Source organism: Colwellia echini (assembly GCF_002843355.2).
In the GTDB taxonomy this organism is placed as follows: Bacteria; Pseudomonadota; Gammaproteobacteria; order Enterobacterales; family Alteromonadaceae; genus Colwellia; species Colwellia echini.
Window position 1 is genome coordinate 57,672 of record NZ_PJAI02000010.1, and the last position, 98,664, is coordinate 156,335.

The 98,664-nt window shown below is 36.7% G+C and carries 81 protein-coding genes and 2 tRNA genes (1 of these 83 cut by a window edge); 33 read left to right on the forward strand and 50 right to left on the reverse strand.

The genetic code is table 11. From position 1 onward, the window contains the following. Positions 1–1,277, reverse strand: the 5' portion of a protein-coding gene (locus CWS31_RS10225; protein ID WP_101344982.1) for a YfiR/HmsC family protein. It extends 715 nt beyond the left edge of the window; 1,277 of the gene's 1,992 nt are visible here — the first part of the coding sequence; its start codon is at positions 1,275–1,277; the stop codon falls past the left edge of the window. Between the two features lie 443 nt (positions 1,278–1,720). On the opposite strand from CWS31_RS10225, the gene CWS31_RS10230 reads away from it, so the two are divergent. Further along, the gene (locus CWS31_RS10230) at positions 1,721–3,955 is read left to right on the forward strand and encodes a TonB-dependent receptor plug domain-containing protein (RefSeq protein WP_101344983.1); all 2,235 of its coding nucleotides are present in this window, start codon (positions 1,721–1,723) and stop codon (positions 3,953–3,955) included. 330 nt (positions 3,956–4,285) lie between these two features. Here the strand turns inward: CWS31_RS10230 and katG are convergent, their stop codons facing one another. Further along, positions 4,286–6,466, reverse strand: coding sequence for a catalase/peroxidase HPI (gene katG / locus CWS31_RS10235; protein ID WP_101344984.1), 2,181 nt, complete (start codon positions 6,464–6,466; stop codon positions 4,286–4,288). A gap of 494 nt (positions 6,467–6,960) precedes the next feature. Between katG and acnA the strand changes: the two genes are divergently transcribed. Continuing rightward, complete coding sequence (acnA, locus tag CWS31_RS10240; protein ID WP_101344985.1) at positions 6,961–9,750, forward strand: aconitate hydratase AcnA; 2,790 nt, start codon at positions 6,961–6,963, stop codon at positions 9,748–9,750. A 489-nt stretch (positions 9,751–10,239) separates the two neighbouring features. Here the strand turns inward: acnA and CWS31_RS10245 are convergent, their stop codons facing one another. After that, complete coding sequence (locus CWS31_RS10245) at positions 10,240–10,698, reverse strand: ATPase (RefSeq protein WP_101344986.1); 459 nt, start codon at positions 10,696–10,698, stop codon at positions 10,240–10,242. Between the two features lie 364 nt (positions 10,699–11,062). Continuing rightward, on the reverse strand, positions 11,063–11,272 hold the full coding sequence (locus CWS31_RS10250; protein WP_101344987.1) for a hypothetical protein: 210 nt from the start codon (positions 11,270–11,272) through the stop codon (positions 11,063–11,065). A gap of 871 nt (positions 11,273–12,143) precedes the next feature. Here CWS31_RS10250 and CWS31_RS10255 point away from each other — a divergent pair. After that, complete coding sequence (locus CWS31_RS10255; RefSeq protein WP_101344988.1) at positions 12,144–13,529, forward strand: class II fumarate hydratase; 1,386 nt, start codon at positions 12,144–12,146, stop codon at positions 13,527–13,529. A gap of 146 nt (positions 13,530–13,675) precedes the next feature. On the opposite strand, the gene CWS31_RS10260 is transcribed toward CWS31_RS10255, so the two are convergent. The 7 genes from CWS31_RS10260 to rlmE all read right to left on the reverse strand — a co-directional run bounded on the left by CWS31_RS10260 (position 13,676) and on the right by rlmE (position 20,544). Next, positions 13,676–13,760: transfer RNA gene (locus CWS31_RS10260), tRNA-Leu, on the reverse strand. 88 nt (positions 13,761–13,848) lie between these two features. Continuing rightward, a complete protein-coding gene (secG, locus tag CWS31_RS10265; protein ID WP_101344989.1) occupies positions 13,849–14,247 on the reverse strand; it encodes a preprotein translocase subunit SecG in 399 nt (132 codons plus the stop codon). Positions 14,248–14,249: 2 nt separating this feature from the next. After that, positions 14,250–15,017, reverse strand: coding sequence for a triose-phosphate isomerase (tpiA, locus tag CWS31_RS10270; RefSeq protein ID WP_101344990.1), 768 nt, complete (start codon positions 15,015–15,017; stop codon positions 14,250–14,252). Positions 15,018–15,444: 427 nt separating this feature from the next. Next, the gene (gene glmM / locus CWS31_RS10275; RefSeq protein WP_101344991.1) at positions 15,445–16,782 is read right to left on the reverse strand and encodes a phosphoglucosamine mutase; all 1,338 of its coding nucleotides are present in this window, start codon (positions 16,780–16,782) and stop codon (positions 15,445–15,447) included. Between the two features lie 89 nt (positions 16,783–16,871). After that, entirely contained in the window at positions 16,872–17,699 is an 828-nt protein-coding gene (gene folP, locus CWS31_RS10280; RefSeq protein ID WP_101344992.1) for a dihydropteroate synthase, read from the reverse strand. A gap of 86 nt (positions 17,700–17,785) precedes the next feature. Then, positions 17,786–19,759 carry an ATP-dependent zinc metalloprotease FtsH gene (gene ftsH, locus CWS31_RS10285; RefSeq protein WP_101344993.1) on the reverse strand — a complete coding sequence of 658 codons (1,974 nt, stop codon included), beginning with the start codon at positions 19,757–19,759 and terminating at the stop codon, positions 17,786–17,788. A gap of 155 nt (positions 19,760–19,914) precedes the next feature. Then, positions 19,915–20,544, reverse strand: coding sequence for a 23S rRNA (uridine(2552)-2'-O)-methyltransferase RlmE (gene rlmE / locus CWS31_RS10290; RefSeq protein ID WP_101344994.1), 630 nt, complete (start codon positions 20,542–20,544; stop codon positions 19,915–19,917). 310 nt (positions 20,545–20,854) lie between these two features. Between rlmE and yhbY the strand changes: the two genes are divergently transcribed. Then, positions 20,855–21,151, forward strand: a complete 297-nt coding sequence (yhbY, locus tag CWS31_RS10295; protein ID WP_101344995.1) for a ribosome assembly RNA-binding protein YhbY — start codon at positions 20,855–20,857, stop codon at positions 21,149–21,151. A gap of 220 nt (positions 21,152–21,371) precedes the next feature. Here yhbY and speB read toward each other — a convergent pair whose 3' ends face one another. The 11 genes from speB to putP form a co-directional block, all read right to left on the reverse strand. Further along, entirely contained in the window at positions 21,372–22,256 is an 885-nt protein-coding gene (gene speB / locus CWS31_RS10300; protein ID WP_101344996.1) for an agmatinase, read from the reverse strand. 81 nt (positions 22,257–22,337) lie between these two features. Next, the gene (gene nspC / locus CWS31_RS10305) at positions 22,338–23,507 is read right to left on the reverse strand and encodes a carboxynorspermidine decarboxylase (protein WP_101344997.1); all 1,170 of its coding nucleotides are present in this window, start codon (positions 23,505–23,507) and stop codon (positions 22,338–22,340) included. 55 nt (positions 23,508–23,562) lie between these two features. After that, the gene (locus tag CWS31_RS10310) at positions 23,563–24,774 is read right to left on the reverse strand and encodes a saccharopine dehydrogenase family protein (protein ID WP_101344998.1); all 1,212 of its coding nucleotides are present in this window, start codon (positions 24,772–24,774) and stop codon (positions 23,563–23,565) included. Positions 24,775–24,910: 136 nt separating this feature from the next. Beyond that, positions 24,911–26,920 carry a biosynthetic arginine decarboxylase gene (gene speA / locus CWS31_RS10315; RefSeq protein ID WP_101344999.1) on the reverse strand — a complete coding sequence of 670 codons (2,010 nt, stop codon included), beginning with the start codon at positions 26,918–26,920 and terminating at the stop codon, positions 24,911–24,913. Positions 26,921–27,245: 325 nt separating this feature from the next. Continuing rightward, positions 27,246–27,722, reverse strand: coding sequence for a transcription elongation factor GreA (greA, locus tag CWS31_RS10320; RefSeq protein ID WP_101345000.1), 477 nt, complete (start codon positions 27,720–27,722; stop codon positions 27,246–27,248). 116 nt (positions 27,723–27,838) lie between these two features. Next, on the reverse strand, positions 27,839–31,054 hold the full coding sequence (carB, locus tag CWS31_RS10325) for a carbamoyl-phosphate synthase large subunit (protein WP_101345001.1): 3,216 nt from the start codon (positions 31,052–31,054) through the stop codon (positions 27,839–27,841). A gap of 28 nt (positions 31,055–31,082) precedes the next feature. Next, entirely contained in the window at positions 31,083–32,231 is a 1,149-nt protein-coding gene (carA, locus tag CWS31_RS10330) for a glutamine-hydrolyzing carbamoyl-phosphate synthase small subunit (protein WP_101345002.1), read from the reverse strand. Between the two features lie 326 nt (positions 32,232–32,557). Further along, on the reverse strand, positions 32,558–33,364 hold the full coding sequence (dapB, locus tag CWS31_RS10335) for a 4-hydroxy-tetrahydrodipicolinate reductase (RefSeq protein ID WP_101345003.1): 807 nt from the start codon (positions 33,362–33,364) through the stop codon (positions 32,558–32,560). A gap of 203 nt (positions 33,365–33,567) precedes the next feature. Further along, on the reverse strand, positions 33,568–33,987 hold the full coding sequence (locus tag CWS31_RS10340) for a hypothetical protein (RefSeq protein WP_101345004.1): 420 nt from the start codon (positions 33,985–33,987) through the stop codon (positions 33,568–33,570). A 104-nt stretch (positions 33,988–34,091) separates the two neighbouring features. Further along, a complete protein-coding gene (gene bamJ / locus CWS31_RS10345) occupies positions 34,092–34,703 on the reverse strand; it encodes a BamJ family beta-barrel-assembly machinery protein (protein WP_211355823.1) in 612 nt (203 codons plus the stop codon). Positions 34,704–34,929: 226 nt separating this feature from the next. Beyond that, positions 34,930–36,417, reverse strand: a complete 1,488-nt coding sequence (gene putP, locus CWS31_RS10350; RefSeq protein WP_101345006.1) for a sodium/proline symporter PutP — start codon at positions 36,415–36,417, stop codon at positions 34,930–34,932. A 259-nt stretch (positions 36,418–36,676) separates the two neighbouring features. On the opposite strand from putP, the gene CWS31_RS10355 reads away from it, so the two are divergent. Beyond that, positions 36,677–37,897, forward strand: a complete 1,221-nt coding sequence (locus CWS31_RS10355) for an EAL and HDOD domain-containing protein (RefSeq protein ID WP_101345007.1) — start codon at positions 36,677–36,679, stop codon at positions 37,895–37,897. Between the two features lie 266 nt (positions 37,898–38,163). Continuing rightward, positions 38,164–39,492, forward strand: coding sequence for a Na+/H+ antiporter NhaC family protein (locus CWS31_RS10360; protein ID WP_101345008.1), 1,329 nt, complete (start codon positions 38,164–38,166; stop codon positions 39,490–39,492). A 27-nt stretch (positions 39,493–39,519) separates the two neighbouring features. On the opposite strand, the gene CWS31_RS10365 is transcribed toward CWS31_RS10360, so the two are convergent. The 3 genes from CWS31_RS10365 to zipA form a co-directional block, all read right to left on the reverse strand. Further along, positions 39,520–40,434 carry an alpha/beta hydrolase family protein gene (locus CWS31_RS10365; RefSeq protein ID WP_101345009.1) on the reverse strand — a complete coding sequence of 305 codons (915 nt, stop codon included), beginning with the start codon at positions 40,432–40,434 and terminating at the stop codon, positions 39,520–39,522. A gap of 854 nt (positions 40,435–41,288) precedes the next feature. Then, positions 41,289–43,367 (reverse strand): NAD-dependent DNA ligase LigA, encoded by a 2,079-nt coding sequence (gene ligA / locus CWS31_RS10370; RefSeq protein ID WP_101345010.1) that lies wholly within the window; start codon positions 43,365–43,367, stop codon positions 41,289–41,291. Positions 43,368–43,551: 184 nt separating this feature from the next. Continuing rightward, positions 43,552–44,883, reverse strand: a complete 1,332-nt coding sequence (gene zipA / locus CWS31_RS10375) for a cell division protein ZipA (protein ID WP_101345011.1) — start codon at positions 44,881–44,883, stop codon at positions 43,552–43,554. Between the two features lie 177 nt (positions 44,884–45,060). Between zipA and cysZ the strand changes: the two genes are divergently transcribed. Both cysZ and CWS31_RS10385 read left to right on the forward strand, forming a co-directional pair. Beyond that, complete coding sequence (gene cysZ, locus CWS31_RS10380; RefSeq protein WP_101345012.1) at positions 45,061–45,816, forward strand: sulfate transporter CysZ; 756 nt, start codon at positions 45,061–45,063, stop codon at positions 45,814–45,816. A gap of 173 nt (positions 45,817–45,989) precedes the next feature. Beyond that, positions 45,990–46,451: a hypothetical protein gene (locus CWS31_RS10385; protein WP_101345013.1), complete on the forward strand. Its 462-nt coding sequence runs from the start codon at positions 45,990–45,992 to the stop codon at positions 46,449–46,451. Between the two features lie 503 nt (positions 46,452–46,954). Here CWS31_RS10385 and CWS31_RS10390 read toward each other — a convergent pair. Further along, the gene (locus CWS31_RS10390; RefSeq protein WP_101345261.1) at positions 46,955–47,851 is read right to left on the reverse strand and encodes a flagellar protein MotY; all 897 of its coding nucleotides are present in this window, start codon (positions 47,849–47,851) and stop codon (positions 46,955–46,957) included. A gap of 241 nt (positions 47,852–48,092) precedes the next feature. Here CWS31_RS10390 and rnt point away from each other — a divergent pair, with 241 nt between their 5' ends. Further along, positions 48,093–48,788 (forward strand): ribonuclease T, encoded by a 696-nt coding sequence (gene rnt / locus CWS31_RS10395; RefSeq protein WP_101345014.1) that lies wholly within the window; start codon positions 48,093–48,095, stop codon positions 48,786–48,788. Between the two features lie 159 nt (positions 48,789–48,947). Here the strand turns inward: rnt and CWS31_RS10400 are convergent, their stop codons facing one another. Beyond that, on the reverse strand, positions 48,948–49,553 hold the full coding sequence (locus CWS31_RS10400; protein WP_101345015.1) for a peroxiredoxin: 606 nt from the start codon (positions 49,551–49,553) through the stop codon (positions 48,948–48,950). A gap of 174 nt (positions 49,554–49,727) precedes the next feature. Then, complete coding sequence (locus CWS31_RS10405) at positions 49,728–50,063, reverse strand: Grx4 family monothiol glutaredoxin (protein WP_101345016.1); 336 nt, start codon at positions 50,061–50,063, stop codon at positions 49,728–49,730. A gap of 328 nt (positions 50,064–50,391) precedes the next feature. Here CWS31_RS10405 and sodB point away from each other — a divergent pair, with 328 nt between their 5' ends. Next, positions 50,392–50,973: a superoxide dismutase [Fe] gene (gene sodB, locus CWS31_RS10410; RefSeq protein WP_101345017.1), complete on the forward strand. Its 582-nt coding sequence runs from the start codon at positions 50,392–50,394 to the stop codon at positions 50,971–50,973. A gap of 121 nt (positions 50,974–51,094) precedes the next feature. On the opposite strand, the gene lolE is transcribed toward sodB, so the two are convergent. The 3 genes from lolE to CWS31_RS10425 form a co-directional block, all read right to left on the reverse strand. Next, positions 51,095–52,363: a lipoprotein-releasing ABC transporter permease subunit LolE gene (lolE, locus tag CWS31_RS10415; protein WP_101345018.1), complete on the reverse strand. Its 1,269-nt coding sequence runs from the start codon at positions 52,361–52,363 to the stop codon at positions 51,095–51,097. Then, positions 52,356–53,114 carry a lipoprotein-releasing ABC transporter ATP-binding protein LolD gene (gene lolD / locus CWS31_RS10420; protein ID WP_101345262.1) on the reverse strand — a complete coding sequence of 253 codons (759 nt, stop codon included), beginning with the start codon at positions 53,112–53,114 and terminating at the stop codon, positions 52,356–52,358. The genes lolE and lolD overlap by 8 nt, the downstream gene beginning before the upstream one ends. Positions 53,115–53,182: 68 nt before the next feature. Then, positions 53,183–54,544, reverse strand: coding sequence for an ABC transporter permease (locus CWS31_RS10425; protein ID WP_101345019.1), 1,362 nt, complete (start codon positions 54,542–54,544; stop codon positions 53,183–53,185). 138 nt (positions 54,545–54,682) lie between these two features. Between CWS31_RS10425 and CWS31_RS10430 the strand changes: the two genes are divergently transcribed. The 3 genes from CWS31_RS10430 (at position 54,683) to can (ending at position 56,223) form a co-directional block, all read left to right on the forward strand. Continuing rightward, a complete protein-coding gene (locus tag CWS31_RS10430; RefSeq protein WP_101345020.1) occupies positions 54,683–55,297 on the forward strand; it encodes a PilZ domain-containing protein in 615 nt (204 codons plus the stop codon). A 9-nt stretch (positions 55,298–55,306) separates the two neighbouring features. After that, complete coding sequence (locus CWS31_RS10435) at positions 55,307–55,474, forward strand: DUF2897 family protein (protein ID WP_101345021.1); 168 nt, start codon at positions 55,307–55,309, stop codon at positions 55,472–55,474. Between the two features lie 122 nt (positions 55,475–55,596). Next, on the forward strand, positions 55,597–56,223 hold the full coding sequence (can, locus tag CWS31_RS10440; protein ID WP_101345022.1) for a carbonate dehydratase: 627 nt from the start codon (positions 55,597–55,599) through the stop codon (positions 56,221–56,223). 290 nt (positions 56,224–56,513) lie between these two features. On the opposite strand, the gene fadR is transcribed toward can, so the two are convergent. Continuing rightward, positions 56,514–57,230 (reverse strand): fatty acid metabolism transcriptional regulator FadR, encoded by a 717-nt coding sequence (gene fadR / locus CWS31_RS10445; RefSeq protein WP_101345023.1) that lies wholly within the window; start codon positions 57,228–57,230, stop codon positions 56,514–56,516. 376 nt (positions 57,231–57,606) lie between these two features. Between fadR and nhaD the strand changes: the two genes are divergently transcribed. Then, positions 57,607–59,007: a sodium:proton antiporter NhaD gene (nhaD, locus tag CWS31_RS10450; RefSeq protein WP_101345024.1), complete on the forward strand. Its 1,401-nt coding sequence runs from the start codon at positions 57,607–57,609 to the stop codon at positions 59,005–59,007. A gap of 161 nt (positions 59,008–59,168) precedes the next feature. Continuing rightward, complete coding sequence (dsbB, locus tag CWS31_RS10455) at positions 59,169–59,687, forward strand: disulfide bond formation protein DsbB (RefSeq protein WP_101345025.1); 519 nt, start codon at positions 59,169–59,171, stop codon at positions 59,685–59,687. 161 nt (positions 59,688–59,848) lie between these two features. Here the strand turns inward: dsbB and CWS31_RS10460 are convergent, their stop codons facing one another. The 7 genes from CWS31_RS10460 to rnm all read right to left on the reverse strand — a co-directional run bounded on the left by CWS31_RS10460 (position 59,849) and on the right by rnm (position 66,277). Continuing rightward, positions 59,849–60,370 carry a YcgN family cysteine cluster protein gene (locus CWS31_RS10460; protein ID WP_101345026.1) on the reverse strand — a complete coding sequence of 174 codons (522 nt, stop codon included), beginning with the start codon at positions 60,368–60,370 and terminating at the stop codon, positions 59,849–59,851. A gap of 105 nt (positions 60,371–60,475) precedes the next feature. Next, positions 60,476–61,507, reverse strand: a complete 1,032-nt coding sequence (locus tag CWS31_RS10465; RefSeq protein ID WP_101345263.1) for a lytic murein transglycosylase — start codon at positions 61,505–61,507, stop codon at positions 60,476–60,478. Positions 61,508–61,512: 5 nt separating this feature from the next. Further along, entirely contained in the window at positions 61,513–61,806 is a 294-nt protein-coding gene (locus CWS31_RS10470; RefSeq protein WP_101345027.1) for a YcgL domain-containing protein, read from the reverse strand. Between the two features lie 154 nt (positions 61,807–61,960). Continuing rightward, positions 61,961–63,100, reverse strand: a complete 1,140-nt coding sequence (gene rnd / locus CWS31_RS10475; RefSeq protein ID WP_101345028.1) for a ribonuclease D — start codon at positions 63,098–63,100, stop codon at positions 61,961–61,963. A gap of 204 nt (positions 63,101–63,304) precedes the next feature. Continuing rightward, positions 63,305–64,384: a 23S rRNA pseudouridine(2605) synthase RluB gene (rluB, locus tag CWS31_RS10480; RefSeq protein WP_101345264.1), complete on the reverse strand. Its 1,080-nt coding sequence runs from the start codon at positions 64,382–64,384 to the stop codon at positions 63,305–63,307. Between the two features lie 188 nt (positions 64,385–64,572). Beyond that, entirely contained in the window at positions 64,573–65,193 is a 621-nt protein-coding gene (locus tag CWS31_RS10485) for an L-threonylcarbamoyladenylate synthase (RefSeq protein WP_101345029.1), read from the reverse strand. Between the two features lie 178 nt (positions 65,194–65,371). Continuing rightward, positions 65,372–66,277: an RNase RNM gene (gene rnm / locus CWS31_RS10490; RefSeq protein ID WP_101345030.1), complete on the reverse strand. Its 906-nt coding sequence runs from the start codon at positions 66,275–66,277 to the stop codon at positions 65,372–65,374. Positions 66,278–66,726: 449 nt separating this feature from the next. Here rnm and CWS31_RS10495 point away from each other — a divergent pair, with 449 nt between their 5' ends. The 6 genes from CWS31_RS10495 to trpA are packed head-to-tail and all read left to right on the forward strand — an operon-like array spanning position 66,727 to position 73,774. Beyond that, on the forward strand, positions 66,727–68,424 hold the full coding sequence (locus CWS31_RS10495) for an anthranilate synthase component 1 (protein WP_101345031.1): 1,698 nt from the start codon (positions 66,727–66,729) through the stop codon (positions 68,422–68,424). Next, the gene (locus CWS31_RS10500; protein WP_101345032.1) at positions 68,417–69,079 is read left to right on the forward strand and encodes an aminodeoxychorismate/anthranilate synthase component II; all 663 of its coding nucleotides are present in this window, start codon (positions 68,417–68,419) and stop codon (positions 69,077–69,079) included. Before CWS31_RS10495 ends, CWS31_RS10500 begins: the two co-directional genes overlap by 8 nt. A gap of 1 nt (position 69,080) precedes the next feature. Then, positions 69,081–70,184, forward strand: coding sequence for an anthranilate phosphoribosyltransferase (gene trpD / locus CWS31_RS10505; RefSeq protein WP_211355824.1), 1,104 nt, complete (start codon positions 69,081–69,083; stop codon positions 70,182–70,184). A gap of 2 nt (positions 70,185–70,186) precedes the next feature. Continuing rightward, entirely contained in the window at positions 70,187–71,644 is a 1,458-nt protein-coding gene (gene trpCF, locus CWS31_RS10510) for a bifunctional indole-3-glycerol-phosphate synthase TrpC/phosphoribosylanthranilate isomerase TrpF (RefSeq protein ID WP_101345033.1), read from the forward strand. 1 nt (position 71,645) lies between these two features. Continuing rightward, the gene (gene trpB / locus CWS31_RS10515; RefSeq protein ID WP_101345034.1) at positions 71,646–72,911 is read left to right on the forward strand and encodes a tryptophan synthase subunit beta; all 1,266 of its coding nucleotides are present in this window, start codon (positions 71,646–71,648) and stop codon (positions 72,909–72,911) included. Continuing rightward, positions 72,911–73,774: a tryptophan synthase subunit alpha gene (trpA, locus tag CWS31_RS10520; RefSeq protein WP_101345035.1), complete on the forward strand. Its 864-nt coding sequence runs from the start codon at positions 72,911–72,913 to the stop codon at positions 73,772–73,774. The genes trpB and trpA overlap by 1 nt, the downstream gene beginning before the upstream one ends. A 2,250-nt stretch (positions 73,775–76,024) precedes the next feature. Here the strand turns inward: trpA and CWS31_RS10525 are convergent. Both CWS31_RS10525 and syd read right to left on the reverse strand, forming a co-directional pair. Further along, positions 76,025–76,687 (reverse strand): GNAT family N-acetyltransferase, encoded by a 663-nt coding sequence (locus tag CWS31_RS10525; protein ID WP_101345036.1) that lies wholly within the window; start codon positions 76,685–76,687, stop codon positions 76,025–76,027. A 146-nt stretch (positions 76,688–76,833) separates the two neighbouring features. Beyond that, the gene (gene syd / locus CWS31_RS10530) at positions 76,834–77,409 is read right to left on the reverse strand and encodes a SecY-interacting protein (protein WP_101345037.1); all 576 of its coding nucleotides are present in this window, start codon (positions 77,407–77,409) and stop codon (positions 76,834–76,836) included. 54 nt (positions 77,410–77,463) lie between these two features. Here syd and queF point away from each other — a divergent pair, with 54 nt between their 5' ends. The 4 genes from queF (at position 77,464) to xni (ending at position 82,729) form a co-directional block, all read left to right on the forward strand. Further along, positions 77,464–78,366 (forward strand): NADPH-dependent 7-cyano-7-deazaguanine reductase QueF, encoded by a 903-nt coding sequence (gene queF / locus CWS31_RS10535; RefSeq protein WP_101345038.1) that lies wholly within the window; start codon positions 77,464–77,466, stop codon positions 78,364–78,366. A 371-nt stretch (positions 78,367–78,737) separates the two neighbouring features. Continuing rightward, complete coding sequence (locus tag CWS31_RS10540; RefSeq protein ID WP_101345039.1) at positions 78,738–80,348, forward strand: GGDEF domain-containing protein; 1,611 nt, start codon at positions 78,738–78,740, stop codon at positions 80,346–80,348. Between the two features lie 165 nt (positions 80,349–80,513). Beyond that, the gene (gene ppnN / locus CWS31_RS10545) at positions 80,514–81,860 is read left to right on the forward strand and encodes a nucleotide 5'-monophosphate nucleosidase PpnN (protein ID WP_101345040.1); all 1,347 of its coding nucleotides are present in this window, start codon (positions 80,514–80,516) and stop codon (positions 81,858–81,860) included. Positions 81,861–81,862: 2 nt separating this feature from the next. After that, positions 81,863–82,729: a flap endonuclease Xni gene (xni, locus tag CWS31_RS10550; RefSeq protein WP_101345041.1), complete on the forward strand. Its 867-nt coding sequence runs from the start codon at positions 81,863–81,865 to the stop codon at positions 82,727–82,729. Positions 82,730–82,961: 232 nt separating this feature from the next. Here xni and rlmM read toward each other — a convergent pair whose 3' ends face one another. The 9 genes from rlmM to hemA all read right to left on the reverse strand — a co-directional run bounded on the left by rlmM (position 82,962) and on the right by hemA (position 91,624). Next, positions 82,962–84,071: a 23S rRNA (cytidine(2498)-2'-O)-methyltransferase RlmM gene (gene rlmM / locus CWS31_RS10555; protein WP_101345042.1), complete on the reverse strand. Its 1,110-nt coding sequence runs from the start codon at positions 84,069–84,071 to the stop codon at positions 82,962–82,964. A 135-nt stretch (positions 84,072–84,206) separates the two neighbouring features. Beyond that, positions 84,207–84,659, reverse strand: a complete 453-nt coding sequence (locus CWS31_RS10560) for a DUF423 domain-containing protein (protein WP_101345043.1) — start codon at positions 84,657–84,659, stop codon at positions 84,207–84,209. Between the two features lie 43 nt (positions 84,660–84,702). After that, a complete protein-coding gene (locus tag CWS31_RS10565; RefSeq protein WP_211355825.1) occupies positions 84,703–85,449 on the reverse strand; it encodes an alpha/beta family hydrolase in 747 nt (248 codons plus the stop codon). 219 nt (positions 85,450–85,668) lie between these two features. Beyond that, positions 85,669–86,511, reverse strand: a complete 843-nt coding sequence (gene kdsA, locus CWS31_RS10570) for a 3-deoxy-8-phosphooctulonate synthase (protein WP_101345044.1) — start codon at positions 86,509–86,511, stop codon at positions 85,669–85,671. Between the two features lie 157 nt (positions 86,512–86,668). Beyond that, positions 86,669–87,490, reverse strand: a complete 822-nt coding sequence (locus tag CWS31_RS10575) for a SirB1 family protein (RefSeq protein ID WP_101345045.1) — start codon at positions 87,488–87,490, stop codon at positions 86,669–86,671. A 169-nt stretch (positions 87,491–87,659) separates the two neighbouring features. Beyond that, a complete protein-coding gene (locus tag CWS31_RS10580) occupies positions 87,660–88,025 on the reverse strand; it encodes a SirB2 family protein (protein ID WP_101345046.1) in 366 nt (121 codons plus the stop codon). A 98-nt stretch (positions 88,026–88,123) separates the two neighbouring features. Next, positions 88,124–88,984: a peptide chain release factor N(5)-glutamine methyltransferase gene (gene prmC, locus CWS31_RS10585; protein ID WP_101345047.1), complete on the reverse strand. Its 861-nt coding sequence runs from the start codon at positions 88,982–88,984 to the stop codon at positions 88,124–88,126. 26 nt (positions 88,985–89,010) lie between these two features. After that, positions 89,011–90,099: a peptide chain release factor 1 gene (gene prfA / locus CWS31_RS10590; protein WP_101345048.1), complete on the reverse strand. Its 1,089-nt coding sequence runs from the start codon at positions 90,097–90,099 to the stop codon at positions 89,011–89,013. Positions 90,100–90,355: 256 nt separating this feature from the next. Continuing rightward, positions 90,356–91,624, reverse strand: coding sequence for a glutamyl-tRNA reductase (gene hemA / locus CWS31_RS10595; RefSeq protein ID WP_101345049.1), 1,269 nt, complete (start codon positions 91,622–91,624; stop codon positions 90,356–90,358). Positions 91,625–91,817: 193 nt separating this feature from the next. On the opposite strand from hemA, the gene lolB reads away from it, so the two are divergent. From lolB to CWS31_RS10635, 8 genes are all read left to right on the forward strand, one after another. Continuing rightward, positions 91,818–92,456, forward strand: coding sequence for a lipoprotein insertase outer membrane protein LolB (lolB, locus tag CWS31_RS10600; RefSeq protein WP_101345050.1), 639 nt, complete (start codon positions 91,818–91,820; stop codon positions 92,454–92,456). Positions 92,457–92,636: 180 nt separating this feature from the next. Beyond that, positions 92,637–93,545 carry a 4-(cytidine 5'-diphospho)-2-C-methyl-D-erythritol kinase gene (gene ispE / locus CWS31_RS10605; RefSeq protein ID WP_101345051.1) on the forward strand — a complete coding sequence of 303 codons (909 nt, stop codon included), beginning with the start codon at positions 92,637–92,639 and terminating at the stop codon, positions 93,543–93,545. A gap of 192 nt (positions 93,546–93,737) precedes the next feature. Further along, positions 93,738–94,682, forward strand: a complete 945-nt coding sequence (locus CWS31_RS10610; protein ID WP_101345052.1) for a ribose-phosphate pyrophosphokinase — start codon at positions 93,738–93,740, stop codon at positions 94,680–94,682. 387 nt (positions 94,683–95,069) lie between these two features. Beyond that, positions 95,070–95,696: a 50S ribosomal protein L25/general stress protein Ctc gene (locus tag CWS31_RS10615; protein ID WP_101345053.1), complete on the forward strand. Its 627-nt coding sequence runs from the start codon at positions 95,070–95,072 to the stop codon at positions 95,694–95,696. Between the two features lie 30 nt (positions 95,697–95,726). After that, complete coding sequence (pth, locus tag CWS31_RS10620; RefSeq protein ID WP_101345054.1) at positions 95,727–96,311, forward strand: aminoacyl-tRNA hydrolase; 585 nt, start codon at positions 95,727–95,729, stop codon at positions 96,309–96,311. Positions 96,312–96,422: 111 nt separating this feature from the next. Then, positions 96,423–97,514, forward strand: coding sequence for a redox-regulated ATPase YchF (gene ychF / locus CWS31_RS10625; RefSeq protein WP_101345055.1), 1,092 nt, complete (start codon positions 96,423–96,425; stop codon positions 97,512–97,514). A gap of 361 nt (positions 97,515–97,875) precedes the next feature. Then, positions 97,876–98,217 (forward strand): DUF3718 domain-containing protein, encoded by a 342-nt coding sequence (locus CWS31_RS10630; protein WP_101345056.1) that lies wholly within the window; start codon positions 97,876–97,878, stop codon positions 98,215–98,217. A 246-nt stretch (positions 98,218–98,463) separates the two neighbouring features. Continuing rightward, a tRNA-Met gene (locus CWS31_RS10635) sits at positions 98,464–98,540 on the forward strand. The last annotated feature ends 124 nt before the right edge of the window (positions 98,541–98,664 follow it).

Sequence of the window (98,664 nt, forward strand, 5' to 3'; positions counted from 1 at the left end):
GCCATTTTTTCTGACTCAACCAATTGAAATTGTGTTTCTAGGAGTTGTCCGTTAGTTTGCGCAAGTTGATTATTTTTATCGCTGAGTGCTTCATAGGATTTCTTTTTGTTTTTGCTGCTTTTATACAATACAAACACTATACCTAACGCCAGCAGGATAAAAATAAGACTAAAAACCATCACCATATTCTGACGCTGTATAGTAGATGTTTTATTTAACAACTCTTTTTCTTGATTCAGTAATGACGCTTCCTGACTAGACAATGATACTTTTTGTTGCGCTATTTGTGCTGACTGCCCAACTAGCGTTAATTTATTCGCTGCAATGGCTTGCGATAGTTGTTCAATATCTCGCTCTTTTTCAATGAGTTTATTTTGTTTTTCAACTAAGGCTAAATTATTTTGCTTTAGCTCTTCGTTATTTTTTTTAAGTTCAGCTTGATTTTTCACAAGTTGCTGCTGATTTCTAACCAACTGTGCCTGACTATTTTTAACCGTGAGGAGCAATTGCTCCATGTCATTTTTTAACATCAAGTATTGTTGTTGTCTTGAATCAATATCTTGAGTTTGCTCTACTATTTGCTGTTGCAGTGACGCCATCTTGTGTTCTTTTTCACTAATTTCAGAGGCTAATGCAGTTAGTGTTCGTTCACGCTTATCAAGTTGTAATCGGCTTTTATCAAGCTTGCTATTCATTTCATTTAATACTTGAGCAATATCTATTTCGGTGCCACCAATAACCAATATATCTGACGATAATGCTAATTTTTCATAGATGATGTTATAACGATTAAGCTCAAATGAAATTGAATTAGGATCTGGATAAACAAAGTTAATCATAATATGTTGCTTATCGGTTACGTCATCAGAAATAACCAAGATGTTTTCGCCCTTCACTAAGCTTTGTAATTTAGCAAGATCGCCATTGTTATTTTTTCCTACCACAATAACCTGTACATCTTTTTGCGGTGAAATACTCCCTTGTCTGACAATGCTAATTTGGTTATCGCGTACCCTCTTACCGTTTAAGCCGAGCAGGTTGTCATAAAAAACACTGTCGCCTCCCCAATAGCTAATGGTTATATTGTTGGTATTTTCTTCATCGGGCCAAGTAATATAATTAAGAAATTTGTATACCCAAACGACTTTAAGTAATTCTACTGAGTTTGCCGTTTGCGCATAACTAGGCACAATAAGCATAATGCTCAAGAAGGTGACTTTAATGAACATTGCCAGTTTGCAAGTTATGGCGGGCGAAGCACTATGACTAAGAATCATAAAGTGTAATATCCTAGTATTTTTGATATTTGCAATGTTGAGTGCTTCAATACAAGTGTGCCTTAGATAATAAATTCAACCTGGTTATCAAATAAACATATAGCGGGGCGTTATTTGATTAAAGTAATTAATAAATGAACCGATAACCTAATATATGTTTGTAGATATAAGTTGTGAGTACAAGGCTTATAAATTAATTTATCTCATCTATACCACATATAAAACCACATAAAAAGTGCCTATTGTTGTAAATAAAGTATGTTTACAATTCCGTAACAAGAAACACATTACGACTATAATTAATACGTTAAAATATACAGTCAATATTCGTTTAAATTTATTTTAGTCTATTATTATGCACAAGATGATATTTGTATCACGACTTATATCAATACCCGTTCCATATCTACCTGCTTAGTAACTATTTTTGGTGTTAGCTTCGTATGAAAAAAACCACCTGCTTGATCATATTGATTAGCTCCCCTTTTTTGGGGCTATCTTTGGCGTGGTCTGCACCAAGTGAATCCATAGATGATTTATTAAATATCCCTTTAGAAGAGCTGAGAAATATTCGCGTAAAATCATCAACCTCTGCTTTAAAAATCACCCAAAAAGAAGAGCCCTCTGCCGTTACAATTATTACCCGTGAGATGTTAAGCAATAGTGGCGCACGACAACTAGAAGAAGCCTTAGAAATATTTGTCCCAAACTTTCAAATTTCCTCTCACAATGTAGGTCAAGACAAAGGCGGCATTCGCGGTATGACCACAGATAGAGATAACAAAATGTTAACTCTAGTCAATGGTAAAGTGATGAACCACGTGATGAGCATTGGCGGCTTTACTGAAAAAATATTTCCCATGCTTGATGATATTAAACAAGTCGAAGTAGTAAGGGGCTCTGGTGCCGCGGTATGGGGGCCAGGTGCAATTGCTGGGGTAATAAACATAATCACCTTTGATGGCGCTGATGCGCCCGGTACAAAAGCAACAGTGAAAGTAGGTACACTTGAAGAGTTTCAATCATTTGAAATAAGAAGTGGTCATACTTTTGGTCAAAATGAATCGCTATTATTATATATTGGCCTTGCCGATTACGATGGCGCTAATACTAACCACTCACCATTAATTTCCGGACAAAATGTTAATTTCGAAAACATTCAAGTTGAAGCTGGAGGCGAGGTAAATCCTGCATATAACAAAATCCCTAATTATAATGCCGCATTTGATGATCAATTATTAATTAAAGCCAATATTCGTTACCGTAATAATAACTTTGATTCATGGATACGATTTACCCAAGGCGGTGTACAATCAGCTCCCCGACGTGGTAAAGAAGAGGATTCTAATAACTGGAACAATGATACCGCGGGCAGTCATAGAGAAAACGGTTACGCGCAGTTAACTTGGTTTAATGAATATAAACCTGAGGTTGCTTTTTTAGAGAATACCACCTTCTCATTAAGTTATGACAGATCTGAGTTTGTGAAAACACAACAAGATGTAGACGGCAGTAGTATTACAAATACCAATAATGCTTTTGGTGAAGAAGAATTATTTTTTAAATCAATTACCACTTTTGAAACTGATCATAGCTACGTACTTGGCTTTGATTACAGTTATAACCGCTTAGGGTTAACCTCTAAATTTTTTGACGGACAAAGAACCAGTGATGAAATAGATGCCAGCGATGGCGACTCAGGTAATGGCTGGACCACCATAAATTATGCGTTATTTGGTGAAAGTTTATTTAGGTTCAATCCCCTCAGTTCATTACTTCTCGGCGCTCGTTTTGACTTTCATAGTGATACCGACTTATTGTTTTCACCACGCATTGCTTTCATTCAAAATGTAACACCAATCGACACCTTAAAATTAATGTTCAATATTTCACACAGACGGGCAAGTGAAAGTAACTTAAGACAAAGTGTAAATCGAAATAAAGAAGCAGAAAACGAGCAAATAGAAACCACTGAAATAATGTATTCAAGGGTTATTAATTCAGAGATTTTATTTGAGGCAAATATTTTTTACAACGAAGTAGAGTTATTGTCTTGGAATAATGCCGCGCCACCTCAATCTGGTAATGCTCCAGGGGCAATTCAAAATATTGGTACATACACCAATATTGGTGGCGAATTAAATATCAATTATAAAAAAGACAATGACTATTGGTCTATTTCACAGGCTTATACCAAGTTGCTTGATTTCAATATGACCGCTGAAGGAGTAGGACAAGATTTTTCAGCTTATCCGTATGGTGAAGGAAAGTATGTTACAGCATGGTCTGATTGGCAAACAAAGTTCACTTATAGAAAAGTACTCAATGACAGTATCAGCTTTGATACTTCATTAAGAGTATTTTGGAGTTTTCAAGGAGCACAAGATTGGGCGAATTATAACAATGAACAAGCAATGCTTGCACAAGATCTAGAAAGCCAACTAAATTACGCTAAGTTAAGTGCTGCAGATGATTATGACGGCATGAGTGGTACTAGTGCTTACTGGAATATTGGTTACAATCAATTATTTACAAAGGATTTGTTGTTTCGAATAGATTTGCAAAACGTTTTAGGTTGGTTCAATCAAGACTTGAATAAAAGAAATACGTTAAAACGAACAGCTGATTACCGTATTTTAGCCCCTGCCCTAACATTTACCATTGCTTATGATTTTTAAAACTAGAGGATTACCGATTAGATAATTACTGACTAACTAGTCGATAACTAATGCTTATGAGCTAGGCTAAAATCAAGTATTTTGACACTTGCTTATGGTTAACATTTACTTGAATTGCTTGCTTAGTTTACTTCGCTGATATTAATCGCTGCCCTTTATATAAAGGACAGCGTTCAATGTATTAATCAATTTAAACAAGATATCAAAAATAAGATATCAAACAAAAAAACTCAAACTGCTCCGTTAAATATGAGATGATTTTATTTGATAATTAACCAAAATTGAAACCTAGAACACAACCTAAACCTTGTTAGATCGTGTTACATCAAGCTAAATCAAATCTAAATCAAAGCGATCAGCATTCATTACTTTCGTCCATGCAGCAACAAAATCGTGAACAAATTTTTCCTTATTATCATCTTGAGCATACACTTCACTATAAGCACGAAGAATTGAATTAGAGCCAAAAATAAGATCAACCCGTGTTGCTGTCCACTTGACCTCGTTTGAACTACGATCTCGAATTTCATATAAATTGTTAGCAACAGGCTGCCACGTATAATTCATATCGGTTAGATTAATGAAATAGTCATTAGATAATACCCCTTCACGCTCAGTGAAAACACCGTGTTTTGTACCGCCGTAATTGGTATCTAGCATTCGCATTCCGCCAATTAATACCGTCATTTCATTAGCGGTCAATCCCATTAACTGTGTACGGTCGAGCATTAACTCTTCAGCGCTAACACTGTAATCATGCTTGAGCCAGTTACGGTAAGCATCATGCAGAGGCTCGAGTACATCGAATGAATCACAATCTGTCATCTCAGTGGTTGCATCACCCCGTCCAGATGAAAACGGAACAGTCACCTCAACGCCACCAATTTTTGCTGCTTGCTCAATACCAACGTTGCCTGCTAACACAATAACATCAGCAACACTTGCACCACTTTCAGCGGCAATATTCTCCAATATAGCCAATACTTTTGACAACCTTGAAGGCTCGTTGCCTTGCCAGTCTTTTTGCGGAGCAAGACGAATACGGGCGCCATTAGCACCGCCGCGTTTGTCAGAGTTACGGAAAGTTCTAGCGCTATCCCAAGCAGTACAAACCAACTCGCTGACGCTTAGCCCACTTGTCGCTATTCTTGCTTTCACTGACTCAATATCATAACCGGTATTACCTTGAGGCACAGGATCTTGCCAGATAAAGTCTTCTTGCGGCGCATCTGAACCAATGTAACGTGTTTTTGGTCCCATATCGCGATGTGTCAGTTTGAACCATGCGCGAGCGAAAACTTCGGAAAAATATTGTTGGTCATTATGAAAACGCTCCGAAATTTTACGATAGGCGGGATCCATTTTCATCGCCATATCAGCATCTGTCATAATTGGGTTATGACGTATAGAAGCATCTTCAACATCTACAGGTTTATGCTCTTCCTTAATGTTTATAGGCTCCCACTGCCAAGCGCCTGCTGGACTTTTTTTCAGTTCCCAGTCGTAGTTAAGTAACATGGAGAAATAACCGTTATCCCATTGGGTAGGGTTTGTTGTCCATGCACCTTCAATACCACTAGAGACAGTGTCGCGACCAATACCGCGTTTGCTTTTGTTGTTCCAACCCAAGCCCTGTTCTTCTATTTCGCCTGCGGCTGGCTCTTTACCAAGCACTGACGCATCGCCGTTACCGTGACATTTACCTACGGTGTGACCACCTGCCGTTAGGGCAACGGTTTCTTCATCGTTCATCGCCATACGTTCAAAGGTTACACGTATATCTTGAGCCGTTTTTAGGGGATCAGGATTACCATCAACACCTTCAGGGTTAACGTAAATCAATCCCATCATTACCGAAGCAAGCGGATTTTCTAAATCACGCTCTCCAGAATAACGACTTCCTTCACTGCCACTTGGAGCTAGCCATTCTTTTTCAGCTCCCCAATAAGTGTCTTTTTCTGGGTGCCAAATATCTTCACGACCAAAGGCAAAACCTTGGGTTTTCAATCCCATAGATTCATAAGCGATAGTGCCCGCATAAGTAATTAAATCTGCCCAGCTAAGCTTGTTACCGTATTTCTTTTTAATCGGCCAAAGTAAACGGCGAGCTTTGTCTAAGTTGACGTTATCAGGCCAAGAGTTAATCGGTGTAAAACGTTGATTTCCAGTAGCTGCACCGCCTCGACCATCTGCTATACGATACGTACCTGCAGCATGCCAAGACAAACGAATCATTAAACCGCCATAATGCCCCCAATCTGCAGGCCACCAATCTTGGCTATCAGTCATCAAGGCGTGCATATCTTTGTTTAGCGCTGCTATATCAAGACTTTTAACCGCTTCTCTATAGTTGAAGTCAGCAGCCATCGGATTGGTTTTATTATCATGTTGATGGAGGATGTCTAGGTTCAGAGCCTTTGGCCACCATTCCATATTTGTCGTTGCAGCTTCAGTTGCGCCACCGTGCATCACAGGGCATTTTCCAGTCGAGGATTTTTGCTTGTCATTCATAGTAAACTTTCCTTTTTTAAATGATTTTTTACCGCTTTTTTAAAGCGAAGATTTAAAAGCTTAGTCAGTGCAATGAGATGTTCTGATATTTGAACAAAACAAGACATACGATGAGTAATATAGTATGTGGTTGAACGAAATGTAAAACAACAATAGCCTAGTCATTTATATGTAAGCAAATTTATATCAACAAGCTAATATAAGCATAAGAAAACCAATATAAATTTGCTTTAAAAAATAATATTACTCAGTAGTTATATATTAAGCTTGCATGAAACCATTTCAGTTTAAGCAACACTAATTTGATTAAGTTTCTTCTCAACTTAGAACTAATAAATAGCAGCTTAATACTTCATGAATACAATCAACTAAGAAAAGCTAACGTCATGGTCTATACGCTATCTAATAGATGCGCTAGTATGTTTAGTGTCAATTTACAAGTTTAGCGTTATTCATAAGCGTTTCATAAATACACTTTTAATGGAGAACTACTAATGACCAAGTCGACACAATCAATTAATAGGGAAGCTTTGCAGAGCCTTGAAATAAATGGTGAAACTTGCCATTACTACAGCTTTGATGGTTTAGCAGATAACTACGATCTTTCCCGTTTACCTTTCGCCGCTAAAATCCTCTTAGAAAATTTATTACGCCATGCCGATACTGATTTTGTTCAAGATGAAGATATTGATGTATTAGCTAAATGGGACGTAAAAAACTGGCAAGATACAGAAATTGCCTTTGTTCCTTCCCGCGTTATTTTACAAGACTTTACCGGTGTACCCGCAGTAGTCGATTTAGCGGCAATGCGTGATGCAATTGTAAAAATGGGCGGAAAAGCAGAGAAAATTAATCCGTTAAACCCTGTAGAATTGGTAATTGACCATTCTGTCATGGTCGATGTATTTGGCAAAGCCGATGCGATGGAACAAAATACGGCCATTGAATTTCAACGTAACAATGAACGTTACCAGTTTTTACGCTGGGGTCAGCAAAGTTTTGATAATTTTAAAGTAGTGCCGCCAGGGCGTGGTATCGTGCATCAGGTGAACCTTGAGTACTTAGCACGCGTTGTATTTAAAAAAGCCGATGACAATAATCTACTTTATCCAGACACCTTAGTTGGCACTGATTCACACACCACCATGATTAATGGTTTAGGTATATTGGGTTGGGGTGTTGGTGGTATCGAAGCTGAAGCCGCAATGTTAGGTCAACCTGTTACCATGTTATTACCTGAAATTATTGGTTTTGAATTAACCGGTAAGTTACCTCCAGGTACAACGGCGACTGATCTAGTACTAACCGTTACCGAGCAATTACGTGCCGCTGGAGTGGTAGGTAAATTTGTCGAGTTTTTTGGCACAGGGGTAAATGAACTTACTTTAGCTGACAGAGCAACCATTGCCAATATGGCACCTGAATATGGCGCAACCTGTGGGATTTTCCCCATTGATGATCAAACCATTGATTATATGGAATTAACAGGGCGAGACAGTGAACATATAGCACGTATTAAAACATACCTTAAAGCCATGAATATGTGGGGCACTGAGTCCCAAAAAAATGCGGTTTATCATAACCGATTATCACTAAAACTCGATGATGTAGTGCCTTCTATAGCAGGACCTAAACGCCCACAAGATAGAATATCATTAGACACCGCAGGCACTGCTTACAGTGATTGGTTAACATTACAAAGCGGTGTAAAACAAACCGATTCAAACCAAAATTTAAATAAAAATTCAACCCCACCATCTATCTCGACCGAAAGTAGTTTTGAAGATGAAGGCGGTCAACCTTCTCCCGTATTACCTGCAAGTAATGGAGACGCGGGGGTTCCTTGCCAATATAAGAACGAAGATTTTTTATTAAAGCATGGCTCTGTGGTGATTGCCGCGATCACCAGTTGTACTAATACCTCGAATCCATCGGTATTAATTGCAGCAGGCTTATTAGCCCGAAATGCAAGACGTCGAGGCTTGAACGTTAAACCTTGGGTAAAAACCAGTTTTGCGCCTGGCTCACAAGTTGTTACTGATTATCTGCTTAAGTCTGGTTTAAATACCGATTTGGATGCTCTGGGTTTTCAACTGGTAGGATATGGCTGTACGACTTGTATTGGTAATTCTGGCCCTTTACCCAACGAAATCAGCGGTGCCATTCATCAAGGTGACTTATCTGTTACCTCGGTATTATCCGGTAATCGTAATTTTGAAGGCCGTATTCACCCTGAAATTCAAGCCAATTATTTAGCCTCTCCTCCACTAGTGGTTGCCTATGCATTAGCAGGTAATATGAAAATAGATATTACAACAGAGCCTTTAGGTGATGATGCCTCAGGCAAGCCTGTCTATTTACATGATATCTGGCCAGAAAGTGATGAAATTAAAGAGGTTATTGAAAGTGTTATCGATAGCTCAATGTTTACTTCTCGCTATGCCGATGTCTACAGTGGCAATAAAGACTGGCAAGCCTTAGACATAGTAGAAAGCCAAAAATATGACTGGCCAGATTCTACTTACGTTAAGTTACCGCCATTTTTTGACAACATTAGCGCTGAAATTCCTGTGATTAAGGATATTAAAAATGCACGATGTTTATTAAAGCTAGGGGATAGTGTCACCACCGATCACATTTCTCCTGCTGGTTCAATCGCATTAGATAGCCCTGCGGCGGAGTATTTACAAAGTGAAGGTGTTTCCCCTAAAGACTTTAACTCCTATGGTTCAAGACGTGGTAATCATGAAGTCATGATGCGCGGTACTTTTGCTAATGTGCGTTTGCGTAATTTATTAGCACCAGGCACTGAAGGTTGCTGGACTAGAATGATGCCATCGGGCGAGAAAATGAGTGTATTTGATGCCGCGATGCAATATCAAAAGCAAAATATTGCATCCATTGTGTTAGCGGGTAAAGAGTATGGTACGGGGAGCTCTCGCGATTGGGCGGCAAAAGGTCCAGCTTTATTAGGTGTTAAAGCGGTAATCGCGCAAAGTTATGAGCGTATTCATCGTTCAAATTTAGTTGGAATGGGCATTCTACCTTTACAGTTTATGCCAGATGAAAGTGCTGATACATTCAAATTAACTGGTGAAGAGCAATTTAGTATTCCTGCGATAAATGCTGATCAAAAAACGGCAACAGTCTCTGTCATCGCACAAGATGGTAGTGAAAAATCATTTGAAGTATTGATTAGAATTGATACGCCAAACGAATTTAGCTATTACCAGAACGGTGGTATTTTGCACTTCGTACTACGTAATTTGGCAACAACTGCTTAGCAAGTTGTTTATGTTTAACAACACAAGGTAGCAAAAATAAAGTGTTATAAATGTCATGACTTAACAATGATGCAGTCATGGCAAAGGCACTACAAAAAACAGGTCCTTTTTACGGCCTGTTTTTTCATTTATACGTAAATATTTTGGCAAGGTCCCACTTAATATCTCTACGTTATAACTTCTAAAGGACGACTTCCAAAAAAGATATTAAAATTAAAGGGACGTTCTTCACAGATTCCGAAGATATCTTACAAGCTCAGGTAATTTATCAAACAACCTGAAATCGGAATAATAAAATTTAGTAAGATAATTATATCAATATCTTAGTAACGTATACCTATAATAGTTATTCGTAGTTCAAGGCGAGAAAGCGAACCAAATAATTGGTTATTAGCTGCTTTCATAACGCAGCCAATATAAAAAACACCGATAAATAAGGCTATTTTTATTTGGCTGAGTACTTATTCGATAAGTACCCACGTATTTCAATTATATGTCTGAAAACCGATTAGCCGACTGTACCATTCGTTTTATCTCATCTTCCTCAACACCTTTTATCGTATCGAGTAATTCTTTAGCACTATCTATATCAACACGAGAATAAATATGAGTAATTAACTCAATTACTTGTTCATGATGGTTTACTATTTTTTCCATAATTTGCGGCATATCTAATTCTTCAAAGAATGACTCACAATCGACATGCTCAATAATCGAGTGTTTTTCGATATAATCATAACACCAAGTACTCAAGACCTTTTCGTTTGCGCTATTTTCGAGTTCTTGTATAATATTCTCTAAGCTTGCTTCATGATCTGCTAAATAATTAAGCATCATTCTTGCTCGCTCACCTTCATTTTGTGTAGCGCTTTGCTTTAAACTTTCTTTTAAATTTTTATGAAATAAAACAGTCCAATTAAGTACATCCCTAATGGTTTCAACTTGCATCTTGTTACTCCCAGTTAAATTAGCTTTAAGTTAAGTTAAGTTAAGTTAAGTTAAGTAATGTTAATTTAGTTAAATCGTATACAGTTCCACTTTACAAGAGCCATTAAAACATATGATAACGCCAAAGTTTATAGCGGGTAGTAATTAAAATATTATACTATTTAATGTTTTACTCGAGATTACTCGATAGAGTGACCATGTCGCAGCAAATACTCAGTAAATTGTTACTGTGTGCCACTAAAAATGAAAAGCTGTTAATAGGAAACGTTAGAATTAAGAGTTTATCTTAATGATCTTTAATTCCTATTTTCACAGTGAAGATCTTTAGCGAATAGTAAACGGGCTTTAATAAATTACTTTCAAATTATTCTTTTAAGGTAACATTTTCAAGTAGCATTAGAATAGTTCGATTGCCATGTAATTTAGCCAAGTCAATAAGATAACTTTTTTCGATATCTAGCATTGGCCCATTTGACACTAAATCTTTTACCAACACCTCTTCACCGTTCGCTATAGCGGTTTTTAAAGCCGCAAACTGAGCGATACCGTGTTTGTTCTGATCATTAGTTTCCATAGCTTGTGCTCCATTAATTGTTCATTAACTGCTCGAGTGATTAACCATGATAAGGACTACAATATTTTCTTTCAAGGGGTCGATCTTTTGTTATGTTTTTCCACGTTAATTTAACTCTTTTTTTTTACTCGGTACTTTACTAGAGAATAGTTTTCTATTGATTTACTTTTCAAAAGCTATTGTTAACATAGCTTATCATTGTTAGCCCAAGTTATCCGAACTGACGTGTAACAAACTTTGATAAGTACACATTAGAGTTAAGTAATGCTTGCCCCATACTGAAGTTAAAACCATATAACCTGAACTCGGGATAATGAATATGTATAACCTAATAATATCAATTAGTTATTGTTACACCTCTACAATAGTTTTAATTATTCGTAGTTCAAGGCGAGAAAACGAAGCCAATAACTGGTTATTGGGAGTTTTCACAACGCAGAAATACGCATAATTAGCGCTGTTGTAGCATTTTGCTTATCCCGTATTCAGGTCATATAGTTAATGCCATATTCTTTAAATTACAGTTCACTTGTACTGGTTAAAATGCGATGTGCGATGGCAAAGCTAATTGTTTAGTTAAAAATATGATACTTTGTTATTTACCACTACATATTATCGGTACATATCAATAACCGTAAATAGCGATGAAAATAGATTGGCTAGTTGTACGCTAACGTACCGATTCTAGATATTTTAAGTTTTATAATTTAGTAATAAAGATTTACTAATAATATTTTGTATTAATAATGAGTAAACATTATTGTCTGAAATGAGCTAAAGCTAATAATTAACACAAATAATTAACACAAATAATTAACACAAATAATTAACACCTATGGTTGAAACTAATGACTAAAGTAAGGAGAACTAGATGCAAGACAACAGACCCCAAAAATTCGATAACGAAACGTCAGAAAGTAGCTCACCATCAAACATTTTTTATGGTGTTGAAACTACAAAAGCATTGAACAATTTCACCTTGAGTGATCTTAAAATGCCTCGTCCATTTCTCTGGGCATTAGGTACACTGAAAAGTAGCTGTGCGCAAGCAAACCATGAATTACAGTTACTTAATGCAGATAAAGCAACTGCTATTACACTTGCCGCCGATGAAATCGCCACTGGCTCTCATGATGATCAATTTCTGGTTGATGTATTTCAAACTGGCTCTGGTACTAGCACTAACATGAACGCTAATGAGGTGATTGCCTCGTTGTCAAAACGCAACAGTAAAAACCCGCTTGATATTCACCCTAACGACGACGTGAATATGGGGCAAAGCTCTAACGATGTTATTCCTTCATGTATTCACTTAAGTGCAGCCAAACTGATTGCCGATGAATTATTGCCCGCATTACAGTATTTAGCAGATACATTAGATCAAAAGGCGAATGAATATCATGACACTATAAAAACAGGCCGTACCCATTTAATGGATGCAATGCCAATCAGTTTTGCGCAAGAGATAAGCGGTTGGAGTGAACAAGTTCGCTATGTTTATGCTCAGCTTGAGCAGCACTTAACTAATTTGTGTAAACTTGCGATAGGTGGAACCGCGGTGGGTACTGGTGTTAACACCCATCCTGAGTTTGCGAGTATTGTTACTCGCATATTAACCGATAAACTAAACTTAACTTTTACGCCCGCGGATAATCATTTTCGAGCTATTAGCGCTCAAGATACCGCGGTATCTGTTAGTGGAACGCTTAAAACAACTGCAGTCAGTTTAAGTAAAATAAGTAATGATATTCGCTGGTTAAGTAGTGGTCCGTTAAACGGTTTACATGAATTGCATCTACCAGAATTGCAAAAAGGCAGTAGCATTATGCCGGGTAAGGTGAACCCGGTGATCCCTGAAGCAGTATTGATGGCGTGCACTAAGGTGATCGGCAATGACACAACTATAACACTAGCTGGTCAATCAGGTAATTTTCAGCTAAATACTATGCTGCCGTTAATCGCACACACTTTAATAGAAAGCATTCAATTATTAAGTTCAAGTAGTATTGCGCTTGCCGACAAAGTGATCAAAGGCATGACAGTGAACAAAACAAAGATTGCACAAAGCGTCGCAAAAAATCCGATATTAGTCACCGCGTTAGTGCACTTAATTGGCTACGATAAAAGCGCAGAAATTGCGAAAAAGGCATATTCAGAAAATAAAACCGTGTTAGATGTTGCTAAGGAGCTTACTGAAATAAGCGAAACCGAGTTGATTAAACTGTTAGATCCTAAGCGGCTTACCAGTAATCGCTAAACTTTATTTAATTACATTTAATAATATCTGCCTGAGCATAAAACCGTAAATTAAAATATAAACCATAAAAACAAGACATAAAAAAACCGAAAGGCCTTATTTTTAAAGGCGTATCGGTTTTTATTGTACATTATAATAAGTGCTAGTGGTGCGGACGGGGGGACTTGAACCCCCACGACCTAAGTCACCAGCCCCTCAAGCTGGCGCGTCTACCAATTCCGCCACGTCCGCGCAAAACTAGTTACTTATTACTTTTATATTAACTAACTGAGGTGTTAGTTATATTTTCTAAAACTTGGAATTTAATGCTTTGAAAATATTACTCAGGTACGCTGCTATTTTCTTCTTTACGAGCAGTAGTATCTGCAGCAGGAACATCGCTATTTTGCGCCGCAGGAATAACAATTTCTTCAACAGTCTCAGCAGGAATAGCATCAACAGCTTGCTCTACTTCTAGGTTGTTCCACTCATCAACCGCTTTAGTGCGGTTAGCTGTTAGATTACCTAAGATTAAGCTAATAGCAAAGAATGCTACAGCTAAATATGTTGTAGTAGACGTTAGGAAGTTACCTGAACCACCTGAGCCAAAAACAGTTGCAGAAGAGCCTGCACCAAAAGATGCGCCCATATCTGCGCCTTTACCTTGTTGGATTAATACTAAACCAATTAGGGCTAAAGCAATTATTACGTAGGCGATAATTAATACTTGATACAACATTTCTATTTTCCTTTGGCTGCAGAACAAATAATTTTAAATTGTTCAGCTTGTAAACTAGCACCACCAACAAGACCACCGTCTATATCGGGTTGTGCAAATAATTCTTCACAGTTAGCTGCATTAACACTGCCACCGTAGAGTAATGATATATTAGCCGCCACTTGTTTACTTTGTTTAGCAATAAGTTGACGAATAAAATAATGTGTTTCTTGTGCCATAGCACTAGATGCTGCCTTACCTGTACCTATTGCCCAAACTGGCTCATAGGAGATAACAACATCACTAAATCTTTCTATACCAATTTCATCGATAACTGGCTGAATCTGGGATAATAACACAGATTCTATTTTTCCATCAGCACGTTCTGCTTCGGTTTCACCAATGCATAAGATTGGATTTAATCCGGCGTCTAATACTGCATGTACTTTACTAGCTACTTGCTCAGAAGTTTCATTATATACACTTCTGCGCTCTGAGTGACCAACAATAACGTATTTTATTGATAAGTCATTCAACATTGTTGTGGAAACTTCGCCCGTATGGGCACCACCTACAAATTTACTCACAGTTTGTGAGCCAACTTGAATAATATTATCTAAATCAGCTGCTTTTATTTTCTGATTAAGATCAGATAAATAAGGAAAACTCGGACAAATAATCACTTCAACGTTTGAAGATTCCATGTCGGACAAGCCTGAGATCATTGAGTCAACTAAGGCTGAATCTCCGTTCATTTTCCAATTTGCGGCGACAATTACTCGTCTCGTCATTTCGACTCCTAAGCCATCATACTTATATTACGACTTCAGTATTACGACTTCAGTAAAAATCAAATAGAGTCATTGCTAAAATGAAGCCGCGAGATAGTAACTAACCTGCGCAAAAGATACAAGTATTTAACACATTATCTTTGCTTGCTTGTATGTTTTTTATACTCACTTGTTGTTCAGGGTAATAATGAAGCTATTTACTTAATAAAAATTGCTCAAAAATTGTTATTTAACTGTCTTTATTCTCTGAAATAGTTAATTGAAAAAAAATCAACCTCTGTAAGCTGTTCGGTGTCACTCTCGTTCAGTTCAGTTCAAGCATAATCAATAGAAACGCTGTTCATAAGCAACAAGTCAATAATTGTTAATCTTTAAAATAAATAACGCCCCATAATTAATATTCTGGAAGCGTTATTCACTTGCTAATTTATTTAACCAGTTTAACTAAATCAGCTATTTTGTTTGCCAACATCGTCACTTCATCATCATCAGGGCCTTCAACCATTACACGAATAAGTGGTTCGGTGCCTGATTTACGCAATAATACGCGACCACGCCCAGAAAGAGTTTCATTAACTTCATCAACAGCATTAAGTACAGCTTCATCTTTTAATGGATCATTGTCACCAGAGAAACGTACATTAACCAATAGTTGCGGCAACATAGTTATGCCTTGGCGTAATTCAAATAGTGATTTGTTTTGCTTAGTTACAGCGGTAAGTACATTAAGCGCAGCAATGATACCGTCACCCGTAGAGGTGTGATTAAGGTTAATTACATGGCCTGAATTTTCAGCGCCTAACTGCCAATCTTTTTCTCTTAGCAGCTCCATCACGTAACGGTCACCAACATTACTGCGATCAAATTCGATATCTAATTCTTTTAAGGCTAACTCTAAGCCCATATTACTCATTAAAGTACCTACTACACCACCGCCTTTACGGCCAGACTTTAAGTCGTTACATGCAATGATATAAATAATTTCGTCACCATCAATAACATAACCCGTGTGATCGACCATCATGATTCTATCGCCGTCACCATCAAGGGCCACACCTAAGTCAGCTTCGTGCTCAACAACAGCTTTGCTAATTGCGCCCATTGAGGTTGCGCCGCAGCCATCATTGATGTTAGTACCATTTGGTGCTGTGCCAATTTCAATAACTGTAGCGCCAAGCTCACGAAATACATTCGGGGCTATGTGATAAGTTGCGCCATGTGCACAGTCAACGACAATTTTAAGTCCCTTAAGAGACATTTTGCTCGGGAAGTTACTTTTACAAAATTCAATGTAACGCCCTGCTGCATCATTAATACGACTTGCTTTACCTAGCTTTGCAGACTCTACACAGCCCATTGGTTTATCTAATTCAGCTTCAATGGCTAGCTCAACTTCATCAGGAAGTTTTTCACCTGATTGTGAGAAAAATTTAATACCATTGTCATAAAATGGATTATGCGATGCACTAATAACGATGCCGGCTTCGGCTCTGAATGTTTTAGTTAAATATGCAATACCAGGTGTTGGCATTGGTCCTAATAAACCAACATCAATACCTGCAGCAGAAAATCCTGCTTCAAGGGCTGATTCAAGCATGTAACCTGAAATACGGGTATCTTTACCAATCAGTACTTTTTTAGTACCTTGGCCGGCAAGTACCTTACCTGCGGCATAACCTAATTTCATCACGAATTTTGGCGTTATTGGGTATTGTCCAACTAAACCACGGATACCATCGGTACCAAAATATTTACGATCTGACATATTTATCCTTATTAACTTTTGTACCGACACTTACTTTTATCGGTATTTTTTGTGCTATATATTAACTCTGTTACTTACTAGTTTTGATATTACAAATACTTAGTGGTAGCGGATAATACTTTAAGCGCATCAACTGTTTCTTTAACATCGTGCACTCTAATAATTTTTGCATTTTTCTGTGCCGCTATTATAGCGGTAGTTAAACTCCCTGCAAGGCGTTCATCAACCTTACGGTTTAATAAATTACCGATCATCGATTTTCTTGAAGTACCGGATAACAGTGGTAAGCCCAAATCATTAAACTTATCTAGTTGAGCAAGGAGTTGATAATTTTGTTCTAAGGTTTTACCAAAACCAAAACCAGGATCTAAAATTATACGGCTTCGGCTTATCCCCGCTTCTTCACACACTTGAATACGCTCTTTAAAAAACGTCTTTATATCATCAATCAGATTGGTATATTGCGGGTTCTCCTGCATTGTGCGCGGTAAACCTTGCATATGCATTAAACACACAGCGACATTAGTGTTCGCTAATGCTGCTAAACAACCTTTATTTTGTAAAGCTCGCACATCATTAATTAAGTCAGCGCCATGTTCAATGGCTTGAGCCATCACTGCTGACTTACTGGTATCAATTGATACTTTAATGTCATAATTTTCTTTTATCGCTTTAAGTAACGGGATCACGCGCCCTAACTCATCTTCTTCACTGACGTCGACCGCACCTGGACGCGTTGATTCTCCGCCAATATCAATAATATCAACACCGTCATCAATCATTTGTTTAACTTGCGCTAAAGCATTTTCAAATGAGACAAACTTCCCACCATCAGAAAAAGAGTCGGGAGTTACATTTAAAATGCCCATTACCAACGGTTGCGCTATATCATTCAATATTTTATTGCTTTCAAACATTGTTATATCTTTAGTTAATAAGTCAGATAAGAAAAAGCCTCGGGATTTATTACTAAATGCCGAGGCTTTAATATACGTAACAAGAATTAGCTTGCTGGTGTATCACCACTTGGTTTACTTGTATCTGGTGTTACATCTTTTGTTGGCTCAGCATTTTTTTCAACTTTTGCCTCAGTTGTAGTTTCTTCAGCGTCTTTGCCCTTGCTATTGTCTGAGTTAGAGTTTGAACTGCCTTTATCATCCCAACCTGCAGGCGGACGAACCGTTGTTCTTGCCATTAAGTCATCAATTTGCAAAGCGTCGATTGTTTCATATTTCATTAAACAATCTTTCATGGCGTGTAATACATCCATGTTTGCTTTTATTAAATCTTCAGCTCGTTGATAGTTACGGTTAATAACGGCTTTAATTTCTTCATCAATAGCTTTTGCTGTTTCATCAGACATGTGTAACGATTTTGCCGATGTGCGACCTAAGAATACTTCACCTTCTTCTTCAGCGAACAACATAGGACCCATTTTTTCAGATAAACCCCATTGCGTTACCATTTTACGTGCAATGTTAGTAGCACGTTCAATATCATTTGAAGCACCAGTTGATACTTTATCACTACCGTAGATTAAGTCTTCAGCAACACGACCACCATATAAAGATGAGATATTACTTTCTAAATGTTGTTTAGAGTGACTAAATCTATCTTGCTCTGGTAAGTACATAGTTACACCAAGGGCTCGGCCACGAGGAATAATACTTACTTTGTATACAGGATCATGATCTGGAACTAAGCGACCAATAATGGCGTGACCAGCCTCATGGTATGCGGTCATTTCTCTTTCTGACTCACTCATCACCATAGTTTTGCGTTCTGAGCCCATCATGATTTTGTCTTTAGCTTCATCAAATTGCTTCATGCTAACTAAACGAAGTCCGCTACGAGCCGCACATAAAGCCGCTTCATTAACTAAGTTAGCTAAATCAGCACCTGAAAAACCAGGAGTACCACGAGCAATAACATGCGCTTTAACATCATCACCTAACGGCACTTTACGCATATGTACTTTAAGAATTTGTTCACGACCTTTGATGTCAGGTAAACCAACCGTTACTTGACGGTCAAAACGACCTGGACGAAGTAATGCTGGGTCTAATACGTCTGGACGGTTAGTTGCGGCAATAACAATAACGCCTTCGTTACCTTCAAAACCATCCATTTCTACTAACATTTGGTTAAGTGTTTGTTCACGTTCATCGTGTCCACCACCCATTCCAGCACCACGTTGGCGACCTACCGCATCGATTTCATCGATAAAGATAATACAAGGTGCCGCTTTTTTAGCTTGTTCGAACATGTCACGAACACGTGATGCACCGACACCGACAAACATCTCTACAAAATCAGAGCCTGAAATAGTAAAGAACGGTACTTTAGCTTCACCAGCAATAGCTTTTGCTAATAACGTTTTACCTGTACCAGGTTGACCCACAAGTAAAATACCTGATGGAATACGACCACCAAGTTTTTGAAAGCGTGTTGGTTCTTTTAAGTAATCAACTAATTCAGCAACGTCTTCTTTCGCCTCATCACAACCTGCAACATCAGCAAAGGTTGTTTTGATTTGTTCTTCGCTTAATTGGCGTGCTTTACTTTTACCAAATGACATAGCGCCTTTACCGCCACCACCTTGCATTTGACGCATGAAGAAAATCCATACACCAATAAGCAAAATCATTGGGAACCAAGAAACGAAAATAGTGGTTAAGAAACTCGTTTCTTCAGGTAATTTACCTTCAGCACGTACACCCTGTTTAACAAGGTCGTTAATTAAGTCACGATCATAGCCACCTGGAATAACGGTTTTATATGCTTCACCACTACTTTTTTCACCTGTAATAACGCCATTTCTATCGACACTTGCGTCTCGAATTTGTCCTTGACGTACGTCCTTAATAAAGCGGGTGTAATCCATTTGTTGATTTTTTGAAGTACTCGGAGTAAAACTCTGAAATACGCTCATTAAAACAACTGCAATAACTAACCATAAAATAAGATTTTTTGCCATATCGCTCAACTTGAAGACCTCTTGTGAGATTAAATTTTTTATAGAATATATTTATTGTGCTTAATTTACTACAATTCAAGGCGACTCGCCATTTAACTTTTGTTGTTGGTTACAACTAGTTACAACTTCAATAGTCACCCTGATTAAATTACCAATTAGCCTTTGTAGCCAGTACCTACCAAATACACTTCACGAGAGCGTGCTCTGGATGATTCTGGCTTGCGTGTTTTTACGGTTTTAAACACAGCACGTGTTGCCTTCATATACTCTTCAAAACCAGCACCTTGGAACACTTTAACCACAAAAGAACCATTAGGTTTTAAGACCTCGCTACACATATCAAGGGCTAATTCAACTAAGTACATACTACGTGCAGAGTCTGCACTTTCATTACCTGTCATGTTAGCTGCCATGTCAGACATAACAACATCAATATTTTTACCATTAATACGATTCAATAACGCATCAAGTACCACTTCCTCGCGAAAGTCACCTTCAAGGAAGTCAACGCCAACAATAGCGTCCATAGGTAAAATATCACAAGCAATAACCTGCCCTTTTTCACCAACTGCTTTTACTGCATATTCAGACCAACCACCAGGAGCGGCACCTAAATCTACGACCTTCATACCCGGTTTAATTAATTTATCTTTGTTGTTAATTTCTTCAATTTTAAAAACGGCACGAGAGCGTAAACCTAAACGCTGCGCTTTTTTCACATATTCATCTTCAAAATGTTCATCTAACCAACGTTGACTGCTGGCCTTGTGTTTTTTAGTTGCCATAATTCTTCTTACTCGGGATAACTTTCGGGTGATTTAAGCGGTATAATGATTCGATAATTATATAGGAATTGAAAATTAAACTCATTAAGCTATTCGCATTTATCCTCATCAATCGCTTTGAGAATATAGTGATAATAGAATGGGTGCAGTTACACAGGTTATTTACTCGTTACATTTAAAATGGGTATGCCATTGTATAAAAGGGTATATAAATTTATAAACTTAATGAAAATACTATAACTAATTAGTAATACTGATTAGATAAGGGTAAAATAGCGACAATTCAAGGCAACGGACAACAAAATTTAGTATGAGCTTAAACAACAAACAAATACAATACTTAAAAGGTGTAGCACACCCTTTAAAACCAGTAGTTTTATTAGGTAACAATGGATTAACTGAAGCGGTTGTAGCTGAAATAGATTACGCGCTAGGTCATCATGAATTGATCAAAGTAAAAATCCCAACAGATGATAGAGAAACTAAAGCATTAATTGTTGAAGCGATTTGTCGTGAAACAAATGCGATTAAAGTACAAGTTATTGGTAAAACTTTAGTTATTTACCGTGAGAGTGCAGAAAAGAAAATCCGCATTCCTAAAGTATAATTTATAGTCTAGCTCTATACCTTAGGTTCTAGGTTCTAGGTTCTAGGTTCTAGGTTCTAGTGTTAGTTTAAAGGTTATAATGAGATTGCAAGATAGATAATTATATAACTTTAAAAAAACACATAAAAAAAGCCAAGTGAATATCACTTGGCTTTTTTCGTTTTTGTATTATTTTACTTAACCTGAGTTCGCAATAATGAAAGTGAATAGAACAATAATATCAATATTTAGCGTTGTTACGCTCTACTATACCCATCATTTTATAGGTTAAAAAAGAAGCTGCGAAATCATAAGCATGGAAACCATTAATTGGTGCAAACTCCATAATATCAAAACCTATAATCTTTCGTTGTTTTGCAACACTTTCAAATAAATTCAACGTTTGATACCAACCTAAACCACCTGGCACTGGCGTACCTGTTGATGGAAATACTGAAGGGTCCATACCATCAATATCTAAGGTGAAAAATACATTCTTTGGGAAGTTTTCCGGTAACGTAATTTCATTAATATTGTTTGGTACTAAGTCATCAGCATCAATATAATGCACGTTATTTGCTTTACGTGTTTCAACTTCTTCTTCACAAAAAGCGCGAATACCTAATTGAAATAACGGAATATCTAAATCAACAATACGTTTCATTACGGAAGCATGACTTAATTTATCACCTTCATAAGCGTCACGTAAATCAGCATGCGCATCAATTTGCACTACACCAATATCTGTCATGCCACTCTCAAGTAACCCTTTGATAACACCATAAGTTACTGTGTGCTCGCCACCTAATACCACAGGAATCTTACCAAAGTCCCCTGCTATCTTAGTTGCTGCGGCAATGTTCTCAATAACAAGATCTGAAGCAACAGTACAATCGACCACAGGATGTGTATAAATACCCTGTTCACAAGGTTTTGACTTACCATCCCACTGCTCTAACTGCCAAGAAGCCTTCAAAATAGCTGATGGACCTAAATTAGTACCACCGCCATACGAAACACTTGCTTCGTAAGGCACAGGGATCACATGAAACATTGATTGTGCAGGATCGCCTTGCTCTATTTCAGAGCCAAGAAAAATTGGATATTCGCTTTCGAATTCATCCATGTCTATTCCTTAAAATTATAAATTCTTATATAAAAGTAAAAAAGGTAAAATAATTATGCTTAACTCTTTATTAATAGAAGTTTACGATAAGCGTTCTTTAAAATCGCTATAGCCAAACTCTTTAATAATGCTCAGTTCGTCTGTACTTGAGTTCCACAATGCCAATGCCGGTAAACCAATACCGTTAAAGGTACTCGTTTTTACCATGGTGTAATGTGCCATATCGTCAAACGCTACACGCTGACCTATAGTTAACGGCTTAGTAAAACTGTAATCTCCCATCACATCACCCGCTAAGCAAGTCATACCACCTAAGCGGTACGTATGTTCAAGCTCATTCGCTTCACCTGAATCAAGAATATGTGCGCGATATGGCATTTCAAGCGTGTCTGGCATGTGACAAGTAGCTGATGTATCAAGTATTGCTTGGGGCAGTGTATTCCAAGTAATATCGAGTACTTCGCTAACCAAAATACCACTATGAATAGCAACCGCTTCACCTGGCTCAATGTACACTTGCACGTCATATTTTTTAGCAAAGTTTTTGATTAAAGTAATTAAACCTTCAACATCGTAATCATCAGCAGTAATGTGATGACCTCCACCAAAATTAATCCATTGCATTTGACCTAAAAGGTGACCAAACTTTGCTTCTACTGCGGCTACGGTTCGTGCTAACGGTTCAAATTTTTGTTCGCAAAGGGTATGAAAATGTAAGCCTGAAATACCTTCCAGATTACTTTCATCTAGCTCACTTAACGGAATACCTAAACGAGAACCCGGCGCACAAGGATCGTAAATTGGCGTAGTACCTTCAGAGTGCTCAGGATTAATTCGCAAACCAAATTTAAGCTCTTGACGCTTTGCTTTTGCGGCTTTTATTTCAGGTTGAAAACGTTGCCATTGACCACATGAATTAAAAACTACGTGATCAGCTAACGATAATATCTCTTCCATTTCATTAGCTTTAAAAGCTGCTGAAAATACATGCGTTTCACCGCCATAAGCTTCTTTGCCTAATAACAGTTCATGCAAACCACTAGCACAAGTTCCACTTAGGTACTTACCAGTTAGTTTTCCTAATTGCCAAAAAGAAAAAGCTTTTAAGGCCGCTAATACTTTTGCACCACTTTGCTCTTGCACGTAATGTAATTTTTGTAAGTTTTTTTCAATTACTGCTTCATCAACTACAAAACAAGGTGATGGCACACGATTAAGGTCAAAATTTAAAAACGTTGTACTAGCGGTCATTCATTTATTCACTTATTGGCTATTTAGGTTCATTGCTAATTGTTAAAATTACGAGTTATTTTTCTAATGAAAACGAATCTAACTCGATAACTTTCCACGGTAAGCCGTGTTTGTTCATGTCTTCCATGAACGGGTCAGGATCAAGTTGCTCCATGTTCCATACGCCTGGTTTCATCCACTTGCCTTCTAACATCATTTTAGCGCCAATCATTGCTGGTACGCCTGTTGTGTAAGAAATAGCTTGTGATTCAACTTCGGCATAACACTCTTGATGATCACAAATGTTATAAAGGTAAACAATTTTCTCTTTACCGTCTTTAATACCGCGAACCACACAGCCGATACAGGTTTTGCCTTTAGTACGCGGCCCTAAGCTTGCAGGATCTGGTAATAATTGACGTAAAAATTGAATCGGAACAATAGATTGACCATTAAATTCAACTGGCTCAATGCCTGTCATACCTACATTACCTAATACTTCTAAGTGATTTAGGTAATTTTGAGAAAAACTCATCCAAAATTGAGCACGTTTTAAGGTTGGAAAATGTTTAGTTAACGACTCTAATTCTTCATGGTACATACGGTAAATATCAAATGTACCAACGCTATCAGGACAAGTGAATTTAGCTGATTTACTCATTGCATCAGTCGTTACAAACTCACCATTTTCCCAGTGACGACATTCCGCAGTCACTTCACGAATGTTAATTTCAGGGTTGAAGTTAGTTGCAAACGGGTAACCGTGATCGCCACCATTAACATCAATAATATCTAATTCATGAATTTCATCAAAGTAATGCTTAGCAATGTAAGCGGTAAACATGTTGGTTGCGCCTGGATCGAAACCCGAGCCTAATAATGCCATTAAACCTGCTTGTTCAAATTTGTCTTGGTAAGCCCATTGCCAGTGATATTCAAACTTAGCCGTATCTAGTGGCTCATAGTTTGCTGTATCTAAATAATGTACGCCCGCTTCTAAACAAGCGTCCATAATATGTAAATCTTGGTATGGTAAAGCAACGTTGATCACTAATTTAGGCGCTTCTTTTTTAAGTAACGCTACCATTTCAGGAACATTGTCGGCATCAACTTGTACTGTGCGCATTTTAACGCCAGTTTTTGCTTCAACTTGTTTAGCAATAGCATCACATTTTGCAACTGTACGGCTTGCTAATACTACTTCACTAAATACACTCGCAACTTGTGCGCATTTATGAGCAACAACACCGCCAACACCACCAGCGCCTACAATCATGACTTTAGTCATTATAAATTCCTTAAAAAACATTAAATTTGATATTTTTAATAATAGTTAAACATTACCTTGTAGAGCCAGTAACTTAACTATTTGCGTAAATTGAACGGTATAAACCTACTACTTATTTCGAACTGCTCGCTAAAGCTTACTTTTCAAAGTAGGTGTAACCGCCCAGACTTTCGCTGAAATTTCTCAGCATTGTTTGGCGCTCTGCAACATTAATACGCCCCGATTTCACCGCTTTTTCTGCACGTTGACGGAAACGTTCCGTTAACGCTTTAGGATAATATTCAACATAACTTAATACGTCTGAGATACTGTCCCCTTCCATTTCTTTTACATAATCATAACTACCGTCTGAGTTGATACGCACACTAACCACGTTGGTATCACCAAATAAGTTATGTAAATCACCAAGCGTTTCTTGATAAGCACCGACTAAAAACGCACCAAAGAAGTAATCTTCACCCTCTTTAACTTCATGTACTGGCAAGGTTTTACGATGTACGCCATCTACAGTGAAGCTATCAATTTTCCCATCACAATCACAGGTTAAATCCGCTAATATTGCATCACGCGTTGGCACTTCATCTAACCGATGAATTGGCATGATAGGGAATATTTGATCAATTGCCCATGAGTCTGGTAGTGATTGAAACACACTAAAGTTACCGTAATATATATCGGCTAAACTTTCAGGTAAGTTTTCTAATTCCGTCGACATACGTTTAACTTGTGGTAACAACAACACTATTTTTTGCAATATCGCTAAGTAAATATTTTCACCTAAGGCTTTAGAGCGAAGCGTTTCACGACCACGACGGAAATTCTCACGTATTTCATCACGGTAATGTGATGCATCATTAAAACACTCTTGTACGTTGCGAATAGTAATAATTTCTAACAACGCATGTAGGTTTTTAACCAACTCTGACGCATCTTCAGCTATCACTTTAGGAATAGGTGCCGGCTCAAAATGAGTCACATCCAGAATGTTAAATAACAAAACTGATGAATAAGCAACGGTTGCTCTACCTGATTCAGTCAAAATAACCGGATGCTTAATACCTAGTGGATCTAAAGTTTCGATGATCGCTTCAACGATATCAGCACAGTACTCATCAAGGTTATAATTCATACTATGTGTTGAGTTAGTATAAGCACCTTCGTAATCAACCGCTAAACCGCCACCTAAGTCTAAATAACCTAAAGGTACGCCTTCACTGCTCAATTCTGAATAATAGCGACACGCTTCGAGCACACCACTACGAATATTTTGAATGTTTGGTATTTGTGAGCCCAAATGGCAATGTAATAATTGTAAACAATCAATCATATCTGCAGCTCTTAACTGATCAACCGCTTCCATTAACTGAGACGTCGTTAAACCAAAAATACTGCGATCGCCACTGTCACTGCTCCAGTAACCATCAACTTTCGATGCAAGCTTTAAACGCACACCTATTAATGGTTTTACATTCATTTTTGTAGATGCGGCAATAATTAATGGAATTTCACTTAAGGTTTCCACAACAAAAAAACAGTTAATACCAAGCTGTATTGCATGTAAGCCTAATGAGATGAATTCATCATCTTTATAGCCATTACAAACAATACACGCGTCGTTATCCGTTAAACTTGCTAACGCAATTATAAGCTCAGCTTTACTACCTGCTTCAAGACCATGGTGGTAACGACTACCAAATTCAGATATCTCTTCAATAACTTGCGCTTGTTGATTCACTTTTATCGGGAAAACACCACGATAATAGTTTTGATAACTACTTTCTTTAATAGCATTAGCAAACGCTTCGTTTAATTTAGTTAAACGATCTTCAATCAAGTTTTCGAAACGTAGTAATACTGGCATATCCATACCACGCTCTTTCATACCTGAAATAATATCCATCAAAGATACATTAACTTTCGTCGAGATAGCGTCATCCGCAGTCACTATTGACTGAGCTTCTTTTGCTGATGTTTTTTTTGTTTGTTTTACTGGACTTGAGTTTACTTGCTCATCACCCGCAAAAGTTAAACTGCAAACTAATTCGCCTTTATCGTTGACATCGAAATAACCAGAGCTCCACTCACGAATGCCATAAAGCTCAGCCGAACGATCGATTGACCAATTTTTTGAAGAAATACTTTTCATTAACCAAACCTTGTTTATTGGTACGGGGTTTAAGCCGTAAATAAGCGCTAAAAATTTTGCGCAATTATGCACAGTTTTTTGAGAATACAAAGAAAAATTTTATTCAAAAGTGTAAAAAAGCAATAAAATTTTTAAACCCAATAATTATAAGCTAAACACTCTCATATATAGCAATAAAAGTTAAATAGTTTGTCTTAAATATAAATGAATAATGTTACAAAATAAGAACAAAAAAGCACGCTAATTAGCGTGCTTTATAATTTAACTTGTCAATAATTAAGACAACCATAAAATTAGCCAACAAAAAAGTTCGGCTTATTATTAATTAAATATGTTCTACCGAAATAATTTCGTACTCAACAATACCGCCTGGTGTTGTGATTTCAATTTCACTATCAACTTCTTTACCAATTAAGCCACGGGCAATTGGCGAGTTATATGAAATACGACCTGTTTTAAAATCAGCCTCATCATCACCAACTATTTGATAAGTTACTTCAACTTCAGTATCAATGTTTAACAAGGTTACTGTAGTACCAAAAATAACTTTACCGTGATTTGGGATACTTTTAATATCAATTACTTGCGCGTTACATAAGCGGCCTTCAATATCTTGAATGCGACCTTCACAAAAGCCCTGCTCTTCTTTAGCTGCATGGTATTCAGCATTTTCTTTTAAATCGCCATGCTCACGAGCATCTGCAATATCTTTTACGATACGCGGGCGCTTTTCAGTTTTTAATATTTTAAGCTCAGCTTGAAGTTGCTCAGCACCACGAAGTGTCATTGGGTATTTAGTCATTTCATTCTTCTTATTTAACAAATAAAGGCGGTCAACCTATTTAATAAACAGGATATAACCACCTTTAATATATTTAGCTTAAACTCTTCCAAGAGTAAAAGCTTTCTTGATTTTATTTACAACGTAGCATGTAACTCTTGAATTGACGTTACAGTGTTTCTATCGTCAGCTGAGTGAGCCTGACATGCAGCAAATGCAGCATTTAACGTTGTGGTATAAGCCACTTTATAGCGAAGTGCTCCGCCACGCAATACTTTTGAATCTTCAATCGCTTTACGACCTTCAGTAGTATTGATGATATAGCTGTATTCACTATTCTTAATTCTATCAAGAATATGCGGACGACCTTCATGTACTTTATTTACACGACGAACCGGAACACCTGCTTCACGTAAAATAATCTCAGTACCATGTGTTGCATCTAACTCGTAACCTAACGCAACCATTTGTTTAGCTAAGTCTACAACACGGCCTTTATCACTGTTACGCACAGAAATTAATGCACGGCCATCTTTAGGAACAGAAACACCAGCACCTAAGTTAGCTTTAGCAAAGGCTTCTTCAAATGTTGTACCAACACCCATTACTTCGCCTGTTGAGCGCATTTCTGGGCCAACAAGTGGGTCACTACCGTGGAATTTATTAAACGGAATAACCACTTCTTTAACTGAGAAGTAACTAGGGATAACTTCTTCAGTAACACCTAATTCTTTTAAGGTTTTACCAGCCATCACTTGTGCGCCAATTTTAGCAATAGCAACGCCTGTCGCTTTTGATACAAAAGGAACAGTACGAGCAGCACGAGGGTTAACTTCAATAAGGTAAACTTCGTTGCCTTTAACAGCCATTTGCGTATTCATTAAGCCAATTACACCTAACTCGAAAGCTAAGTCAGTCACTTGCTTACGCATAACGTCTTGTACTTCTTGACTTAAGCTATATGCTGGTAATGAACATGCTGAGTCACCTGAGTGAACACCCGCTTGTTCAATGTGCTGCATAATACCGCCAATAACTACATCAGTACCGTCACAAATAAGGTCAATATCTACTTCAATTGCATCATCAAGGAAGTGATCAAGTAATATTGGCGAGTCATTTGAAACACTAACCGCTTCTGTCATGTAACGACGTAAATCTTCTAAGTCGTATACGATTTCCATCGCACGACCACCTAATACATAAGAAGGACGAACAACTAATGGGAAACCGATAGACTCTGCTTTAGCCATTGCTTCATCAACAGAGGTTACGGTAGCATTTTCAGGTTGTAATAAACCTAAACGGTCAACAGCTTGTTGGAAACGCTCTCTATCTTCTGCACGGTCAATTGCATCTGGTGAGGTACCAATAATTGGTACACCAGCGGCTTCTAGAGCACGCGCTAGTTTAAGTGGTGTTTGGCCACCGTATTGAACAATAACGCCTTTTGGCTTTTCAATACGTACAATTTCAAGTACATCTTCAAAGGTAATAGATTCAAAGTATAAGCGATCAGATGTATCGTAATCGGTTGAAACCGTTTCAGGGTTACAGTTAACCATGATAGTTTCAAAACCGTCATCACGTAATGCTAATGCTGCGTGTACACAACAGTAATCAAATTCAATACCTTGACCAATTCTGTTTGGACCGCCACCTAAGATCATGATTTTGTCATTATCAGTAGGATTAGCTTCACATTCTTCATCGTAGGTTGAGTACATGTAAGCTGTGTCTGAACTAAACTCAGCAGCACAAGTATCTACACGTTTGTATACTGGGTGAATATTAGCTTTTTCACGCTTTTTACGAATTTCAGACTCGTTTACACCAATAACATTAGCTAAACGCGCATCAGCAAAACCTTTACGCTTAAGTTTACGTAAACGTGAAGCGGTTAGTGACTTCATGCCACCTTCAGCTACTTTTTGCTCTTCTTTAATTAAGTCTTCAATTTGTACTAAGAACCAACGGTCAATTTTAGTCGCGTTGAATACATCTTCAATTGTTAAACCTAGGCGGAATGCATCAGCAATATACCAAATTCTGTCTGCGCCAGCTTCTTGAAGCTCGTGCATGATTTTAGTTTTAGCGCCTTTTTTAGTTACATCAACAATTGGGTCAAAACCACTTACGCCAACTTCTAAGCCGCGTAATGCTTTTTGTAATGATTCTTGTTGGTTACGGCCAATAGCCATAACTTCACCAACTGATTTCATTTGTGTGGTTAAACGGTCTTCAGAGCCAGCAAATTTTTCGAAGTTAAAACGAGGAATCTTAGTAACTACGTAATCGATTGTTGGTTCAAATGATGCTGGTGTTTTACCGCCAGTAATATCATTAGATAATTCATCAAGGGTGTAACCTACCGCAAGTTTTGCTGCGATTTTAGCAATAGGGAAACCTGTTGCTTTAGAAGCTAATGCCGATGAACGAGAAACACGTGGGTTCATCTCGATAATAACCATACGGCCAGTATCAGGACAAATACCAAACTGTACGTTTGAACCACCAGTTTCAACACCAATTTCACGTAGTACCGCTAATGAAGCGTTACGCATGATTTGGTATTCTTTGTCTGTTAATGTTTGGGCTGGAGCAACAGTGATTGAGTCACCCGTATGAATACCCATAGGGTCAAAGTTTTCAATTGAACAAATAATGATACAGTTATCATTTTTGTCACGAACCACTTCCATTTCATACTCTTTCCAACCAATTAATGATTCATCAATCAATAATTCTGATGTTGGAGAAAGATCTAAACCGCGAGTACAAATTTCATCAAATTCTTCGATGTTATAAGCAATACCGCCGCCTGAGCCACCCATGGTAAATGATGGGCGAATAATACAAGGGAAACCTAAGCGTTTACTTGCTTCATGCGCTTCGTCAATAGTGTGTACTATTTCAGCACGTGGACATTCTAAGCCAATGTTTTTCATTGCCTTATCAAAGCGCTCGCGGTTTTCAGCTTTGTCGATTGCATCAGCGGTAGCGCCAATCATTTCAACGTTAAATTCTTTTAATACGCCTTTGGCTTCTAGCTCAAGTGCACAGTTTAATGCTGTTTGGCCACCCATTGTAGGTAATATCGCACAAGGACGTTCTTTTTCTATAATTTTACGTACAACTTCCCAATGAATTGGTTCAATGTACGTTGCATCTGCCATCTCTGGGTCTGTCATTATGGTCGCAGGGTTAGAGTTAACTAAAATAACTCGGTAACCTTCTTCACGTAATGCTTTACATGCTTGCGCACCAGAATAATCAAACTCACAGGCTTGGCCAATTACTATTGGGCCAGCGCCTAAGATCAAGATACTTTTTAAATCAGTTCTTTTTGCCATGGTTCTCTTTCTCTCTTGTCTTGTGAGTCTATTTGCTTTCTTTAAATACTTTTATTAAATCAATAAAATGATCAAATAACGGCGCTGCATCGTGTGGGCCTGGGCTTGCTTCAGGATGACCTTGGAAGCTAAACGCTGGTTTATCAGTACGATGTATACCTTGTAGTGAATCATCAAATAATGATTTATGAGTAATAGTCAAATTGCTTGGTAAGTTTGCTTCATCAACAGCAAAGCCGTGGTTTTGTGAAGTAATCATTACCACATCACGTGCAAAATCTTTTACCGGATGGTTAGCACCATGATGACCAAACTTCATTTTAACTGTAGTAGCACCACTTGCTAAGCCTAATAGTTGATGGCCTAAACAAATACCAAACACTGGAATTTCAGTTTCAAGGAATGTTTTAATCGCTTCAATAGCATAAGTACACGGTTCAGGGTCACCAGGTCCATTTGATAAGAAAATACCATCTGGGTTCATGGCAAGTACTTCACTTGCTGGCGTTTGTGCTGGTACTACTGTTAACTTACAACCACGGTCTACTAACATACGTAAGATGTTAGCTTTTGCGCCAAAGTCATAAGCAACAACATGAAACTCTAAGTTATCTGGTTTAGTGAAACCTTTACCAAGTTCCCAACTACCAGCTGTCCATTCATATTGTGTTTTGGTTGAAACAACTTTAGCTAAATCCATACCTTTAAGACCTGGAAATGCTTTTGCTTGAGTCAATGCATCAGCAAGTAGTGCTTCGTCATTTACATCTTCAAGCGTTAAGATACAGCCGTTTTGAGCACCTTTTTCACGTAAAATGCGCGTTAATTTACGGGTGTCAATATCAGCAATACCTAGAATATTGTTTGCGATTAAGTAATCGCTTAAGTTCTGCTCGTTGCGAAAGTTACTAGCCAGTAATGGCAAATCGCGAATAACAAGACCTTTAGCAACAATGCTATCAGATTCTTTATCTTCACTATTAGTACCTGTGTTACCAATATGCGGGTAAGTCAGGGTAATAATTTGCTCTGCATATGATGGATCGGTAAGAATTTCTTGATAACCTGTCATTGAAGTGTTGAATACCACCTCACCAACAGCCGATCCTTGTGCACCAATTGCGGTGCCTTTAAAAACAGTGCCGTCTTCAAGCACTAAAATAGCAGATGTAGCCAATGTAACCTCCCAAGAAGAAATAAACGTAAACGCGCATATAATAGCAGTTGCTCCATGCTTTTGCTTTGTACTGTACTTCCTGTACATTAAGTCTAAGCATATCTGACCCTAAATGTCAGACATATAATTTGTCTCAAAAATGACTTTTCAGCTAAATTTTTGACAAAATCCACTTATTTTACGCTTGTAGCGCTCTTTCGTCTAGTAATAAAGTGTAAAAACACCGTCTTTTCTGGTCTTTCCTAATATTTCAACGCCAAAGCCCTGAAAAGACGAGTTATCTATGTAATGCTGTATTCGTACTTATGCTGTACTAAAATAAAAAATTAATCTTTTAAACCAAGTACATCTTGCATATCATAAAAACCTGCGTCAGCATCTTTCAACCAAAATGCAGCGCGCATGGCACCTAATGCGAAAGTCATACGTGAGCTTGCTTTATGCGTAATTTCAAGACGTTCGCCTAAATCCGCAAAAAATGCAGTGTGTTCGCCAACAATATCACCGGCGCGCACGGTAGCAAAACCAATGGTTTCACGGTCACGCTCACCAGTAATACCTTCTCGACCGTATACCGCAACTTTATTTAAATCACGACCTAAAGTATCAGCGATCACTTGCCCCATTTTTACTGCAGTACCAGATGGCGCATCTTTTTTGAATCTATGATGTGCTTCAAAAATTTCTATATCAGTATATTCGCCAATAGCTTTTGCTGTTATTTGTAATAACTTAAACATTAAATTAACGCCTACGCTGGTATTAGGCGCTAAAATTACAGGCATAGTTTTACCTGCGTCTTCAATTATTTGTACTTGCTCATCAGTAAAGCCCGTAGTACCGATAACTAATGCTTTTTTATGTTCATTACACCAGATAATGTTATCAAGCGTTGTTTCTATTGAAGTAAAATCAATGAATACGTCAGCATCAGACATTTGTGATAGTTCGGTTGAGGTTTTAATCCCTATAGTGCCAATACCCGCTAACTCGCCTAAATCAAAATCGACGAATGATGAACTGCTACGCACGCTTCCACCCACTAGCTCTATACTTTCATGTTCATGAGCTGCTTGGATTAAATTACGTCCCATACGGCCACTACAACCTAAAATAGCTACTTTTACTTTCATATTTTTCTCTATTGTTTTTAAAATACTACACTTAACCTAATGACTTGTTACGGCTTATTACTCTATCCAGCTCGATATTAATAATATAAAACGCGTAAGATAAGCGCCAAATTGTAAAACTGGCAAATTTTCTTATTCGAAATCCAAGTTACTAAACCTGCTTATAATGTGGTTTAACATCAGTTTAGTGTGATTATTCTTACTTACCAGTTAAAAGTCTCATCTAAACTCAAAGAACATTCTAAATCGTGTGAGGTAACGTTAATAATTTCTAACTTTTCACCTTGTTGTACCACATGATAAATAGCGGTAAAATCGGCATAAACCTCACCGTCGGCATCGATAAAGTCCCAATCGACACACACTAGACTCAATGAGTCTGTTACTACACTAAAAGATGCCTTTTGTGCTACTATACGGCTAATATTACCTTCTTTAAGTTGTGAAAAAATGGTGCTAAATTCACTCTCACAATCTTCTTTGCTGTTAAGTAAGGTAATTTGCTCTGGGGTATTTAAGGTACATGGCAAATGATAACAACGACTGACCTTATCAATATCGTATTCAATAAAAGCTTCTTGGTAACTCTGAAAAAGTTGTTGTAATTTTAGTGTAATCGACATCGTATTTATTTCCTTTGAGTATTAAATAAGCAAATCAAATTTGGTGATTGGTTTTAGCTTAAAAAAAAGCCCTCATTGAGGGCTTAATCAGTATACGTTGTTAATTACTTGATGCTTAATAATTCAACATCAAATACTAACGTAGCATAAGGTGGAATAGCACCTTGTGAACCACGCTCACCGTAGGCTAAATCATAAGGGATAGTTAACTTCCACTTACTACCTTCTGTCATAAGTTGCAATGCTTCAGTCCAACCAGCGATAACGCCATTAACTGGGAACTCAGCTGGTTGACCGCGTTGAACAGAGCTATCAAACACATCGCCATTAGCGAATGTACCGTGATAGTGAACAGATACAACACTGTCTGCAGATGGCTTTTCGCCTTCACCCGTAGTAATTACTTCATACTGTAAGCCTGATTCAGTCACAGTAACTTCATCACGCTTAGCGTTTTCAGCTAAAAAAGCTTCGCCTTCAGCTGCGGCTTCTTTTGCTGCAGCTTGCTCTAGTTCTTGTAACTTTTGAGAAATAACAGAAAATGCTGCGTTTAGATCTTCATCTGAAACTTGGCTAGCTGCATCAACAAGAGCATCTGCAATACCTGCTTGAACAGCAGTAATGTCGAATTCTTTAAAAGGGTTGTTGCGTAGTTGATCGCCTAGTTGACGACCTACGCCATAGCTAACACGTTGCTCAATAGTATCAAAACTCATTGGTATATAAACTCCAGACTAAATGTCTTTTTTTAATGATAAATATTTACTCAAACCAACTAAAATAAGTAGTGGGTTTAAATTTAGCGAAATTCTAACATAAAATCGATAATACGAACAACGGCAAATAATTAAGAAGATCAAATAAAAAAGCGAGTTACTTAACGTAACTCGCTTTTTTATTTGACTCTAAGTTTAACTTTAGAGGTCTGTAAAAACTTACCTGTTATTTATGCTGAATTAGCATTTCATCAAATGTGTTCTCAATATCGTTTTCTACTTTAGCTGAAAGCTTACTACCAATATAAATCGCTAATGAACAGATTATAAAACCAGGGACGATCGAATACATTAAACTCGCTAATGTTTGCCCATTAATAGTAAATGGAGCATGAGTCCAAATTATAACAGTTAGAGCGCCACTAACCATACCAGCTAGTGCGCCATTTCTTGTCATACCTTTCCAATATAATGCGCCTAGAACAACCGGACCAAAAGCAGCACCAAAACCGGCCCAAGCATTACTGACTAAATTTAATATACTGCTATTACGATCGTATGCTAAGTAGATGGCAACCAAGGCAACAACAAAAACAGAAACTCTACCAACGAGTACTAATTTTTTCTCACTCGCTTCACGATGTAAAAAAGCTTTATAAAAATCTTCGGTAAGTGAACTAGAAGTAACTAATAATTGTGATGATATAGTACTCATTATTGCAGCTAATATGGCTGCTAATAAAAAACCAGCAATTAACGGGTTGAATAAGACTTGGGATAACACGATAAAAATGGTTTCTGGATCATCTAACTTTATACCCGTTTTGGCAACATACGCAAAACCTGCTAAGCCTGTTGTCATAGCACCAATTATAGCAACTATCATCCAACTCATACCTATACGGCGAGCTTTAGGCATTTCTTTTACGCTTCTAATCGCCATAAATCGAACAATAATATGTGGTTGCCCGAAATAACCTAAGCCCCAAGACATAGCTGAGATAATACCAATAGCGCCAACACCACTAAAAATGTTTAACATTTCAGGATTTATTGCCGCAATAGTCGTTTGCATTTCTGTAATACCGCCTACTTGATTAATTGCCACAATTGGCACCAAAACTAAGGCAATAAACATTATACAACCTTGCACAAAATCCGTTAGGCTGACCGCTAAAAAACCACCAAATAAAGTGTAAGCAACAACAACACTTGCTGTTACATATAAACCCACTTCATAATTTAAACCAAATGAACTTTCAAAAAGTTTACCGCCCGCAACAATGCCACTTGAAGTATAAAGGGTAAAGAAAACAACAATAACAATAGACGAAACGATTCTTAATAAACGGGATTTATCATTAAATCTATTTTCAAAAAAATCGGGCAAGGTAATCGAATCATTAGCGACTTCAGTATAAGTTCTCAGCCTAGGAGCGACAAATACATAATTAAAAAAAGCACCAAGCACTAAACCAACAGCAATCCAAAGGCTGCTTACCCCCGTTAAATACATAGCCCCAGGTAAGCCCATTAACATCCACCCACTCATATCTGACGCACCAGCAGAAAGTGCTGCAACACTTGGTGATAAACTGCGCCCACCAAGCATATAACCAGAAATATCACTGGTTGATTTTTTATAGGCATATAAGCCAATAAGAAGCATGACAATAAAATAGAGCGTTAAAGAAATTAGAGTGCCTATAGCCAAAATTGTTACCTTTTTATTAATTATTAAATTTAACGTGCTGATAAACTATCAAAATTAGCTAAACAATGGAACCTTAGCAACCAAAGTCAGAGAGTTAGTGGGGTGTATTTACCAGTAAATTAGATGTATGTAATTGAATAAACGCTAATCAACAACACGTTAATTGAAAAACAGTGTAAAAAAACAATGCAAAAAAAACAGCTATACCATATATTAAATAATAGTTAACTTTTAAATAATGAGCTAGTTACTTACCTATATGAATTTTTATGCTGCAAGACAACCCATTTTAGATAGAAGCAAAAAACTCTTTGCTTATGAATTACTTTTCCGTGACGGCATAGATAATGTGTTCCCCGATATTGATGGCGATGAAGCGACTAGTAAAATGATAGAAGCTAGTCAATTTAATATGGGCATCAGTGAATTTACGGGTAATAACCCTGCTTTTATTAACTTTACCCTTGAAACATTAATTCAAGGGTATCCTGAAATGCTTATGCCTGATGAACTAGTTGTTGAAATTCTCGAAACAATTAAGCCAGGTAAAAAGTTACTATCTTTATGTAAAGACCTACACAGTAAGGGCTATACCCTTGCTTTAGATGACTACGAACATCAAAGTGTTTGGTTACATTTTTTCCCTTATATCAAAATCATTAAAATTGATATACAAATAAGTAACTTAGAAGAAATAAAACAAGTATTAACAGCGGTGAAAGATTATCCTCATATTAAAATGCTTGCTGAAAAAGTAGAAACATATGAAGAGTATGATCAAATGCTGCAATTAGGGTTTGATTATTTCCAAGGCTATTTTTTCGCTAAACCTGAAATGATGAAAGCAAAAAGCTTATCTCCTTCACAAGTGGCCATGGCTGAGCTTCTTTATGAAACATCAAAAACCGAGTTAGATTTAAACGCTATCACCAGTGTGTTTGAACGTGACGTAACTCTTTCTTATAAATTGCTACGTTATGCCAACTCAGCTATTTTTAAACGCAGAACAGAAGTATCTACCATTAAGCAAGCCCTGGTTATCTTAGGGTTTGGAGAATTAAAACGTTTTATTGGTTTAATGTTTGCCGTAACAGCAAACCCTGACAAACCTTCTGAATTAATTAATTTAGCCATGACACGGGCAAAATTTTGTGAGTTAGTTGCAGAAGATATCCGTTCACAACTTGATGTTTCTATCGCTTTTTTAACTGGGTTACTGTCAATGATTAATGCCATATTGGATGAAGATATGGCGGTGATATTAGAGAAGCTACCTTTATCACAAGAGATTAAAGATCCTTTGTTAACAAATAAAGGCGTTATGGCGGCATTAATTAAACTAGTTGCTCTGATCGAGCAAGCCGAATGGGATAAAACGGTTATTGTCATGGATAAATTGAAACTAGATAAAGATAAAGTGGTAGCACATTATAATGAAGCACTTGCTTGGGCTGATGAACAAACACAAGCCTTGGCTTAAGTCTAAGTCTAAGTCTAAGTCTAAGTCTAAGTCTAAGTCTAATAAATACTAAACAAAGCCGTTGTTAAAAATATTTTAATTAACACTAATTGTGTATAAAACATTAATTAAAGAACTAAACAAAAGGTCAATTATTTTTATAATTGACCTTTTTTAGTACAAGTCCCCAATCAATAGCATGTTTAAGTTTAGTAAAAGGCCAATAAATCACGTAAAGTGTAAATACTCGCTAACAAGGCGTTGATGCATAAATTATTTTTAAAATTATGACTAATAAAATATCTTCAAAACAACAGTTTCTCTCTCTATTGCCGTTTGCACTTTTTTTGGGACTATTTCTTGGTACAGGAATCATATTAACCATTCAAAGTGTTGATTTTGCTTTTTACCAACTCCCTGCCAGTATAGCTATCATACCTGCGGTGGTTTTATCGATTATCTTAGGTAAATTGACAACACACAGCTCAATTGACAAGCAAATAGAACAATTTATACGTGGTGCAGGCCACAGTAATATAACCACCATGTGCATTATATATTTACTCGCAGGTGCTTTTGCCGTTGTAGCTAAATCAACGGGTAGTGTTGATGCAAGTGTGCAATTAGGCTTAGCTATATTTCCTGACTATTTGTTATTGCCAGGTTTATTCTTAGTCGCTGCTTGCTTGTCTACAGCAATGGGGTCGTCCATGGGTACAATCGCTGCTATTTCACCTGTCGCGCTCGGTTTTATTGATTCAGCGAATATAGATGCAGCATTGATCGCAGGTTGTTTGATATCCGGGGCTATTTTTGGTGATAACTTATCAATAATATCAGACACAACAATAGCCTCTACCCGCAGCCAAGGGGCTGAGATGAAAGACAAGTTTAAAGTGAATTTTAAGTTTGCTATACCCGCCGCACTTATATGCTTAATTATTTTTACACTGCTGGGTAGTGAAGTAAATAATCCCGTTAATAACGAAACTGCTATTACTGGATTAATTCCTTATATTGTTATTTTAGGTTTAGCCTTGATGGGAGTGAATGTTTTTGTAGTGCTAATTATAGGCATAATTTTAGCGGCAATTATTGGTATGTTTACTAACGGATATCAATTGTCACAATGGCTAACAGATATCAACGCTGGCTTCGCTAACATGCAGGACATATTTATATTATCATTATTTATTGGTGGTTTGAGTGAATTAGTACGTCAACAAGGTGGAGTAACAGCATTAACTCGCCTTATAAAAAATTTATCGAGCAAGTTAATACCTAATAATAATAAACGCGCCGCAGGATTAGGGATTGCGAGCCTAGCCTTTATCAGCAATTTTTTTACTGCAAACAATACGGTATCAATTATTGTGATTGGTGATACCGCGAAGAACCTTGCTGATGAGGGGAATTTATCACCCGCAGAATCGGCAAGTTTACTCGATATTTTTGCTTGTATTAACCAAGGTTTATTACCCTATGGAGCACAAATACTGCTACTTGGCGCAAGTTTACAAATATCCCCCTTAGCTATTGCTAGCCACGCTTTTTATCCTATGGTGTTGTTTTTTGTTGCAGGCTTTGCCTTTTGGAGATATACCACTAAGGGCTAACACGTACATATACAATTAGCTGTGTGGCTATTTCATAACTTGTTGAGATAAATAATCAGTTGTTACACGTAATAACTCTTCCGCGTTACTTTGGTCTTCAGCTAAACGACCATCTTTAGCTAATACATTGAACAAATGATTTGAATTCTTAATTAGATACATTGAAGCTTTAGCTTGTTTAGCGCCCTTAATTAACGATAGTGAACTTTCCCATGGTACAGTTTTATCTGCATCACCAGCAATAGCAAGCAATGCACCTTGATAACTAGCCATTTGAGTAAGGCTGGTATTATCTCTAACTTGCTCAAACCAATTTTTACTAAAGTTTAATGGATGAGGAAACCAAGGAAATTTTATTGCAGCAAAACCATTTTCTTTAGCTTCTGGCCAAAATTGCTCAAAAAAAGGTTTAAAATTAGTTACCCCATCTCCAGCAACACTTGACCATGTCACCATAGATAGAACAGGTATTTCGGTATTCATCGCTGTTAGTTGAGCAATTAATCCCCCTTGGCTAAAACCTATTAAATGTACATTTTTATTATCTATATGCTTTTGTGCTTTTATTTGATTATATACACTTACAGTATCCCTTACGGCACTCTCAAGATCATACAATTGATAATCAACAGTGCTTTCACCGGAGCCTGCAAAATCAAAACGAATAGATGCGATATTTTGTTTCGCTAATTTTTCTGCCATACGTGTAAATAAGCCACCTACTTCATTTTTTTGTGAAGCTGTACCATGTAGCATGATCACAATTGGATATTTTTTTTCTTGAGTTAGTTTTGGCAACGTGAGAATTGCAGGGATGGGGTAATTTTTCCCTGTTATTGATAGTTTTTTTTCAACAATTTCGGCATGAGCCCATGCGCTTTGAAAAAGTAAAACTATCGATAGGACTACAGATAATAATGGTATATTTTTGACTATTTTCATATAACTAAAACCTCATGTGAATGTGAATGTGAATAAATATAATAGATAATGCATGATTTGAGGGCAATTGCTCTAGTTTAATTGCTCGCATAACTCATATAAGCTGAGACAATTTTCATATGTACGCCATTCCAATGGGCTTCAACGACATACAAGGACGTTAAATTTAGACACTTAGCAGTGAACTTATCAGGCAAGCAAAAAACTTACCAGTTAACCTAAAAAATAAAAAAAGATATTAATTAACAATGGATTTATAAATAAACCTATTAATAAAAAATTTTCAACAAGAGTTATAGAAAGTAATAGATTAACCCTTTAATTTTTTAGATATTTAAATTTAAAAGCAAACAAAGCAGTGCTTGTTCGGTCATTAATCTGATGACAAATTGCAAACAAGACTTTATGTCATTACTAGGTAGTAATGATGATCTTTTTACACGCTTTTGACAAAGGTATAACTCTCTAGACAAGATTGATGAGGCTCTAGCGATTGAGGATGGGAAAAATCAACGCACCAGACAACTTGGCAAGATATTCGACAAGCGTATTAAAAAGAATAGTGATATGCCATCTCGACAAAGTTTGCTGCGATGAAGGCTTTATTACAACACGCACAGCATATGAAGTGCTACGCAACAACTACACTAAAGAATCTAAATTCAAGTTCACTAATTTAATGGACCTGGTATTAGGCACGTTTAATGTTGAAGTATTTATCACCTTAAGCATTTCATCAAGCAGCTATAATTTTTAAAAGCTATAGATCTGGTTATTTGTGTTTATATTGACTTAGCTAGTGCTTATGTATTTATATGATGACGTAATAACTTTAATCAGTCGTTAAATCGTTTTTAACTATATTTTTTTAACAGCACGACTAAATCATCTTCAGTTAATATTTCCACACCTAAATCTTGCGCTTTAGTTAGTTTAGAGCCTGCTTTATCTCCCGCTACAACAAAATGAGTATTTTTAGAAACACTGCCTGATACTTTAGCTCCTAACGTCTGCAGGGCTGACTTTGCTTCAGATCGTCCCATTTGAGTTAAAGTACCAGTTAATACAAAGGTTTGATCAACAAGTGGTAACTCACTCGCTGTTTTCATTTCAATTTCTGGCCAAGTCATTATTTCACTTAAACTTGTTACAACGATTAAGTTATGTTCTTCTTTAAAAAAGTTCACTATATTTTTAGCAACAATAACCCCAACATCAGGCACCTTTTGTAAATCTTCAAGGCTTGCTGTTTTAACTGCTTCTAAGGTAAAAAAATGATTAGCTAAATTAGCAGCCGTAGCTTCACCAACTTCACGTATACCCAAGCCGTAAATAAATTTAGGTAAAGTTGTTTTTTTAGCAGCTTCAAGACCAGCAATTAAATTAGTGGCCGATTTTTTACCCATACGCTCCATAGTACTGACTTGAATTTCAGTCAGTTTAAATAAATCAGCCGGGGTATTAATCAGTTTCTCATCAACAAGTTGCTCCGCTAACTTATCACCTAATCCGTCAACATCATGCGCTTTACGAGAAGCAAAGTGTTTTATTGCTTCTTTGCGTTGTGCCGCGCAAAACAACCCCGCGGTACAGCGCAAAACAGCCTCCCCCTCAGGTTTAGCAACAGCAGAGTCACACACTGGGCACGTACCAGGAAAGACAATATCAATCGCATTCAATGGTCGTTTATCAATAACGACACTAACAATTTGTGGAATAACATCCCCCGCGCGGCGAATAATTACGGTGTCATTTATTTTCAAACCTAAACGGTTAATCTCATCTTGATTATGAAGTGTTGCATTCGATACCGTTACCCCACCTACAAAAACAGGCTTTAATCTCGCTACTGGGGTTATTGCCCCAGTGCGCCCCACCTGAAATTCTACATCATCTACTGTGGTTAGCTCTTCTTCAGCTGGGAATTTATACGCAATAGCCCAGCGTGGCGCTCGCGCTACAAAACCTAAACGTTTTTGTAACGATATATCATCAACCTTTAATACCGTGCCGTCTATTTCATAACTTAAACCATTGCGCTTGGCTAAAATATCTTGATAAAAGGCATCACATGCTTGTTCGGTGTCTAGCAATCGAACTTCTGGGCACATAGGTAGACCAAGAGCCTTGATTTGACAAAGTCGTTGATGATGAGAGTTAGCAAAAAAAGTATCGGTTAAATCTAGATTGTCGATAGTTTCACTTCCACCAGCATCAGCAAACGTTACTTCGCCAACAAAACCTAAGCTGTAGGCATAAAACGCTAAATTACGCTTAGCTGTAATTTTCGAGTCAAGTTGTCGTAAACTTCCTGCGGCTGCATTACGCGGGTTAGCGAAGCCTTTTTCGCCACGTTTTTTAGCTAACTCATTTAAAGCATTAAAACTTGCCTTGGGCATAAATACTTCACCACGTACTTCGACGATGGCCGGAAAATCTTTACCTGGTACTCCCATTAGTTTCAAAGGAATCGATTTAATGGTACGAATATTAGTGGTAATATTTTCGCCGACACTACCATCACCTCGGGTCGCAGCTTGCACAAGTTGGCCCTGCTCATAACGTAAACTCACTGCCAAGCCATCAAGTTTAGGTTCAGCACAAAATGTTAATGCTTTAGTATTATTTAAGCGGTCTTTTACACGTTTAACAAAGGCATGGAAGTCTTCTAAAGAAAATACATTATCAAGTGAAAGCATTGGTAATTGATGCGTTACTTGACTGAATGATTTAAGTGCCTGCCCACCAACCTTCTGACTTGGTGAGTCTAGTGTTTTAAGCGAAGGGTTCGCCGTTTCTAATGCTATTAATTCATTCATTAATCTATCATATTCAACATCAGGTACGGTTGGCTGATCGAGAACATAATACTCATGATTATATTGATTGAGTTGTTGCTGTATTTGGCTAATTTTTTCTTGGGCATTTAACATAATAATTATTCACTAAAAGTTTCATTTCTGATTTTGTGTCACTTGGAAATTTAATGCGGATGTAACACAAGTTAAGTTAGGCTTGTAAACTAGTTACTAATACTGAGCTTCTAACGTAAAAAACGGACAAAAAGCCCGTTTATATTTACGTTTTATCACAAGGATAAAGTTTAATTGTTAGCGTTTATTCAGCACGAGCAATGCGACTTAAACGATCAAACTCTCGTATTTTACTCACATAATGCTGTTCGGTTTGTTTGGTCATCACGTTACGCTTATCATCGAGTAATTGACCATTAAATTCTTGTGCCAATTGTTTCGCCGCACTTAACATTTGCTCGAACACCGCAAAAGAATCTCCTGCATTAGGTAATGTCATAAATAAACTTACCCCTTGCGTTGCAAACGTCTCCATGGTGTCTAAATCAAACGAGCCTGGGTTCATAATATTGGCCAAGCTAAATGTCACTTTACCATTACCAGCGCTGTCTTGATGACGATGAAAAATATTCATTTCACCATATCTTAAGCCAAGGGTCAGTAAGCTAGGTAGTAAAGCAGCGCCTAACATTTGCTGATTAGGCGGCATAACCACTGATAAAATAATGACTTGTGGCTCTAACTTCTCTTTAGGTTCTGCCGCTTTAGGAGCTCTCGTTTTAGGTACGTTTTCTTTAGACGTTAATGGTTTAATCGGTTTTACATTTGGTTGATTTTCAAAATCAATTTCCATCTGCTCACGTTTCAACTCAGCTCTGGTTGGATTTTTAGTCTCTTTATTAATCGGTGCGCGCTCAGGTTTAGCACGTGACACTGGTTGCTCGTATAATGGTTTAGTGTTGATTGGCGCTTTCTTAATCGGCTTTTCTTGCTCTGGCTCTATCATATTTGCTTTTGGCGATTGAGAAGATGATGGATGAGTTGGGGTTAGCTCATCCCCTAATTCATCTTTAGTAAATTGGTTATGAGTAGACTTCTCAACAGGCTTGTCTATTGAGGCTGATTGATATTTTGGTTGAGATTGCTGTCGAGCGTCTGAATTTATTACAGGTGTTGGCGATTCAATATCAACACTGTTTAGCTCCTCGGTAAACCAATTATCTTCTATGCTACTGTCTAAAACAGACATAGGCTGATTGTCATGCATAGTTTGGTAAGCATTGATTTCCTGAGAATCATCAAATGCTTTATCCGTTGTTGGCGCAAGCATATCAGGTTGACGCAATATCTGGCTTTGTCCTAATTGATGTCGAGCGGTTTTGTGCCCTGAAAATTTAGTCTTGCTCAGACCTGGTGCCGGCATGTTCTCATTCTTACTGACCTTAACTTGGCTAACGCCATCTTGATCAAAACCTGTTCGATCAAAGTCCCGAGTGATAGGTTCGACTTTATGTTTCGATGTTTTTAATTTATAAGGATTTTTTTGCTTTCGAATTGTCCAAACACCATGAACAAATATTGCGGTAATGACAATAGCACTAATTATAATTAAAACGTTTCTAAAGTTATCTTCCATTTTCGAGCCTATCTACTCTCTTAATTACGATTATTCACGCGATTATTATCGCTATATATTAACAAGAAACTTTAGCAGATAATTACGTCATTTGTAACAAGTTAATGCTGTAAATGTGCGAAAGAAGCTTTTATACTCACTTGATGATTATCAGTCACTTAGGATTACTTTACTTACATGTCTTCAACTCCCCCTACAACTAAAAAAATAGTAATTGATCACAGTGGTGCCAGCTACTTTTTAAAAGGCTTTAGCTTAATAAGAGAAAAAGGTGTTCGTCGCTTTGTTTTCATCCCTTTATTAATCAATATACTTTTGTTTGGTTATGCTTTTTATTATGTTTATTTAGAGTTAAGTAATTATATTGGCAGCCTTATGTCATGGCTACCAAGTTGGTTAAATTGGTTAAGTGTCATTATTTGGCCTTTAGCCGTGCTTACAGTATTAGTAATTTTTTCTTTTATTTTTAGTACCGTTGCTAATTGGTTAGCGGCGCCGTTTAATGGCTTATTGTCAGAAAAAATGGAAGCTATTTTACACGGAAAACCAGTACCTGATGGTGAGATGCTCGACATTGTGAAAGACATTCCTCGAACATTGAGTAGAGAATTACAAAAGTTGATATATTATCTACCACGCGCTATCGGGTTTTTCATTCTATTGTGGGTATTACCTGTTGTAGGACAAATCATTTGGTTTCTATTTGTCGCTTGGATGATGGCTGTTCAATATAAAGATTATCCTTTTGATAACCACAAGATTCCCTTTGCTCAAATGAAACAACTATTAAAACAAAACCAAAGCTTGAGTTATAGTTTTGGAATAACGGTTGCTGTGTTTTCTATGATCCCCATTGTAAACTTACTTGTGATGCCCGTTGCCATTTGCGGTGCGACTGCATTATGGGTCGATTATTATCAAGAAAAGGTATAAATAAGGCTGTTGAATAACTTTGTTTACCCTGAGTACAGATTAAATAATAAAACAGCTTAACGATCTAGCTATAGAGTTTTTTATGTTAATTCTGATGCGGTTATCGCGTTAGTGTAAAAAATCGTATATATTTAAAAGATATAAAAAATATAAACTGAATGGAAGTAATTTAAATGAAAGTAAAACAAGCTATTAAGCATTTGACCTTACTTAGTATATTAACAATTGGTATAACGGCTTGTTCTACGACGCCAGAGCCCAAACCTGTTGTTGAAAAAGTAATTGTTGAAGAGCCTGTGATTGTTGAGGAAGAAGAAACTGTAGTTAACACGGTAATAAATAATGGGGTTATTAACATTCCAGTAATGAGGTATGCCCAAATATTTGCCGAGTATAGCGACAGTTTACCTGCTGTTTTAAATTATTTTACTAATGCGTCTAAAGAACAAATTATCGATTTTTATCAACAAGCTTTCGGTGAGCCATACTCACAAGAAGTTAAACGTGAACGATTAACTCTTAAATATAAACAAGGCGATGAATTAATGCGCGTGGTTATCTCACAACAAAATAATAAACGTCAAGTTGATGTTATTGTTGAAAGTAATAGCGGAAATAATACAACCGTAAATTAACTGTTACTAAGCTGCGTTATTATTTAATACTTAATATAAAAAGGGTTCAATGTAAAAACATTGAACCCTTTTTATATGTCTTGAGTTACCATGCCATAATTTATATGACGAAATAACGAGAAATTTTCAAGATCATATTTACAATTAATAGCCGTGCAATTAAATAACTAGGCTATTTTCGCTAGAAGAAATGACCAAAAAAAGCATTCCTTTTTATAACTAACATAATCTCGGTGTAATAAAATTGAGTTGGTTAATTAACCTGAACTCGGGTTGAGTAATATTTATAACCTAATAACATCAATTAGTTATTATCATACTTCTACAATAGTTTTAATTATTCGTTGTTCAAGGTGAGAAAACGAAGCCAATAACAGGTTATTTGGATTTTTCACAACGCAGCTAATATATGTGACTACGCATAATTAGAGCTGTTGTAGTATTATGCTTATCCCTAATTCAGATTAGTTACTTATTAATAAGTAACTAATAACTCCCTTGTTTTATGGCTTTTGCATTTGAATAACTACGCGGCGGTTTTTAGCTCGCCCTAGGGTACTATCATTAGATGATATATGGCGTTTTTCACCATGCCCCTTGGCTTCTATACGACTGACTTCAATACCATTTTGCACAAAGTAGTCTCTAATTTTTGCAGCACGACGCTCAGATAATTGTTGGTTGGACCAACGTCCGCCATAGCTGTCTGAGTAGGCATCCACTAAAACCAATTCCAATTCAGGATCTAAGCTTAAATACTCACGGATCATTTCCATTCGTCTTTGTGAGGCTTTGGTAAACTTATCACTACTAGATTGATAGTTAAGAACGGTATATGAAATATCTTCAAAGCTGTAATCTAGTAAATTACCCACACAGCTTACAAAGGCGATATAAGCTTTTTTAAAGCGAGCTGTTGATAATCCAACCGATATTTTATCGGTTTCACTATACCAGTCATTATAATAAAACGTTGGACTCATGCCCTGCTCTAATTCATTTAACATAGTCCAAGCCACTTTTTTAGGTAAGCTAGGGTTAAATTGTTTTTGTAATTTCATATTGGCTAATGTACGAGAGCCAACACCAGGTTGCCAACTTGGTGCAACGCTACGTACTTCAGCTAACGAATAGTTATCTGGTAAACGTAACATGTCTAATTCAAATTCCATATTCAGATCACGACTGGCTTTAGCAGAAAATCGCGCTTCTCCATAACGAGGAATTTGATGAGATAAAGTGCATTGTAAACGAGAAGCGTTAGATAATTGCCATTGCGATGTTTGGATGTCTGCACTGTATTGACGAATACCCGCGTGCGCGTTACCAATAAGCAAACTAAGGCTTATGCAAGTTACGGCAATAAAATAAGTACTTGTTGATACAATTATTTTTTTCATAATTTGACACATTATCAATGGCTGTAACAAAATAAAGTACTTATAACGGGTACTTTATTTGTTTAGGATATATAGGTTATCGCCCTAAACTAGATTAACTTTAGCATTTTATCTATGAAATATCGATTTAGATAGCAAATAAATAGACTTAATACGTTAATAATAACCTCCAGTATCGTTTTTAAATTCAGTTTCTGCGATAATCATTTTATTATTTAACACAGTAACTACTTAGTGACCAATGTCTGAATCAAGCCAAATTGTTAGCAAACCAAACTCACCATCCACTCAAGAATCAGTAAAAAGTTCATTCGCCCAACGTTTTCGAGGTTATTTCCCTGTTGTTATTGACGTTGAAACCGCAGGTTTTAATGCACAAACTGATGCCTTACTTGAATTAGCAGCTTCAGTATTACACCTAAATGAAGAAACGGGTGATTTTTCAATTGATGAAACAATACAATTTAACATTGAGCCTTTTGAAGGTGCTAACTTAGAGCCTAAAGCGTTAGAGTTTACAGGGATTGATCCAACTAACCCATTGCGTGGTGCAGTTGATGAAGATGAAGCACTGAAAGCACTTTTTAAACTAGTTAGAAAAAAAATGAAAGCCGCAGGTTGTCAACGCGCAATTATCGTTGCGCATAATGCTGCTTTTGATTTGGGTTTTTTAAATGCAGCAACACTGCGTTGTAATATTAAACGTAGTCCGTTTCATAGTTTTGTTAGCTTTGATACTACTACACTCTCTGGCCTTGCTTTAGGGCAAACAGTTTTAGCTAAAGCCTGTGTTGCCGCTAATATAGATTTTAACAACAGTGAGGCTCATACCGCATTGTATGACACTGAAAAAACTGCTGAGTTATTTTGTTATATTGTTAATAAGTGGCGTGCATTAGGTGGTTGGCCATTAGCTGATATCGATAATGAAGTTTAAAGTTATGGTTATGGTTTAAAGCTAAACATAATTTTAACTCAACGGTTTATGCGCACTAGATTACAGGCATAAAAAAACCGCGAAAGCGGTTTTTTGTTTATATAGCTCTTCACAATCTGAATAATTAACACCTCGGTTAATTATTCAATTCAGCAAAAATTATAATTTATCGGCATTATCAGAAAGGTAAGAAGCAACGCCTTCTGGAGAAGCAGTCATACCTTTATCGCCTTTATTCCAACCTGCTGGACAAACTTCGCCGTGGTCTTGGTGGAATTGTAATGCGTCAACCATACGTAACATTTCATCTACGTCACGACCTAATGGTAAATCGTTAATTACTTGGTGACGTACGTTACCTTCTTCATCAATTAAGAATGAACCACGAAATGCAACGCCAGCTTCTGGATGCTCAACATCGTATGCTTGACAAATAGTGTGCTTAGTATCAGCAACTAAAGTGTATTGTACTGGACCAATACCACCTTGGTTTACTGGAGTGTTACGCCATGCGTTATGTGAGAATTGTGAATCGATTGAAACACCGATAACTTCAACGCCACGGCTTTTGAATTCTTCCATGCGGTGATCAAAAGCTAAAAGCTCAGATGGACAAACAAATGTAAAATCTAATGGGTAGAAAAATACTACGGCTTTTTTACCTTTGATTGCTTCGCTTAATGTAAAGCTATCTACAATTTCACCGCTACCTAAAACTGCTGCTGCTGTGAAATCTGGTGCTGGACGACCTACTAATACGCTCATTTTATGCTCCGTTGTGTGTATAAAATTAATGCTCTAGGCCTTTAACAAAATTGTTCTTTATAAAGGCTTAGTGCTAAAAGTATTTAATAATAAATTAAATGTTCTGCCTACATACATAGTGACAGAACTATGAATATCAATTAATTAACTAAAATTTATTATTTGTTTGCTGAATTAACCTTCAGCTGCTGCGCTTTTTGCTGCTGCTTCTTTAATTAAGGTTTGTAACTCACCTTGTTGAAACATTTCCATGATAATGTCACAGCCACCTACTAATTCACCATCAACCCATAATTGCGGGAATGTCGGCCAGTCAGCGTATTTTGGTAATTCTGCACGAATATCTGGGTTTTGTAAAATATCAACATAAGCAAATTTTTCTTCACAAGAAATTAAGGCTTGCGATGCTTGTGATGAAAAACCACAACTAGGTAATTTAGGAGACCCTTTCATATATAGCAAGATTGTATTTTCGCTAATTTGTTCTTTAATGCGCTCAATTGTGTCCATAGTACCCTCTATTAATTTAATGCTTATTCTGTTCTTTATATATCGATACACTTACATATGGAGATGAAAAAAAATTTATCAACTCTTTTAAGTACTTTTCAGCTTGTTATCAGAAAAATATCAATATGGTTACCTATATAAGAAAAAGGAATAAGTATTATTATTTAAAATAGCCTACTCTAAAGTAGCTTAGCTATTGATTTTAAAATATATAGGCTTGATAATTAGCTGCGTAATACCAATATATAAATAATACTTGAGTATTTTACTCAAGTTTATATGAAAAAACATCAATTTTTGATTAAAAAATTACATCTAGGAGAGCATAATGTCCATTGAATTACCTGCATTACCGTACGCCCAAGACGCGTTAGAGCCACATATCTCAGCAGAAACATTGTCATTCCATTACGGCAAACATCACAACACTTACGTAGTAAAACTTAACGGTTTAATCGGCGGAACAGAATTTGAAAACAAAAGCTTAGAAGAAATTGTTAAAACGTCTTCTGCTGGCATTTTCAACAACGCGGCACAAATTTGGAATCATACTTTTTACTGGAACAGCTTAAGCCCTAACGGCGGCGGCGAGCCAACAGGTGATTTATTAGCCGCGATTAACGCTACATTTGGCTCTTTTGCTGAATTTAAAGCTAAATTTACTGACAGCGCAATCAACAACTTCGGCTCTAGCTGGACTTGGTTAGTTAAAAATGCTGATGGTAGCCTAGCTATTGTTAATACTTCAAATGCTGCTACACCATTAACTGATGAAGGTGTTACACCATTAATCACTGTTGATTTATGGGAACATGCTTACTACATTGATTACCGTAACCTACGTCCAGATTACCTTAACGGTTTTTGGGCATTAGCTAACTGGGATTTTGCTCAAGCAAACTTCAGCTAAGCTAAACGGCAGTTAAACTGCATTCATAAAAAAGCCGATTAATATACTAATGTGTTAATCGGCTTTTTTTATACTTTTTTATATTCTTTCTTAGAAAATACCATATAAAACAGGTATTATTTTATTGTTGACCAAGTACTTGTGCGGGATCAATTTTAGTTGCTCGCCATGCAGGATATAAGGTTGCAATAAAACTCATAATAAGTGCGGTAATAACCGTCGCGTAAACATCACTACTGTGTAAAACACTCGGTAGATAATTAACAAAATACACATCACCTGATAAAAAGGTAACTCCTAAAAAATCTTCTATCGTTCGCATTATATGGGTAAGATTTAATGCTAAATAAACACCACATCCAGCACCTAATAAACTACCCAGCACACCATTAACCAAACCTTGAGTAATAAACGCTAACATAATGGTGCTTGAACTAGCGCCCATGGTTTTTAAAATGGCTATATCGCCCTGCTTCTCATTAACCGCCATAATAAGTGTTGAAACAATATTAAAACTCGCGACACCGATAACTAGCACCAAAACAATAAACATCACCATTCTAACTAATTGAATATCATTAAATAAATGGCCTTGCTCACGAGTCCAGTTGTTAATGTACACATAATGATCAAAGCTATAAGCGACTTGCCGACCTATACTGGCGGCTGAAAAAACATCGTTAACCTTCAGTCGTATGGTTTGCGTTTGCTCAACGTTATATCCCATAACGTCATTCGCTAAGCTCAGAGGGATATACGCTAATGTTTCATCTATTGTACCGCCAAACTTAAAAATACCAGCTACTTCTACATGAGTAGTAATTGGCGAAGAAAAAACTTGTTTCACATCAACGCCACTTTGTGGTGGCGGTAGTAATAACTGTATTTTATCACCAAGACTAACATTAAGCTTTTTAGCTACACCACTACCGATAATGATACTATTTTGCAGCTTATTTCCTAAATTTAACGCTTGCCAGTCGCCGGCAACCATATAATCAGCAATACTCGATACTTTTTGTTCTAGCTTGGCATCTACGCCTCTAACTTCCACCGCTTTTAACTGCAAACCATGTTGTAACATACCCGTTAGTTTTACCACTGGCGCCGCAGCAATTACGTCATCATTAGCTTGAACTCTATCAAGTGCTTCCGGCCAATTTTGAATTGGTTCATTAACACTAACTAGTTCAACATGAGGTACAATCGACAACAATTTTTGTGATAGTTCACGCTCAAAGCCATTCATTGCGCTTAACACCACAATGAGCACCATAACCCCTAAGGCAATACCAAAGGTTGAAGAGGCTGAAATAAAAGCAGAAAAACCATTGCCGTGTCTACTGCGTACATAACGCCAACCTAAAAATAAACTAAGTGGTTTAAACATGTGCTTCACTATTTTTAATTGTAGGTAAATCAGTACTTGGCGAATGAGAAGTTAGCGTTTGTTCATCCTGGATATTCAATGGCACTAACTGTCCTTTTACTAATTTTACTTGTCTGTCCATACGATTCGCTAACACTAAATCATGAGTGACGATAACAAAACTAGTATTTACACTGTTATTTAAACTACGAATTAATTGATATATTTGCTCAGCAGTATCACTGTCTAAATTACCGGTTGGCTCATCAGCTAAAATAAGTGATGGCTTAGTTACTAGCGCACGAGCAATAGCTACTCGTTGTCGCTCGCCGCCAGATAATTGTGAAGGTCTATAGGTTACGCGATGTGACAAACCTACTTTTTCAAGCATCACTTTGGCTTCAGCTAAAGCAACTTTCGGTTTTTCACCTTTGATCATTAATGGCATCGCGACATTTTCTTGGGCGGTAAATTCCATCATTAAATGATGGAATTGATAAATAAAACCAATGTGTTGGTTTCTAAATTTGGCTCTTTCTTTATCGGATAATTGATGAATATCAATACCATTAATATGCACTTGACCTGATGTTGGTGTATCTAATGCTCCCGCCAAATGAAGAAAAGTACTTTTTCCACAACCAGAGCTGCCAACAACCGCAAGTAACTCCCCCTGCTCAACACTCAGTGCTAAGTTATTCAACACATGTGTTTCAATATCACCTTGTTTGTATGATTTTGACAACCCTGTGCATTCTAATACTTTACTCATTGATACTTTACTCATTAATTAAATACTTATTAATTTATCTATTAATTATTTTATCGGCTGTTATGGTCTTATTCATTTCGTAATACTTGTGCAGGTTCAGTTTTAGAGGCTTGATATGCAGGATAAAGCGTCGCTAAAAAGCTCATAGCAAGTGCTGAAACAATAATAGTAAGTACATCTGCCCACTGAAGGATTACCGGAAGTTTCTGTAAGCCCATGCCTAATAAGTGTATCCCTATCAACTGCATTATGTCGTTTAAATTGCTCGCCAATAACACGCCAATACCCCCGCCTAAACAAACACCCCATAAACCATTGATCATGCCTTGAGTAATAAATATTTTAACAATATCAACTCTGGCTAAACCTAAGGTTCGTAATATACCAATTTCAGCTTGTTTTTCGACCACTACCATAACTAATGCAGAAACAATATTAAAAGCAGCTACCGCTACAATTAAACTGAGCATTAACCACATCATGTTTTTTTCCATTTTTACCGCAGAGAACAACGCGCCTTGGCTTTCATCCCAAGTACTGAAAGTTATTGTAGAGGCGAGATTATTTTCCCCCTTGGCTGAATTACGAGTTGAAAACTGTTCTTCAAGTACTGATACTACAGGTTTAGCATTGAATGCATCATCAAGGTAAAGGCGTAACTTATCAATACCATCACCATTTCTTCTCAGTAACTTAGCAGCATAGTGGCTGTCGATATAAACCATCGCATCATCAACTTGTGAGCCAATATGAAAAACACCAACAATTGTGAAAACCCGCTGCACCGGAATTCGCCCCATTGGCGTAAATACACTTTTATTAGGAAGCACTAAGCGTACATCATCACCAAGCCGAACCTTTAACTTATTAGCTAGCGATTGGCCGATAACTAATGAATATGGCTGTACTTCTAGCGTATCTAAACGTCCTGAAACCATATGAGTATTGATGATATTTTCTTGCTCAAACTTAGGCATTATGCCCTGTACTAATACACCTTGCAGCGCGTTACTTGATTGGATCAAAGCTTCAGTTTCTAAAAAAGGAGATACATGCAATACATGTGGTTGATTTAGTAACGTCTCTCGCAACGCCGGCCAAGATTTAGTTACTGACTTATTATCTAAGTTGTTATCTAAGTTATTGTCTGAGTTAGTTACTAAGTTATGCTTTTGTTCTATGACGTTATTATTAGGTTGACTATTATACTGATTGCCAATGTCACTAACTATTACGTGAGGAATGATTCCTAAAATACGCTTTTTTAATTCGCCTTCAAAACCATTCATCACCGAAACGACAGTTATGAGTGATGCAACGCCCAGTAAAATTCCTACTGTGGAGAAGAATGTTATAAAAGAAACAAAGCCCGTTGAGCTTTTACTACGGCTATAGCGTAGCCCGATGAAGATACTAATAGGTTGAAACATTGAGGTATTATTATTTTATCTGGTACTATTTTAGAATGTTCTGTAGCATAACACAGTCATTAAAATTGTCTGAGGTAAATAGCATAGAGATATTTATAATGCCACTTCCCTGCAATGATTTAATAAATAGGTAACGCCATGAACGAACTTTCTCTTGCTCAAAAGACCGCTCAATTTGATGAGTTTTTTGCTATTACACATAATTTTTCAGTTAATATCACCCCTATTGATAATAGTGAGACAATTGATTTTGAAAAATTCATGGAAAGTATCCCAGCGCCATTTAAGTTAGCCACCGAAATGAGTAGTATTGATCAATCAGCGTTACGTTCAATCCAAAATTTAGGTAATAGTGCCGCACAACTGGTTAGTTTTTTAAATCAGCAATCTCAAAAAATTGATTTACTGATTAGTTATATACTAAGCCAACAAGATGACAAACAACACCGATTCAGTGGTTTACAATTTGGTGGTGGCGGTATTAAATTTATCGCCGAAAAAGCTTTTGATATTGGCCAGCTTGTTGAACTTAAAATTTTTCTACTAGAGCATAACTGTGCAATATATTGTTATGGTGAGATCATTGAAGTAGAGGCTGAAACGGTTAATGAAAAAACAACCCACAAAGTTACTTTTCATTTTATTCGAGAAGAAGATAGAGAAACGCTTGTAAGGGCAAGTCTGCATGAGCAATCTAAACAACTTCAAAAACTCGCTAAGCTGCGCAACCAAAAAAATGAATCTGAAGGATAATTCACTCACATGTCTTTAATCAGCATAATCATTATCATCCTCGTCATTGGCTCTATAATTGGTGGTATTTATTTATTAAAAAAGTCAGCCCAAAAATTTGATTTAAGCGCCGAACAATTAGCGCTTATTAAAAAACGTAATGAAGCATTAGATAAGGCACAACAAAAAGAAGATTAACACGTTGTCTTATTTCAGCCTCAAATTACTTAAGTTGCTATAATACAAATAATTACTTTTACTTAGCCGTTTTCATAACATAAAATACATGCAAATTTGACTAACCTGAGTGACTAAAACCTATGAATACAATTCAACACCTATTTGATAACAACCAACAATGGGCGGATAAAATCACTCAAGAAGATCCTAACTTTTTTCAAAATTTATCAGAGCAACAAACACCTAAATATTTATGGATAGGCTGTTCAGACTCTCGCGTACCTGCCAATGCTTTACTTAACTTAGATCCGGGTGAAGTTTTTGTTCACCGTAATATTGCTAATCAAGTAATACACACCGATTTAAACTGTTTATCAGTTATCCAGTATGCGGTAGATGTATTAAAAGTTGAACATATTATTGTTTGTGGTCATTACGGATGTGGTGGTATTGGTGCAGCCCTTGATGATAAAAGTTATGGCTTAATAGATAACTGGTTGCGTCACATCGAAGATGTTTATCGCTTAAACCAAGAACAAATGGATAAAGTTACCGATGAAAAAGATCGTATTAACTTGTTATGTGAGCTTAATGTTATAGAACAAGTTGCTAATATCTGTAACACCATGACACTAGTTAATGCTTGGCAAAGAGAACAAGATATTACCGTACACGGTGTTGTATATAATTTACAAGATGGTATTTTGAAGGATTTAAACGTTTCGGCTAATTGTCGTAAAAGTTACTTTAAAAAATCGACCACCTAATACCTCGCTAGCTAAACTTAAAAAATTGTCGTAAAAGTTATTTTAAAAAATCGACCACCTAATACCTCGCTAGCTAAACTTAAAATAAACTAATAAAAAAGCCAATAACTTTACTGTTTATTGGCTTTTTTATTATTTAACCTGAGTTCGGGATAATTAAGGTTGTTGTCGCATTTTGCTTATCCCGAACTCAGGTTATTTACCATAACTTATCTATTACTAAGCCAATTAATAACAAATGAATTAAAAAATTGGTCAAAATTCAAGGAAGTGAATACGTTAAAATGGAGTTATTGATCTTCCATTAACTCTTTAAGTACATCACTTTTTAATTCGGCCCATAATTTCGCTGATTCAATACCATGTCGGCGAACAGTCAAAATAGCTTCATCAAACTTATTTTCTTGCGCTAATTCAATAAGTGCTTGATAAAAATCTCGAGAGATTTCTCTACCTTTAGGATGAGCAAAGTATAAGTTACCAACACGTGAGTACAAGCCACTCAAACCATTTAAAATTAAAGAGTAAATAGGATTATCTGAAACTACAACCAGCGCTTTATTTAATTGGTAATCAAAGCGGCTAAATGCTTCGCCTGTATCTTCAATATCAAGATAAGCTTGTATTTCTTCAATCGCTTTTTGTGGGTCATTCTTTAATGCTGCGCGGATATAAATAGCACTAATATTTGTTCGTGCTGATAATAGATTATCTACTAAATCGGGAATACCTTCTTGATCTAACTGCACTAAGGTTTCTAGAATATTTAAACTAGAGGTTTCCCAGAAGTTATTAACCCGTGTTGGCTTGCCATGCTTAATAGTTAACCAACCGTCTCTCGCTAGCCGTTGTAATACTTCTCTAAGCGTTGTTCTGGTCACACCGATAAGCTCTGATAATTCACGCTCGGCTGGTAATATAGAACCAGGAGGAAAACCACCATTCCAAATGGACTCAACTATATATTGCTCTGCAAAACCGGCTGGGCTCTTCGCTTTTATGACCATCGAAAATAGTTACCTGATAATTATGTACATGAAAAGAATAATCTGAGTAACTGATTCTACCAGAAGTATAACGATGCACAAGCGAGATAATATTGCTTATCCAGTTTTCAGATTTAAAACAACAGAACCAGTTAACACCAAAATTACATATTTATAATAAAATAGCCCACTATTTATATTCACAACAATACACAAAATAGAGTTTTTACTTGATATAAATCATGCAGCAGGTGATTTACCTTAAAATTAGCGGTTATCAACGCCATTACTGTGCCATATTCGTTAAAAATTTGTTAGAATCACGCCGATTAATAATCATTCAAACAACACTATTAGTACCTTAATGAAGAGACGTAAGTCCACTTAGAGAACCCCCATGAAACCACTTGTATACATATTAATAGCGCTATTGGCTGTGCTTTTTCCAAGCCTAGCCTTTGCTTCTGAAGCCTCGCACCAAAGTATTGATTTAACCAGTCATTGGATTGGTTATACCGCCATTGCCATTTTTGTGCTTGCGTATTCATTGGTCATTTTAGAAGAGCAATTACATTTACGAAAATCAAAACCCGTGTTACTTGCTGCCGGTTTAATTTGGATTTTAATTGCCGCTTATTATGTAGCGAATGGGATGCCTCATGCCGCTGAAGTTGCTATTCGTCATAACTTTCTTGAATACGCTGAGCTGTTCTTCTTCTTGCTCGTTGCAATGACTTATATCAATGCCTTATTAGAGCGTGATGTATTTAACTCGTTACGTGATTGGTTGGTACAAAAAGGCTTTAGTTATCAAGCATTGTTTTGGATAACAGGTATTTTAGCTTTCTTCATTTCCCCTATTGCTGACAACTTAACAACGGCGTTAATTATGTGTGCTGTGGTATTAGCCGTTGGTAAAGACGAGCCTAAGTTTGTTGCTATGAGCTGCGTAAACATTGTTGTTGGCGCAAACGCTGGTGGGGCCTTTAGCCCATTTGGCGATATTACAACCCTAATGGTTTGGCAAAAAGGAATTGTTCAATTTACTGAGTTCTTCCAGTTGTTTTTACCTTCTGTAGTCAACTTTGTTATACCTGCATTTATCATGCAATTTTTCTTACCTAAAGGTAGCCCTAAATCTGAAAGTAATGAAATTACGTCGATAAAAAAAGGTGGCTTGATCATCGTTGGGTTATTCATGTTAACCATTTTAACCGCGGTATCTTTTCATAACTTCTTACACCTACCACCTGTATTTGGCATGATGTTAGGTTTAGGGTATTTAAAGTTTTTCGGTTATTACTTAAGAAAAGTGGGACATGCAACAATAGATCATTCAGATTTACCAACAGGTCATAACATTAAAGATAACTTTGATATTTTTGATAAAATAGCAAAAGCAGAATGGGACACTTTGTTTTTCTTCTACGGTGTTATTCTTGCCGTGGGCGGTTTAGGATTTATCGGCTACCTTGGTATGGCATCAGAGTTTATGTACGGTGAATTAGGCGCAACAAATGCAAATATACTAGTTGGTATTTTATCGGCAATAGTTGATAACATACCAGTAATGTTTGCGGTATTAACCATGCAGCCTGATATGTCGCAAACACAGTGGTTATTAGTAACCCTTACCGCAGGTGTCGGCGGTAGTTTATTATCGGTAGGCTCTGCTGCTGGTGTTGCCTTAATGGGACAAGCTCGCGGTTACTATACCTTCTTTAGCCATTTAAAATGGACTCCAGTAATTGCTTTAGGTTATGCCGCTAGTATTTATGTGCACTTATTAATAAACTAAGCTTGTGATTTAACAATGCTTGACTTAGCAATATAAAAACTTACACAATTAAAGTAAGTGAGGCATAAAGAAACGCTTAATTATACTTTTCTTCATGTTATTATTTAAAAGCTTCTACTTGGGTAGAAGCTTTTTTTATTGATTTTTTTCGAGGAAACTCTGTGACCTATTTAAGTAAAATAACTACCACACAAAAACCCTGGCTACTGCTAGGCTTGTCAGCATTAGGGCTAGAGTTAACGGCTTTATATTTTCAATATATTTTAGATTTACAGCCTTGTATTATGTGTGTTTATCAACGATTAGCAATAATCAGTATTGCTGTGGCAGGTATGATTGGCGCGATAGGTTATAAACATATTTTTGCGAGGTTAATAGGCTATTGTTTGTGGGGGACTGGCGCTATTTGGGGGACGCTTATTGCAATAGAGCATGTTGAAATGCAGCGTAATAGTGGCTCGATGTTTTTTAGTTGCGATATCATTCCTAACTTCCCAACATGGGCACCTTTGCATGAGTGGCTTCCATTTCTATTTGAAGCAACCGGTGATTGCGGCGAAATAAGTTGGCAATTTTTAAATTACAGTATGCCGCAGTGGATGATAGTTGTTTATGGTTTGTATAGTGCGGCTTTCGTTGTCGTGTTATTAAACCGTTTAATTATCGCCAGAAAGCCTTAACAACTGAAGTATTTACAGCTTATTTTTACAGGCTCGACTAATTAACTCATTTGCTATTACACATAAAAAAGCATACGTTAAATTCTATATGAAATTGAGTTTAACGTATGCTTTAAGTTCACCTTCTAACCAACTTAACTGTAGTTATTTACGATACTTTTCTAATCAAGATCATTTAACGGCCAACTCACAATAAAGTCTTCAAACCTCTCAATACTTACTTCATCATCTTTAACAATTTTACCGCGCACCGACATACCCGATTTATGCATCAATGACTTTTTACCTTTATTAAGTAACGGGTGCCACGATGGCATGCCACGCCCTTCTTTTAATCGACGATAAGTACAGCTTGGGGGCATAAAAAATACCGCATTAATATTTTCTTGTGAAAGTCTGACACAATCTGGGACTAAGTTGGTTCTTTCTTCGTATTTAGAACATTGACAAGTTTTTTCATTTAATAAATGACAAGCAATATTAGAGTAATAAATAGATTCACCTTCATCAATATAATTAGTAGGCAAAAGCTCCGTTTCTTCATCCGTTTGGTCATCATCAATAAATTTATTTAAGCAACATTTAGCACAGCCATCACACAGTGACTCCCATTCTGGACGAGTCATTTCGGTTAAGCTTTTGGTTTCCCAAAAAGGTTGTTCTGGTGTTTTTTTATCGTTCATTATTTACTACTTTTAACTTAAAAATTTAATGTGACTTTACTTTTTACTTTACTTTCTACGTTACTTTCTACGTTACTTTCTACGTTAGTATAGATGCTTTAAAAATTACTGAATAGGTGGGAATTTAATTCGATCTGATAAATGACCAACCGAGCTAACAAAATAATACGATAAGTTCCAATGCATCAAGCTTTTATAATTGTCATATGCTAGATAAGCTCGTCCATTTTCTCCATCAGGAAAAACTAACGCTGCTTTAATATTTACTTCTGGTAAGTTGGTACCATCAGCACGTCTTACTCCAAGAGCTTGCCATTGGGCTAACGTTTTCTCAGTTTTAGCCCATGCCTTTAACCAGTTCTTTCTGCCGCCAGTATTTTGCGGGATAGCCAAAGTGTAATCAAAGCCTTCAGGTAGTTTAACCTGACGCCCCCACGTAAAATTACCGTTCCAGCCTTCTTTTTGTAAATAATTAGCCATTGACGAAAAAATATCTGCCTGATTTTGCCAAATATCTTTTTTTCCATCGCCATCGCCATCTACCGCGTAGCCAAGAAATGAGGTTGGCATAAATTGGTTTTGCCCCATTGCCCCCGCCCAAGAGCCTTTCATGTCGGTACTACTGATATGACCTTCATCTAAAATAGTTAATGCTGCCATTAATTGTTTTTTAAAGAAAGCTTCTCGACGTCCCTCATAAGCTAATGTTGATAAAGCAGAAACCACATTATAACCACCGGTATAAGTGCCGAAATTAGTTTCCAGTCCCCATAAAGCAACAATAAATCGAGGTTGAACTTGATATTTATCACCTATTTTCGTTAACAAAGCTTCATGCTCTTTATACAATGCGCGTGCTTTATCAACTTTCCACTTTGGCACACGTTTAGGTAAATAGGTATCAAGGGTTTCTACTTTTTCAGGTTGACTTCTATCAGCGGAAACAGCACGTTTATGAAATTTAACTTCTGCAAAACTTTCATCAATTAACGCTTGGCTAAAACCTTGCGCTAACGCTTCTGCTTTGAGCTCTGTTACGTAACTTGCAAAACCTGCTTCGGTTAACTCTTTTTGAGCGGCTAAGGATTGTTGCATTGCTCCAATAAGAATTAACGTAGATAGCACTACACTTTTCATGCTCATTAAAGCTCTCCTTGCTCTTTTTTAGCTGCCATTTCAGCTTTAAACGCTTTTAATAAATCTTCTTGCGGTGGTGGTAATTGCAAATAAAAACCTTGCTCTGCTAAGTTTTCTCTTACTTTAACTACATCAGCCATCCCCAATTTTTCTTTAGTCGCTAAATTAATGATAGTTACTAGAATAGGCGTACCAAATGTTTTCATCAGCGCTTCTGGAACCGAAGAAAAATCGTCACGTTTATTAATAAAAAGATACGTTTGTGCTTTTTTAGGGCTTTTATAAATAGTACACAGCATAATGGAAACCTATTATGAATAATTATGAATAGATGGTAGGCAATTGAAAAATGCGCTTACGCTTAAATATATCATGAGCCAAGGGTTAACCCTATAGCGACTCAATCAATATTTGTTAACAAAGATGTAGATGAGCAAGAGAAATTACTAGGTTTTATTTAAAGTTTTTGTTAGCAAATGCCAATAACTCTTGACCGAATAACTCATTACGCCAGCTTGAAATTAAATCAATACTTTCATCACTTTTTCGTGCGCCATTTAAATCAAATTGCCACGTTAAAAATTGATTTATTTGTTTTTTAGACGCTACATTTTCAATAGTTAAATTATGACCTTTGGCAGCAGTTACCAAGAAAGCTTTTACATTTTTAAAAATTTGCTTATAACCAGGGTATTCATCAAGTCGACTAATTTTTTCTGGATAATCGCTAATACTTGTTTTATCCGCTTGTGCTAACACCGCCAGCATTGCTTTACCTTTATGACGAACATCAAGAGTTTCAACCCCTTCAAGTGCTTGCATTGCATTCAAACTTGTCGGATTACTTTGTGCAATGGCCATTAGGGTGTGATCTTTAGCGACAAAACCGATCGGTAAATCACGTATTTTAGCTTGTTGGTATCGCCAACTCGCTAAGTACTTGAGAATATTTAACTGTTTAGGGTTTAAGCGCCAATTCATCTTAATATTAAGATACATTTCATTATCGTTAATCGGGTTAAATTTTTTATCAATAATACTTTGGCTTTCAATCTGAGCATAACTTAGAAAGCCTGCCTCAGTTATCTCTGCGAGTAATTTAGGATAAATATCAAATAAGTGGTCAACATCAGCACTAGCATAAATCAATTGCTTTGTTGTTAATGGTCTTTTTAGCCAATCGGTACGTGACTCTGATTTATCTAATTCAATGCCAGTATAATGCTGTACCATTGCGGCATAACCGAGTGACAAACCATGTCCTAAAAATGACATCATAATTTGACTATCAATTAAATTTACCGGTTTACAGTTACCAGCGGTTAAGAAGACTTCTAAATCTTCTGAGCAAGCATGTAAAACTTTAGTAATATTTTCATCAGTTAATAGTTGCCAAAACGGAGATAAGTCTTCGACAGCAAGCGGGTCAATTAACGCTAGACTTTTCCCATCACATACTTGCAACAAGCCTAATTTAGCATAAAGGGTACGGGTACGTACAAACTCGGTATCTATCGCTAAAACTGTCGCCTTAGCCAGTTGTTCACATAAATCATTTAAACTTTGCTGATCTTCAATTAATTGATAATCCATAATTTTTCTTTTTTCTTCTTAGCTTTGTAAACAAGCGCTAAAATTAGTGTGCAAACTAATGGGTGAAATACACGATAACGACCGTGTTAAATAAACGGCAACGAGCAACATAGCTAATAAAACACGTAGCTAAAATAAGGTCGCTGGTGCTGTAATTAACCTTTTAAATAGAGGATAGCCACCGCCCCTCTTTAACTAAAGTTTTTACTTATGGCGTCTACGCGTACTTTGCTTATTACGCAATTGATGTTTTTTAACTGAGCGACGAATACGTCGGCTTTTGGCGTTATCCATCGTCTTTTCGTCCACTTTAACTTTACTGGCTATTTCTGGCGATAAGTTAACAAGTTGACGGTAATAATTTACTTCTTTTAAGCCTAATTCGCGCCAACCTCCCATAGGTAATTGACGTTGCATTTCCATATCGCCATAACGAACACGAATCAGTCGACTTACTTGTACATCTTGGCTTTCCCATAAACGACGAACTTCTCGGTTACGACCCTCAGATAATACAACATGGAACCAATGGTTACGCCCTTCACCGCCACGATAAGTGATCTTTTGAAAGCGTGCAGGGCCATCTTCTAATTTAACCCCTGTGCGAAGTGTTTGTAACATGGCTTCATTAATTTCACCAAAAACACGAACCGCATACTCACGTTCAACTTTTTGTGATGGATGCATTAAGCGGTTAGCGAGTTCACCATCAGTAGTGAACAACAACATACCAGAGGTGTTTATATCTAAACGACCTACCGCAACCCAACGGCCAGTTTCTAGTGGCGGCAGTCTATCAAATACAGTTGCTCTGCCTTCTGGATCTTTACGGGTACACATTTCGCCTTCTGGTTTGTTATAAACAAGCACGCGACAAATGTCTTCCTCTTGAGCGGTTAATTTAACAGTATGTCCGTCTAAGCGAATTTGTTCATTACCAGTAATTCTGTCACCTAAAAAAGCCACTTTACCGTCTATACTAACTCGACCTTCACTGATCATAGTTTCCATTTCACGACGAGAGCCTTTACCTGCTCTCGCTAATACTTTTTGTACTTTTTCTGAGTCTGTATGTTTTGCGGTAGTAAAATCTACTTTTTCAGCTTTCTCGGGAAGTTTTTTAGCCCCGCCTTTTTTAGCTAAACCTTTTTTCGCAATCGCGTCTTTAGACAAACCTTTTTTAACAACCTTTCTTTTCGCAGTAGCTTTTTCAGTACCACGAGTGCCATATTTTTTATCTGAGACTTCGTCTTTTCTTGCTTGTTTTTTCTTATCAACCGTCATCATTTTTTACTCTGTTACGTCAGTAGCAGCTCCCAAGTAGCTAACTTCTGGCTCATTTTCTGGTGCAATAACCTAGGATTAAAAACTAACTGATTGGTTACTTAGTTTTATGATAGGTTATTGATTTTTTAAATCGCTGATTTTAAATTGCGCTATATGCGCTTATACGAATATTTACTAACTACTCATTATTGGAAAGGTGTTGGATCACCTTCACCTACGCGTAATATTTCAATGTCGTCATTAGAAAAATCAATCACGGTAGTCGGATGTTCACCTAAATGACCGCCATTGATAATCAAATCAACTTGGTGTTCTAATAAGTCTCGAATTTCTTCGGGATCATGCTCAGCCATATCTTTACCTGGCATAATCAAACTAGTTGACATTATAGGCTCTGCTAGTTCAGTCAACAAGGCTTGTACAATAGTATTATCGGGTACTCTAATGCCTATGGTTTTCTTTTTCGGATTTAATAGGCGTTTAGGTACTTCTTTACTGCCTTTAAATATAAAGGTGTATGCTCCGGGTGTATGACTTTTCAACAACCGATAAGCACTATTATCAATTCTCGTATATTCTGATAACTGTGATAAATCTTTACAAACTAAAGTAAAGTTATGATCTTTATCGATATTTCTAATTCGACAGATACGTTCTAATGCTTTTTTATCCCCTAGGTGACAGCCCAAAGCATAGCCAGAATCGGTAGGGTAAACAATAACACCGCCTTCTTTAATAATGTCTGCCGCTTGTTTCATTAAACGACCTTGAGGGTTATCTGGGTGTACGTAAAAAAACTGACTCATGAGGCTTTCCTTTTTTGAAAACAGAAATTATGTAAACTGATATTTCTTAAAATGATCTTGCTTAAGTTAAAATAGGTAGCATTTAAAAATAAGTCTTATTTAAAAACTGCCACGATGAAATTAACGTTTTTAATATCCTACTTTAGAAATATACGCTATTAATATTTTTGTCGTTTGTCTATGGCCACTGTGCCCAAACAGGTATAGCACCAACAGGCATAGTTAAGTTACGCCCTAAGTCACTCCACCTGTTCGGATAATGAAAGTCAGAGCCCATAGAAGCAAGTAAATTGTATTCTTGACAATAGCCTAGCATTTTCTTTCTTTGTTCAGGATTCATTTGCGGTAATACAACTTCTAGACCATCACCACTTGCTTCTTTAAAATCAACAATTAACCGACGTAACCATTTAGAAGATAGGTCATAGCGAATAGGATGCGCCATTACGGCACTGCCGCCAGCTTGATGAATTGCGTCTATTGCTTGTTCAATGCTACACCAATTAGGCTTCACATATGCACGCTGACCTTTTGAACCTTTTTTACCTATGTATTTATCAAAAGCTTGTTGCATAGTACTAACATGTCCTTGTTGATGCAGAACTTTCGCAAAATGTGCGCGAGTAATAGAGCCCTCACCAGCCATTTCTTTGGCATCTTCGTAGATAGTTGGAAAACCACATTTTGCCAGTTTTTCGCCCATTGATGTAGCACGATCTTCTCTAGCTTGCTGTTGTTGAGTAATTAATTTGGCTAGTGCTGGATGGTTTTGTTCAATATTTAAACCAACAATATGAATTTCAAAACCTTGCCATGCAGTAGATATTTCAATGCCTTTAATCAGTGTGAGTGAAATATTTTTTTCGTCTATATGCTTTTGTGCTATATCAAGCCCTGCAACTGTGTCATGGTCGGTGATGGCTAAAACATCAAGTTGAAAATTAACAGCCCGATCTATCAGTGTTTGCGGCGACAAAGTTCCATCAGAACAATTAGTGTGACTATGTAAGTCGATACGTTTATGAGCAAAACCTTCGGTTTCTACTATCTTATGAGGGAAATCAAGGGTTGACAGCAACGCCATAATAAGGTCTTCTATAAGGGTAAATCATTATCTGTTGATAAGTTTACTGATAATGAGTAAGTAATGATACTTTTTCCGTAAAGTAAACGGATATTTCATACATATTAAGACAAAAACAACTTAAAATATTAAAGGTAAAAAAATGTATATCGCAAACACTAACCTAACTGTAAATTGGTGGCATAACTCGACATAATTGGGTTGTGATATTTGCGTGTATCTTCAAATTTTTTAAGAAAGTTTACTAGATAACAAAATTCTAAAAAACCCGCTCATCTTAGCGGGTTTTTCTCGTTAAAATGTTGCCCTAACTTTAACGATATTGTTAATGTAATCATTAACAAAGGAGTAAGAAATGATTAAAGCAAAAACATGGTTTATATGGTGGCTGTTGCCAATTTATGCAGGCTGACAATTACTTATTAAATAAACTAAATAGAAGAACTAACATGACTCAAATAAACTCTAGTACAAGCCGTTGTGGTGTTACTACAATAAAAGATAATACCAACTATCAAAACGATCCCTTAAGCGTTTATCAATTACTGTGCCACGAAAAACAGAATAATATTCTGTTGGAGTCTGCCGAAATTGATAAAAAACATTTATTAAAAAGCTTATTATTAACCGACTCTGCTTTAAAAATAGTATGTAACGCAAATGCCGTAACTTTTACCGCATTAACGTTAAATGGTGAAACGGCCCTACAATTTGCAGCAACCGAATTAGCCGCTCATGCACATATCCAGTTTGATGATGATAAAAAATCATTTGTCGCAACTTTTGCAGCCGTTGAGACGGATCTTGATGAGAAAGCCCGTTTAAGTGCCATTAATCCATTTCATAGTTTACGAATATTCAACCAACTCATTGATGATCAAAACCACCCTTTCGCGATATTTTTAGGTGGTGCTTTTGCCTTTGATTTAATGGCTATTGCTGAAGAGTTACCAGTAGTAGTTGACGGTGAAAATACTTGTCCTGATTTTGTTTATTACCTAGCCGAAACTCTAGTGGTTATAGATCATGAATTAAAAACTACTGAGATTATTGGTAATATTTTCACCGACCAAGGTATCGACCAAATACAGGCAACAGAACGTCAGTTAGCCATTAATGAGCGTGTTGCACAAATAAAGCAAACCCTAAGTAGCGCTATTAACACCGATCACGTTGCTAACTTAACTACTGAGTTAAATACTGACATTAATAGCGATTTAAATACCGCAACCAATATTGATATAAATGCTGAGTTACGTGTTGATATCAGCGATGAAAAATTTTGTGATATTGTAGAGCAATTAAAAGAAAACATCAGAGCAGGCGATATTTTTCAAGTTGTACCTTCTCGTACTTTTACGCTTCCTTGTGCTGATTCAATTGCTGCTTATAAAGCGTTAAAAATCAGTAATCCTAGTCCATACATGTTTTACTTAAATGACAGTGATTTTTGTATGTTTGGCGCTTCCCCTGAGTCGGCAATTAAATATCAATCAAGTAATCGCCAAGTAGAAATTTACCCTATTGCAGGTACGCGTCCACGCGGTCGTGATAAGCAAGGTAATATTTCGTTAGATTTAGACAGTCGCATAGAGTTAGAACTTCGCCAAGATAAAAAAGAGTCTGCTGAGCATATTATGCTTGTCGATTTAGCGCGTAATGATATTGCAAGAGTTTCACAACCTGGCACTCGTTATGTTGCTGATTTATTAAAAGTAGACCGATATTCACACGTAATGCATTTAGTTTCTCGGGTTTGCGGTACTTTACAAACCGATCTTGATGCTTTGCACGCTTATCAAGCTTGTATGAATATGGGCACACTTTCTGGCGCACCTAAAGTAAAAGCGACTTCACTGATTCGTGAAGTAGAAGGTAAGCGCCGTGGTAGTTACGGTGGTGCTGTTGGTTATGTTACCGGTACTGGCGAAATGGATACCTGTATCGTTATCCGCTCTGCGTTTGTAAAAGACAATATTGCACAAGTACAAGCAGGTGCAGGTGTTGTTTATGACTCAGACCCACAAAGCGAAGCAAATGAGACCAGACAAAAAGCTCAAGCGGTGATCAGTGCGATCAATGAAGCTAACAAAACGTTTACCAATCCCCTACCAAGCACTTCAATAAAGGAGCAGGCAAATGACTAAATTATTTATGCTAGATAACCTAGATTCATTTACCTATAACCTAGTCGATGAATTTCAATGTTTAGGCTTTGAACCCAGCGTTTACCGTAATACCTTAAACGCAGATTTTATTTTTAATAAAATGTTAGAGCACACTGAAAAAACATCAGAGCCAGTATTACTAGTATTATCACCAGGTCCTGGTGAACCAAGTAAAGCGGGTTGTTTAATGGCGCTTATTGAAAAGTGTTCAGGACGAATTCCTATGTTAGGTATTTGTTTAGGACACCAAGCGTTAATTGAACATTATGGTGGTAAGGTTGATAGAGCCGAAGAAATTATTCACGGTAAATCTTCAAATATTACCCACAGTGGCGTAGGGGCATTTAAAGGTATTCAAAACCCATTACCAGTGGCACGTTACCACTCATTAATAGGTAAAGATATCCCACAAGGTGTTGATGTTATTGCTGATTATAATGGTATGTGTATGGCGATAAGTAAAGATGACGATGCAGTATTAGCATTTCAGTTTCATCCTGAATCTATTCTAACCACTTTTGGTACGCCGCTTTTAGCACAAGGAATTGAGTACTTACTCTCAATGGCACAGTCACTTAAGCACAGTAGTGACGACAGCAAAAACGACCGTAACAGCAATACTTCAGGAGTATAAAATGACGGACGCGAAACCAATTAACAACACAGATGCAGCATTAGCTGACATCAAAGCGACATTATCTTCATTAGTTGATGGTGTTGATTTAACGCAATGCCAAAGCCACGATTTTTTCCAGCAAGTATTACAAGGTAATATCGACCCTGCTTTAATGGCAAGTGTATTAACTGCGCTAAAAATTAAAGGCGAAACGCCACAAGAAATTGCTGGAGCCGCTATTGCAATACGTAATGCGGCAACCGCCTTCCCTGCGCGTGCAGATGATGCAAGCGTTGCTGATTGTGTAGGTACAGGAGGCGATGGCGCTAATACTATTAATATATCAACTACAGCTGCAATTCTTGCTGCTGCTTGTGGTTTAAAAATGGCAAAACATGGTAATAGAAGTGTTTCAAGCATGTCTGGCTCAGCCGATTTACTTGAAGCATTTGGCGTTAATTTATCAATGTCACCAGAAACCGCTAATAATTGTTTAGCCCAAGCGAACTTATGCTTTTTATACGCGCCTGCTTATCATACCGGTTTTAAATATGCAGGACCTGTTCGTCAAGCCATGGGCATTCGCACTATATTTAATATTTTAGGTCCGTTAGTTAATCCATCAAAGCCAAACATTATGTTACTTGGTGTATATATCCCTGAGCTATTATTGCCTATAGCAAAGGCATTACAGCTAACAGGCGTTAAACGCGCTTTTGTTGTTCACGGCAGTGGCTTGGATGAAATAGCTTTACATGGTGACACCCAAGTAATCGAAATTAAAAACGATGAATTGATTGAACGAACCATTAACCCTCAAGACTTTAGTTTACAAAGCTATTCATTAAAAGATATTGAAGGCGGAACACCTACTGAAAATGCTGAGATAATTAAAGCTATTTTATCAGGCAATGGTAAGGAAGCTCATAACGCTGCGGTTATCATTAACTGTGCGGCGCTACTTTATTTACATGATAAGGCGAGTTCACTGTCACAAGCAGCAGAGATGGCAAGCGACGTACTAGCTTCTGGTAAAGGTTTTACCACATTAACCAAATTAGTTGAGCTTTCAAATCAAGAAATCACCTCTTCAAGTACTGCAACTACAGCAACCAAGGTTTAAAAATGACAACTACCACTAATGAACCGACAGCTAACACATCGGAAAAAAGAAACATTTTAGAGCGCATTGTTGACGATAAACGTGTTGAAATTGACGCATTAAAAATAAGTAAACCATTAGCTAGTTTTATTGATGATTTAGTGCCTACCACTAAAGACATGTACGCGGCATTAACTCGTACCAAAGATAAACCTTACGCTGGTTTTATTCTTGAATGTAAAAAAGCATCACCGTCTAAAGGCTTAATTCGCCCTGACTTTGATGTAAAAAGTATTTGTCAAACCTATGATAAATACGCAGCCGCTATTTCAGTATTAACCGACAAAAAATATTTTCAAGGTGACTTTGACTATTTAAGAACTGTTACTGAATCGGTTAAATGTCCGGTACTTAACAAAGACTTTTTTATAGATACTTACCAAATTCATTTAGCTAGACACTACGGTGCTGATGCTGTTTTATTAATGTTAAGTGTTTTATCTGATGAAGAATATAAAGAGTTAGCTGCGGTTGCTGAGCAATATAATTTAGCCATTTTAACTGAAATATCAACAGAAGATGAACGCGACCGAGCAATTGCATTAAATGCCAAAATGATTGGCATAAATAATCGTAACTTACGTGATCTAAGTACTGATTTAATACGTACCTTTGAATACGCGCCTACCTTACCAGATGATAGAATTATTATTTCTGAGTCAGGTATTTATAACAATGCGCAAGTGAGAGAGTTAGCTCCTGCGGTTGATGGATTCTTAGTAGGTAGTTCATTAATGGACCCTAATAATAATGTTTATCAAGATATTGATTTAGCTTGTCGAAAACTGATTTATGGCAATAATAAAGTGTGCGGCTTAACCGATGCAAAATACGCTAATGCAGCAGCTGATGCTGGAGCTCGTTTTGGCGGATTGATTTTTGCAGAAAAGTCCCCACGTTATGTAACGAAAAGCCAAGCTCAAGCAATTATTCAAGCCGACTTAAAATTAGAGTATGTGGGGGTTTTCGTTAATGAAAATAGAGACACTATTATCGATTTAGTTAAAAGCTTAAAACTTAGCGCTGTGCAACTGCACGGTAGTGAAGATGAGCACTATATTGACGCATTAACGAAAGAGCTTAAAGAAAGTGGCTGTGATTATTGTCAAGTATGGCAAGCAAGCCCTGTAGTACAAACTGTACCTTTACTTAATTCGTCAGTTAAACATCATGTACTTGACGGGCAAAGCCCTGGTAGTGGTCAGTCATTTGATTGGCAAGTACTCAGTGAAAGTGAACAAGATTTATCACAAAGCTTTTTAGCCGGTGGTTTAAACAATGACAATATTGAGCAAGCCATCGAGCAGTTAACTCATGTCGATTTATTTGGCTTAGATCTCAACTCAGGTGTTGAAGAGAGCCCAGGTATTAAATCAAGCGAAAAACTTAACCAAGTGTTTTCGCAAATTAGGAATTACTAAAATGTCAGATATCAATCAAGAAGATAACGGAAAAAAGATTTCCGAAAAAAGCTACTTGCCCGCCTACTTTGGTGAATTTGGTGGTATGTATGTAGGTGAACTTTTAGTCCCTGCATTAGAACAATTAGAACAAGCATTTATTGAATCTCAAACAGATGAAGCATTTTTAAAAGAGTTCAACGACTTATTAACCAAGTATGCAGGTCGCCCAACGCCACTTACTCGTTGTCGTAACATTGTTAAAAACCCGCTAGCTAAAATTTATTTAAAGCGTGAAGATCTTTTACACGGCGGCGCGCACAAAACTAACCAAGTGTTAGGGCAAGCTCTTTTAGCAAAACGTATGGGTAAAACCGAAATCATCGCTGAAACAGGTGCAGGCCAACATGGTGTTGCCACCGCAATTGCCTGTTCGTTGCTTGGTTTAAAATGTAAAATTTATATGGGGGCAGTTGATTGTCAACGCCAACAACCTAACGTATTTCGTATGGAATTAATGGGAGCAGAAGTAATTCCTGTAACCGCTGGCTCTGGTACATTAAAAGATGCGGTAAACGAAGCATTGCGTGACTGGTCAGCAAATTATGAAAAAGCACATTACTTATTAGGTACTGCTGCAGGCCCCCACCCATTCCCAACTATTGTTCGTGAATTTCAAAAAATGATTGGCGAAGAAGCTAAAGTTCAATTTCTTGAAGAAGAAGGTCGCTTACCTGATTATGTTATTGCTGCTGTTGGCGGTGGTTCAAATGCTATTGGTATGTTCACCGATTTTATCAAAGAAGAAGGCGTAAAACTTATTGGCGTTGAGGCTGGCGGTAAAGGTATAGATACCGATCACCACGGCGCCACACTTGTTGCTGGAACTAAAGGTATGTTGCACGGTAATTACACCTACATAATGCAAGATAAATTTGGCCAAATAGAAGAGTCATACTCGGTATCAGCAGGTCTTGATTATCCCGCTGTTGGCCCACAACACGCATTTTTAAAAGATACTGGTCGTGCGCAATATGTACCGATTAATGATGACGAAGCTTTAGCCGCTTTTCAAGCGTTAGCTAAGAGTGAAGGTATTATTCCTGCACTTGAATCATCACATGCCTTAGCACAAGCCTTGAAAATGGCTGAAGCTGCAACAGAAGAAACTATTTATTTAGTAAATCTTTCTGGTCGTGGTGATAAAGATTTAGCCCACGTACACGCAATTCTTTCACCTGAAGCTGTAGCATCAGAAACACGAGTTAAATACAGAGGAGAAGCATAATGTCAGAATCATTTACTCCTGCAGCAAATATTCAGCAAGCTGGTGCTCGCTACCAAGCATCATTCGCGGCCTTAAAAGAAAAAAACGAGAAAGCCTTCATTCCGTTTGTGATGATTGGTGATCCTAACGCAGAACAATCTTTTGCAGTTATCAAGAGTCTAATTGACGCAGGTGCTGATGCACTAGAGTTAGGTATTCCTTTTTCAGATCCAAGTGCCGATGGTTTAACTATTCAGCATGCTGCCCTACGCGCTCTAGGTGAAGGTATGACCCCTGATACTTGTATCGATATCTTAAAACAAGTACGTGAATATGCTCCGCAAATTCCTATTGGTTTATTACTTTACGGTAACTTAGTGTTTGCACGCGGCATAGATAAATTCTATAAAGATATGAGCGAAGCAGGTGTTGATTCTGTATTAATTGCTGATGTGCCAATTAGAGAAAGTGAGCCGTTTAAGGCTGCTGCTTTAAAATATGGTGTTGCACCAATTTTTATTGCGCCACCAAACGCCAGTGATGATACCTTACGCGCAGTATCGTCTTTATCTCGTGGCTACACTTATGTATTAAGTCGTGCAGGAGTTACTGGTGTAGATACGCCTGAAACACCTAAAAATACAGTTACTAGCACAGCAAACCAACTTATTGAAACATTAAATAAGTATAATGCAGCGCCACCAGTTATTGGTTTTGGTATATCAACGCCTCAGCAAGTTAAAGAAGCACTTAACGCAGGTGCTTTAGGTGCTATAAGTGGATCAGCGGTTGTTAAAGTAATTGAGAATAACCTAAATGATCATGAAAAAATGCTTACTGAAATGTCACATTTTATTAGTGAAATGAAAGCAGCAACACGCTAAACCCTTGTTAACATTTTACAACTGAAAAAAGCAATAATACTAATCGGATTCATTGGATTAGTCATATTGTTTTTTTTTGCCTGTAATTTAACCAGAATTCAGGAAAAGAAAAATGCTATAACAGCCTTATTTATCCGTATTATTAATGAAACTGGTAATGGAACTGATATTACACAACGAAGCTATTTTAATGTTCATTACCTGAAAATACTGGCGATAACCTTAATGAGATGCTCCTCTTTAAGGATTAGTATATGAAATAACAAATAAAATCCGCACAAATAAAAAATGCGACTCGGTGAGTCGCATCTCTATTACTAGCTTATATGGTGCATCCCGCACACATATTTTAAAAATCTCAAATCTTCCCTGCAACACTTTCCCTAGTTTGTCCTAATGAGTCCTCTCATTTCCCTGGTGGTAAAATGTATATCATTAATAAATAATGAAAAATAATACCTTTAATCATCCTTAATTAGTGTCGTCCTGACGCTATTTCCTTTTTATAATCCGTTATTACTTATCCTTAATAATAGTTTTCCATAACTACTGTCTTCCTGACCTTAGTGTTCCTCACCAAGTCACATCCTTATTCATTATTCCACAGCGGTATCCTACCACTTAACTTCGTCCTTAAAGTCTCCTATCTAACCCTATTATCACTTCAAATAAGTAAAAAACTTAATGAAGTTAAATTAAAGCATCCTGCTTTAGGTTATCCTTAATATTTTAAGTTAACAGTACAAGCATCCTTACTTGATCTTCCGTGACTTACGTCCTTTGCATCCTGTTTCTCAACTCATCCTTAAGTAATTAACCATCCTCGGTATATCCTAAAGTTACTTGAATCCGTCTAAGTAACTGTTATCCTCCGTGATTGCACTACAAGTAATGCTAAAGCCCCCTGCTCCTTGTCTTCCTGACAGAACCAATGTTACACCTAAAGACTGTTTATAAAATTACTTAAATAATAAAAACTTTAAGTGTAACTTTATTGTAACATTACAATATTTTTACCGACTCTTATTTATCAACAACTTAAGATTAAAACATGAAAAAAAGTTGTTAATTTTGCCATTATATCTCACAACAATGTAAGACATGTCTTACAAACATAATGGCAATTATCTACAATGCTTTTTGCAAAATGTTGTATTAAATAACGCCCAAATAAGCCACATTAATTCGCTTAATTTGAAATAGTATATTTTATAGGCTTTATACCAACCCAATTAAATAGATGAGCATTAATACGGGTTAATATACCCAACTACTTCGTTACTTATTTAAACAATGAGTATTAAAGTAAATGCCTTGTATTTGACCATTTTCCCTTAATATGAAATAGATCGCCTAATTAATAGAATGAGTATTATTTAATTATTAGCCATAAAAAATGCGACCCAATGAGTCGCATTTTGATTACTAGCTTATAACAATTTACATAGTTAACGATCTCATATCTCCTTTAAAATTAAGTCTTAGAGATAACCTTTTAATTACCACTCAATCATCCATAACGAGAGTGCTTTAAACATGCCTTTATTTCAATTCCCTTTAATAACTTCCTTTTTAGTAATTTCCTAATTACTGTCTTCCTGACCTTGGTGATCCATACCAAGTCACATCCTTGTTCATAGCTTCCAAAGTAGCGTCCTACCACTAGACTTCGTCCTTAAAGCCTCCCTGTTAAACCATTTTATAAATAGTGCTTCATTTATCCTAACTTAGTACTCATTTAGAAAAATTAAATTATTTATAAGTAAAGCATCCTGCTTTAGGTTCCCTTATTTTTAGCGTTAAGCATCCTTGCTTATATCTTCCTTGAATTGCATCCGGTGCATCCAATTAACTCATTCCTTAAGCTAGCTTGCCATCCTCGGCAAATCCTTAAACTACTTGTTCCGTCGAGTAATTTACTTTTCCTTAATTACATTACATCTAGTACGCTAATATTCTAGTCTGCTAATATAATGCTGAAACATCCTGTCTCTTGTCTTCCTGACAAGATTAATAGTACACCTAAATTATGATTTTCTAAGTGACTTAACAAAAAAATATTATATGTAAAAACAATGTAACGTTTATAAACATAGATTAATCAATTAAAAATCAACAACTTAAAATAATCACTTACCGAAATGCAACATTGATTGCCAACATATCTCACATAAATGTGAGACATGTATTACAAAAAAAGCAGTACCTTTCAGTACTGCTTTAATTAGAAAGCTTAATCATAATTTAATGTTAATTTCGATAATGAACCATAACTGCACCACAAACATTACCTACGCTCACCTCTTTAACAGTTTTATAATCTACATCTTGGAAAAATGCTTTAAACTTCCCTGACGTAGCATAAACAGCAACACCTTCACTATCAGGATGTTCGTCAAGTACGGTATTTACCGCGGCCATTAAGTAATGTCCAAAACCGTGCTGTTGATGTAATGGGTGAACGGCAATAAATGAGAGGAAATGGAATGTTTTTAGTGGCACCGCATTAATCACAGTTTGCTCTTTTTGCATCATTTGCTTGGTACTAAAGTATCCAGCATTTAATAGCATTTTAAGACGCCAATGCCAAAAGCGATCGCTTGTTAGTGTTTCATCTGGGCTATTTATACAAGCAACACCAACCATAGTTTCGCCCAAATATAAGCCAATCATAGGTTGTTTAGCTTGCCAAAAAGCATTTAATTCTTCTCTAATAGCGCCGCGAAGGCGTTGCTCATAATCATCTTTATCGCTATTAAATATTTCTAAAAATACCGGATCATCATGATAGGCTTGATATAAAAGTGATGCCGCTAACTTTAACTCATGAGCGCTTAAGTAAGTTGCTTGAACTTTAACATTTTGATTTATAGTGCTATCGATACTAGTTTCTGCTGATACTTGATCACTCATTATTATCTCCTACTCTGATGGTCGGTTACGAAAAGCTAACAATACACAATAACAGTATATTTTCAAAAAGGTCAAATATAATAGTTTAGCGTAGTTATTGTTTGTTATAATTGTAAGGGTCTGTTTATAAGTTAAAATCAATTAATTTATAACAACTTAGGCGTTAATTGCTCAATAAAATCAGTTAATGAATCACTCAGTTTTTTATGCGGTTTACAGCCCACTTGTTCAACCCAAACCTCACCACTGCTATTATTAACCGAGATGATCATATCTTCTTCATCAGTAACCGCGAAAAATACAGTTTCAGCTTGCTTTAAGCGTTGCTTCATTAAAATATGCCCAATAATATTTTCTTGCAAGCGAGCAAAGTCCTCCGAATTCCAAGCAAAAAGTAGTGATAATTCACCTTCAGCACATACTGCATTAATGTCGCTACTAAAAATAGTAGTAAAATACGTTTTAATATCTGGGTGTAATTCAAGCTTTAAAGCCGACTCCACATTCGAAAAAGTTAATTCATCACCTTCAGTACTACTTTCCATCAAAGCTGGTTGCCAATAATGATGGCTAACATCGTGCGGTCCTTGTTCACAGCATGATAACCATTGTTCATCATGCTCTACCGTTGGAAGATGCCCTAATTTTGTTTTATATAGTTCAACATAAGCAGAACTAAAGTTTAAAAGTGCTTGTGTTAAAGTTTTATTTGTAGATGTCATATCAATAAAATTTCCTTTAAAATAGTAATATATGAGATAACTATTGAAGAATTTATGGCCAATTATCAAAACTCAAAAGAATTAAGTCAATTAACACTAGGTAAAAGTACACAATATTGCAGTGAATATAACGCAGATCTGTTGCAAGGAGTACCTAGAAGTTTAAATAGAGATGATTTAGGACTTAATCAACAAGACAATCAAGGTGATAGCCTCCCTAGTTTACCCTTTACTGGTGAAGACGTTTGGTATGGTTATGAATTGTCTTGGCTCAATGAAAAGGGGAAGCCAATTGTTGCTGTAGCTGAGTTTCGCTTTGCTTGTACTAGTGAAAATATCGTTGAGTCAAAGTCATTTAAACTGTATCTCAATAGCTTTAATCAAACACGTTTTGCAAGTATCAAAGATGTGCAATTATTATTAATAAAAGATTTATCTAAAATATCCGGCGCGCCAGCTAAAGTTAGTTTATTTGGCGTAGATTATTGTCCTGCCTTAGAAATTGCCAAAAGTAATGATAAAAACGTATGTATTGATGGCGCTGATATCAGCATTGACGATTATCAATATAATGCTCAGCTATTAGCTAGTGCGCATAAATCTGAATCAAGCCCCGATGAAGATAACAATGATTTGGTAGAAGAACATTTAGTTAGCCACTTATTGAAATCTAATTGTTTGATCACAAATCAACCAGACTGGGCAAGCGTTTATATTCATTATCGCGGTAAAGCAATTGATCATAGTGTTTTATTGCAATATTTAATTTCATTTCGCCAACACAATGAGTTTCACGAGCAATGTGTGGAAAGAATTTATTGTGATTTACAAAAATTTTGTCAATTACAAGAATTAACCGTTTTCGCTCGATATACTCGCCGAGGTGGACTAGACATCAATCCGTTTAGAAGCAGTCATATCGCAACAGCACCTTTTGCAAGAACCTTGCGTCAATAACTATTTACTTAAGCTGGCCTGTGGACTATATTATTTTTAAGATACTGAAAATTAATAAGTAAATATGAATTTATCACTATCATGCTTATCCAGTTTTCAGTTTAGTTAGTCTCTAAATACAACAAAGCGTATATTTATCGAGCAAAAAAAATACTGATTGCTATTATTAATTAATAAATCTTATTAACGACATGAGAAATAAACTATTATTTTTTAACACAATACTGATTAATAAAGTATTTAACTTTAAAATTGGCTTATACTCAGCTAAATTAAAGAACGATGAACAATGTTAAAAAGAATCGGCTATAACATTGTATTCCACTTAGTAGCTTCTCAATAAGTTAAGCCTTCAAGGATATATTGGTTTTATGAATGACACTTCTATCGCTCAAAAGCAGCTAATAGCACTAAAAAAGAAGCTTGATACTGCTATTGAGTCTCGTAGTTTATTAGAAGATGACTTTAACCTGCAATCAAATTTGCTTATTCAGTTCATTAGCAAATTAACGTTAATCTCTAAAGGTATTGACCTTGAGTTAGATAACCGTTTAGCTGAGTTAAGAACTTTATTTACCAAGTCTGCGCCTATTGGTGATATTTCTGACAAAATCTCTGCTATTTCTAAACTATTACAACAACACAGTATTACTAATGAAAAAAACATTAGACAGATGCATGAGCAATTTAATCAAGCAGGACAAAGCTTACAAAAAATTAATGGCTTACCCGATAACCTACGTAGAGATTTACGAGCATTATTAGCTAAAACAAAAGATAATAAAGATGCGTTAATACAATATATTCCTTTATTAAGTCAGTTATTAACACTTTATGATCATGCCTTAAATACCAAAACATCGTTACCTACAAAGGGTTTATTACAGCCTCCTGCACTAAAACCTGCAGTACAAAAGCCGTTATCTGAAATAGAGTTAACTCCTTTTGATACTAGTTTGCTTGAAAAAATATCAATATCGCTTAGTTCATTACCTTTATCAAAGGAACACACTAATGACTTATTAGCGATAAAGAAAAAGTTAATGACAGATCAGTCAAGCGATGAAGTATTACATCACTTGATCGAAATATTTGATGTTATCGTTGCTGATTTCAAAGATGAACAAAGCAGCGCTAAAAACTTTTTAACCCATTTAAGTGCTACATTAACAACAGTGCAGAGTGCAGTTAGAGAAACGATTGATTCACACCATAGCACTCAGTTAACTCATGATAAAATCAATAAAAAGCTGCAACTACAATTAACCGAAATGACTGGCAGTGTTGAAAAAGCTTTATCTTTAAATCAGGTAAAAGAAGACATTAATGAAAAGTTGCTATTTATTTCTAAAACATTAGAGCAGAAGTCTAAGTTTGAACAATACAGCCATAAACAATTAGCAGAAAAATTAGATGAAATGTCGGCAAAAGTAGAGCTACTTGAAAAGCAAAGTAAAATATTTGACGAAAAACTAGCAATACAACAACAAAAAAGTATGCAAGATGCACTTACCAAATTAGCGAACAGAGCTGCATTTGATGATTATTTCGCTAAATCTATGGTTCGCTTTCATCACAAGCCTTTTGGTCTTGCCTTAGTAGTGATGGATATAGATGACTTTAAAAGTATTAACGATACTTATGGCCATACCGCAGGAGATAAAACCTTACAAGTTATTGCTAACACCATAGTTAAAAACGTTAGTAAAGGGGTGTTTGTTGGTAGATATGGCGGCGAAGAGTTTGTGTTAATCTATTCTAATGTAAAACAAGAAGCACTATTAACCGAGCTTAATAACTTAAACAAGTGTATCGCTAGCCTACCATTTAAATTTAAAGATACAAAAGTAAGTATTACACTTTCAATTGGCGCAGCGCATGTAGGCTCAGAGGATAATATTCATACCGTGTTTGAACGTGCAGATCAAGCAATGTACAAAGCTAAAAAACAAGGTAAAAATCAAGTTATTTATTCTACATAATCAGCAACCTATCAATTATTTGATAAAGCATATTTTATAGTTCATATTAATAATATGCTTTGTTAATAAAATTTATCAAATCTTTACAGCATAAAATTCAACACTTCATCAATCAACGATATTTCACCTTAATATTTTTCGTAACTAGCATAAAAGGAACTACTTATGCATACACAGATTAACCCTGTTGGAAATATGAACTTGTTATCACAATCTGAAGTAAATCAACTTCAGAAGTCATCTACTAGTACTTTATATCAGCTATATCGAAACTGTTCACTTGCAGTGCTAAATTCTGGCTCTACAACAGATGATGCCGAAGAGATTTATCAAAAACATCTGGATTTTGAAATTCAAGTATTAAGACGAGAGCGCGGTGTTAAAATTGATTTAGAAAATGCCCCAAGCCACGCTTTTGTTGATGATAAAATAATTAGAGGGATCCGTGAGCACCTATCAGCGGTAATGCGAGATATATTATTTTTACATAGCCGATATAGAAATATTCCTGTGTCATCACAAGAAATTACAGATGCCACCTTTGATATTTTACGTAATGCTAATGCCATATTACCCGAAACAGAGCCAAACTTAGTCACTTGCTGGGGTGGCCACTCAATTAAACACCACGAATACAAATATACCAAAGATGTTGGCTATCAACTTGGTTTACGCGGTTTTAATATTTGTACCGGTTGTGGTCCTGGGGCAATGAAAGGACCAATGAAAGGTGCAACTATAGGTCATGCCAAGCAACGCATCAAAACAGGCCGTTATATTGGTTTAACTGAGCCTAGTATTATTGCTGCTGAGCCGCCTAACGCGATAGTCAATGAATTAGTTATTATGCCTGATATTGAAAAACGTTTAGAGGCCTTTGTTAGAATGTCGCATGGTATTATCATTTTTCCAGGCGGTGCAGGTACCGCAGAAGAGTTGCTTTATGTATTAGGTATTATGCTTAACGAGAATAATGCGCAACAACAATTACCTATTATTCTTACAGGACCGGAAGGTTCTAAAGAGTATTTTACTGAAATTGACGCCTTTATTGGCGCAACACTTGGTGAACAAGCACAGTCTTTATACCAAATAGTAGTTGATGATGCGGCTAAAGTTGCACAATTACTAAAACACGGGCAAGATAAAGTGATAGCACACCGAAAAGAAACAGGAGATGCCTTTCATTTCAACTGGTCTCTAATCATAGCTGAAAATTTTCAATATCCTTTTGAACCAAACCACGAAAACATGGCGAATTTAAGTATTAGTCATGATCTGCCAACTGCAGAGCTCGCGGCAAATTTACGACGAGCATTTTCAGGTATTGTTGCCGGTAATGTTAAGGCTGGTGGTATTAAAGCAATTAAAGAATTTGGCCCTTTTGAAATATCTGGCGATAAAAAAATTATGGCATTAATGGATAAATTACTTACTTCATTTGTTAACCAAGGACGTATGAAGCTACCTGGTAGCAAATATATTCCATGTTACAAAGTTATTGAGGGTTAACTTTGGGGGCTCATTTAATTCTTATTGATGCACTTAATCTGATTCGTCGTGTGTACGCGGTACAAGAGCGCCCGTTTATCCAACTTAAACAGCAAAATAACGACCAATTATCCCCGAGTACACAAAAACAAGTACTGTTTAATACTCAAAATACCTGTGTCAATGCACTGCAGAAAATAATTAATCAACTAACGCCAACTCATGCACTTGCTGTATTTGATTCTCAACAACCTTGTTGGCGTTATCAGATTTTTGACGGGTATAAAAAGGGTCGCAAGAAAATGCCTGACTCACTCGCTGCAAAACTACCTGATATCCAAGATGCATTTATGGAGTATGGTGTCGATTCATTAACCTCGGTGGAAGATGAAGCGGATGATCTCATTGCCACTTTAGCAGTAAAAATGGCATTGCATGGGCAACGTGTCACTATCATCTCAACCGACAAAGGTTATTTATCTTTATTAAGTCCTAACATACATTTATATGATTATTTTAATCGTCGATATTTAGATGAAGAGCACGTACAAAGCAAGTTTAATGTTAAGTCTTCTCAACTAATTGACTTTTGGACATTAACGGGTGATAGCACTAATAAAATAGAAGGTGTGGAAGGCGTTGGTCAAGTTACTGCAGCCAAGTTAATTAATCAATATGGCTCATTAAAGGCCATCATTAACGCTGATGACTTACCTAGTGCACTCGAAAAAAAATTAACAGATAGCATTGATAAAATGGAGTTAGCGCGCAAACTGTTAACACTCAAGCAAGATATTCCTCTAGGCTTTAATTTAAAAGATATTCGCTTAGCATCGGCAACTGAATTTGAGCCTAATAATGTGGTGGGTATAAATACCAAACGTGATTAAATTAGATTAATTACGTTTTAGTTTTAGTTTTAGTTTTAGTTTTAGTTTTAGTTTTAGCGGCGATAATGATTCAGAAGCTTAGGATTGTGAAATATTTTACCCATTAAAAAAGCTATCAAGTTTATCCCTTGATAGCTTTTTAATAGTTCAGAACGCGGCTAATTTATTATATATATTTAACCTAGCTCAGTTAAGCTAGTACGCTTAAACTACTACAGTTAAAATAAATAAACTACGCCTCTTTATTGCTTAATGGTGCAGGAGATAATAAACGCGCATGCACAGTAACTTCTTCACGATCATAATAAAGATGTTTAGCATAAAGTTCATATTTCACATTATGCTCGCTAAACGCATCTTTAATTGCTTGTAAGTCATTGGTTACTTGTTGGTATCTACCTTTCATCGGCAGTTTTAAGTTAAACATCGCCTCTTTACAATAGCCGTGCAATAACCAATCGCTCATCAACTTGGCAACACGTTGTGGCTTTTCAATCATATCACATACTAACCAATAAACATTTTGCTTCATTGGCACATATTTAAAGCCATCCATCATTTTATGCTTAACCTGGCCAGTCTCCATCAAAGACTCAGCCATAGGGCCATTATCTATTGCGGTAACCATCATGCCACGGCGAACTAATTGATAAGTCCAACCACCTGGCGCAGAGCCTAAATCTACTGCATTCATACCAGAGGTTAAGCGCTCGTCCCATTCATCTCGCGGAATAAAATGCAAAAAGGCTTCATCTAGCTTTAACGTAGAGCGACTTGGCGAGGCACTGGGGAATTTTAATCGTGGAATACCCATCACATGCGGCGAGCTATTTCGTACTAATGAAAAGCCTAAAATCACTTCTTGACCATTGAGAAATAACGCATGTAATATTGCGCCATCCGGATCAGCCGCTGAATTATTGCTTTTTTGCGTTAATATATTTTCTTTACGCAATGCTTGGCGAAGTGGTACTGAAAGCTTACGGCAAAACTTGCTTAATGCTTTACCATCATTGTCGTCAGGCATTTCCATACGCAGGTCGGTATATTGCCATTCATTACCTAACACATCGATAATAGCTTCAACACGATTATAATCAGGTAATTCGATTTTATCTGCAACCGTAACAAACCACTGACGAGCAAAAATAAGTCGATTTAACGGCAACTTATTCATTAAAGCTTCACCATGCTCACTGACGTGCAAGTGGAAAAAAACAATACCTTGGTTTTTCTTAAGCTCTAAATAGCCATACATTTCATTCCAAGCGGCTTTCTCTTGGATTTCTGCGCCACACTCTTTCTCGAAGCCCGGTCGACAAAACAATACGATAGAAGTCATATTTTATTTTTACCTTGTATACCTCTTGATTATTTATTGATTATCCTTGAATTAAGATTTCAATAAAGTAACCGCAAGATTAATAATGCAACAATTACTTAAGCTTACATAAAGCTACATAAATAAATGCTACAGTTAAAATTTATTTTTACTTTCAAATGCTAGCATTAACCAAGCGAATGCAAATGAAATACCGCCAAACGGGGTTAACTTTCCGAGTGTTATTGGTAGTGCGGATAATGATTCGGAAAATTCAAACAATGTTTTGATGTAAATTATGCCACAAAAGCACACAATACCTACCACAAACGCAATACTAGCGCTTATCAATATCTTAGAGTGTTTATTTACATTACTAGTTTTGAGCCAAACTAAGCTAGCAAATAACGCAAGCGTATGAATAAACTGATATTGTAGCGCTGTAGCTAAACTAGATTGTGCACTTAGTGATAATGCTTGACCACCGTGTGCTAGCCAAGCGCCGAATAGTACAGAAAAACAGCCACTGATACCAACAAAAACCATCAAAGCGCGAAGTAAATTATTTCCTCGGCGATAAATAATTTGTTCACTTTTATTATTACGCATGATTTATCACCATTTTAGATTTACCACCATTTTATAATGCTAGCTATTGAGAAGTTAAATGTTCAATAAATGCAGTAACTTCTTTGGCGGCACCCTTCATGTGCTCTGCATAAGTAAAGCCTGATTTAACCCGTGGTTTTAAACTATGATCACCATCGTCTAAAAAAACGCACTGGCAATGTTCAGGCAGCTGATAGTCAATTATTTCAGCTTTGTCACCTAAGGTATCACGTTCACCTTGCACTATTAATATTGGTTTAGCTGAGCTTTGTAGTGGTTCTAGCCGTAATTTATCAGGCTTTTTCGTTGGGTGAAATGGATAGCCAAAACAAAATACACCGGAAATAGAATTTAGTTCATTATCGGTTAAATCGTCAGGCTCAATTACATTGCCTTTTTTAGCAACTAAGGTTGCGGCAACGCGAGAGCCCATAGACTTTCCGCCAATAAATAAAGGTAAGTGTTTACTTAGTCCTTGTTGTGTTTGTTTAGTATTCTCAGCGTTTAAATAGTGAATGACCGCTTTGTAACAAGCAAGTAATTTAGGCATTCTATCAGGTGGGTATCGTTTACCTGTTAAGGCACGTTTATCCATAAACGGAAAGTTAAAACGTAATACATTAATACCTAAATTATTAAACAATGCTGACATTTCATTCATGAACTCGTGATTCATGTTAGCGCCAGCACCGTGGGCAAAAATCACTTGTGCTTTAGCATTATTAACAGTGTTCCATAAGATACTTATTTCACTGTCATCAGCTAGTTGAATGGTTTCTTTTTTATTCATTAATTACCTTAACTATTTTCAGTTGATGCTTATAGCATTTACAAATGAATTATTTATTCCTTCAAATGGTATTATCTCGCAACTTTTAAATGCTCGGATTCAGTGAGTTCTAAAATTGCTCAATAGCTCTAAACATACTTACGAATGCTCGCCTATATATAACGAAAAAGGTGCACTTGGCACCTTTTTATTAACGACTCATAAGTTAGACATTAATAACTATTCTGTAATCAATGGACTAAAGCTTTTAACTAAATCATCTATTGCTTTCATTTGCGTTAAGTACGGCGCTAATTTATCAAGCGGTAATGCACAAGGCCCATCGCATTTAGCAACAGTAGGATCTGGATGAGCTTCAATAAATAAGCCCGCAATACCAATGGCCATACCACTGCGTGCTAACTGAGCAGCTTGAGCACGACGACCATCAGCACTATCACTGCGTCCGCCAGGCTTTTGTAAGGCATGCGTGGCATCAAAAATTACTGGCGCGTAACCTTTCATTTCGTCCATTGCTAACATATCAACCACTAAATTGTTATAGCCGTAACAGCTACCACGTTCACACAAAATAATGTTTTCATTACCTGCTTCACCAAACTTGGTAATAATGTGTTTCATCTCATGGGCTGCAAGAAACTGTGGTTTTTTAACATTAATAATTGCGCCGGTTTTAGCCATTGCTACGACTAAATCTGTTTGGCGGGCTAAAAAAGCAGGTAGTTGAATTACATCTACAACTTCACTTACCGGTTGCGCTTGGTAAGGTTCGTGCACATCGGTAATAATTGGTACATTAAAGGTTGATTTAATTTCTTCAAATATTTTCAAACCTTCATCTAAACCGGGGCCACGGTAAGAGTTTACTGAAGAGCGATTCGCTTTATCAAATGATGCTTTAAATACATACGGGATACCTAGCTTTTGCGTTACTTCCACATATTCTTCTGCGATTTTCATCGCTAAATCACGCGACTCAAGTACGTTCATACCACCAAATAATACGAACGGTTTATCGTTCGCTACTTCAATATTTTTAATTGAAACTGATTTAATTGTCATCATTCTTCCTAATAATGTGTTTGCATAGTTTATTTATTATATAAAACAAATTCTACATGGCTTTTTTATATGCGTTAGTGTTCTTCATATTTTTTATATGTTTTAGTGTTTTTCATAAAGTGTTGTGATACATAATTTAGACACTACCATTACATTTCTAATGCAGTACATTATTAGCGATATCAATTTTATCTAATTGAATTTTTAATATTTGTGCTGCGGGATCTTTAGGACACTGTTCAACAAAGTAACGATAATCATCAACTGCAACTTTAAAGCAATCAAGTTGATGTAATAAAAATCCGCGATCTCTTCGTTGTAATGGATCATCAGGGTTTAATGATAACAAAACATCGACACACATTAAGGCCTTATCAAAAACTTGTGATTGTATTAAAGTATTTTTTAAGGCAGATAAGTGCTCTACTAAAGCGACATTATCATCTATTGTTTTTAACTCGTCTTGTCCGGGATCCCCTACCAACTCATCTAAACGCTTATCAAGCTCTGTCCAGTCGAGTGATTCACCAGTTACCGCATCAAATATTATCGCGTATTGTTCATCGCAACATAAACGCAACATAATTTTATTCGGAATAAACACTAAATCAGTATCAAAACCACAAGCGGTTATAATTTCTTTCACCAAGGCAGCTTTAACAATTGGCGACATAGCGCGTTGATTCAAACCTTTAGCAACGCTATAAGCTGATATTGGCCATTGAGTATGTGGACGGTCAATAAACAAGTGCTGAAAATACAACTCATTAAGTAAACTCTCGGCTTGTTCTAAAGGAGATTCTATCTCACTAATTACCGCTATACATTGGCTGATAATTGTTTCTAAGCTGTCTAACGATTCATCTGCGACTAAAGTGTCTGTTGCGCTATCAGCAAAGATAAACTCCTCAACTAACACGAGTTTTTGCAGTAAATCTTTATCGCTAGATTTTAACTCTGATAAAAGTAATTCATTCATACTAGTTTGTTTTATATACTCTATTCGTTAACTGGTTGTGATGATTGGTTAAAGTTTTAGTACAACCTTAACCAAAATCAGGGGACTAAAACCGTGACTTATCGCTGCGATTAGCTGTAGGCTTTATTTTCAAAGTGAAGTTTACAAAATGCACTTGTAAGTATTGTGCTTAGCCCAAAAACATAACTTCGCGCGTCATTGCTAACCGCACCATTAACATTACCCAACCCATAGCACCTAAATATCCAAGAATTTGCATTGGTCTATTGCGTGCTAATTTCAAGGTATAATAACCAGTAAAAATATATGCGAATAACGCGATGATTTTTTCACCCAGCCATAATTGTTCCATAGGGTTGATATGTAGTTTTACAGCAAGCGAAATACCTACAATAATTAAAAAAGTATCAATAACATGAGGACTGATTTTTAACCATTTACTATCCAATTTTTTTGATGCCATCAAGGTTAAAATAAAACGATAAGTAAACAAGCTGATGCTAAGTACAACAAGAGTGATATGTAGATGTTTCATAATTTTAACTTATATTCCTTTAGTATTTTTTAGGTGTTTTTAATTGACTATATTGTTAGTTGTTAATTAAAGCGGTTAATTAAGCTGTTTTGAATTCCTTAAACCTCAACCGCTTTACAAGTAAGTGCCCAAGTGATTCTGTCATGCCCATTAAAGTCTTTTTGTGTTTGTGGGCTTTCAAACCCTAAATTGGTTAGAATATCACGCACCGCTTTTGCTTGTTCAAAACCATGTTCAAAATATAATGCACCTTGAGGCTTTAAAAATCCTAACGCTTGCTGCGCTATATGTTTTATATCGCCAAGCCCTTGCTCTGGTGCAATCAAAGCAGAATTAGGTTCAAAACGCACATCCCCTTGGCTAAGGTGTTCATCTAACGCATCAATATAAGGTGGATTAGATACAATAACATCATATTTATGTGCTTCAACAGCACTAAACCAATTACTTTGATAAATATTGACGTGACCCAGTTGCAAATTTTTAGCGTTTTGTTTAGCAAGCGCTACCGCATCAATATTAAAATCAATCGCATCAATTTGCCAATCAGCTTGCTCTGATGCTAACGCTAATGCTATTGCTCCAGTACCAGTACCAAGATCTAAGCAAGTTAACTGTTTAACATCACTAAAATGTTCAAGTACAAGTTCAACCAAAACTTCGGTATCAGGACGCGGAATAAGGGTTGCAGGCGAAACAAAAAAAGGCAGTGACCAGAACTCTTGAACACCGGTAATATAAGCAATGGGTTCGCCTTGAATTCGCCTTTGTAATAAAGCGAGATAGGCTTGTTCAACGGGAGGAGTTAACACGTGTTCAGGCCAACTAAGCAAATAACTATGCGCTTTATCAAGTACAAAAGCTAATAGGATTTGAGCATCAAGTTTCGCGCTGTCTGAGCAAGACAATAATTTGCCTTGCCCATAGGCTATAGCATTGGCTATGGTAAAATTATGCATTTTGGTTGCTAACAAAATTAATTAACTTAGTTTTGTTCAGCTAATTCGGCTAATAAATCAGCTTGGTTTTCTTGCATAATTGGTTCTAATATTAGCTGTAAATTACCTTCCATAATTTCGTTTAAACGATATAAAGTAAGATTGATACGATGATCACTCATACGACCTTGCGGAAAGTTGTAGGTTCGAATTCGTTCGGAGCGATCGCCACTAGCGACTAAATTACGACGTGATGATTCTTCTTCACTACGACGCTTTTCATCCTCTGCTTGTTGCAAGCGTGCTTGAAGTACTGACATCGCTTGCGCACGGTTTTTATGTTGTGAACGTTGATCTTGACATTCAACCACTACGCCTGATGGAATATGGGTAATACGAATAGCAGAGTCAGTTTTGTTAACATGCTGACCACCTGCACCTGATGCGCGGAAGGTATCAACTTTTAAATCGGCTTTATTAATTTCAATCGCTTGCGATTCAGGAATCTCAGGCATAACCACAACAGTACAAGCCGAAGTATGCACTCGTCCTTGTGATTCTGTTTCAGGGACACGTTGTACACGATGTCCGCCCGACTCAAACTTCATTTGGCCGTAAACCCCCTCACCATTAATTTTCATGATAAGTTCTTTATAACCGCCCTGCTCACTTTCATTGGTGTTCATTACTTCAATTTTCCAGCCTTTCTTTTCTGCATATCGGCTGTACATTCTGTATAAATCACCCGCAAAAATAGCGGCTTCATCACCACCAGCACCGGCGCGAATTTCAACAAAGCAGTTATTATCATCTTTAGGATCACGTGGCAGTAATAAGATCTGTAATTCATCTGCAATTTCAGCAACGGCTTTTTTCGCGTCTTTGTACTCTTCTTGCGCCATTTCACGCATATCCGGATCATCATCTTTTAACATCAGTTCTGCTGTAGCAAAGTCATCTTCTGCACTTTGATACTGATTAAACACGGAAGTTACTGCATCAAGCTGTTTGAATTCTTGCGATAAAGCACGAAATTTTTCTTGATCTGAAATGGTTGCAGGATCAGATAATAATGCCTGAACTTCTTCGAAGCGCTCAACTAGCACTTCAAGCTTTTGATAAACTGATGATTTCATTAAAAATGTTCTTATATTTTAGATGAGGGAAACAATATGGGCGCTATTCTAACACAGTAATAAGGTTATCGACTATGCTATAAATGAAATGTCATCGCGGTAAATATTATAGAGGCGGTTAGTTCTGGCTTAGTTCTGGATAAGTTTAGGATTAGTAATACAATTATATTGCTCAACAACGGTGTTCAGATGTAAGTAACCTGAGTTCTGGATAAACAAAACTTTAATATAATTAATAATATAGCTAATAAGATAATTAATCTTTTGCATCAATATCAAAAATATCACGCAAGTAAAATAACTTATCAAGCTCTCCCCCTTGAGCTGCTGTTTGCAATGCGTTAGTTGGAGCATGCATAAATTTATTAGTAAGCTTGGTTGCTAACTCAGCAACAACCGCCTCAGCATCGTTACCATTTTTTAGTTGCGCTAAGGCCTTTTCGAGTAATATATCACGCTCACTTAAACACTGTTTACGATAACTAATAACGGTATCTTGAGTGTTTAAGCCACGTAACCAAGCCATAAAGTCGTCAGACTGATTATTAACAATACTCTCAGCTTGTACCGCAGCTTTACGACGGTTTTCCATATTTTTAGCGATAATACCTTGCAGGTCATCAACGGTATATAAAAATACATCTTCAAGTTCAGCTACTTGTTCTTCAATATCGCGCGGCACAGCAAGGTCAACCATAAATATAGGTTGGTGTTTTCGTTTATTTAATGCTTGTTCAACCATGCCTTTACCAATAATAGGTAAGGTAGATGCAGTGGAAGTGATCACGATATCGGCATTACACATGTGCTCAGGTATTTGCGCCAGCGTAATAACGTCAGCACCAATTTTTTTAGCCATGGTTTCTGCGCGCGCTAACGTTCTGTTAGCTACAGTAATTTTACCTACTTTGTTTTCATACAAATGTTTGGCTACTAATTCAATGGTTTCACCTGCGCCAACCAATAATACTTTGGTTTTTTCAAGGCTACCGAAAATATGCTTAGCTAAATTAACTGAAGCAAAAGCAACGGATACTGCGCTTGCTCCAATATCGGTTTCAGTGCGTACTTGTTTTGCAACACCAAAAGTACGTTGAAAAAGCCTATCCATAATCAGTGACATAGAGCCCGCAGCTTTGGCTTGACTATAAGCTTGCTTCATTTGACCTAAAATTTGCGGCTCGCCTAACACAAGTGAATCTAAACCACAGGCAACACGCATCATGTGATTAACAGCTTGTTGGTCTTGATGCCAATATAGACTGGGTAAAATAGTAGAGGCAGGTACGTTATGAAAGTTTTCTAACCAGTTGATAAGACGCTGTTGAGTAACATCAAAGTCACCATCTTGCACGAGATACAATTCGGTGCGATTACAGGTTGATAGAATAGCAACTTCACGGCACTGTACGGCATCTAACATTTCTTGCAAGGCAGCAGAAAGCTTATCTGGATTAAAAGATATCTTTTCTCGCACCGCAACAGGGGCAGTTTTATGATTAATTCCAACAGCAACGATAGACAAAGTAACAACCTATTTTTTATACATATTCACAAGTTTTAGCTAACTTGCTTTAACAGATAGTGGGCAGTATAACCTATGCGCCGCTATTAAAATATGATCTGAGATAAAAGTCCCTAAAAACACATCGCTATTTACAACAGCTAAAAAGCTATGTTCCAATAGCAATTATACTCAATTTAACGACTTAACTTCAATGTTCTCATTTTATAAAGGCAAGCTTCATTTATCTTATTATTTTGCCTTAGCGAGCGTTTTTTTATCCGGATGTAGTCTGATACCTACTCAAGAACCTCAAGCATTAGTTGAACAAACACAACAACAACGTATCAACCAACTATCACAATTACGTCAATGGCAAATAAAGGGGAAAATAGCATTCATTGACAAAAATGCACGTAATAGCGCTTCTTTATCCTGGAAAGTAAATGAAAATCTCCCCAGCCAACAACTTAATTTAACCACTTATTTAGGCATTAATGTATTACAACTTGATTCAAATGCTAATTCACATGAAATTCAAGTAGACGGTAAAACTTACCATGGCACTAATTTAGAAGCCTTAGTGTATTCAATTACCGGATTAACCTTGCCAACCCAAGCGCTAACTTATTGGTTAAAAGGCATACCGTATCAAAAAACAGATCATATAATTTATCAAGAAGTTAGCCAGTTACCTACAAGCTTAACTAGCCAATACAATAATGAATTATGGCAAGTCAATTATGCTAAATACCAACAAATTAATGGTTATAACTTGGCAACACAATTTTCGATTAAAAAAGATGATCTACTGATTAAGATTATCGTAAATGACTGGTCAACAAGTAACTAATTTAAGTTATGGATAAGTAATATTCCCAATAGCGCTACGTTAACAGTTATACCGAAAACGAGTAAACTATAGGCATTATGACGATCGCTGAAATATTAATTTAAAGTTCATGCGCTTAAAAACCCATTATCCAGAACTTAGGTTAACTAAAAAACATCACTTAATAAGTTGAAACAACAGATGACATATTCTTCTCATACGACCTCGCCTACTTCTATTAACCACTTTATTAACAAAGCCATTGAATTTCCATCGCCGGCTAAGATCAACTTATTTTTACATATTGTTGGACAGCGCCCTGACGGATATCACAATTTAGAAACTCTGTTTCAGTTTTTAAATTACAGTGACACAATTACGTTAACAGTAACTGAACAACCTTCAATATCGCTTTTAACCCCTATTGAAGGAGTTAATAATGAAGATAACTTAATTGTTAAAGCGGCAAAGTTACTTAAAAGCAAATGCAACACCTCACTTGGCGTTAACATTAGTATTAATAAAGTATTACCGATGGGCGGCGGTTTAGGTGGCGGCTCCTCTAATGCAGCAACCATATTAGTTGCGCTTAATAAATTATGGCAATGTGACTTATCATTAAATGAGTTAGCAATATTAGGCTTAGGTCTTGGCGCCGACGTACCTATTTTTGTACATGGATTTTCCGCCTTTGCACAAGGTGTGGGTGAAGAACTTACACCAATTGAACCGCTTGAATCATGGTATTTAATCACCAAACCTAAATGTAGCATTTCCACCCAACAAGTTTTTACTGCCACTGAACTACCACGAAATACCCCGACACTATCGTCACAATCCCTTACAGTTAAAGACTTTATCACCGAAAACTTTCATAATGATTGTCAAACCTTAGTAATAAAAAACTATCCCGAGGTTGCCAAGTTACTGGCTTGGTTGGTAGAATACGCGCCATCAAGAATGACAGGAACGGGTGCATGCGTATTTACCCGCTTTTCTAGTCAAGATGAAGCACAAGCATTACAAGCGAAACTCCCACCAGGAATAAGTTCGTTTGTTGCTCAGGGCCTTAACAAGTCTCCACTGTGTTCTCTAATCGCATGTATGTAATCACACGATTATAAGAACGAATGGATATTACAAATTTGCTAGTTTAACTATCTCAGCTATATTAATAAGCACACTTCTTTGTACTTATTAAGTAAACACTGCTGTAATAATTGAGTGAGCGTTATACTGCCTTTTGATTACTATCAATCAAAGGGTCTACTTTTAATGTCAAATATTTCTGAGGAATCGAAAGTGCCTGACATGAAGATTTTTGCGGGTAATGCCACCCCTGAACTGGCCAAAAAAATTGCTAACCGTCTGTATATGCCGCTTGGTGATGCTAAAGTCAGTTGTTTTAGTGATGGGGAAATCAGCGTTGAAATAAACGAAAACGTTCGTGGTGCGGATGTTTTTATTATTCAATCAACCTGTGCTCCAACCAACAATAACTTAATGGAATTAATTGTAATGATAGACGCCTTGCGTCGTGCCTCAGCTGGCCGTATCACTGCTGTAATCCCTTATTTTGGTTATGCTCGTCAAGACAGACGTGTACGTAGTGCTCGTGTACCAATTACGGCAAAAGTAGTTGCTGATTTCTTATCAAGTGTTGGTGTTGACCGTGTTTTAACGGTTGATTTACATGCAGAGCAAATTCAAGGTTTCTTCGATGTACCTGTTGATAATGCCTTTGGTACGCCTATTTTATTAGATGACATGCAAAACCGTGAGTTAGACAACCCTGTTGTTGTTTCTCCTGATATCGGTGGTGTTGTTCGTGCTCGTGCAGTAGCTAAGTTACTTGATGATGCGGATTTAGCAATTATCGATAAACGTCGCCCTAAAGCGAATGTTGCGCAAGTTATGCATATTATTGGTGAAGTTGAAGGTCGTGATTGTATTATTGTTGATGACATGATCGATACTGGTGGCACTTTAGCAAAAGCGGCTGAAGCATTAAAAGAGCATGGCGCAAAACGTGTTATTGCTTATGCTACGCACGCGGTATTATCTGGTAATGCGGCTAACAACTTAAGAGAGTCTGTTATTGATGAGTTGGTAGTAACTGATTCAATTCCACTTTCTGATGAAATCAAAGAACTTAAAATGGTACGTCAATTAACGTTAAGTGGTATGTTAAGTGAAGCTATTCGTCGTGTAAGTAACGAAGAATCCATTTCCGCGATGTTTGATTAATCCTCTTATATCAATACTTGATTAAGTGATGTTGAATGAATCAATGAAATTAATATTCCATTGATTTTAATTAGAAAAAACATCTGAACTTATTCATCTAGCTCTAAAAAGCAGCCTCTTTTACGGCTGCTTTTTTATTACCTGCTCTCCAAGGTAGATATCTATAATTGCCTCAACAAATAATACTTATATTTAATAGCATTACTGCATCCTAAATGTTATTATGCCGCGCCTTTTTTATCTAAAGAGTAGGTTTAATAACCGAACTCTCAATATGTACTTAAAAATTAAGCGCATAGATTTAATTTGGCATCACCTTGTTTTTGGTCGCAAAAAACAAGATTTAATTTTTAAGTTTTTTAACTTATATAACAGAAGAGTATTAACATGACTGATTTTTTAACACTAGAAGCTGAAGTACGTACAGATTTAGGGAAAGGTGCGAGCCGCCGCCTACGTCACGCGAACAAAGTTCCTGCAATCCTTTACGGTGAAGGCCAAGAGCCTGTATCTTTAACGTTAGAGCACAAAAATGTTTTCCGTGCACAACAAGAAGAAGCGTTCTACTCGCAAGTTTTAACTTTAAACATCGCTGGCAAGCCAGTTGAATGTTTAATCAAAGACATGCAACGTCACCCGTTCAAACAAGTTGTAATGCACTTAGATTTCTTACGCATTGATGCAAAACATGCTGTTCAAGCAAATGCTCCTATTCACTTCATTAACGAAGATATAGCTGCTAAAACTGGTGCTAACATTTCTCACCACGTGAACGAAATTGCTATTACTTGTTTACCAAAAGACTTACCTGAGTTCATTGAACTTGACCTAGCAGGTTTAGAGCTTGGTCAAACGTTACATTTATCTGACGTAACATTCCCTAAAGGTGTTACTTCTGATGAATTAGCAAAAGGCGAAGATCACGATTTAGCTGTTGTTTCTGCTAACGCTCCTAAAGCTGCTAAAGCTGCTGATGAAGACGAAGCTGCTGAAGAAGCTCCAGCTGCTGAATAATAGCATCATTCATTTATAACATTATAAATAATGACTATTAAACTAATCGCGGGGCTGGGTAATCCTGGCCCCGAATATAGCAGAACACGCCACAATGCCGGTGTTTGGTTCGTCGAAGAACTAGCACGTATTCACAATATATCTCTTCAACCCGACAAAAAATACTCTGGCCTTTATGGTAAAGGGTTAATCGCCGGTAACCTCGTCCACTTATTAATTCCAACAACTTTTATGAACCGTAGCGGTCAGGCAGTTGCCCCCTTAGCTAACTTTTATAAAATAACTGTTGATGAAATTCTTATCGCTCATGATGAGCTTGATATGTTACCTGGTATTTGTAAAATCAAAAAAGGTGGCGGACACGGCGGACACAATGGCTTGCGTGATATCATCGCATGCATGGCTAACAACAAAGATTTTTATCGGTTACGTATTGGTATTGACCATCCAGGTCATCGCGATAAGGTAACGGGTCATGTTTTGGGTAAAGCGCCCAAAATTGAACAAGAAAAAATAGATCAAGCAATTGACGAAGCAAGTCGATGTGTTGAACTTTGGCTCAAAGACGATTTAAAAAAAGCGCAACACCGCTTACATTCGTTTAAAGCTGATTAAATAAAAATTATAAGTATACGCAAGCAAGTTTACGCAATAAGCTTAAGCAACTATGCACTAACAAATAAATGTTAGTTCTGCATAATCATAAATAATCAATAGGTAAAAATTATGGGTTTTAAATGTGGAATCGTTGGCTTGCCTAACGTAGGTAAATCAACTCTATTCAATGCACTTACTAAAGCAGGTATTGAGGCGGCAAATTTCCCGTTTTGTACTATTGAGCCAAATACAGGTGTAGTACCTGTACCGGATCCTCGTTTAGATGCCTTAACTAAAATAGTAAACCCTGAGCGCGTAATACCTACCACGATGGAGTTTGTAGATATTGCAGGTTTAGTAGCCGGTGCCTCAAAAGGTGAAGGTTTAGGTAATAAATTTTTAGCAAACATTCGTGAAACCGATGCTATTGGTCATGTTGTACGCTGTTTTGAAAATGATAATATCATTCACGTTGCCAATAAAGTAAGTCCTAGTGATGATATTGACGTAATCAATACAGAGTTAGCATTATCTGATATGGACACGGCAGAGCGCGCTATTTTCCGTTTAGCTAAAAAAGCTAAAGGCGGTGATAAAGACGCTAAATTTGAAATGCCTATTTTAGAAAAAATATTAAAGCACGTAGAAGATGGTCACATGGTTCGCTCTTTAGAATTAACTAAAGAAGAAAAAGCGGCAGTTGCTTACTTAAACTTTTTAACCATTAAACCAACCATGTACATTGCTAACGTAAATGACGATGGTTTTGAGAATAACCCTTACTTAGATGAAGTACGAAAGATTGCAGATACAGAAGGCGCTATTGTAGTTGCCGTATGTGCTGAAATTGAAAGTGAATTATCTGAAATGGATGATGAAGACCGTGCTGAGTTTATGGCTGACTTAGGCATAGAAGAACCAGGTTTAAACCGCGTGATCAATGCTGGTTATTCTTTACTACATTTACAAACCTATTTTACAGCAGGCGTAAAAGAAGTACGTGCGTGGACGGTTAAACAAAATGCAACAGCGCCACAAGCAGCAGGTGTTATACACACTGACTTTGAAAAAGGCTTTATTCGCGCTGAAATAATTGGTTATGAAGACTTCATTGAATTCAATGGTGAAGCTGGTGCTAAAACAGCAGGGAAATGGCGTTTAGAAGGTAAAGAATACCGTGTTAAAGATGGTGACGTAATTCACTTCCGCTTTAACGTTTAATTACAAGTACACAGATTAGTTACTGACTGTTGTATTACTAATTGTCGTATAATGTAACACCAAAACAATTCTTAAAGGCTCATTTTATATGAGCCTTTTTTGTATCTATTAGTTAATAAAACAGACAAATAACATGATGATTTTGTTAAATTTAAGTGACATTTCAAAAGTTTAAAATAAGCAGCGCAATCCCTTCAAAATAGGCTACACTTTAGCTGTTTAAAACACTCAACAACATAAAGCACTTATTTAACTCAAGTACTGGATAACCAATTTTAATTGGTTATAACATGCTATCTAAGACTCAGGTTATTAAAAATGCTTATTAAAACAGAATAATTTCAAAACAAAAGGCATAACTATGAAAAAACTTCTTATTTTACCACTTCTAATAACAACAAGCTTAATGACAGCAACCTCCGCGTATGCTGATAATTTATCATTACGTATTTGTGAATATGTACAGGCTAATGATAAAAGTCGCTTAAGATCTTTTTTAAAACAAAATAACTTAAAAATACGCAATATCTATGATGAACTGAGATGTAATGGCGATAATCTTTTAATTTTCTCTGCTAAGTCAAATGCTCTCGAGGTTGGAGAATATATTATCGGTAAATTACCTGCTGATAAAGTCAAGGCAGAAATCGATAATTTATCGCAATACTCTGCACATTTAACAGAAGAAGCTAAAGCGAGATAACTTTAATTTTATAATCTGCATTTATTATTTAAAACATAATTCAAATTCAGATGATGTGATAGTCACCATGAACGCATTAGCTTCAATCAAAGTAATGCGTTTTTCCTTTTTTCTGCATACATAACGGCCAAATTGCACAAGCAATAAGCAAACAAATAAAAAATGCAACTTTTTATAAAAAAACGGTTGACGGATGGCATGCAGGTTAGCATAATACGCCGCACTTGCTACCGAGCAGGTTGGTAAGGCTACATAGCTCAGTTGGTTAGAGCACATCACTCATAATGATGGGGTCCCAGGTTCGAGTCCCGGTGTAGCCACCATTTTTACTTTGATTTATATCTCAGTAAAAAGAGTTTAAACCTCTTTAAAAGTTTAAATATTTAAATGTTATGCGGGTTTGGCGGAATTGGTAGACGCGCTGGATTTAGGTTCCAGTATCGCAAG

What these genes read in the sequence shown, in the direction of transcription:
- lolB (WP_101345050.1), top strand. Translation starts at nt 91,818, where the DNA reads ATGTTCTCATTTTATAAAGGCAAGCTTCATTTATCTTATTATTTTGCC.
- prmC (WP_101345047.1), bottom strand. Translation starts at nt 88,984, where the DNA reads ATGCATAATTTTACCATAGCCAATGCTATAGCCTATGGGCAAGGCAAA.
- CWS31_RS10435 (WP_101345021.1), top strand. Translation starts at nt 55,307, where the DNA reads ATGTCTTTAATCAGCATAATCATTATCATCCTCGTCATTGGCTCTATA.
- CWS31_RS10405 (WP_101345016.1), bottom strand. Translation starts at nt 50,063, where the DNA reads ATGGACACAATTGAGCGCATTAAAGAACAAATTAGCGAAAATACAATC.
- syd (WP_101345037.1), bottom strand. Translation starts at nt 77,409, where the DNA reads ATGACATCTACAAATAAAACTTTAACACAAGCACTTTTAAACTTTAGT.
- rnm (WP_101345030.1), bottom strand. Translation starts at nt 66,277, where the DNA reads ATGGCGTTGCTGTCAACCCTTGATTTCCCTCATAAGATAGTAGAAACC.
- CWS31_RS10255 (WP_101344988.1), top strand. Translation starts at nt 12,144, where the DNA reads ATGCAAGACAACAGACCCCAAAAATTCGATAACGAAACGTCAGAAAGT.
- trpA (WP_101345035.1), top strand. Translation starts at nt 72,911, where the DNA reads ATGTCAGAATCATTTACTCCTGCAGCAAATATTCAGCAAGCTGGTGCT.
- ligA (WP_101345010.1), bottom strand. Translation starts at nt 43,367, where the DNA reads ATGTTAAATGCCCAAGAAAAAATTAGCCAAATACAGCAACAACTCAAT.
- lolE (WP_101345018.1), bottom strand. Translation starts at nt 52,363, where the DNA reads ATGTTTAAACCACTTAGTTTATTTTTAGGTTGGCGTTATGTACGCAGT.
- zipA (WP_101345011.1), bottom strand. Translation starts at nt 44,883, where the DNA reads ATGGAAGATAACTTTAGAAACGTTTTAATTATAATTAGTGCTATTGTC.
- queF (WP_101345038.1), top strand. Translation starts at nt 77,464, where the DNA reads ATGGCCAATTATCAAAACTCAAAAGAATTAAGTCAATTAACACTAGGT.
- speB (WP_101344996.1), bottom strand. Translation starts at nt 22,256, where the DNA reads ATGGATGAATTCGAAAGCGAATATCCAATTTTTCTTGGCTCTGAAATA.
- CWS31_RS10560 (WP_101345043.1), bottom strand. Translation starts at nt 84,659, where the DNA reads ATGCGTAATAATAAAAGTGAACAAATTATTTATCGCCGAGGAAATAAT.
- nhaD (WP_101345024.1), top strand. Translation starts at nt 57,607, where the DNA reads ATGAAACCACTTGTATACATATTAATAGCGCTATTGGCTGTGCTTTTT.
- ychF (WP_101345055.1), top strand. Translation starts at nt 96,423, where the DNA reads ATGGGTTTTAAATGTGGAATCGTTGGCTTGCCTAACGTAGGTAAATCA.
- trpB (WP_101345034.1), top strand. Translation starts at nt 71,646, where the DNA reads ATGTCAGATATCAATCAAGAAGATAACGGAAAAAAGATTTCCGAAAAA.
- ppnN (WP_101345040.1), top strand. Translation starts at nt 80,514, where the DNA reads ATGCATACACAGATTAACCCTGTTGGAAATATGAACTTGTTATCACAA.
- kdsA (WP_101345044.1), bottom strand. Translation starts at nt 86,511, where the DNA reads ATGACAATTAAATCAGTTTCAATTAAAAATATTGAAGTAGCGAACGAT.
- CWS31_RS10430 (WP_101345020.1), top strand. Translation starts at nt 54,683, where the DNA reads ATGAACGAACTTTCTCTTGCTCAAAAGACCGCTCAATTTGATGAGTTT.
- carB (WP_101345001.1), bottom strand. Translation starts at nt 31,054, where the DNA reads ATGGCAAAAAGAACTGATTTAAAAAGTATCTTGATCTTAGGCGCTGGC.
- CWS31_RS10355 (WP_101345007.1), top strand. Translation starts at nt 36,677, where the DNA reads ATGAATTTTTATGCTGCAAGACAACCCATTTTAGATAGAAGCAAAAAA.
- secG (WP_101344989.1), bottom strand. Translation starts at nt 14,247, where the DNA reads ATGTTGTATCAAGTATTAATTATCGCCTACGTAATAATTGCTTTAGCC.
- CWS31_RS10385 (WP_101345013.1), top strand. Translation starts at nt 45,990, where the DNA reads ATGAAAGTAAAACAAGCTATTAAGCATTTGACCTTACTTAGTATATTA.
- CWS31_RS10630 (WP_101345056.1), top strand. Translation starts at nt 97,876, where the DNA reads ATGAAAAAACTTCTTATTTTACCACTTCTAATAACAACAAGCTTAATG.
- CWS31_RS10310 (WP_101344998.1), bottom strand. Translation starts at nt 24,774, where the DNA reads ATGACTAAAGTCATGATTGTAGGCGCTGGTGGTGTTGGCGGTGTTGTT.
- rnd (WP_101345028.1), bottom strand. Translation starts at nt 63,100, where the DNA reads ATGGATTATCAATTAATTGAAGATCAGCAAAGTTTAAATGATTTATGT.
- rnt (WP_101345014.1), top strand. Translation starts at nt 48,093, where the DNA reads ATGTCTGAATCAAGCCAAATTGTTAGCAAACCAAACTCACCATCCACT.
- can (WP_101345022.1), top strand. Translation starts at nt 55,597, where the DNA reads ATGAATACAATTCAACACCTATTTGATAACAACCAACAATGGGCGGAT.
- pth (WP_101345054.1), top strand. Translation starts at nt 95,727, where the DNA reads ATGACTATTAAACTAATCGCGGGGCTGGGTAATCCTGGCCCCGAATAT.
- cysZ (WP_101345012.1), top strand. Translation starts at nt 45,061, where the DNA reads ATGTCTTCAACTCCCCCTACAACTAAAAAAATAGTAATTGATCACAGT.
- rlmM (WP_101345042.1), bottom strand. Translation starts at nt 84,071, where the DNA reads ATGACTTCTATCGTATTGTTTTGTCGACCGGGCTTCGAGAAAGAGTGT.
- CWS31_RS10390 (WP_101345261.1), bottom strand. Translation starts at nt 47,851, where the DNA reads ATGAAAAAAATAATTGTATCAACAAGTACTTATTTTATTGCCGTAACT.
- CWS31_RS10460 (WP_101345026.1), bottom strand. Translation starts at nt 60,370, where the DNA reads ATGAACGATAAAAAAACACCAGAACAACCTTTTTGGGAAACCAAAAGC.
- CWS31_RS10575 (WP_101345045.1), bottom strand. Translation starts at nt 87,490, where the DNA reads ATGAATGAATTACTTTTATCAGAGTTAAAATCTAGCGATAAAGATTTA.
- folP (WP_101344992.1), bottom strand. Translation starts at nt 17,699, where the DNA reads ATGTTTGAAAGCAATAAAATATTGAATGATATAGCGCAACCGTTGGTA.
- greA (WP_101345000.1), bottom strand. Translation starts at nt 27,722, where the DNA reads ATGACTAAATACCCAATGACACTTCGTGGTGCTGAGCAACTTCAAGCT.
- tpiA (WP_101344990.1), bottom strand. Translation starts at nt 15,017, where the DNA reads ATGACGAGACGAGTAATTGTCGCCGCAAATTGGAAAATGAACGGAGAT.
- dapB (WP_101345003.1), bottom strand. Translation starts at nt 33,364, where the DNA reads ATGAAAGTAAAAGTAGCTATTTTAGGTTGTAGTGGCCGTATGGGACGT.
- CWS31_RS10470 (WP_101345027.1), bottom strand. Translation starts at nt 61,806, where the DNA reads ATGCTGTGTACTATTTATAAAAGCCCTAAAAAAGCACAAACGTATCTT.
- CWS31_RS10400 (WP_101345015.1), bottom strand. Translation starts at nt 49,553, where the DNA reads ATGAGCGTATTAGTAGGTCGTCCAGCACCAGATTTCACAGCAGCAGCA.
- ftsH (WP_101344993.1), bottom strand. Translation starts at nt 19,759, where the DNA reads ATGGCAAAAAATCTTATTTTATGGTTAGTTATTGCAGTTGTTTTAATG.
- speA (WP_101344999.1), bottom strand. Translation starts at nt 26,920, where the DNA reads ATGAAAAGTATTTCTTCAAAAAATTGGTCAATCGATCGTTCGGCTGAG.
- nspC (WP_101344997.1), bottom strand. Translation starts at nt 23,507, where the DNA reads ATGACCGCTAGTACAACGTTTTTAAATTTTGACCTTAATCGTGTGCCA.
- CWS31_RS10465 (WP_101345263.1), bottom strand. Translation starts at nt 61,507, where the DNA reads ATGAAAAGTGTAGTGCTATCTACGTTAATTCTTATTGGAGCAATGCAA.
- CWS31_RS10485 (WP_101345029.1), bottom strand. Translation starts at nt 65,193, where the DNA reads ATGAGTCAGTTTTTTTACGTACACCCAGATAACCCTCAAGGTCGTTTA.
- rluB (WP_101345264.1), bottom strand. Translation starts at nt 64,384, where the DNA reads ATGACGGTTGATAAGAAAAAACAAGCAAGAAAAGACGAAGTCTCAGAT.
- CWS31_RS10230 (WP_101344983.1), top strand. Translation starts at nt 1,721, where the DNA reads ATGAAAAAAACCACCTGCTTGATCATATTGATTAGCTCCCCTTTTTTG.
- CWS31_RS10615 (WP_101345053.1), top strand. Translation starts at nt 95,070, where the DNA reads ATGACTGATTTTTTAACACTAGAAGCTGAAGTACGTACAGATTTAGGG.
- CWS31_RS10245 (WP_101344986.1), bottom strand. Translation starts at nt 10,698, where the DNA reads ATGCAAGTTGAAACCATTAGGGATGTACTTAATTGGACTGTTTTATTT.
- bamJ (WP_211355823.1), bottom strand. Translation starts at nt 34,703, where the DNA reads ATGAGTTTTGATACTATTGAGCAACGTGTTAGCTATGGCGTAGGTCGT.
- CWS31_RS10365 (WP_101345009.1), bottom strand. Translation starts at nt 40,434, where the DNA reads ATGAAAATAGTCAAAAATATACCATTATTATCTGTAGTCCTATCGATA.
- CWS31_RS10495 (WP_101345031.1), top strand. Translation starts at nt 66,727, where the DNA reads ATGACTCAAATAAACTCTAGTACAAGCCGTTGTGGTGTTACTACAATA.
- CWS31_RS10360 (WP_101345008.1), top strand. Translation starts at nt 38,164, where the DNA reads ATGACTAATAAAATATCTTCAAAACAACAGTTTCTCTCTCTATTGCCG.
- glmM (WP_101344991.1), bottom strand. Translation starts at nt 16,782, where the DNA reads ATGTCAGATCGTAAATATTTTGGTACCGATGGTATCCGTGGTTTAGTT.
- CWS31_RS10580 (WP_101345046.1), bottom strand. Translation starts at nt 88,025, where the DNA reads ATGAAACATCTACATATCACTCTTGTTGTACTTAGCATCAGCTTGTTT.
- trpD (WP_211355824.1), top strand. Translation starts at nt 69,081, where the DNA reads ATGACGGACGCGAAACCAATTAACAACACAGATGCAGCATTAGCTGAC.
- sodB (WP_101345017.1), top strand. Translation starts at nt 50,392, where the DNA reads ATGTCCATTGAATTACCTGCATTACCGTACGCCCAAGACGCGTTAGAG.
- CWS31_RS10540 (WP_101345039.1), top strand. Translation starts at nt 78,738, where the DNA reads ATGAATGACACTTCTATCGCTCAAAAGCAGCTAATAGCACTAAAAAAG.
- CWS31_RS10425 (WP_101345019.1), bottom strand. Translation starts at nt 54,544, where the DNA reads ATGTTTCAACCTATTAGTATCTTCATCGGGCTACGCTATAGCCGTAGT.
- CWS31_RS10500 (WP_101345032.1), top strand. Translation starts at nt 68,417, where the DNA reads ATGACTAAATTATTTATGCTAGATAACCTAGATTCATTTACCTATAAC.
- CWS31_RS10565 (WP_211355825.1), bottom strand. Translation starts at nt 85,449, where the DNA reads ATGAATAAAAAAGAAACCATTCAACTAGCTGATGACAGTGAAATAAGT.
- rlmE (WP_101344994.1), bottom strand. Translation starts at nt 20,544, where the DNA reads ATGGCAACTAAAAAACACAAGGCCAGCAGTCAACGTTGGTTAGATGAA.
- fadR (WP_101345023.1), bottom strand. Translation starts at nt 57,230, where the DNA reads ATGGTCATAAAAGCGAAGAGCCCAGCCGGTTTTGCAGAGCAATATATA.
- acnA (WP_101344985.1), top strand. Translation starts at nt 6,961, where the DNA reads ATGACCAAGTCGACACAATCAATTAATAGGGAAGCTTTGCAGAGCCTT.
- lolD (WP_101345262.1), bottom strand. Translation starts at nt 53,114, where the DNA reads ATGAGTAAAGTATTAGAATGCACAGGGTTGTCAAAATCATACAAACAA.
- prfA (WP_101345048.1), bottom strand. Translation starts at nt 90,099, where the DNA reads ATGAAATCATCAGTTTATCAAAAGCTTGAAGTGCTAGTTGAGCGCTTC.
- CWS31_RS10525 (WP_101345036.1), bottom strand. Translation starts at nt 76,687, where the DNA reads ATGAGTGATCAAGTATCAGCAGAAACTAGTATCGATAGCACTATAAAT.
- yhbY (WP_101344995.1), top strand. Translation starts at nt 20,855, where the DNA reads ATGAGCTTAAACAACAAACAAATACAATACTTAAAAGGTGTAGCACAC.
- trpCF (WP_101345033.1), top strand. Translation starts at nt 70,187, where the DNA reads ATGACAACTACCACTAATGAACCGACAGCTAACACATCGGAAAAAAGA.
- katG (WP_101344984.1), bottom strand. Translation starts at nt 6,466, where the DNA reads ATGAATGACAAGCAAAAATCCTCGACTGGAAAATGCCCTGTGATGCAC.
- ispE (WP_101345051.1), top strand. Translation starts at nt 92,637, where the DNA reads ATGACATATTCTTCTCATACGACCTCGCCTACTTCTATTAACCACTTT.
- CWS31_RS10250 (WP_101344987.1), bottom strand. Translation starts at nt 11,272, where the DNA reads ATGGAAACTAATGATCAGAACAAACACGGTATCGCTCAGTTTGCGGCT.
- CWS31_RS10340 (WP_101345004.1), bottom strand. Translation starts at nt 33,987, where the DNA reads ATGTCGATTACACTAAAATTACAACAACTTTTTCAGAGTTACCAAGAA.